Raw genomic sequence first — 115,343 nt, 5'->3', positions numbered from 1 at the left:
GGTGGCGATCTCCTCGTCCGACCGCAGCACGTCGCCCGTCTCCAGCAGGGACTTCGCCTCGCGCAGCGCCGTACGGACCGCCGTGCGGGAGTCCTCGCCGCGCAGCCGGGTCAGGGCGCCTTCGGCCCGCGCCGTACGCCCCCTCGGGCGGGCGTAGAGTTCCGTGCCCCGGCCGCCCGGCGCCCGGTTCATCCGCACCTCCGCGTCCACGCGGGTCAGCGGCTCGGGCAGCCTCTCGCCGGGGGCGACCTCCTCGGGCGGCCGGTTGATCGTGACGCCGAGCCAGCGGCCGGCCGCGAGGGGGTCCCTCGCCGGGACGGGCCTCCGGCCGCGTGCCGCCGCCCATCGCGCCGCTCCGAGGCCCGCGGCCGCGAGTGCCGCGGCGGCGATGAGACGTCTCATGACCTCGCCCCCTCCAGGCCCCCAGGCTCCGCTCCCCGGCCCGGCCGTCCTGTGGGGGTGCTTACCCGGGCCCTGTGGCCCTATCCCGCCCGTGGCGGCACGTGAGGAGGAGTTGGGGAGGTCTTGGATCGGCTCGCGGAGGCTCCGGTGACCCCAGGCCGGTCGCGAGGGCCTGTCGTGGGGGCCTACTGGGCGGCGCGCGGCGGAGCGGCGGCGAGGGCGGCCTCGACGGTGGGGAAGACCGGAACGTGGGACGCCAGGCCAGTGATCCACAGGGCGCGCGCGGCGCCCTTCTCCAGCGCGACGAGAGCCAGCCAGCCCCCTTCGTCGAGTGCGCGCTTCCAGCAGCTCACCAGCAGGCCGGTCGCCCTGGAGTCGAGGAAGTCGAGCCCCAGGAGGTCCATGACCAGGTGCGGCCCGTACTGCGCGAAGGCCTTGTCGAAGAGCCCGGAGGCCGTCTCGTGGGTGATGAAGTCGAGCGTCCCCCGCACCGTCACCACTCCGAGGATGCCGCTGCTCCCACTGTCTCCGGCGTCGGGCGTGATCGGCTCTGTCGAGATATGGAGTTCGGACATCAGGACACTTCCAAAGCGTTCGGCATGATGCGCGCGGCGAGGATGCAGGTGTCGTCACCGGTGTTGCTCGGAGCGAGGACCCCCATGACGGCCGCCACCCTCTCGTCCGGAGGCACCTTCGGCACCACCTCCGCAATGGCCTCGCTGAGGATGTCCAGACCCTCGAACAGGTCCCGGCCCGGTCGTTCGATGAGACCGTCGGTGAACATCAGAAGCAGGTCGTCCGGCTCCAGCCGGATCTGTGCGCACGTGTAGCTCACGCTCTCGAAGACCCCGAGGAGGACTCCGGGATGCAGCAGCCGGTGCACCTTGTCACCCCGCACCAGCAGCATCGGAGGGTGGCCCGCGTGGGTCCACGTGAGCGTGCGGTCCTCGACCCGGTAACGCGCCACCACCGCCGTGGCGAGCACGTCGGGCCGCATCCGCCGCAGCAGCCGGTTCAGCGCGACCAGAATCTGCGCCGGGTCGTGGTCGGCGAAGGCCAGCCCGGTGATCGCGTGCCGCAGCTTCGCCATGGCGGAGGCGGCGGCCAGGCCGTGCCCGGCGACGTCGCCGACGGCCAGCAGCGCCTCCTCGTTGTCGAGGTGGATGGCCTGGTACCAGTCGCCGCCCAGCGGGGCCGTCTCTGCGGGGAAGTAGCGTACGCCGAGCTGCAGCCCGGGCACGGCGTCCTGCACCGGGAGGATGATGCTCTGCAGGCGCGCGGTGAGCTGCGACTCCTCCTCCAGCCGCTGGCTGACCTCGGCCAGCTCGTCGGCGGTCCGGCGCCAGTCGGTGACGTCCTGGAGCACGCCGTGGATCTCGACGGGCCGCCCCGCCGCGTCCCTGGTGACCTCGGCCGTGGCCCTGATGTGCCGGTGCTCCCGGCCGACGCGGATGCGCAGCTCGAACTCGTGCGGCCCGCCGTTCTCGATGAGCGTGGAGAGCGCGTGGTCGACGACGGGCACGTCGTCGGGGTGGGCGATCTCGCGGTAGTACTCCAGGGGGAACGGGCCGTCGGCCGGGTCGCGCCCGTGGATGACGTAGAGCTGGTCGGACCACTCGACCTCGCCCGTCACCAGGCTCCAGTGACCCCAGCCCAGGTGACCGAGGCGCTCGGTGTGCAGCAGCCGGGCGGCCAGCCGCTCCTCCCTGTCGTGACGCACCCAGGACAGGAAGATGCCGCCCTGCAACGGGGCCACGCGGACGCTGTAGGTGGACAGGTAGGGAACGCCGTCGTCGTCCTCCCGGTGGACGTAGGGATCGACGTCCTCGGCCTCCCCGGTCGACACGACCCGCAGGCAGGCCTCCCAGAGCGGGGAGCCGGCGACGCTGGGGTATCCCTGCAGCATGCGCAGGCCGACGAGTTCCTTGCCGACCCGGTCCTTGATGTCGCGGGCCTCCGGGCTCGCCGCGAGCACCTCGAAGTCGACGACGACGCCGGCCGGGTCGCGGATCGGCAGCTGCCAGACGCCCTGGGTCGGCATCGCGTCGAGCGTGGCCTGCACGAGGGCGGTGACGGCTTCCCGCGGGAGTTCGCCGGACCCGTCGGGCGAACTGTTCACAGGGGTCAGCCGCAGAATGCGATCACCTCCACCCATGAACCCGCCGTCCACCTTCCACCAGGGCACAAGAGCGGACTGTCGGAAGGATCCCTCTTGTCTTCCCGCCGAGACTACCCCTCCCCGCCAAGGATAGGTGCTGGGCCCCACTTGGTCTCCCCCCGGAAAGCCCCGACGGATCTACCGAGGTGAGCGGGGCGGGAGTCTCCGGCAGCGGTGAACGCGGCGGTAAATGAGGTGACGGGCGCGTCCGGGAGCGGCACGATGGACTGTCACCTCATCCTGTGCACCCCTCCTCCCCGTGCACCCTTCTCCACCGCCGGCCCGTCTCTCGGAGTTCTCACATGAATGGCGTCCGCCGCGATCTCGGCCTGCTCGGAGATCGGCGGTTCGCCCTGCTGCTGGCGGCCCGCACGATCTCCGTGCTCGGCACCGCCTTCGCGCCGGTGGCCCTCGCCTTCGGCGTGCTCGGCCTCCCCGGCGCGACCGCCACGACGCTGTCGGCCGTGCTCACCGCCGAGGCGCTGCCGATGGTGCTGTTCATCCTCGTCGGCGGCGTGATCGCCGACCGGCTGCCGCGTCACCGGGTCATGATGGTGGGCGAGTCGCTCAACGCGGCGGCGTACTTCTGCCTGGCCGCGATGATGCTCACCGGCTGGACGCCGCTGCCCGCCCTCGTGATCGCGAGCGCGGTGAGCGGCATCGCCGCCGCGGCCCTGTTCCCCGCCCTGACCGGCATCATCCCGGACGTGGTGCCCGCCGACCGGCTGCAGACCGCGAACGCGCTGCTGGGGCTGGGCCAGAACGTCTCCCGCGTGGCCGGCCTGGTGCTGAGCGGCGCCGCCGTGGTCCTGCTGGGGAGCGGCTGGGCGCTGACCGTGAGCGGGGCGATGTTCGCCGTGGCCGCCGTACTGGTCGCGCTGCTGCGGCTCACGCCGGCCGAACGGACGGCGGGCGGCGGGCACTCGGTGCTGGCCGAACTGCGGGACGGCTGGCGCGAGTTCGTCTCCCGCCAGTGGCTGTGGGTGGTCGTCGCCCAGTTCTCGGTCCTGGTCATGGCGCTGCAGGCCGCCCACGGCGTGCTCGGGCCGCTCGTCGCCAAGGAGTCCCTCGGCGGGGCGCCCGCGTGGTCGGCCGTCCTCGCGGGCGAGGCCGTCGGCATGATCGTGGGGGTGGTCGTCACGCTGCGCCTGCGCCCCCGGCGGCCCATCCTGGTCGCCACGCTGCTCACACTGCCCACCGCCGCGCCGTACGTGCTGCTCGGCCTGGACGCGCCGCTGTGGACGGTCGTGGGCGGGGCGTTCGTGATGGGGGTGTGCTTCGACATCTTCGGCGTGCTGTGGCAGACCACGATGCAGCGCGAGATCCCGGCCGAGTCGCTGTCGCGGGTGAGCTCCTACGACGCGCTCGGGTCTCTCATGTTCGGGCCGCTCGGCCTGCTGGTGGCCGGGCCGGTGGCCATCGGGGTGGGGCCGCGGCCGGCGCTGGTCGCCTGCGGCGCGATCATCGTCATGGTCACGCTGGCGGCGCTCCTGGCCCCCGGCGTGCGCGGACTGCGGGTCGCCGAGGAGGAGACCACGCCCGTACCGGCCTCGTCCTGACCGCGCGTGCTCCGGGGCGGGGCGCTCCAGGCCCCGCCCCGGGCCACGCGGCCTACCGGGCCGGTCTGGTCAGCCGGACCTCGACGCTGATGCCCTCCGTACGGATCTCGCAGGTCCCGAACGCGCTCTCGGCGGCGAGGCGGGCGAACAGGTCCCGGGAGTAGGCGCGGCGGCGCAGCGCGAGCAGCGGCACCTTCGTCATGAGGGCGTTCAGCGGCGTGAGCCCCATGCCCCTGATCTCCTCGTCGACGGCGGCCCGGGACGCCTCCCGGCTCATGTCCTGGATCACCGCCCGGCCGCCGGGGCGCAGCACCCGGTGCATCTCGTCGAGGGCGCGCACGGGCCGCCCGAAGTTCTTGAAGGCGGCCTGGCAGACGACCAGGTCGAAGGAGCCGTCGGGGAAGGGGAGGTCGGCGGCGTCGCCCCGCAGCACGTCGACGTGCACCCCCGCCCGGCGGGCGTTGCCGGCCGCGATCTCCACGAACGTGCGGCTGAGGTCGAGCCCGGTCACCGCGAACCCGAGCCGGGCCGTCTCGACGGCCAGGTGACCCGGGCCGGGGGCCACCTCCAGGACGGCCGCCCCCGCGGGCAGCCCCGCCGTGACCTCCGCCGCGAACCGCCGTACGGCGGCCAGCTGGGGTGCGGAGGCGCGCTGGCGGGCGTACCACCGGGCCACCGCGCCCTCCATGCCGGCCGCCTGCTTCTGTGTGATCTTCTCCATGGTCTTCTCCGGTGTCGGTTCGTACGGGTGTCCGAACCGGCCCGTGGAGGGAGCCCGGCTATCCTTGCGGTTGCCAACCTTGCGACCGGATCCGTCCGCGGGTTTCGGTTCGAGGGTCGCGACCCCGGCGAGGTGTTCCCGCACCACGCCGGGGTTCGCTCATGGGGTTCAGTCCGAGGTGAGGCCCCTTTCGGCGAGTTCGGCCATCTCGGGCGGCATCCGCCCCGACTCGTGCCAGGCCCGCCACATGGGCAGGTCGGGGAAGGCCCCACTGGTCAGTTCCTCGACGAAGGACCGGATCCACGCGGCCTCCGCCTCGCGGACGGCCAGGTCGTACTCCGCCTCGACGAGGAACAGCCGCGGCGTCTCCCGGCGCCACTCGGCGAGGGCCTCCCGCTGCGCGGCGACGTCCTCCTCCAGCCGGGCCAGCCGGCGCCGCAGCAGGCCGGTCAGCTCCTCCGGCGGAAGCACTCCGCACACCGAGAGGGCGGCCTCGAACCTCGGCCGCTCGGGCTCGGGGTCCGCGATCAGGTCGCGTACCCAGTCGGCCATCTCGGCCCGCCCGGCGTCGGTGATGCGGTAGATCGTGCGCTCGGGGTGCGCCCCCTCGCGCACGGTTCCCGCCACCTCCAGGAACCCGTGCTTCTCCAGGTTGCGCACCACCGTGTAGAGCGACCCCCACTTGACGCCCATGTCGCGGTCCTTGCCGCGGGCCCGCATCAGGGTGGCCATCTCGTACGGATGCATGGGGCGCTGGACGACCGTCGACAGCACCGCCAGGCCCAGCAGGTTGTTCACCTTCCGTCGCCCGGCCATCGCCCTCACCTCGTCTCTGCTACTCGTGGACGAGTATACGCAGACGAGTATCGCGGACGTCGAGGGTCCATTAGGTTGCATTCCTAACTAGCTCGCATTATCGTCTAGATCGTCACCTGATGTAGAAAGGGCAGCTGGTCATGACCGTTCCGAGCTTCACGGTCCCGAGCCTGTTTCTGGCGGTGCCGCTGACGGCCTATCTGGCCTTCGCCTCCCCCTGGCTCGGCCGGCGCCAGTACGACCGCCTGGCGCGGTGTCGCGCCGACGACCCCCGGGCTCTCGTGCGGGCGTACCGGATCTGGATCGGCGAGGAGTGGGCCTGGATCGCCGTGACGGCGCTGATCCTGGCGCTGTCGCCGGACGCCGGCCTCCGTGACCTGGGCTTCACCCGGCCCGACGACTTCGGGAAGGTCGCGGTGATGACCGCCAGCCTGGGGGGCGCCCTGCTGGCCGGCTCCCTGGCGCTCCGCCACGCGTCCCGGTCCGGCCGTGCCATACCGGGTCAGGAGGCCGTGGCGGCACTGCTGCCGCGCACCCCCGCCGAGCGGTGGCACGCCGTCGCGATGGCGGTCACCGCGGGCGTCTGCGAGGAGGTCGTCTACCGCGGCCTGCTCATCGCGCTCGGCGTCGGGGTCCTGGGCCTGAACCCGAACGTGGCCGCGGTTCTCGCCCTGGCGGTGTTCGTGGCGGGACACCTCTACCAGGGCTGGAGGGGGATGGCCGGAGTGGCCCTCCTCGGTCTCTGGTTCACCGCGATGTACCTGGCCACCGACAGCCTGCTGCTGCCGATCGTGGCGCACGTCCTGATCGACGTCCGGGGCCTGGTGCTCGTGCCCGCGCCCCCACCGGAGAAGGTCGGCCACGCCGCCTAGGTAGCACCGCTACCGTGCGAGGATGAGCTCATGGCGACCGACCGCCGGGCGAGCTGGCTCAAGGGAGTCCTCGATCTGCTGGTGCTGGCCAGCCTGACCGAGGGCGAGAACTACGGCTACGAGATCGCCAAGATGCTCGCCGCCTCGGGACTCGGCCAGATCAGGGGCGGCACGCTGTATCCCGTGCTCAACCGGCTGGAGGAGGCGGGCCTGGTGTCGGCCGAGTTCCGGGTGACCGAGCGCGGCCCCGGGCGGCGCTACTACCGGCTGACGGAGCAGGGCCGCCAGACGCTCGCCGAGCAGGGCCGCCTGTGGCTGGCGTTCGACGAGTCAGTACGCACCATGCTGGCCTCGGGAGGGCTGAAGTGACCGGCTACCTCGACGAACTCACCGCGCTGCTGCGCGCCGGCGGCGTGCCGGGCGAGCAGGCCGAGGCCATGGTCGCCGACCTCACGTCGTACGCCGCCGAGACCGGCGCGGACCCGGAGGAGGAGTTCGGGCCGGTCGGCGGGTTCGCGGAGCAGCTCCTGGCGGCGCGCTCGCCCGAGGCCGACGCGGCGGACGCGACCGAGTGGCGGTGGACCGCCGACGTCTTCGCCGACCGGCAGATGCTGGCCCGGCTCGGCGACCAGGGCTGGGAGGTCGACCGGGTCGACTCCCTCGGCAGGTTCGTCAGCCACCGCGACCCGGAGCGTCCGCAGCGGTGGGAGTACCGCAGGGAACGGGTGACACCAGGAGGCGCTCGGGCGCTCGCCGAGCGGTTGGCGCCCGAGGGCTGGGAGCCCTGCGGCACCTGGGTCTGCTTCGGGTACTTCAAACGGCCCAAGGCCGCCAGCGTGGGACCGGCCGCGCAGATCGACTCCCCGCCCGCGGCCCCGGGGCGGAGCATCTTCTTCAGCCGTCGGTTCTATGCCGTGACGGCCGCGCTCCTGATCGTCCTGGTCGCGCTGTGGGCCCTGTGGGGGCGGTCCGAAGGCGGCGATGGGGCGGGCTTCTTCGCCGGGATGGCCGTCGGAGGCTGCACCGCGATCGCGGTCCTGGCGCTGGTGCTGTGGTGGAACGCGCGCCGCCGCGACTGAGCGGGGGCACTAGCCTGGGGCGCGATGGAGCGCCTGACGACAGCGCGCGGGGACTTCTGCCTCGCCCGCTTCCCCGAGGATCCCCGCGACCCACTGCGCGCGTGGGACGCCGCCGACGAATACCTGCTGCGTCATCTCGACGAGCGCGAGGACGGGCCGGTGGACCTGTCGGGGAACGTGGTCGTGCTGGGCGACCGGTGGGGCGCCCTGGTAACCGCGCTCGCCGGGCACGGCCCGATCCAGATCAGCGACTCCTTCCTCGGCCGCCGGGCGACCGTCGCCAACCTGGAGCGCAACGACCTGCCCGCCGACGCCGTACGGCTGCTCACCACCAGGGAGGCGCCGCCGGAGCGGATCGACGTGCTGCTGGTCCGGGTGCCGAAGAGTCTCGCGCTCCTGGAGGACCAACTGCACCGCCTCGCCCCGGCCGTGCGTCCCGGCACCGTGGTCGTCGGGGCGGGGATGGTCACCGAGATCCACACCTCGACGCTACGGCTGTTCGAACGCATCCTCGGGCCGACCAGGACCTCCCTGGCCGTGAGGAAGGCCCGGCTGATCTTCTGCGCGCCGGAACCCGGGCCGCTCCGGAAGGACGATCCGTGGCCGCGGAGCCTCCGCCTGCCCGCCGACGCCGGGGTGGTCTCCGGCCTGACCGTCGTGAGCCACGCCGGGGTCTTCAGCGCCGACCGCCTCGACGCGGGCACCCGTCTGCTCCTCCGCAACCTGCCCACGCGTACGGGGGCGGAGCACGTCGTCGACCTCGGCTGCGGCAACGGGGTGATCGGGCTCGCCGCGGCGCTGTCCAACCAGGACGCCGAGGTGACGTTCGTCGACGAGTCGTACCAGGCGCTGGCCTCGGCGGAGGCGACGTTCCTGGCGAACACCCCGGCGGGCGCGGTCGCGCGGTTCACGGCGGCCGACGGCATGGCCGGTTTCCCGCCGGGCACGGCGGACCTGGTGCTCAACAACCCGCCGTTCCACAGCCACCGCGGCCGGACCGACGCGACCGCCTGGCGGATGTTCAACGGCGCCCGCGCCGGGCTGCGGCGGGGCGGCGAACTGTGGGTGGTGGGCAACCGCCACCTCGGCTACCACGTCAAGCTGCGCAGGCTCTTCGGCAACTGCGAGGTCGTGGCGAGCGACCCGAGGTTCGTCCTGCTGAGGGCCGTCAAGAAGTGACGCGGGCCGTCGCGGGTGATCAGAACAGGGTGAGCGGCTCGTCCTGGGCTTTCTCGCCGAGTTGCCCGGACAGCGGTTCCGGCAGTGGCTCGACGCCGGGCACCTCGGCCCGTACCGCGTCGTGGAACAGGCGGGCGAGCACCGGCGCGTCGGCGTTGTCGGGAGTGTGCACGAACACCGTCGGGGAGCGGCCCTCGCGCAGCCACCCGGCCACGGTGTCTACCCAGTGGCGCCAGCCCTCGACCGTACGCGCCTGGTCGTCGCGGCCGAGATAGCGGACCACCGGCCGGTCGGTGAGGGCCCTGGTGCGCAGGGGCACGCGCGGCTTCTTCGTCCAGGCGTCGCGCTCGGCGTCGCTGGTCGGCGGGCTCGTGAACAGCACGGTCGTGTCGAACGGGATCCACTCCGCACCGGCCCCCGCCAGGACGGCCTCCAGCAGCCGTACGGCCCGCGGATCGTCGAAGAACGCGCGGTGCCGCACCTCCACGCCGTACCGGTGGGAACGGGGAAGCCGGGCGAGGAAGGTCCCGAGGACCCCGGCGTCGGCGGGCCCGAACGAGCCGGGAAGCTGGATCCACAGCATGTGGGCGCGCGGCCCCAGCGGTTCGATCGCGTCGAAGAACGCGCGCACCTCGTCCTCGGCGCCGGTGAGACGGCGTTCGTGGGTGATCGACTTGGGCAGCTTGACCACGAAGCGGAAGTCCGGGCCGGTCTGCCCGGCCCAGGTCTCCACCGTGGCCCGCGCGGGCGTCGCGTAGAAGGTTGTGTTGCCCTCCACCGCGTTGCACCAGGTCGCGTAGGCCCGCAGGCGCTCCCCGGGCGGGAGCGGATGCGGCAGGAGGCGCCCCTGCCACGGCTTGTGCGTCCACATCGCGCATCCCACATGAAGCCGCATGCCCCGACGCTATCGAAGCGTCACCGGAAATCGTCAGGTGTAGTAGCCCTCGACGGGGACCCGCGCCTCGTCGAACAACGCCGGCCCCTCCTGACGGAAGGACGACGGGCCGGTCGGCGGCTTCAGCGTGCCGAGTTGCTCGGTGGAGAGCGCGAAGACGACACGGCCGAGCCCGGAGCGCTCGATGGCCCCCGCGCACATGCCACACGGCTGGCAGCTCGTGAACATGGTCGTGCCGGCCGCGGTGGCGGGGTCGAGCTCGCGGGCGGCCCAGCGCGCGAGCTTCAACTCCGGATGGGCGGTTATGTCCGAATCCGTGAGCGAGGTGTTGCACTCCTCGGCGAGGACGCCGCCGTCCGGGCCCACGAGCAGCGAGCCGAACGGCGGGTTCCCATCCTCCCGGGCCGCCGTGGCCAACTCGATCGCCCTGCGGAGGAGGTTTTCTTCGTCCGGTGTCACGGGTGCTCCGTTCTCGTACGGGCGGCGGCCACCGTAGCGAGCATGCGCCAGGCCGCCTCCGGATGGTTTGTCTCATCGGGGTCCCCGCCGAAGGGATCGAGCAGGACAGTCTCGGCGCCGAGGAGGCGCAGCCGTTCCAGGTCGTCGAGGACCTGGCCGACGGTGCCCTCGCCGGCCCGGCGTTCCGCGCCCTTCACGGGGGTGTCGGTGAGCCGCAGCAGGATGCGCGGGGCGAACGCGGGGGCGGGACGCCCCAGGCCCGCCGCGATGGCGGCCAGCCGGTCCATCCGCTCGTCCAGCCACGGGAGGGTGAAGCGCAGCGGGTGCCACGCGTCGCCGAGGAGCACCGCCCTGCGGAGGGCGGCGTCGCTGCCGCCGCCGATCCAGATCGGGATGTGCCCGGCCCGGTAGTCCTCCTCGTCCCGCCACGCCCGGCGGATCGCCCGCAGGTGCTCGTCGGTCAGCGCGCCGCGCCGCTCGTACGGCACGCCGAGCGCCTCGAACTCCTGCCGCGCCCAGCCCACGCCCACCCCGAGGGTCAGGCGGCCTCCGCTGAGCTGCTGGAGGTTGGCCGCAATCCGGGCCGTGAGCAGCGGGTGCCGGTAGGGCACGATGAGCACGGTGGTGCCGAGCCCGATCCTCGTGGTGATCCCGGCCAGCCAGGACAGCGTGGTGAACGGCTCGTAGAACGGCGCCGGATACTGCCCGGCGACATCGGGGGTCACGACGACGTGATCGGAGACCATGAGCAGGTCGAACCCGAGATCCTCCGCCGTCTCCGCCCAGCCGCGCAGCACGTCCGGCCGGGTGCCCGGCCCGAAGTTCGGGACGTTGACACCTAGTTTCACCGGTCCAGGCTATTGTGCGGCCACGCCATCGGGAAGGAAGAATTCCCTGCTTGAAGGTCGTTCCGCCGTGGATTCCCCGGTAGATTCGGCGAATGGCCGAGAGTCTTGACGCGACGGACTGGTCCATCCTCGCCGAGCTGCAACGCGACGGCCGCGTACCGCTCACCGAGCTGGCCCGGCGGGTGAGCCTGAGCGCCTCCGCGACGACCGAGCGGGTGCGCCGGCTGGAGGCGGTCGGCGTCATCAGGGGTTACCGCGCCGTCGTCGATCTGGGGCAGGCCGGATACGCCGTGCTCGCCGTGGTGCGGCTCAAGTATCCGGGCAGCAGGCACGAGCCGCTGCACCGGCTGCTGGGCGAGCGCATGGAGATCCTGGAGTGCCTGCGCACCACCGGCGATGACTGCTACACGCTCAAGGTCGCGGCCACCTCCATGGCCCACCTGGAGAAGGTCGTGGACGAGCTGGCGCGGTTCGGCAGCACCACCACCAACATCGTCTACAGCGAGACGCTCCAGTATCGCGGCCCGCACGCCACCTGAAAACGGCACAGCGGCGGGCGAGTCCGGCGCGACGGACACCCCGGGCCGTCTGCGGCGCGCCGCCCTGATCAAAAGATCCGCTCCACGGCGGCGCGTGCGGCGGGCGCCGGTCGGCGGACGGCGGTCAGCCGGCGTCGGGGACGTAGGTCAGGTGCAGCACCCCGGTCTTGAACGTCTCGGAGCCGACCAGCTTCAGCTTGTGCGTCGGGGTGTCCTCGAACAGCCGGTGGCCGCGGCCGACGACGATCGGGTGGACCAGCAGGTGCAGCTCGTCGAGCAGCCCGTTGGCCAGCAGCCATCGCACGGTCGTCGCGCTGCCGGACATCTGGATGTCGCCTTCGGTGGTCTGTTCCTTGAGTTCGCGCAGCCTGCCCGCGACGTCACCGGAGACGAGGGTGGTGTTGGACCAGTCCGCCCTCTCCAGGGTGTTCGACACGACCCACTTGCGGGAGTTGTTGAACGCCGCCGCCACCTCGGGGTCCTGGTCGGTCGTCGTCCAGTAGGCGGACCACTCGTCGTACAGCCTGCGGCCCATCAGGAAGCCCGCGGCGTTCTGCATGCCCGCCTGGACGACGGCGCCCATCTCGTCGCTCCAGTACGGGAAGTGCCACTGGTCCGGCGACTCGACCACGCCGTCCAGCGAGATGAAGAAACTCGAAACGATCTTCGCCATTGCTCTGCTCCCCTTTTCCTCTTCCTCGGCGGCGCCCCGTTCATGCCGGCCGCGAGACCCTTCGCCGTCACGACGGCCGCGAGACCCTTCGCGGCCGTTACGACGGCCGCGAAGGGAAGATTAGGAGAGCGGCGGCAATCAGGTCTTGTACAGAAGCGACAGCGGCTCCACCGGATCGCGCTCGCCCAACCGCGTGGCGGTCTGCCCGACGTAACGGGCCAGTGACCTCGCCAGATGCGGCTGGTCGAAGTAGCCGAGCCGGTGGACCACCTCGGTCGCGGGCACGCCCTCCCGGATCAGCACGGCCGCCCGCCGGGCACGCTCGATCTGCCGGACCGCGCCGCGGGTGAGGCCGGTCGCCGCGAGGAAGCGCCGCTGGAGGGTGCGCTCCGACAGGTCCGGCGACGCGCCGTCGAGCACCGCGGCGACGACCGGGTCACAGGCCAGGACGTCCTCGCGGACCATGCGGCGCACGAACATCTCGGCGTTGTCGTAGTCCGGAAGGCACCAGGCGGACCCCTTGAGGTGGAACGTCCTGCGGGTCGCGTCGGGTATCTCCGCCGAGGCGTCGACGAGGCGGTTCGCCGGAAGATGCGGCATCGAGGTGCCGAGCGCGAAGACGATCCCGAAGAACGTCGCGTCCTCGGGCACGGAGGCCCGTGCCGCCCTCGTCTCCGGGCCCTGCACGGACACGCTGACCTGCCCACGGTGTTCCCAGAAGACCAGGTCCCAGTGCGCCGTCGCCACGGACGTCATCTCGCTGACGTCCTGGCTGGTGCTCCGCCACACCCGCTCGATGTACGGCGAGTCGGACGGCCGGCTCTCGATCTCCAGAGCCATCTCGCCTTCCCCCTTGTCCTGTCACCGACGGCGCCGGGAGCTTACCGCACATGAACGTTTCACCCCCGGCGGGACGGCGGGGACGCCGCAGCAGGGAGCCGGGCGGGACGGGTGACCGGAGACTTGACGGTGCCCGAGATGTCGTATTCGCTCCCTTCGGCACCACCACCACCTGCCTCTCCATCGGGGGAAGGTGCTGGCACAGCAATGTTAACGCTAACACCAGACCGAACTCTGGCTCAGCCGGTCAGCCGCGAAGTGAGTGGAACGCCGCGCTTCCCCACTCGCCGAGCCGCACCGGCACGAGCACCTCAGAGACGAGGAGGCACGATGCGACTACGCGGACCCGTACGGCGACGCCGTTCCGACGACGCCGGGAATGGTCACCCGGCCCCGGCGCCGTTTCTCACCCGGCCCCTGTCGCGGCTGCTCGTCGCCGTACAGGTCGTGGTCCTCGCCCTGGCGTCGGCGGGATGGGCCGTCCCGGACGGCGTGGCGCGAACGGTCGCCATGCCAGCCGCGGCCGTCGCGGCCGTGGCGACGCCTCCCTTGGGCTGGGCCTCCTGGAACACCTTCGCCGCCCAGATCAACTACAACGTGATCAAGGCCCAGGTGGACGCGATGGTGTCCTCGGGGATGAAGGACGCCGGCTACGAATACGTCAACATCGACGAGGGCTGGTGGCAGGGGACGCGGGACTCCTCCGGCAACATCACGGTCGACACCGCCGAGTGGCCCGGCGGGATGAAGGCGATCGCCGACTACATCCATAGCAAGGGCCTCAAGGCGGGCATCTACACCGACGCCGGTCGCAACGGCTGCGGTTACTACTACCCGACCGGCCGCCCGGCCGCCCCGAACAGCGGCAGCGAGGGCCACTACGACCAGGACTTCCTGCAGTTCTCCCGCTGGGGCTTCGACTTCGTGAAGGTCGACTGGTGCGGCGGCCAGGCCGAGGGGCTCAACGCCCGCACCGCCTACCAGGCGATCAGCGCCGCGATCGACCGCGCCACCGCGCAGACCGGACGGCCGATGGTGCTGTCGGTCTGCAACTGGGGCGCCCAGAACCCGTGGGACTGGGCGCCGGCCATCTCCACCATGTGGCGCACCAGCGGGGACATCATCTACTGGGGCGAGAACGCCTCGATGGACCGGATGCTGGCCAACTTCGACTCCGCCCAGCACCCGAACGCGCAGAGCCCCGGCCACTACAACGACCCCGACATGCTCATCGTCGGCATGAACGGCTTCTCCGCCGCGCAGAACCGTACGCACATGGGCCTGTGGGCGATCTCCGGGGCGCCGTTGCTGGCCGGCAACAACCTCGCCACGATGAGCGCGGAGACCCGGGCGATCCTCACCAACCGGGAGGTGCTCGCGGTCGACCAGGACCCGCTCGGACGGCAGGGCGTGAAGGTCGCCGAGGACCAGAGCGGACGCCAGGTCTACAGCAAGGTGCTCTCCGGCACCGGCCGCCGGGCCGTGCTCCTGCTCAACCGGACCACCTCGTCCGCGTCCATGACCGTCCGCTGGTCGGACCTCGGCCTGAGCGGGGCGGCCACCGTACGGAACCTGTGGACGGGGACCGACGCCGGGACCTTCACCAACAGCTACGCCACCACGGTGCCCGCCCGCGAGGCGGTCCTGCTCACCGTCACCGGCACCACCGCCTCACCCACGGCGACTCCTACGGCCACCCCCACATCCACGCCCACCGCCACGCCTCCGGCCACGGGTTCGATCAGGGGTGTGGCGTCGGGCCGCTGCCTGGATGTCAACGGCGCCTCGCAGTCGAACGGCGCCACGGTGCTGATCTGGGACTGCAACGGCCAGAACAACCAGAAGTGGGCGACGACCAGCGCCGGTGAACTGCGCGTCTACGGCAGCAAGTGCCTGGACGTCAACAACGCCGGCACCGCCGACGGCACCGCGGTGATCATCTGGGACTGCAACGGGCAGAACAACCAGAAGTGGCGCCTGAACTCCGACGGCACCATCACCGCCGTCGGCGCGAACAAGTGCCTGGACGTGTCCGGCAGCGGCACCGCCAACGGCACCAAGGTGCAGATCTGGTCGTGCAACGGCCAGAACAACCAGAAGTGGACCCGCGTCTGAACGACGCGGTGACGCGGTGACGCGGTGACGCGGTGACGCGGTGACGCGGTGACGCGGTGACGCGGTGACGCGGTGACGCGGTGACGCGCCGACGCGCCTTCGCCGGAGACGACCCCGTCCCGGCGAAGGCGTACGGCAGGGTGTCCCTTGTGCCGGGCTATCCGGCGGCGCGCAGGCGTACGGGGAGTGCCCTGTGCCCGTTGCTGATGAGGGTGGGCAACGGGCGCAACTCGGCGGCCGGCACCGCGAGTGACATGGCGGGGAAACGCTCGAAAAGCTGACGCAGGGCCTCCACGACCTCCAGCCGGGCCAGGGGCGCGCCGAGGCAGAAGTGCACGCCGTATCCGAATGCCAGGTGGTCCTTGACCCGGCGGGTGACGTCGAAGGCGTCGGCGTCCGGCCCGTGCCACTCCGGGTGCCGGTTGGCGGCCCCGTACGCCGCGAGGATCGGCTCTCCCGCGGAGATGACCTGGCCGTCCGGCAGCCGGAGATCGGTGACGGCGAAGCGCAGCGGGAGGTACTTGACGGCGGGCTCGTGGCGAAGGGTCTCCTCCACCACGTCCTCCCAGGCGGCCTCGCCGGTCCGGACGAGACGGAGCTGTTCCGGTGACGTCAGCATCGCGAAGACGGCCTGGTCGATGACGTTGACGGTCGTCTCGTACCCCGCGTTGATCATCAGGCCCAGCGTGTCGCGCAACTCCTGGTCGGTGAATCCCGAGCCGTCCGACTCCTCGTCACGCGCGGCGATGAGGAAGGAGGTCAGGTCGTCGCCGGGGTCGGCGCGCTTGGTCGCGATCAACTGGTCGATGTGCTCGTAGAGACGCACGGTGTTGGCCTGAGCCTGCTCGGGCGTGAGCGTGCTGTCGAAGACCCGGTCGACGATCTGCCGGAACCCGTCGCGCTGGTCCTCCGGCACGCCCATCAGGTGGCCGATCACCGCGATGGGCAGCGGTAACGCCAGTCGCTCCCGCAGGTCCACCACCTGGCCGGCGGGCAGCGCGGCGAGGCCGTCGACCAGCCCGGTGACGATGGACCGGACGATCGGCTTCAGCTCGGCGATGCGGCGTGCGCTGAAGGCGGGTGAGATCATCCGGCGTAACCTGCGGTGATCCGCGCCGTACGCGGTGAACATGTTCTCCACCAGTATCCACAGGGCGAGCGGCCACGTGCCGGCCGTCTCCTGGAAGGCCGGGTAGTGCGCACGGCCGTCCTTCGAGACGTCGGGGCTGGTGAGAAGGGTACGGAGAACGGCGGGGTCGGTGACCGCCCAGGCGCGCAGGCCGAGGATGTCCACCGGAGTGGCCGGGCCGCGAGCCCGCAGGGCCCGGTACTCGGCGTGCCGGTCGGCGCCGGTGGGATCGATGACGAACGGGAGGAGCTCGGGCATGTGACTTCTCCTTATCGCGCTGTGGATACTCATCATCGACCGGGCGGCCCGGCCATGTGTGACACCTGCGGGAAGCGGTCGCGGTGTCTTCCCGGTGTCTTCTCGGCGCCGGCGGCGCCCCGGAAACTGTCGTAGGGATCGCGTACCGTCCCTGAGAGTCGTCGCCCGGCGGCGGAGCGGACATCGCGGAGGGAGCCGTCAATGCCGGAACTGCGTACGTGGCTCACCGGTCTCGGGCTGGTCGAGTCGCCACGCTGGCACGACGGCCGCCTCTACTTCTCCGACTGGACCGCGCACGAGGTGATCGCGCTCGACCTCGACGGCAAGCACGAAGTGGTGGCCCGGGTGGACTCGCTCCCCCTCTGCATGGAGTGGCGAGCGGACGGGCGGCTGATGATCCTCGACTCCGCGCGAGGGCTGCTGCTGCGACGGGAACCCGACGGCTCCCTGGTGGCCGAGACGGACCTCACCGGTCTCGGGCGCGGCTGGAACGAGATCGTCGTCGACGGCCGCGGCAACACCTACGTCAACCGGATCGGCTTCGACATGGCCGGCGGCGGGGCGTTCGCCCCCGGGTCCGTCGTGCACGTCGGCCCCGGCGGTGCGGCCCGCCAGGTCGCCGGCGACATCGCCTTTCCCAACGGCATGGCCGTGACGCGGGACGGCTCGACGCTGATCGTCGCCGACTCGTACGGCAACCGGCTCACCGCCTTCGACATCGAGGCCGACGGCGGCCTGGCGGGCCGCCGGGTCTGGGCCGATACCGGCGAGGACCACCCCGACGGCATCTGCGTCGACGCCGAGGGCGCCGTCTGGTACGCCGACGTCGGCAACAGGCGCTGCGTCCGGGTCCGGGAGGGCGGAGAGGTCCTGCAGACCGTCGACGTCGACCGGGGATGCTTCGCCTGCGCGCTCGGCGGCGATGACGGGAAGACCCTGTTCATCCTGGCGGCCGAGTGGCGCATGCCCGAGATGGTGCCACCCGGAACCGGCCAGGTGCTCTCGACCCAGGTCGAAGTCCCCGGCGCAGCCTGGCGATAACCGACGAATTCAGCTTGAGTTTCGAGTGGCTCGAAGGTGCAGGCTCGTCCTTGTGAGTGACGGAACGGGGTTCTACACCGTAGGGCAGATCGCTCGGCGTACCGGTCTTTCTGTGCACACCATACGCTTCTGGTCCGACGGCGGCCTGATAGTCCCCACGGGCCGCTCGGCCGGCGGGTACCGCCTCTACGACGCCGCCGCCGTGGCCCGGTTCGACCTGGTCCACGCCCTGCGCGACCTCGGTATCGGGCTGGAGGCCGTCCGAAAGATCCTCGCGCACCAAACCACGGTGGCGGAGGTGGCCGAGGTACACGCCCGAGCGCTGGACGCGGAGATCAGGGCTCTGAAGCTTCGCCGCGCCGTACTCCGCGCGATCGCAGCGCGTGGCGGCACCACCGAGGAGACGATGATGACGCACAGACTCGCCCGTCTGTCCGCCGCGCAGCGGCAGCAGGTCATCGACGAGTTCATCGAGACCACGTTCTCGGATATCCCGCTGGACGACGACGCCAAGGTGATCGCGGATTGGATGCGGGAGCTGCCCGATGGGTTGCCGGACGATCCGGCGCCGAGCCAGGTCGACGCCTGGATCGAGCTGGCCGACCTGGTCGCCGGCGAGGACTTCCGGCAACGGCTCCGGCGGATCGCGCTGGCCGGTGCCTCATCGGTGACGTCTCGCTACGGCTATGAGCTCCGGTCATTGACCCTGGAGCACGCCAACCAGGCGATAGCCGCATCGATCACGCCGGACTCGGTCGAAGGCCGGTCAGTTCTCCATCGCATCATCAAGCCCGACATGCCGGCCGGCGAACGCAGTGAACTGCTTCGGTGGCTTGAGACCGTCGCCGACGCCCGGGTGGAGCGCTATTGGCACCTGATGGCCGTGCTCAACGGACATGAGCCCTCTCCGTCGGCCGTACCCGCCTTCAGCTGGCTCATCGCCGCTCTTCGCGCCCGCGGCTGAGCCGCCCGCCCGCATCGCAGCCCACCGGCGCCGCGTCAGATCGGTGGATCTCGCCTTCCGGCGCCGCCGTCTCCGACCGTCCTGGGTTTCCGCCCCACGACAGGACACGCACGTCAGGTAATTGATCAGTGACGGTGAGTAGTGACATGGTGCTTGCGACTCGATCAACTTCCTCGGGAGGCAAACCATGCTCGCTCGCCGTCTGCTGGCCGTCGCCGTCGTCTCCGCCGCCGTGGGTGCGGTCACCACCCTGCCCGCCTCGGCCTCCGCAGACCCGCACGCCGACCGGACGGCCCTGGTCGGCACCCCGGCGTGCGTCGACCTGAGCAACGGCCGCGGCAACGGTACGCAGATGTATCTGTGGCAGTGCCAGGACAACAACCCCAACCAGAAGTTCGTCTTCCAGGACGGCCTCATCAAGGTCGAGGACACCATCGGCACGGGGCGGGAGATGTGTCTGGACGCCTCCAACAACCGCGCCAACGGCACCCGGGTGTACCAGTGGCAGTGCCTCGGAAACGCCAACCAGCTCTGGGTCGTCCAGAGGGGGCTGATCATCCTCAAGTCCACTCTCAACTCGGGCAACCGCATCTGCCTGGACGTCACCAACAGCCGCGCCAACCTCTCGCCGGTCTACCTGTGGCAGTGCCTGCCCAACAACAACCAGAAGTTCGTCATCGACAACGGTCAGATCGCGGTCAGGGACACCCTCCTCTGAGCGCGAAGTCCCGGACCGTCGATCGGTCCGATCCCGCGTGACCTCCTGCCCGCAGCAGGGCATCAGCAGCACGGCAGCGGTGTGGCGGCGGTGTGGCGCCGCCACACCCTCCGCTCCCGCGCGAACCGCGCTACGAGGATCAGGCCCGGCCTCTGAGCCGGGCGTAGGCCGCGGGAGAAATGCCGACGGCAGCGGTGAAGTCCCGGGTCAGGTGGGCCTGATCGGTGTAGCCGAGCTCGGCGGCCAGCGTGGCGAGGTCGAGGCCCTGGTAGACCCTCTCCGCGGCCTCGTGGAGCCGGAATCGGCGGATCACCCACTTGGGGCCGATGCCGACATAGTCCCGGAACAGCCTCTGCAGCGAGCGCACCGATCGCCCCGATCTGGCGGCCAACTCGTCGACCCTGGTCACGGACACGTCGTTCTCCACCATCGCCGTCAGTGCGGCGACCTCTTCCGACAGCGGATCCTGATCCGGTTCCAGGCTCAGCAGGAACGCCTCGACGAGCGCGATGGCGGCCTGGGCGTCAGGCTCGGCCAGGACCTGCTCGACCAGGGTCGCGCCGGCCGCGCCGTACATCTCGCTGATCTCCACGAACCGGCCGGTCAGCCGGGACACCGGACCACCGAGGAACGGCCGGAAGCCACCCGGGCGGAAGCGCGTGCCGAGCACCCGGCCACTGCCCTGCATCGTGTAGGAGAACCCGCCTCTGATCACCCCCGCGATCCGGCGGAAGTCCCGGGCGATCGTCATGTTCACGGTCGGGTGCGAGACGATGCGCTGCTCGTACGGCTCGGCGAGGCCGGTCCACGTCACGACCCAGAAATGGTCCACGTACGGCGCGATCCCGGGCGATGGCGCCTGCCGGACGAAATCGAAGGCGTCGAGCCCCGCGTACGGATCGACCCAGCCGCGCTGTCGCGTTTCTACAAGCCGCCCTGCGGGCACGCGGGGCAGGGTGGTCGCCATGGAAGACATGATGCCGCTGATGACGCGGGCCACCGAACGGACCGCGGAGTTGGTACGCGCGGTGCGGCAGGAGCAGCTCGGGTTGTCCACGCCATGCTCGAAATTCGACGTCAAGGACCTGATCAGCCACCTCGAGTGGGTGGCGGCGTTGTTCGAGTCGCTGGGTCGCAACGGGCCGCGCGTCGAGCAGGGGCCTTACGCGGGCGACTTCCCCGAGAGAGCGAAGGCCACGCTGGCCGCCTGGTCGCGGCCCGGAGTGTGGGAGGGGACCAGCCCCGCCATGGGCCTGCCGATGACCACGCTGGGCCACATGTACCTCGTCGACATGGTCGTGCACGGCTGGGACCTGGCCAGAGCGACCGATCAGGAGTACGAGCCGGACCCCGAGACCGTCTCGCGGGCGCTGCACTTCACCGACCGGATGGTGGAGATGGGCAGGCAACGCGGCGCCTTCGGGCCGCCGGTGCCCGTGCCGGACGACGCCCCGCCGTTCGACCGCCTGCTCGGCGTCATCGGGCGGGATCCGGCCTGGACAGCGTGAGCCGCCGGAGCCCGGTGACCGGCGGCGGCCTCAGCCCTTGAAGGCGCCGTCCATGATCCCGGCCACCATGCGCCGCCCGACGAAGACGAACAGGACGAGCAGCGGAAGGGTGGCGAGGAAGGAACCGGACATGGCGAGCCCGAGGTCGATGTTGAAGCTGTTCTGTAGCGCCTTGATCGCGATCTGAACGGTGTACATCTCCGGCGACTTCAGCACCACGAACGGCCACAGGAAGTCGTTCCACGCGGTGACGAAGCCCAGCAGGCCGAGCACGAAGGCGGCGGGACGTACCAGCGGGAACGCGACGCGCCAGAAGATCTGCCAGGTCGACGCTCCGTCGATGCGGGCCGCCTGGAGGATCTCGTCACTGATGGCGGACGATATGTGCTGGCGCATCCAGAAGATGCCGAAGGCGTTGGCCAGGCCGGGGACGATCAGCGCCTGGAGCGTGTCCACCCAGCCCAGCCACGAGGTGATCATGTACTGGGGGACGATGGCGAGCTGGGTCGGCACGGTCATCGTCAGGACGACGAGCAGGAACAGCGCGTCGCGGCCACGGAAGCGCAGTTTGGCGAACGCGAAGCCTGCCAGCGCGCACAGCACCGCCTGGCCAACGCCGATCGTCCCGGCCACGACCAGGCTGTTGACGACCGACCGGACGAACGGCACGGTCGAGAACACCAGACCGGCGAGATGGAAGAAGTTGCCGCCCGGCACGATCTCGGGCGGCAGCGTCGTCGCCGTCGCCGTGTCGGTGGTGGCGACGATGAACATCCAGTACAGAGGGAACAGGCAGGCGAAGGCGGCGAGCGCGAGCAGCGCATAGGTCCACCATCGGACACGATCGCCGGAGCGTGGTCTCGTCATGCTCATGATCGCCCCCTCAGCCCTTGACCGGGCGGATCCGGGTGGACAGGAAGTAGTTGAGACCGGCGAGCCCGACGACCATCACGAACAGCGCCACGCCGATCGCCGCGGCGTAACCGAACTTGAACTGGATGAACCCCTGCTCGAACAGGAAGAGAGTGAGCGTCTGGCACTGACGGATCGGCCCGCAGGTGTTGGCCGCGCCGCGGTTCACGAGCAGGGCCTCGGTGAAGATCTGCAGCCCGCCGATCGTCGAGGTCACGATCGTGAACACGATGACCGGCCGCAACGCGGGGAGGGAGATGTGCAGGAACTGCCGCACATCTCCGGCCCCGTCGACGGCGGCCGCCTCATAGATCGCCCGGGGAACGGCCTGCAGGGAAGCCAGGTAGAGGAGCGTCGTGTAGCCGAACCACCGCCAGGTCACCATGACCGCGATCAGCACATGGCTGCCCGTCACCGACTGGGTGAAGTCGATGTGCTCGACGCCCACCAGGCCGAGCAGCCAGTTCAGCAACCCGTAGTCGCGGTCGAACATCTGGACGAACACGATGGCGGTGGCGGCCACCGAGGTGATGTACGGCACGAGCATCGTCATGCGGAAGAACACCGCGAGGCGCAGCCGCGCGTGGTTGAGCAGATGCGCGAGCACCAGCGCGACCAGCAACTGCGGCACGGTGGACAGCAGCCAGATGCTCACGGTGTTGCGGGCCGCGTTCCAGAACCGCACGTCCCCGAGCAGCCGGTCGAAGTTGCCCAGGCCGACGAACACATGCTCGCCGATCGGGTTCCAGTCGAACAGCGCCACGTAGAAGGTGAACAGCAGTGGGATGAGACCGAACACCGCGAAGAGCGCGAAGAACGGGGCGATGTAGGCGTATGGGGCGATGATCTCGGTGAAACCGCGCCGCGCCGCCTCCACCGGCGGGGCGGGGGGCAAGCCCGCCGTGGTGGGGGTGATGCTCGTCGTCACGGTCTGCTCGCTTCCCCGCCGCCGGCGCCGCGCCGTGGGAACGGCCCGGCGCCGGTGGCGCTCGTGAAAAGTCCTAGCCGCCGATCGCGTTCTTGATGTTGGTCACCGCCGCGTCCCACGCCTTCGCGGGATCACCCTTGCCCTGCTCGACGTTGGTGATGGCGTTCGTGAACTCCGTACCGATCGTGGTGCTGTCCGGCCCGATGAGGAACGGCTTCAGGCCGAGCAGGGAGTTGGTGTAGATCGTGCCGATCGGCGCGCCGGTGAAGAACTCGTCCTTCGCCGAGGTGAGCTTCGGGTCCTTGTAGACCGACGGCGTCGCGGGCAGCGACCTGGCCTTCGAGAAGTGGTCGAGCTGGCCCTGCGGCGACTGTGTGGCGGCGATGTAGTCCCAGGCGGCCTTCGGGTTCTTGGCGCCCTTGGGGATGGCGAGGAAGCTGCCGCCCCAGTTGCCCGAGCCGCCGGGGATCGTGGCGATGTCCCACTTGCCCTTGGTGTCGGGGGCGTTGTCGCGGATGGAGCCGAGCATCCAGACCGGTGCGGCGATGACGGCGAAGTCGCCCCTCTTCATCGCGGCGCTCCAGCCCTCGGTGAAGGTGCTCTGCTTGGCGGTGATCCCGGCGGCCACGGCCTTGAGCGCCAGGTCGAAGGCGGCCTTGACCTGGGGGCTCCGTTCGTACACCAGATTGCCCGCGGGGTCGTAGTACTTCTCCTGCCCCTGGTTGACCACCTGCGAGTACACACTCCCGCCGGCGTTGTCGACGAACGCCTTGCCGGTGGCCGCCGTGTACTTCTTGCCGGTCTCGATGAAGGCGTCCCAGGTGGGCCAGAGCTTGCTGACCTCCTCACGGTCCGTCGGCAGCCCGGCCTTCTTGAACAGGTCGGCGCGGTAGGCGATGGCCATGCCGCCGACGTCGGTCGGGATGCCGATGATCGAACCGTCCTTGGCCGTGGGCTGGCTGATCACCCAGTCGAGGTAGTCACCCTTGATCTTGTCTGCGCCCATCGTGCGCAGGTCGACGAAGTTCTGCGGCTGCTGGACGAACTTGGGCAGGTCGTCACCCTGGATCAGCACCAGGTCGGGCACCTTGCCGCCGGCCAGCGCCGTCGTGAGCGCCTGCGCCGTCTCCTGCGCGTTGCCCACCTCGGTCAGCTTGATCTGGATGTCCGGCCTCTTCGCCTTGTACTCGGCGGCGGACCCCTTCGCGTCGATCCCGGTGAACGACCAGAACTCGAACGACGAGGCGTCCGACCCGCCGGAGGAAGTCCCGGACGACGAGCCTGAGCACGCTGCCATGCTGAGGGCCGCGGTAGCGGCGAACACGACCGCTGAGACGTTGCGGAACTTCACGGCGACCTCTTTTCGCTTGCTGTGGTCAGGGATGTGACGTACGGCCTGGTGCGAGAGGATGCGCTGCGCTCGCCGGGCATCTCCTACGTTTCGGTCCCACTGCGTGCCTGAGACGTAGGACGGCGACGATGCCGTGCTACTTCAGGCTCCGGACCGCGGGTGCCGGACAGGTCCAGCACCGCCATGCCGACCTGGTGTCTTACCTGCAGGGCCTTCTGACCTCACTCTTGGCAGCTTGAAAGTTTCGGCGACGTCACGTCGATCGTTTCTCCGGGACAGTAGGCCCCTGCCAACCTGACCGTCAATATTCTGACGGTCATGTGTCTGAAACTATCGGCCTGCCCGTTTTATGTTTCGGGACGCGTCCCGCCACTCACCGAGGGGCTGCCGCTGCCATGGTCTGTCCTCGGGGGAAGTCACGGCCGTGCTGGGCCGGTTCCTCGGCGCGACGGCCGGCCCGCCGGCCTCGATGATCACGACTGGCCGGGACCTCGCCACTCAGCAGTCGTCTCCGCTGCCGGAGCCGACCACGTCTGAGTGGAATGAAAATCTCACCCGTCATGCCGGTATTACGGCTCCGCAGGACCGGTCCCCGACCTGGTGACATGCCCGGCCCACCGTCGGGAGAGCCGCCTTGGAAATAGGTTAACGCCGGGCCGAATCAGTGTTCTCAATTGGCCGCCTGGACGCCTGGAGGCCCCGAGAATAATCTCCTGTGTGCTCCGCCGTCATCATGAAAGAGGTGAGGTTGGAATTGGCACGTTCGAAAGCACGTAGTGCGGTCAGCTCTGTCGCCATGGTCATCGCAACACTCGCGGCGATCCTGATGCCAGTCGCTCCCGCGCACGCCGCCTACGGCCCGGACCAGACCGTCTTCCTTTCGGTCAGCTCGAACTCCGGACCGTCGATCACGCTTGCCCAGCTGACCGGCACGCTGGCCTTCGACGACGGAAACACGAAGTTCAGGTATTCGCTCCGGCTGTGCTGGGGGAGCGGGTCCTACCCCCAGCCGAACTTCTACGTCGCGGTCAACGGCAGCACCTACCTCTATCCGGCCCAGACAGGCACGGCGACCGCTCCCTCCGGGTGCCAGGTGTACCTGTTCCTCTACGACGGTGAATACACCCACTCCACCACCCTCAGGAACGTCACCTTGTACGTGACGGGCGGCTGGTTCTACCCCGGCAACACGTACAACAGCCGCACCAAATCCGTGACCTACGACAACCCCTACAACTGAGCCTCCGGAAAGCCGCGGGCGCACCATCACACTGCGGATCGGCCTCCGCCGAGGGCAGCCGGGCTATCCTGCCCCGGCGGCCCAGGCGGAGGCCGATCCGCTGAAAACTTGATCAGTCCACGCACACCGCGTAGTGGGTGGACCGGAAGACCCATGTGCCGCCACCTGGAGAGGAATAGATCATATACGTGTAATAGGTACCGGGGGTGCAGTCGTGGCCGACCGCGAGGACGGCCTGCCGGGCCCGCTGCTCGGCCGACGCCAACCCGGCCGCGTAGGTGCTGCCCGCCCCATCAGCAGTGGCGCTGCGGGGAGTGTCATAGCCGTCGGCGTGCGCGGCCACGGACGTGGTTGCCAGGCCGGCCGCCACCACCGCTGAGACGAGGCCGAGCCGGCGGAGCCAAGTGACTTTTCGCATGCTTCTCCTTACCAGGGACGGGCATTTGATCGATCAACAGAGATTTAGCGCAGATCGATATAGCGGCGATATTGACCAATTGGTCACAATAATCTGGCGGCCGTTGTCCTCACGGTGGAGCACATAATTGAAGGCACTCCGGGGGGACCATCCACCGAATTGTTTCCAGCCGGGCACAGCCGATCCAGATAAACGGCCTTCAGGCAATCGGGGTTGAACTCGCCGAGACCTCCAGAACCACCGAATATGCGGAACGCAGGTACGAGGGGCCGCGTGCGCAGGCCCGGCGTTCGTTCGGCGAGGGCGTCGTGGTGCGGCTCATCCAGGTGGCGACCCCGTACTGGCCGGACGCCGCGTCCTGGATCACCCACTTCCAGGGGTCGGAGAACGGTGTCTCGGTCCCGGCCACCGGGGACGGCCGCAAGAAACTTTCACCCACCCGGGCGACTGCCCGGCCGCCAAGGGACGCCTCGTAACCGGGCGGTGAGCCGGCTTCCCGCCGGGTCGCCGGGCGCCGCGGATCCCACCCGAGCATTAGGCCGGTCAGGCATCGTGACCTGCACCGCAGCCGCCCCCAGCGGCCCATTCCCTCGGCGGCGGACGGACGCCCGTTCCGAAGGTTCATGTGATCGGGTGGTCGGCGTTCGGCTCCGAGTGCTCAGGGGTGTTCGCCGTCCGCGCGCGCACCGCTAAGCGCACCGTCTGCGATCGATTGACACTTTTCATGACCGCGGTGATAGTAACTGCACATTGCTCTGATCGGCCTGTTCCGCCTGACAGGAGCGCATTGTGCAGCCGACGGCCCGCCCTATCGGTCTGCCGTCGTGACACCTTCGGAGGGCGAAGTGAGAAAACGCTCGATCATCAGCGTGGCACTGGCGGCCGCGGTCGCCCCGCTCTGCGCCGCGACGGTGGCACTCACCACGACACCGGCCGCCGCGGCGGTCGGCGGCTCGGGCCCCTACCCAGCCGACTACGAAACCTCCACCAGCCTGCCCAACCACACCATCTACCGCCCCGGAACCCTCCCGTCGGAGAGGATGCCCATCTTCGTGTGGGGCAACGGCGGCTGCTCGGCCAACGGCCTAGACCAGCTGCCCTTCCTCCGCGAGATCGCCTCCCACGGATTCCTGGTCATCGCCAGCGGCAGCCCCAACGGCTCCGGCTCGACGACCTCCCAGATGCTCACCCAGTCCATCGACTGGGCGGTCGCCGAAAACAGCCGCCAGGGCAGCAAATACAACGGCAAACTCGACACCGCCAAAATCGCGGTAGGAGGCTGGTCCTGCGGAGGCCTGGAAGCCTACGCCGTCTCCAACGACTCCCGTATCACCACGACCACCATCTTCAGCAGCGGCCTGCTCAACGACTCCGACGACTACCAGCTCCGCCGGCTCACCAAGCCCATCGCCTACTTCATCGGCGGGCCCAGCGACATCGCCTACCCCAACGCCATCGACGACTGGGGCAAACTCCCGGCAGGGCTGCCCGCGTTCATGGGCAACCTCAACGTCGGACACGGCGGCACCTACACCCAGACCAACGGCGGCGAATTCGGCCGCGTCGCGGTGCTCTACCTCAAATGGCGGCTGAAGAACGACACCACCGCCGGCACCAACTTCGTCGGCGCCAACTGCGGCCTGTGCAACACCCAATGGCAGGTCCAGCAGAAGAACCTCACCCTCGGCGGCGACCCGTCCCCCTCCCCGTCCCCCTCACCCAGCAACAGCCCGTCCGCCAGCCCGACCGTGACTCCGACCTCCGGTGGCGGTAGCGGGGCGATCAAGGGTGTGGCCTCCGGCCGCTGCGTGGACGTGACCGGCGCCAGCCAGACCGACGGCACCCAGGTGCAGCTGTGGGACTGCAACGGCCAGAACAACCAGACCTGGTCGTCCACCTCGGCCAGTGAGATCCGCGTCTACGGCAACAAGTGCCTCGACGCCGGCGGCACCGGCAACGGCGCCAAGATCCAGATCTACTCCTGCCACGGCGGCACCAACCAGAAGTGGCGCGTCAACTCCGACGGCAGCATCACCGGCGTCCAGTCCGGCCTGTGCATCGACGCCGCCGGAGCCGCCACCGCCAACGGCACCAAGCTCCAGCTCTACAGCTGCCACGGCGGCACCAACCAGAAGTGGACCTGGAACAGCTAGCCCGCACCTGTGGCCTGCGGCGCGGAACACTCGGCCGCACCGCAGGCCACGCCCGGCGGTCCCTCGCCCCGCCTGGGCATCCTGGTGGCGAGGCACGGGTGCGACGCTCTTATCGTCGCAGCCGCTGGTCGGCGTCGCGCTTCGTCGGCTGTGGCGCAGAGTCCTCCACGAAGCGAGGACGGCAAGCGAACCAGCCGGCGATCACCCCTGGGACGGCGGTCGCAGCGAGCACCAGGAGCGGGATCGACCATGATCCGGTCGCCTCGCGCAGAAGGCCCAGACCGATCGGGCCGAAGCAGGCCAGCCCATAGCCGATGCCTTGCACGAAGCCCGACACGGCAGAGGCTGTCTGCGGGCTCTTGGTTCGACGGTTGATGAGGGTCATGCAGAGCGGGAAGGTGCTCACCCCGATTCCCAGCGCGCACATCCACACCAGCGTGCCGCCGAGGGGGGACAGGAGCAGGCCCAGGTATCCCGCCACCAGGAAGATCGCACACCCGACGACCACGATGAACGGGTTCTTCATGCGCGTGGCCAGGTGTGGAACCACCAAGGCCGCGAGCATGCCCCATGCCGAGTAGAGCGCGACCATGGTGCCGCCCAGGACCGCGCTGCCTCCTGCGTCGGTGAGCACTGCCGGGACCCAGGTGATGATCCCGTAGTTGGACAGCGAAATCATCGCGAAGAGGGTTACCAGACCCCAGACGGTTGACGATCGGCTGATCCTCGGTCTCGCATCGGTCGCCGTCACTGCCGCGGGCGCGTGGTGATCGGCGGGCAGCCTGACTGCCAGGACGAGCCAGACCACAGCAGCCACAGCAACTGGTCCCGCCCAGATACCTACCGAGAGCCGCCACGTCCCCGCTTCTGCTACCGGGACCGCGAGGAGCGGGGCGATGAACTGGCCCGCCTGCATGAGGATCAGGTAAAGCGAGGTCCACAGGGCCAGACGATCGGCGGACCAGGCCTTCACCAACGGAACGACCACGACGTTCGCGGCTCCGATTCCGGCCAGTGCCAGCACGGTCGAAAGCACCAGCAGCGAGGGCGTTGGAGAGAAGGCACGCACCAGGAGCGACAGAGCGGTCAGGCCCAGCGCCACAGTGGCCGTGCGCTCGAGTCCGAACTTCCTCGTCACCGCTGGGGCGAGAAAACCGAAGATGCCGAAGGACACCGCCGGCACAGTGCCGAGCAGGCCGGACAACGTCACCCCGAAGCCGAGATCGGATCCGATGATCTCCAGGAGCGGAGTGAACCCGGTCACGGCCGTTCGCAGGTTGAGCGCTGTCAGAGCGATGGCGAGCCCGGCCCACAAGGTTAAACGCCCACGGTGCAACGGAACGAGCGCTGAGAGCGATGTCACGTTATACTCCAGTGTAAGGTCAGCAGATGATGGGATTATGGGATGAGTTCCGAAGAGTCTGGCACGCGACAGCCCATGCGTCGAGTGGGACTCATCGACCAGGCTGCCGAGCGCTTCCGCGAGGAGGTGGTCTCCGGACGCTGGCCGGTCGGTGAGCAGATACCGACCGAGGCCGCACTGGTGTCGGAGTTCGGGGTCGGTCGGAACACGGTGCGCGAGGCGCTGCAGTCGCTGGTGCACGCAGGTCTGCTGCGCCGTGAGCAGGGCCGCGGCACCTTCGTCATCTCCAGCTCCGAGCTGACAGGCACTCTTGAACGTCAGCTCGGCGGTGGCACCCGTCGCCACTACCTGGAACTACGCCTTGCCCTCGACAGCGCTGCAGCGTCACTGGCCGCGATGAACCGCTCAGACGCCGACGTCGAGCTGCTGCGCGAGCTGCGCGACCGTCGAGAAGCGAGCTGGTCGACCGACGATCTCGACCTGCGAGCGAGCGCGGACCTCGCCCTGCACCGCGCGATCGTGGCAGCGACGCACAACCCTCTCTACGTCAAGCTGTACTCCAGCATGCTCGACATCTTCGCTGCCCACATGCGCGACGAGAAGAGCGAGGACGAGGACGCGGCACACCGCCACCACCACGAGCTGGTCGAGGCCATCGCGGACGGGGACGCCGACCGTGCTGCCACGAAGGTGGGTTCCATCTTCAAACCCTTCATGCGCTGAACCGCGAGCGACCGGGAGCACCCCTGTTCGCCGCCCGCAATGGCCGCTAGTGGCCCGACCGCACCGGCTCCTGAACGCTCGTCTCGCCAGTGGGAACCTGCGGTGCTACCTGGTAGCACCAGATGTCACGCTCTCGTTACACTCATACGGTGAGCATCTCTGAGCCTGAACGTTCCCACCAGATCTCGCAGCGTGATCTCCGCAATCGATCTGCGGAGATCATGGATGGGCTGGAACGCGGGGAACGGTACGCCGTCACCCGCAACGGCCATCACATCGGCGACCTCGTGCCTATCCGGCGCCGGCGCCGGGCCGTCTCGCGAGCTGAATTCGCCGCGATGTCCCGGGGCATGCCACGTCTGGATGACCGGAAGTACCGCGAGGACATGGACCGACACGTCAGCGACGATCTCTACGACCCCTACGATCGCGCGTACGGCAGAGGCGAGTTCGACGAGGACGGGCAATGACCCTCACGCAAGGGCTGCTCGACACCAACATCCTCATCCTGCGCGCTGGGATCGACCCGGACGAATTGCCCGACGAGATGACGATCAGCGCTATTACAACGGCAGAGTTGTCAGTCGGCGTACTCGTGGCATCCGGGCCGCAGGAACTCGCTCAGCGGATGAAGATCCTGCAGGCCGCCGAGGCTGAGTTCGACCCGCTTCCCTTCGACGAAACCGCCGCCCGCGAGTACGGCCAACTCTGGACCGCTGTCATCGCCTCAGGCCGCAAACCGCTTCCCCGCACAGCCGATCTAATGATCGCTTGCGTGGCGATCGCAAACCAACTGCCGCTCTACACCTGCAACCCAAAGGACTTCAAAGGCCTGGATCATCTGCTCAACGTGGTTCCAGTCACTCGACCACGGTGAGACGGCACGTGGCCCTATCTACCATAATCTGCTGCTGTTTCCCCTCGCTTCCCGTCCCATCGGGCACGTGACGGGGACGGCGATACTCGTTCGGGTGGTCGTGGGCACTGCACCGCGCCTCCCCATACGCTGGGGCGAGTTGACGCAGCAACTGACGCCCTACGCCTGACGAAACAGTCAGTTGCCACGGATACCGTCACCCACCATGAATACCTCGTACAGATGGTCCGATCTCTTCCCGGAGGAAGAGCCGGTGGCCGAAGGCCCAGACCAGCCGCCGTTACCGCCGGGCCACGGTCTCCACCCCCCGGCCGACGAATCAGAAGTCATTCGGCTCGAAGAGCAGTTGGGCGTGAACCTGCCGCCGAGCTATCGGCAGTTCCTCCTGTACTCCGACGGCTGGGGCGTCGAGGAGTACTCCCTGTGGCCGGCCGCGGAAGTCGGCTGGCTCCGTGACATCGCGCCCACAACCATCGAAGCCTGGTCGGTGCCCACAGACGAAGTGCCCGATGACCTCTACTTCGTCTACGGAAAGGAGCAGAACCACCACGCCATCAGAACGGAATATCTGCCCGACACCCTTCTGGTCGGGCTGTGGGATGGATACCTCCTACTCAACCCCCACGTCATGACGCCTGAGGGCGAGTGGGAGGCATGGTTTCTCGCGGCCTGGATGCCCGGCGCCGTGCGTCACAGGTCCTTCTGGGACCTCATAAGACCTGTGTAACCACGCTGTTCGGTGAGCCAGGGTGAGGCTCACCGATCGCCCCCAAGCGCGTACGGCTGCTGGCCACGCCGTGGCGATCAGGCTGCATCTGTGCAACGGAAGAGCGCGAAGACCGACTAACGATCAAAGCCCAGGCGGGGAAAACGATCCCTGGCCTGGGCTTTTGAGTGCGTGGAGCCTAGGGGATTCGAACCCCTGACTTCCTGCTTGCAAATCGGCCTGATCACCAGGGACAACGGCCCCGACCTGGGCGAGGAGTCACCCGGGAGTGACCGTGAGTGCCCCCCTGCTAACCGCCCTTGATGGCCCGCTAATGGCCCGGCGATCATGCGGCGACCTGCCGGGGGCACAGGCGCCCTCCGATCCACCCCGACCTCTTCATAGCCGCCGACACCCAGGACGCAACCGCCGTTTCGATGGTCGGCTCGCTGTAGACCAGAACCCCCTACCTACAGGGGTTGTGTCCGACATAATATGGGCATGAAGAAGTTGCGCTTCTACCGGTCGGCGAGGAGGCACCGCATCGGACAGGCGCATGCCATGCATGTTGTCCGATCTGGGCCCCCAGTGATCGTGCCGGCTAGAGACCCGACGTTGGAGGATCGATGGGTCTGGATCGGCCCCGACGATCGGAGCATAGAGCTGGAGGTGATCGGCATCCTCACCGACAAAGCTCTAGTGATCATCCACGTGATGCCGACCGCGCTACGAAGAAGGACGCCATGACTGAGCACGAGGCAGCCTGGCCACCCGAAGACATCGAACTGGCCCTGGACCACGACTCCGATATCGACAGCGACTCCGAAGAGATCTACGACGCCAAAGGCAACCTGATCACGGACGAGTATGTACGGGACGCAATCGGCGACGTCCACCGCGCGATCGACGAAGGCCGCGTACCCGTGCCTACCAGTCGCCCCGGACGTCCATCGCTCATAGGCGAGAGCGCACATTCCCCAAGGGTCTCCTTCAGACTCCCCGAGGAGTTGCGTGAACGCGCGAGGGTCCGCGCCGAGCAAGAGGGCAAGAGTGTGTCCGCGCTGGCACGGGAAGCCTTTGAGCAATTTCTCAGAGCGGGATGAGCACCCGCGACGAGCGACGGCACCAGGTGGGGCCAAGGAGCTCGACAGCCTCGCGCGAGCACAACTCAAGGGAGGATCGGGCACGCAACGGGCACGGAAGAGCGCGAAGGCCGCATAACGATCAAAGCCCAGGCGGGAAAACGATCCCTGGCCTGGGCTTTTGAGTGCGTGGAGCCTAGGGGATTCGAACCCCTGACTTCCTGCTTGCAAAGCAGGCGCTCTGCCAGCTGAGCTAAGGCCCCTGGGCGGGCGCGAACTGCGAAGACAGGCAGATCTTCGAGCCCTCCGGTGCGTACACCGTAGCAACAGCCCGTGTGCGAGCGCCACTCGACAGCGCATGGGGCATGGCTGCGGGGGGTCAGGAGGCGGAGGTGACCACCGAGGGGGCGCCGACCTCGTTGCCCAGGACGAGGCCGGGAAACTCGGCGATGGAGTCGAGGATGTGGGTGGCGCCGCCGCCGAGCAGGCGCTCCCTGGTGTGGACCCCGGTGAGCACCCCGGCGACGATGGAGGCGCCCGCGCGCCGGCCGCAGAGCATGTCGCTCTCGGAGTCACCCGCCACGGCCACCTGCCGTACGTCGTCGACGCCGGAGCGCAGGACGGCGGTGAGCACCATGTCCGGGTACGGACGGCCACGTCCGGCGTCCTCCGGGCACAGCGCGAGGTCCAGCATGTCGACCCAGCTGAGGGAGCTCAGCACCCGTCCCAGGGTGGCCCGGCTGAAGCCGGTGATCAGGGCGATCTTCAGGTCGGCCTGACGCAGCTTCTCGATCGCCTCGATGGTGCCGGGGATCGGGACCAGGCCGGCCCGCTCGATGGCTCCCTCGTACGAACGCTCGAAGGTGAGGTTGGCGGCCTGCGCCTGTGCCTCGTTGCCGGGGAAGATGCCGCGGAAGACTTCGATCTTCGGGCATCCCCGGGACCTGTGCACATGCACCATCGCGCGGGCATAGGCGCTGGTCCCGGGGACGATGCCCTGCGTGGCGATCGCCTCGGCGAACGCCCGTTCCACCATGTCGGTGTCACCGATCGTGGTCCCGGCCAGGTCCAGACAGGCCAGCTTCACGGGAGTCATTCCCCGCACCTCTGCCACGATCAAGCACCATCCCTGGTGGTCAGTTCTCGCTGCCGGTCGCCTCGGTCCACAGATCGAGCTCGGCCCGGTCGGCCTGCACCTTGCGCCAGACAAGGAGCCCGCCGACGGCGACCAGAGCGAGAACAAGCAGCTTCTTCACGGTGTGACCCCACTTCTTCGACGGTCTCACCTGCCGGGTGAGACAACGCCCGGTTCTACGGTTCCCTGCAGCCTAGCAAGGCTTCGGCGTCCGGCTCGGCCTGCCGGTAATTTCGGTGAACCTGAATACTGGTTTCGGATTTCCTGCCGAGTCCGTCGTACGACCGCGACGACAGGATGACGAGATCAGAACTGCCCAGCTCCCACCGGCGCTAACCCTGACGGCCGGGGCTACGGGCTGTTGGAGGACACGTGGTTTCGGACAGGCGGGGGGCGCTCCGCTCTCAGCGGAAGCCACTCAAACCACTCAGGGAAGGGTCACGCTGAGGCGGATCGTCGTTCCGTCGGCCCCGGTGCGCACGGCGAGGTCGGCCAGGCGGTTCATCAGCCACAGCCCGCGCCCGCCGAAGTCGAACCTCCTCGCGGGCTCCTCACGCTCCAGGACCTCGGCCGGGATGCCGGGACCCCCGTCCGTGATCTCGCACACGAGGGAGCCTGCCTCGCTCCACATGGCGATGCCGCGCGGCGGTGAGCCGTAACGGACGGCGTTGGCGACGGCCTCGTGCACCGCGAGGACGAAGTCCTCCAGCACGATGCCCTCCAGACCGGCCTCCTGCGCGGACACCATGACCAGATGTCGTACCCGGGTGACCGAACTACGGTCGAACTCCAGGCTGAGCAGGCTGCCCGCCACGGTTCTCCACCACCCTTCTGCTTCCCCCGCGCTCCTACACCACTTACCGCCCATACGGACCTGACACGTATTTTCCGGTACGGCTTGCGCCACCGTTCCAGCGGACCGCGGGCAGCAGAGGTCGCGCACGTGACGCTAGCGCATCGTCACAGCTCCGTCAGGAGCAGGCTCAGCGTCCGCTTGGTGTCGGCAAACGGTCTGGCCTGGATGCACAGGCGTTCCATGACCGCGAGATAGCGGTCGATGTCTTCGCGTTTCTCCAGGTAGATGGCACTGGTCAGTTGCTCGAGATAGACGACGTCGGGCAGGCCGACGCCCGCGAAGCGCAGGATGCTGAACGGCCCGCCCGCGGCCGCGTGCCCTCCGGCGCTGAACGGGATGACCTGGAGCGTCACACGGGGCAGGTTGACCATTTCGAGCAGGTGCTCGATCTGGGCCCGCATCACCTCCGGGCCGCCGACCGGGCGTCGCAGCACGGCCTCGTCGATCACCGCCCACAGGTTCGGGGCGTCCGGCCGGGCCAGCAGTTCCTGGCGGTCCATCCGCAGCCGTACGCGGCGCTCGATCTCCTCCGCCGGAGCGTCCGGATGTCCGAGCCGCACCACCGCCGCAGCGTACTCGGGGGTCTGCAGCAGCCCGGGGACGAACTGCACCTCGTAGCAGCGAATGGTGCTCGCGGCCTGCTCCAGGCCGACGTACGCCTCGAACCAGGAGGGCAGAACGTCGTCGTACTTGTGCCACCAGCCCGGCGCGTTGGCCTGGGCGACGAGGGACAGCAACGCCTCGCGCTCCGCCTCGTCGCTGACGCCGTACAGGGTGAGGAGATCGGCGACGTCGCGGCGGCGGAAACCGACGCGCCCGAGTTCCATCCGGCTGATCTTCGAATGCGAGGCGCGGATGGCGTGCCCGGCCTCCTCCAGCCGGATGTGCTTGCTTTCCCGCAGGCGGCGCAGCTGGGTGCCGAGGAGGAGACGCAGAACGGTGGGACTACGGCGTGACTGTGACGCCAGGTCAGGGAGTTGAGGCACACCCTCCGCAGGGGCCGCAGTCATATGAGGTCCTTTGAGGTGCACCGGTGTTTACGCCCTGTTAACGATACTCTCCCCGTCGTCTCGCGCAAGCGGTGCGATCAGTTCTGCAGCAGATCGTCGAATTCGCCCTCTTTGGCGGAGCGGACGAAAGCGGCGATGTCCTGGACGGGCATGATCAGGGCGGGGCCGGACGGGTGCCGGGAGTTGCGCAGCGCGACCAGACCCTGGGGAAGCGCGGCGATCTCGACGCAGTTGCCGCTCGGATTGCTGTGCCGGCTCTTGCGCCAGCCCACCCGGCCCAGATGAGATGAGGGCATCCCGTTGTAGATCACGGACATGTGGGGCCTCGTTTCGGATTCCCCGCTCATGCAAGGACTTTCAAGCGCTTGCACGTGCATCTGTACTTGCACAGCAGCACCAATGGGAGCAGTATGACTTACTGAGTCATCCCGCCACACGGTCGACATCAACCTCATAAGGCTCTCAATGACTGGTTATCGGACAGACCGCGCTTCACTCGCAGAAGCCGATAGCGGTGCCCGTGATCCCTGGCTGGGTACGCTTGAGCAGGTCTTTCCGGACGGCGTGCGGTGGCCGTGGACCAATGGAACGGAGCCCGACGGCGCACCCCAGGTGGCGGTGCACGAATTCCACCGCGAAAGTCTCGCCGCGCGCACCGCGCGCCACTTCACGACGGGTGTGCTGCGCACCTGGTCGATGGACGACGTCTCCGACGACGCCGCGCTCGCGGTCTGCGAACTGGTCACGAACGCCCTGCGGCATGGTCTGCGCCACCAGGCGATCCACCCCGTCCCGGTACGCCTGCTGATGTTCCGGTCGACCCGGGCGCTGCTGTGCATGGTCACGGACCCCAGCAGCGCCGCCCCGGTGCTGCGTGAGCCCGACTACGTGTCGGAGACGGGACGCGGCCTCCAGGTCGTGGCGGGGGTCAGCCGCATGTGGGGCTGGACGCCCCTGCGTCCCGTGGGCAAGGCGGTCTGGGCCGGCTTCACGGCCGAGCGCTCCGGCTCGCACTGCTGACCCACCGGGCCCTCCCCGCCCCCGTCAGGCACCCACCCGGCCCTTCCCCTCTCTTCAGCCCGATTTTCCTCGGTAGTATCGCCGTCTGGGCTGAACGGAGGATCATGCCGGGTTTCCCCCCGGTCGAGCCAGTGGGTTTCGACCCGTCCATCCCGAACGAGGCCCGGGTCTACGACTACTGGCTCGGCGGGAAGAACAACTTCGCCGCGGACCGCAAAGCCGCGGAGATGGCGCTGCAGATCGCGCCCGAGCTGCCGATAATGTGCCGCGAGGGACGCAAGTTCATGCGCAGGACCGTACGGTTCCTGGCCGAGGCCGGAATACGGCAGTTCGTCGACATCGGGTGCGGCCTGCCGACCCAGGGCAACGTCCACGAGATCGCGCAGCGGTACGCCCCCGACGCCCGGGTGGTGTACGTGGACTACGACCCCGTCGTGGTGAACCACGGGCAGGCGCTGGTCGAGGACGACGAGCGCGTGGTGGTGATCCACGGCGACGTGCGCGACCCCGACGGGCTGTTCGCGCACCCGCGGCTGCGCGGGCTCGTGGATCTCGACGAGCCCGTGGCCGTCCTGCTCGTCGGCCTTCTCTCCACCATCAACGACGACGATCTGACGCTCGCCATCACCCGGCGGTTACGCCAAGTGATCACCCCCGGCAGCTACATCGTCATCAGCCACGCGGTCTCCGACATCCGGCCGGAGGTGACGGACAAGCTGTCCCTCCTGTTCGCCAACGAGTGGGCCGCCAAGGACGACGGCCGCACGCGCCTGCCCACCCGGGCGGAAATTCCTCGGCTGTTCGGAGACCTTGAGCTGGTGGAACCCGGCCTCGTCCTGCTGCCGGACTGGCGCCCTGAGCCGGGCAGGCTGCGGCCGCCGAAGAACACGGTGTGGTCGGTCGGCGGCGTCGGCCGCAAAGCCTGACGCGGCACCCTTGTTAGATCTTCGTTGAATATTAACGTGCCTAAGCATTGACAGAAGTAGCGTCAGACGACGACGCTCAGTGAATACTCCAGCTTCCCTAGGGAGGTGGGACAGCGATGATCATCGCCATGTCCTGCTCCATGACCGCCCGCCCGTGCGCGGCGAGCGGTGGATCGACCACCGGCGTGCTCAGCCGGTGCACTTCGTGACCTCCGCCGCGGATCAGTGCGGAGTTCTCTACACAGACACTTATCTCAGCGTCAGGTGGTCCCCGGCGGACGCGTCGGTGATCATCGATGGCGAGGTCGACGTCTCCAACAGTGAGGCCCTGGCGAGCGCGCTCGCAGTGGCGAGGAAGGCGAGCGCCGAGATCGTCATCGACACGGGCGACCTGCGATTCATCGATCTCGCGGGGCTGCGGGCCCTGCTGGCTCCCGCCTCCTTCGTCGCGCACGACGCCGTACGGCTGCGGAACGTGCCGCCGTACCTGGGCCGTCTGCTGAGGATGCTCGACTACTGACGACCACCAAGGACTACGAAGGACTGCCGAGGAGCTCAGCCGACGAGGTCGCGCGCCAGCGTCTCTATCCGGTCCCGCCACTCCTCCAGCACGGAGGTGTGGCCGGCAGCGCCGGTGTCCGTGACGACCAGCCGCGCGCCGTGTCCGGTGCCCCTGGACAGCTCCCAGCGCACCCGTCGCCCGTCTTCGGCATGGCTGGCCCCGGGCCGCTCCGGCCCCGCCGGTGCGACCGTGAACTCCACGTACGCCGGCGTCTCCGCGCCGGGCCCCGCGCCCAGAGCCTCCGGCGTACGGACGGCCGTGACGGTCCCCTCGCCGAGGCGGTCCGGCACCGGGGCGCCGATCGTCGCCCCGGCGGCCCCCACGGCGTTCCAGACCTCTTCCACCGGCCGGGTGAGCTGCCGTTCGAACCGCACCTGCGGGCCGCCCGGCCCGTCCGCTCGTCCGGCCACCGCCTCGGTGAGCCCGAACGCCTCCACGTACGCCTGATGGAGCTCCGGGAAGTTCCCCTCCGGCCACTCGGGTGACCGTCCGGCGACGACCGCTTCCAACGCGCCGAGACAGACCTGCCACCCGGAGGCGTAGCTCGCCGCGGCCGGGCGGTCGTCGAAGACCTGCGTGAAGACGAGCAGGCAGCCGCCGTCCTCCTCCGGCGACAGCTCGAAGCGCAGCAGGTTGTCGCCCTCGCGGGGCATCTCGGGGGTGGAGCGCTGGACGAAGGCGAACACGCGGGGCGGGTCCAGCTCGGTGATCTCGGCGTCCAGCGTCATGCCGCCACCGAACACGATCTTCCCGCCCACCCGCAGGTCCATCTCGGCGACCGTGAACGGGAACCACCGGCCGAGCCGCTCGGGCTCGGTGATCGCCCGCCAGACCTTCTCCCTCGGGTGGGACAGCCTGCGCTCCATCCGCAGCACCGGCCGTCCGTCGAGCTCGTCGAGCGTCGCCTTCACGTCATCTCCTCCGGGTCGTCGTCGGGCGTCTCGTCCAGATGCCTCTCCAGCGCGTCGAAGCTCGCCGACCACAGCCTCCGGTACGGCGCGAGCCACGCGTCGATCTCGGCGAGCGGCTCGGGGCGGAGCTCGTACCACCGGCGCTGGGCGTCCCTGCGCACGCGGACCAGCCCGGCCTCGCGCAGCACCTTGAGGTGCTTGGAGGTGCCGGGCTGGGTCAGGCCGAGCCGCTCGGTGAGCTCCCCGACGAGGCGGGGGCGTTCGAGCAGCAGGTCGAGGATCCGCCGCCGCACGGGCTCGGCGAGTACGTCGAAGGTCGCTGGCACGACCCCGAACATACCCGCTCGGCTATATTCCCGCAAGGTTATTTAATCAGCTGAGGATCTCGTCGAGCTCCTTCAGGGCCGCGTCGTCCGGCCGCCATCCGGCCGCCGCCGCGTTGGCCGCGACCTGCTCCGGCCGGGTCGCGCCCGCGATCACCGACGACACGGCGGGCCGCGCGAGCAGTCCCCCGATGGCCACGTCCAGCAGGGTCACGCCCTGCCGCTCGGCGAACTCCCGCAGCCTCTCCACCACGTCGAACCGCTCGCCGGTCAGATACTGCGGGCGGCCGGCGAGGCGGCTGCCCTCCGGCGGCTGCTCCCCGCGCCGATACTTGCCGGTCAGCAGGCCGTTGGCGAGCGGGAAGTACGGCAGCAGGCCGATGCCGTGGTGCGTCAGCGCCGGGACGAGCTCCTGCTCCACCCGGCGGTCCAGCAGGCTGTACTCGTTCTGGGCGCCGACGAAGCGCTCCAGACCCCCGGTGCGGGCGATCCAGTCCGCGTCGGTGACCTGCCAGGCGGCGAAGTTGGACGAGCCCAGGTAGCGGACCTTCCCCTCCCGCACCAGGTCCGTCAGGACCGACAGGGTCTCCTCGACCGGTGTGGACGGATCGGGGAAGTGCAGCTGGTAGAGATCGATCCAGTCGGTCCCGAGCCGGCGCAGCGACCGTTCGACCGCCAGGCGGACGTAGCGCCGCGAGGCCCGCGCGCCCCAGTCGGGCCCGTTGGCGCCGTGCACGTCCCCGCCGAACTTGGTCGCGAGGACGACCTGGTCACGCCGCCCCTTCAGCACCTCGCCGAGCAGGGCCTCCGACTCCCCGTAGATGTCCGCGGTGTCGATCAGCGTGACGCCGGCGTCGAGCGCGGCGTCGACCACGGCGCGCGTGGCGTCGAGGTCGATCCTGCGGCCGAAGTTGTTGCCGCCGAGGCCGACGGCCGAGACGACGAGCCCCGAGTCCCCCAGCCGCCGATAGGTCATCTCCGTCATGGTTCCCCTCACAGTCCCCTCACCGTCCGCCTCGCCGGCGGCGGAAGCATCACCTCACCGTATTTCGCGCCATCGGAGAGGCCGTCCGGGGGGCGGACGGCGGACGCCCGCGAGAGGATGCCGGGCATGACCACCGTGCGGCACGCTGTCCGGGCCATCCTGTTCGACGGCGACGACGTCGTCCTGTTCCGCCGGGTACGGCCCGAGCGTGAGCCTTACTGGGTCACGCCGGGCGGCGGGGTGGAGCCGGGCGACGTCTCCCTGGACGCGGCGCTGCGCCGCGAGCTCGACGAGGAGCTGGGCGCCACGGCGGGACCGGCGCTGCACGTGTTCACCCTCGCCGAGCCGGGCCGCCTGAGCACCGTCTTCGCCTGCCGGCTCGTCTCGCTCGACCTGTCGCGCCGCAGCGGCCCGGAGTTCCTCGAACCGGACGTCGGCCTGCACCAGGTCCGGCGGGTCCGCCCCGCGGAGGTGCGCACGCTGAACATGGTGCCGCCGGAGCTGGGGGAGTTCATCTCGGCGAGCGCCGCCACGCTGCCCGCGCTGCTCGACGCCGCGACGTACGCCCCGGGCCGGTACCGGCCGGTCGTGGACGTGCATCTGCTGCTGACGGACGGGGACAGGGTGCTGCTCGGCCGCCGCCACGGCACCGGGTACGCCGACGGGGAGTGGCAGATCATGCCGTCCGGGCACCTGGAGGACGGGGAGACGGCCGTCGACGCCACGGTCCGCGAGGCGCGCGAGGAGCTGGGCATCGAGCCGTACGGCTGCGAGGTGGTCCACGTGATGCACCATCGCAACCCGGGCGGCACGGCCCGCGTCGGGTTGTTCCTCGTGCCCAGGGGATACACCGGCACGCCGGTCAACGCCGAACCGCACAAGTGCGCGGAGCTGGGCTGGTTCCCGATGGACCGGCTGCCCGAGCGGACGGTGCCGTACGCGCGGGCGGGCGTCGAGGCCGTGCGCCGCGTGCTCGCCCACGGCCGGACGGCCGCCGAGTCGAACGGGTCCCGCCCGCCGGTCTTCTCCCTGCACGGGTGGGAGACGCCGGGCGCGGCGGAGGCGGCGGCCGAGGCGGCGCGGTCGGGGTTCGAGGAGGTCACGGTCTGTCTCGTCGGCTGGCTCGACGGCACGCCGCTCGTGCGGTCCGACGAGGAGACCGACCGCCTGCCCTCGACGGTCGTACGGCCGGGGGAGGACGTCGAGGCGGCGCTGGCGCGGATCGCGGCGGCCGGGGCGATCGGGGAGACGTGGTTCGCGGGCGCGGACGACTACGTCTCGCCGGCCGGACGCCCCGGGCGGCGGCTGGCCTTCGCCGCCCGCCTGACCACCCCGCCCGAGGGCGTGGTGCCGCTGCCGGCGGGGTCGCTCGGCCGTCTCCCGTACGCCGAGCGGGCGTTCGTCCGCTCTTCGGGACTTCTGTACGGCGTGTCCGGCCGATAGCCTGATCCGGGGCGTGCCGGGAAGTCTGGTCGGCGAAGGGGTCTCCCATACCCGGGAGGCCGGACCGCCGACCGGAGGGCAGCCGTGAGCACAGCCGTACGTCCTGGGCAGGTGAGATCATGCGTGCCCGGGATCTCCTAGTGCCGTTCCCCACAGTGGGGCTCGACTCCCCCGTGGCCGAGGCCGCGCGTCTCATGGCCGAACGCGAACTGCCGGGGCTGATCGTGCTGGACGAGCACGGCACGCCGGTGTCGATCCTGCCGGGCACGCAGGTGCTGCGCCTGGCCGTGCCCCGCTACTGCCAGGACGATCCGGCGCTGGCCCGGGTGATCGACGAGGCGCACGCCGACGCGTTCGTACGCGCGCTGGGCGGGCGCACGGTCCGGCAGGCGTTGCCGGAGCGTCCGCGCGAGCTGCCGGTCACCGACCCGGACGCCACCCTCCTGGAGATCGGCGCGCTGATGGCGCGCACCCGAAGTCCCCTGGTCGCGGTGCTGGACGGCGGGCGGCTGCTGGGCGCGGTCACGCTCTCCGCGCTGCTCAAGCGGCTCGCATGACGGTGACCGCCTGGGTGGCGGCGATCGTCTTCGCCGCCACGTACGTCCTCATCGCGACCGAGAAGATCCACCGGGTCAAGGCCGCCCTGGGCGGCGCCGCGATCATGCTGCTGGTCCACGCGACGGCGGCCGGCTCCGCGTTCTTCTCGCAGGAGTCCGGCGTGGACTGGAACGTCGTCTTCCTGCTGCTCGGCATGATGGTCATCGTCGGCGTGCTGCGGCAGACCGGCGTGTTCGAATACCTGGCGATCTGGGCCGCCAAACGCGCCAGGGGACGGCCGTTCCGGCTCATGGTGCTGCTCCTGGTGATCACGGCCCTGGCGTCGGCGCTGCTGGACAACGTCACGACCGTGCTCCTGATCGCGCCGGTGACGTTCCTCGTCTGCGAGCGCCTCGCCCTGCCGGTGGCTCCGTTCCTGATCGCCGAGGCGATGGCGTCCAACATCGGCGGCACCGCGACGCTCGTCGGCGACCCGCCCAACATCATCATCGCCTCCCGCGCCGGGCTGACCTTCAACGACTTCCTCGTCCACCTGGCGCCGCTGGTGATCGTGCTGATGGCGGTGTTCATCGGGCTGTGCCGGGTCTTGTTCCGCCGCGCCTTCCGGTACGACCCGGAACGGGCCGCCGAGATCATGCAACTGGACGAGAAGGCGGCCATCGAGGACCGGGTCATGCTCGTGCAGAGCCTGTCCGTGCTCGGGGTGGTCGTCGCCGCGTTCGTGCTGCACCCGGTGCTGCACTACGAACCGTCCGTCGTGGCACTGCTCGGCGCGGGGCTGCTCGTGCTGGTCACCAAGGTCACCACGGACGAGGCCCTGCGCGAGGTGGAGTGGCCGACGCTGGTGTTCTTCGCCGGGCTGTTCGTGATGGTCGGCGCGCTCGTCGAGACCGGCGTGATCGCCCAGGTGTCGCAGGCGGCGGCGGAGGCGACCGCCGGGCGGCCGGGCGTGACGGCCATGGTCCTGCTCTGGGCCTCGGCCGGGCTGTCGGCGATCGTGGACAACATCCCCTACGTCGCCACGATGAGCCCGATCGTGGCCGACCTCGCCCAGCACGTGCCGGGCGACCACGACGTCCTGTGGTGGGCCCTCGCGCTGGGCGCGGACCTCGGCGGGAACGCCACCGCCGTCGGCGCCTCCGCCAACGTCGTCATCCTCGGCATCGCCGAGCGCAACGGCGCGCGCATCAGCTTCTGGGAGTTCACCAAGTACGGCCTGGTCGTCACCGTCGTCACCGTGGCCCTGGCCACGCCGTACCTCTGGCTGCGCTACCTGCTCTGAGCCCGGCTCAGTGGAGCCGAAGTGCCGGCGATCGCCCGACAGCTCCAGCGATTTAGCCCATATGCGCATTTCGGCCTGATTTCGGGAATCCGCGTCCCCGGTCCGCTCATCGGACCGGGGAATTGCGCTCGCGAATATGAGTAGGGGGATACTTACGCGAGCCGACCGCGATTCTTCGTAACGTTTCTTCGAGGAGCCCGTCATTCGGGAAGCCCGCCCCCGTTCCCTTCGGACGACCCGGCCCGTCCCGTCCGGGCGACCCCGACCCGTTCCCCTCGAATCACCCCGACTCGTTCCGGAGACGATCATGCCGGTACGCCTGATCGTGGCCCTCGCCGTGGCCGCCGCCGCGTTCTGGGCCACGCCGGCGCAGGCCACGAGCTGCCCACCCCCGCCCAACGTGATCGGTCAGACGTACGAGCAGGCGTACGCGACGCTCAACGGCCATTTCGGCTATGGGGTCGTGACCGTCCCCGATCCCGTGCCTCCCGGGACGAGTTTCGTGAGCAGCGCGGTGACGTTGTCGTGCATCGAATTCAAAATCACGGGTGTCCGGGTCTACCTGGAAGGGCAGGTGCCCGACCTGACCGGGATGACGCTGACCGCGGCCACCGCCGAAGCGGAGAAGGCCGGGTTCGGCGTGACCACCGGGCAGCCGGAGGCCACCGGCGAGTGGAAGGTCGCCCAGCAGACTCCCGCGCCCGGCGGGCGGCTCGCCTACGGGCAGGCCGTCAGCCTGCTCCTCGACGGCTCGATCGAGGTGCCGTACCTCATCGGCCGTTCGGTCGCGGAGGCGCGGCAGATGACGGCGGACCTGGGGCTGACGCTCGGAGGGGTGGACGACGCGCGCGACGACCAGATCGTCGAGGACCAGAGCCCGCCCGGCGGAGGCGAGCTGACCATCGGCGACGCCGTCTACGTCGTCCTGAGCGAAGTGTCCGCGGTGAGCCCGCCTGTGAGTCCACCGCTGAGCCCACCTGTGAGTCCACCGGCGAGCCCGGACGACAGCCCCGCACCGAGTCCCCCGGAGTCGCCGCAGCCGGAGGAGTCGCCCGAGGCGAGCCCTGAGCCGGTGCCGACGGTCCCGTTCTCCGGCGAGGAGACGGGCTCCGACTTCGGTGTGCAACCGTGGCTCGCCGTCGTCGTGGTCGCCGCCGCGCTCCTCGGCCTCGCCGGATGGAAGGCCCGGGACGGCCGGCGCGCGCCCGACCGGGACCACGACCGCCGCCGGGAGGTACGACTCGTCTCCCACGCCGATCCGTCCCCGAACGTGCGCATCCACGAGAGCCGCGACTCCCGCCCGGCCGTACGCCTCCACGCGGTCGCGGACCCGGGTCGGCAGGAGATCCGGGAAGGCCTGTCATGAACCTGACCATCAACCCGAATCCGGGCACGGCCGCCATCGCGCTCTACGACGGCGCGCGCGGCGCGGTGGCCGCGGCGGTACGCGTCGTCCGCGACCCCCAGGTGATCAACACGATCTGCCGCGACGCCCCGGACCTCGCCGGACAACTCGTCGCTCAGCTGCCCGAGGCCGGCGCCGGCCTGCTCCACGGGATCACTCTCGGGACGGTCCTGGCGGCCGGGTGGCAGAAGTCCGGCGAACTGCGGGCCGCCGCGGTGCGCAGTCACGAGGAGGGCTTCCGTGGGAAGACCAACCAGACCCGTCTGGCCGCGCACTCGATCACCTCCGAGCACCGCCCGTACGTCGAGGTCTACACCGACGAGCGCAAGGTGCTCACGATCACGTTCTCCGTCGATCTGACGTTCACGATCGGGCTGCTGCACGCGGGAATCCGCGACGGGCGGCTGGTGACCCTCCATCCCGGCGGGGACTGCGAGGTCGCCGTGAGCTGGGGGATGGAGGGGTTCAAGATCGGTGAGAAGAAGGTGCCGATCCGCGTCCCAGCCGTCGCCGTTCCCCTCGGCGCCGGAATCCTGCTGGCCCGGCCACCCTTCTGACCGCGTCCCGCGTTCGACTTCCGGACGCGATCGTCAGGCACTGCTCACCCCTGCGTACCGATGACGAAAGGAGATGTTCAGCCTGGCGGAATTTGATCGTATCGCCTGCTGTATGCACGAAAGGTACGTCTGTGAGCTCCTCCCTCTCCCGCCGTGATCTCATGCGCTCGGCCGCCGCCGGCGGCCTCGGCATCGCCGTCGCGGGCAGCATCGAGGCCATCGCCGGTCCCGCGGCCGCCCAGGCCGTCCAGGCCGGGGTCGGCAAGACGACCGGGTACGGGCCCGTCGTCCCCGACCCCGCCGGTCTGCTCGCCCTGCCGAAGGGCTTCTCCTACAAGATCGTCGCTCAGGCCGGGACGACGAAGCTGGAGTCCGGCGAGCCGACCCCGAGCGACGCCGACGGCACCGGGTGCTTCGCCGGCCGCGACGGCTGGGTCCTGGTGAACAACCACGAGATCGGCGGCAGCGAGCCGTACGGCGTGCCCGCCCTGCCCGGCCTGACCTACGACCCCGGAGCCAAGGGCGGCACCACGAACATCGAGGTGGACCGGAACGGCAACCGGGTGCGCGAGTACGTCAGCGTCGCGGGCACGCACAACAACTGCGCGGGCGGCATCACGCCGTGGAACACCTGGCTGACCTGCGAGGAGACCGAGCAGCGGGCCGGGGGCGCGTTCCAGAAGGACCACGGCTACGTCTTCGAGGTGGACCCGTTCGACCGGGCGGCCAACCGCGACCCGGTCCCGCTGAAGTTCCTCGGCCGCTACTCCCACGAGGCCGTCGCCGTGAACCCCCGCAACTCGGAGATCTACCTGACCGAGGACGCGAGCGGTCCGAACGGGCTCTACTTCCGGTGGGTCCCGCCGAAGCACTTCCACGCCCGCAAGGGCGCGCTGCGCGCGCTGGCGCTCGGCCCGGGCGGCGACACCGCCGGGAAGCTGCAGGCCATGCGGTGCCGCAAGGGCGGCAAGCACATCGCCGACCTGTCCGAGGCGACCCAGCCGGGCACCCGCTACAAGGTCGAGTGGGTCGACGTGCCGGACCGGGACGCCAAGACGACCTCGGTGCGCAAGCAGTTCACCGACGACCAGGTCACCCGCAGCCGCAAGCTGGAGGGCGCCTGGTGGGCTGACGGCGGCGCGTACTTCGTCGCCAGCTACGCCCGGCACGACGACGGCAGCAGGAACGAGCACGACGGGCAGGTCTGGTTCTACGACCCCGAGTCGGAGACCGTCACGCTCAAGACGATCTTCGGCGTCAACCCCGACCCGGAGCAGGACACCAACTACGACGGGCCGGACAACATCACCGTCTCGCCGTACGGCGGGGTCATCCTGGCCGAGGACGGCGAGGGCCTGTCGCACCTGGTCGGCGTGACCGACAAGGGCACGCCCTACCCGATGGCCCGCAACGAACTCAACGACAGCGAGTTCACCGGCCCGACGTTCAGCGCGGACGGGCGCATCCTGTTCGCCAACATCCAGACCCCGGGCTACGTCTTCGCGATCACCGGCCCCTGGACCCAGAAGCACGACGGGCACGGGCACGGGCACCACTGACCCGCCTGAGGCGTCCACCCCACCCCCCGGGTGGGGTGGACGTGTTTCCGGGGAGCATTGCGCCGGGTGACCGGCACGGCTCAGGCGAGGAGGTGGGCGAGGCCGAGCCCGGCGGCGGCGGCGAGGACGCCGAGAACCAGGCTGCCGAGCGCGTTGAGCCCGGCCTCCAGGACCGCACCCTCCTCCAGCAGCCGTACGGTCTCGAAACCGAACGTGCTGAACGTCGTGAACGCGCCGCAGAAGCCGGTGCCGAGCAGGGTGACCATCGCGGCGGGCAGCCCGAGATCGTCCCGGGCGCCGAGCAGCAGCCCGAGCACGAGCGACCCGGACACGTTGACCGCCAGCGTGCCCCAGGGGAACACGCTGTCGTGCAGGCGCTGCACCAGGCGGTCGGCCAGATAACGGGCGGGAGCGCCGACGATGCCACCGAGGAAGACGAGCAGCAGGGTCACGGCTCCGCCCGTCCCGGCTCACGCCCCACGTAGCGGTAGACCTCCACGGAATCGACGATCACCAGGCCCTCGGTCACCAGTTCGTCCAGTTCCGCCACGAACGCGCTGATCCTCTCCGGGACGTCCACGATGACGACGGCGATGGGCAGGTCCTCGCTGAGCGACAGCAGGCGGCTGGTGTGGATGCGCGAGGAGGCGCCGAAGCCCTCGATGCCCCGGAACACGCTCGCCCCCGCCAGGCCCATCTCGTGCGCCCGATGGACGATCTCGGTGTACAGCGGCCGGTGCCGGTACCGGTCGCTCTCGCCTATCAGGATCGTCAGCCGCTGCGCGGGGCCGTGCAGTCTCATCCGCCCCTCCTCCCGCGCCGCCGTACGGGGAGGCCCGCCAGGGCGCGGGCGACGACGATGCCGCACCACACCGCGATCAGCCCGGCGACCACGCCGGCAGCGGCGTACGCACCGGCCATCGGCCACGCGCCGTGCGACGACCTGTCCACGATCTCCGTCGTGAAGGTGGAGAACGTCGTGAATCCGCCGAGGACGCCGACCCCGAGGAACGGACGGACATAGCGGCGCGGCGGCCAGACGTCGAGGACGAAGACCATCAGGGCTCCGAGCGCGAAGCAGCCGGTGACGTTCGCGAGGAACGTCCCCCAGGGGAATCCGGTGGGCGGCGCGGGAAAGGCCCGGCCGAGCAGAAACCTGGCCACGGCGCCGGCTCCGCCGCCGAGCGCGATCACCGCGAGGACGTCCCAGCCGCGGCGGCGTGCGGGGGCCGCCGGGCGGAACACGTCCCGCTCGTGCCGGAGGTCCACGTCGGGGTCGATCGGCAGGCCGGCCTCTTCCCGATCGCCGCGTACGCGCCGGCTCACGCCGTCCTCCTCGTCCTGGTCACCCGGCCTTCCGGGTTCGTCGCCCATCCGTGGATCCCGTACGCCGGTCGCGAAGAGGCGCGAAGGGAGCCGGTCCGCACGAGTGGGTCCCAGTCTACGTACCGGCCCGTGGCCGCCACCGGCCGCCGTGGCCGCAGGCGAGCGGCGGATCAGCTGACCCTGTCCCTAATCAGGAATTTTTTCGGACCACAAATATCATGTTACGGAGAGCCGACGAGCGGGACATCCGAAAGCCGCCACTTTCCGGAAGTCAATCCCCTCCGACCTGGCCAAACCTAGAAAACCGACATATGGCAATTACTTAAACAATCGGCCATATATGGTTCTATTGACATTAAACCGCGGTCGCCGTTGACTTGTTAAGTATGGGCGTGATCATGAAGACGAGACCGGCGGGGGTGTCGCCGGGACGATCCGCCGGATCCGGCCCGCGCACGACTACGGTCACGCCTTGCTGAGCGCCGCCGGCGGCTCCGGCGTCTCCGGCACGGCCGGCCCCGGCCGGTCGTACGGCCCTCCCCTCACCGTCGACCTGCGCGGAACACCGGGATCGGTGTCGTGGCGGCCGGTGGACATTCAGCCGGACACCGAGCCGGACGCGGAGGCCCTGCCCTGCGTCGTGCTGGCCGACCGCGCGGGCTGCGCCGAGTTCGCCGTCCTCCAGGACGCCCTGCACCACCTCGGCGTGCCGAGCGTGCGCGTCGACGCCGAGACCATCGCCTCGCTGCGGCTGTCCGCCACGGTCAGCGCCGGCGACGCGAACGGCGACGCGAACGGTGTCGCGGGCGGTGTCGCGGGCGGTGTCGCGGGCGGTGTCGCGGGCGGCACGACCGGCGGCGGGATGTGCGGTGTGCTCGACCTGGACGGCCGCCGCATCGCGCCGACCGTCGTGTGGGCGCGCCACTTCTCGCCCCGGGCCATGCCCGCGACGGCGGACGCCGTGGAGACCCTCCTCCGCGCCGAGTCCTGGCACGCGCTGGTCCGCCAGCTCTGCTCGCTGGCCCCGGCGAGCCTGCCCGGCAACCGGCCTGGCCGGCTGGAACAGCTCGCCGGTGCGGCGAGGGCCGGTGTCCGCGTCCCCCGCACGGTCGTCACCACCAGCCCGGCGGAGGCCGCGGCCGCCATGGACGGGCCCAGGGTCGTCGTCAAGGTCGTCGAGGAGCACTTCGTCGAGACCGAGCCCGGGCTCCTGACCGGGGTCCTCCCCGAGGTCGCGGCCCGCGAGGAGGTGCTGCGCCGGCCCGCCCTCGACTACCCCGTCATCGTGCAGGAGTACGTCGAACACGACGCGGAGCTGCGGGTCTACCACGTCGCCGGCGCCCTGCACGCGTACGCCGTGGGCAAGCGGTCCCCCGACTCGCCGTGGCGCGAGGAGGGCGAGGTGACGGTCACCCCGGTCGCCGTCCCGCCCGCGGCCGCCGACGCCGTACGGCGGCTCGCGGGCCTGTGGGGGATGACGTACGGCGCCTTCGACCTGCTGCTCAGGAAGGACGAGGTGGTGTTCCTGGAAGTGAACGCGGACGGCGACTGGCGCTGGTTCGAGGCGAAGGCCGGGGGACACGCGGTCTCCACGGCGGCCGCGCTCGCGACACGAACGCTCCATCTGGCGGCCCTGGGCAACGCCGTGCCCCCGCCGCCGCTCGACCTCGTCGACTTCCTCCTGCTGGGCGCCAGGACAGCCGGTTCCGTCCGGTGACCGGGGTCGCCGCGGAGACCGGGACCAAGGAACGCACCATGGGTGACGCGATCTCACCGCGACTGCACTGCTCGATTCTCGGTCCGCTGGAGGTCCACGTGGCGGACCACCGCGCGGTCATCGGCGCTCCGAAACAACGACTGCTCCTGGCGATCCTGCTGTGCCACGCGAACGCGGTCATCCCGTCGGAGCAGTTGATCGACTGTCTGTGGGGCGAGACCCCGCCACGCACGGCGCGCAAGAACCTGCAGGTCTACGTGTCCGCGCTGCGCAAGATCGTGGGCGACCGGATCAGCTTCCAGGGGTGGGGCTACCGGATGCGCGCCGACCGCGAGGAACTCGACCTGCTGCGCTTCCTGGAACTGAGCAGGTCGGGCCGCGCCGCCGTCCGGAGCGGAGACCTCCCGTCCGCCGCCACGCTGCTGGGCGACGCCGTCGGCATGTGGCACGAACGGCCGCTGGTCGAGTTCCGCCACGTCCCGCTCGTCGCCGCCGAGGTGGGCCGCTTCACCGAGCTCTTCCTGTCGGTCTACGAGGACTGGGTGGAACTGGAGATCGAGCTCGGCCGCCACGTCGAGGCCCTGGGCTCCCTCGACGTCGTCGCCGCGCGGTTCCCCGCCCGCGAGCGCGTCGCCGCGGCGAGGATGACGGCGCTGTCGCGGTGTGGGCGGGCCGCCGAGGCATTGTCCCATTTCGAGGGCCTGCGGCGGCACCTCGCCGCCGAGATGGGCATCGATCCCAGCCCGCTGATCAGGCAGCTCTACCAGACCATCCTCCGGGGTGACGGGCCTCCGCCCCCGCGGCTTCCCGGCCTGGCCGGCGCCGCCGTCCGCCCCCGGCCCGTACGGGCCCTGGCGAACCGGCTGCCCCGCGACGTCGACGACTTCGTCGGCCGGGAGACTGAGGTGCGGCGCGTCCTCGAGGAGCCCGCCCACGTGACGGTGATCACCGGCGGGCTGGGCGCCGGCAAGACCGCCCTCGCCGTACACGTCGCGCACCTGCTGGCCCTCCGCTATCCGGACGGCGCCGTGGTGATCCCGCTGCGGCGCGACGGCGTCCCCCGGCCGGCCGCCGGCGTCCAGCGGGAGATCCTGGAGAGCGTGGGCCTGGATGTCACCGGCGTGCGCGAGGACGACGCGCTGGCGTCCGTCTGGCGGTCCTGGCTCGCCGACCGGAAGATCCTGCTGGTCCTCGACGACGCGCCGGACGAGGCGAGCGTACGCGTGCTGCTTCCCGGCACCACGTCGAGCAGGGTCCTGGTGACGAGCCGGAGCAGGCTCAGCGGGCTGGAGTCGGTGGCCCGGATCGGTCTCGGAGAACTGTCCGCGAGCGAGGGCGTCGAGTTCCTGAGCCGGGTGATCGGCCGCGACCGGGTGGCCGGGGACCTGCCCGCCGTCCTGCGGATATTCCGGAGGTACGGGCTGTCGCCCCTGGTCCTGCGCCTGCTGGGGGCCCGGCTCGCCGGGCTGTGGCACCTGCCGCTCAGTCTGCTGGCCGAGCGGCTGGACCGGACCGCGAACGTGCTGGACGAGTTCGTCGCCGGGGACGTGTCGCTGCGCCGGCGGTTCGAGGAGTCCTACGCCCACCCGTCGTGGCCGCACCGCACCGCGTTCCTCGCCCTGGGCGCGCTCGGCGGCCCGGTCTTCGGGCACGAGGAACTCGTCGAGGCCCTGGACCGCGCCGGCGAACCGGGCGAGCGGGTCGTCGAGTCCCTCCTGGAGGCCGGCGTCCTGTCGATCTCGCAGACCCCGGCCGACGCCGAGGTGGTCGCCCACTCCCTGGCGTACGCGATGTCACCGCTCGCCCATCGGTTCGCGGCCGAACTGCACGGAAACCGGGAGCGCTGACGAACCGGGATCATCCGGACCGGTACCGGTGGGCACGCCGAGGCCTCTCAGGGCGGGGCCGAGCGAGGCGAACGCGCGGCCAGTATGGCGGCGGCATGGCGTCGCCATACTGGCCCTGAACCCCTCGTCCCTACCGTTGGCGGCGTACCACAGTGGCCGGCAGGCCAGGCACGACCAGGAGGTGGGCCGTTGAACAGCCACGACGTTCAGACCGGGCCGGCGCCGTTCGACCCGCTGACGGCCCTGCGCGAGGCGGGGCATCCGGTGGACCTGCTCAACGAGCGGCAGCGGCAGGTGTTCGCCGAGCTGAGCAGGCCGGAGGTCGAGCTGCTGAACTCGATCAAGACCCGCCTGGACGAGGCCGCGGGCGAGGTCGAGGGCCAGGAACTCAAGCTCGTTTGACATCCTCCCCTCCCTTGAGGAAGGGGATTCCGACCGTCGCCGGTCGGGTTTCCTGCTTCACCGCCGGTTGCCCCGTCCGAGAGGGCTCTCGTTGAGGTCTTACCCCAGCTCCACAGGCGTTTCACCTCTCCGCCAGTCCGGCGGCGAGGATGTTCCTGGCGGCGTTGACGTCCCGGTCATGGGTCGCGCCGCAGGCGCAGTCCCCGACCCGGACGTTCAGCGGCATCGACTTCTGCAGTGCCCCGCAGGCCGAGCACAGCTTGGAGGTGGGAAACCACCGGTCGATCACGACCAGTTCCCGCCCGTACCACCGGGCTTTGTACTCCAGCATCGACCGCAGTTGTCGCCAGCCGGCATCGGAGATGGCGCGGGCCAGCGAGTGGTTCTTGACCATGTGGCGGACGGTGAGGTCCTCGATCACGACCGTTTGGTTCTCGCGGACGAGCCGAGTGCTGAGTTTGTGCAGGAAGTCCCGGCGCCGGTCGGCGATCCGGGCGTGGGCGCGGGCGACCTTGAGCCGGGCCCTGGCCCGGTTCGCGCTGCCCGCCGCTTTACGGGCCAGCGAGCGCTGGGCCTTGGCCAGGCGCCTGCGGCCGGCCCGCTCATGCCGGGGATTGGCGACCTTGCCGTTCTCGTCGGTCAGATCGGGGATCGGGCGGGACAGGGTCACCAGGCTGGTGATCCCCGCGTCCACCCCGACCACGTCCCCTGCCTGCTCGGGAGTCGGATAGAAGCGGTAACGGTAGGCCCGCTTCACCGTCTGCGCCACGCCGCACATCATGCCACCCGGCCAGCCGAGAATCGCATGTTTGTTCGCATGGCACTCCAACCAACAGCGAAACGCCGACCCCTGCCCCGCTCCGCAGGGAGCCCGATCCCTCCCCCGCCCGAAGGCGGGGGTCTCCGCGGAGGATCTTGATGACCGCCGGGGCGGCCCGCCCTGCGCGCCGGAACGTCGTGGTCGTCTTCATCGACCTGGTGGGCTCGACGGAGCTGGCCGAACGGCTCGATCCCGAGCTCCTCCGGGACGTCCTCGACCGCTACTACCAGGCGTGCACCTCCGGGATCAGCGAGCACGGCGGCGTGGTGGAGAAGTACATCGGGGATGCGATCATGGCCGTCTTCGGCATCCCCGCCGGCCGTGAGGACGACGCGCTCCGGGCGGTCCGCGCCGCCCACGCCGCCCTGCAGGGGGTGCGGGAGCTGAGCGACGGCCTCGCTCCCACGCACGGCATCCGGCTCGACGTGCACTGCGGCGTCAGCGCCGGGGAGGCGGTGGTCATCCCCACCCCGGGAGCGGACCTGCGCGTCATCGGCGACACCGTCAACACGGCCGCCCGCCTGCAGTCCGCCGCGGGCGTCGGCGAGATCCTCGTCGGGGACGAGGTCGCGCGCCTGGTCCGCGCCCAGGCGCGGCTGGAGCCCGTGCCGCCGCTCACCCTGAAGGGCAAGAGCAACCCCGTGCGGGCCTGGCGGGTGACCTCGCTGGAGCCGGACGCCGGGGACGACGACGACCAGGTCCCGCTCATCGGCCGCGCCGCGGAGACCGCGCGGCTCCGCACGGCGTACCGGGAGGCGGTGCGGGACCACCGGTGCCGGGTGGTGACCGTGTTCGGCGTGCCGGGCATCGGCAAGTCCCGGCTCGTACGCGACTTCGTCCACGAACTGCCCGCCGAGGTCACCGTGCTCACCGGGAGGTGCCGCTCGTACGGCGCCGGGATCACCTATCGCCCCATCGCGGAGATGATCGAGTCCCTCGGCGACGACTGGCCGGACACGCTGGAGGCGGCGAGCGGCGCCGCCCTTCGCGGCCTGGTGACCGCGCACGCCGCACGCCCGCCGCGTACAGGAGAGGACGCGGGCGTCGAGGAGATCGCCCGGGCGGTGTGCGCGTTGTTCGAGGCGCTGGCCCGGCGCGAGCCGCTGGTGGTGGTCTGGGAGGACCTCCACTGGGCCGAGCCGACCCTCCTCGACCTGATCGACGACCTCACGACGTGGCTGGTCGACGTGCCGGTCCTGGTCGTACGGGTGGCCCGGCCCGAGTTGCTGGAGGCGCGGCCCTCCTGGGGGATCGACGTCGGCCGCGCCGTCGCGTTCGAGCTCGGCGCGCTGGACATGGCGCAGATGGAGCGGCTGGTCGCCGGGCTCGCCGAGCTCCGGTCGCCGGAGGGCGAGGTGGTCGCCCACGCCGTGGCCACCGGCCCGGCCCTGTTCCGGCGGGTCGCGGAGAGCTCCGACGGCAACCCGCTGTTCGCCGAACTGCTGCTGGAGACGCTGGCCGAGGAGGGGGAGGACGCCCCGCTGCCGCGCACCATCCAGGCGCTGCTCGGCGCGCGGCTCGACCTGCTCGACGACGGGGAGCGGGACGTGCTCGAACGTGCCGCGACGATCGGCCACGTCTTCACCCTCGACCAGCTCGGCGTCCTCTGCGCGGCGCAGCCGGAGACCCGGTTCGACGTCGACGAGACGGTCGGGCTCCTGATCCGCAGGCGCCTGGTCCGGCGCGGGGAGGCGGCGGGGTCGTTCCACTTCACCCAGACGCTGACCCGCGACACGGTCTACGCCATGACCCGCAAGGACCTGCGGGCCACGTGGCATCTGGCCCTCGCCGACCGGATCTCCGGGCGCTCGGGGCGGGCTGAGGCCGCCGTCTCGTCCTCGTCCGGGGAGGAGTCGTCGCACGGCGACCTGACTCACCATCTGGAGACCGCCTGCCTGCTCAAGCGCGAGGTGCGGCCGGACGACCCGCTGCTGCCGGCGCTGACCGAGCGGGCCGCCCGCGCCCTCGTCGGCGAGGGCACCCGGGCCCTGCACCGCAAGGACCTGCCCGCGGCCATCGCCCTGCTGGAGCGGGGACGCGACCTGCTGCCGGCCGGGCACCCCGAGCACCGGCCGCTCGCCGTACGCATCTGCGACGCAGGCCTGGCCCGGGGCGAGGCCGACCGGCCGTACGCCGCGCTGGACATGGCCGAGCGGATGCTGCCGGGCGACCCGCGCACCCGGCTCACGTGCGCGGTCCAGCGCGAGACGCTGGCGGTGCGCTTCGGCACCCGGCCCGCCTCGGCCAAGCCGTTCCGGGACCTGCTGGCCGCCGACCCCGGCGACGATCTCGGCTGGTGCCGGTTCCACCACCTGGAGGCGCTGCTGCGCATCGGCGAGGGCCGCTTCGGGGCGGCCGAGGCCGCGCTGCGCGAGGCTCTGGACCGGGCCCGCTCCCTCGGCGACAGGTACGAGGAGAACCGCCTGCTCAGCGGTTTGTGCGAGCTGGCGCAGTGGTCCCCCACCCCGCTGGCGGAGGGGCTCTCCCTGTGCGCCGGTCTGTCGGCCAGGTTCTGCGCCGACCGGGCGATGCTCCTGCCCGTCCTGGTCACCGAGGCGCGCCTGCTCGCGCTGGCCGGTGACGTCGCCGAGGCGTGGGCCGTCCTCCACGCCGCCGACCGGCACGCCCGGGACCTCCACCTCGACCTGGCCGCGGCCGCGGTCCTCCAGGTGCGCGGGCTGGTGGAGTCGCTCGTCGGGCGGCACGCCGAGGCCGAGGCGCTGTTCCGCCGGGCGGCGGCCGACCTCCACCGGGTGGGCCAGTCCGAGCCGGCCAGGACGCTGGAGCTGTACGCGGCGCGCGAGCTGCTGCGGCTGGGCCGTCACGCCGAGGCCGCGGGAGAGCTGGCGCGGCTGCGCTCGACGGGCACGCGGCTGCAGGCCCGCGGTGAGCTGACCCTTCTCGCGCTGAGCGCCTGGGTCGCGTCCCTCGACGGCGACCACAGCGCGGCGGGCGCCCTCGCCGCCCGCGCGGAGGAGCTGCTCGCCCGGACCGACGACCCCTGCCTGCGGGGGGACGTGCTGGCCGACCTGGCGAAGGTCCACCACGCGGCCGGGCGCACCGGCCCGGCGGCCGAGGCCGCGGCCCGCGCGCTGCGGGGGTACGCGGCCAAGGGCGCGGAGCTGCCCGCCCGGCGGGTACGCCGGTGGATCGAGGAGGAGAGGCTACCGTGACACAGCCCCCCTGGCGCCGCGAGCGGCGTGAGCAGTTCCCCGGCGTGCCGGCCTGGAGCCTGGCGACCTCACGGCTGGCGCCGGAGGAGTTCGGCGTGAGCCGCCTGGAGGAGGTCACCAGGGAATGGGCGTGGGGCGACGACGGCACGGGGCCCGCCGACGGGGCGGGGGTGCGCGTCTGCGTGCTCGACACCGGGGTGGACGCCTCCCACCCGCGGGTCGGCCACCTGGACCGTTCGCTGGTGGTCGCCGACGACGGCGGGGACCTCACGGTCGTCGACTGCGACCCGGCCGACCCGGTGGGGCACGGGACCGCGTGCGCCGGCGTGATCCGCTCGATCGCCCCGGCCGTCTCGCTGACCTCGGTGCGGGTGCTGACCGACGGCCGGTCCGGCAGCGGCGCCGCCCTCCTGGCCGGTCTGCGCTGGGCCGTCGAGGAGGGGTTCGACCTCGTCAACCTCAGCCTGTCCACCACCAGGAGCCAGTTCCTGCCCGAGCTGCACGAACTGGCCGACCGCGCGTACTTCCGGCGCTGCCTGCTCGTGGCCGCGGCGCACAACATGCCGGTGGTCAGCTTCCCCTGGACGTTCTCCTCGGTCATCTCCGTGGCCAGCCACGACGAACCCGACCCGATGACCTACTACTACAACCCCGCGCCGCCGGCCGAGTTCTACGCGAGGGGCGTCCGGGTCCGGGTGGCCTGGCGCGGCGGCAGGGAGATCCGCAGCACCGGGAACAGCTTCGCCGCGCCGCACATCACCGGGATGTGCGCGCTCGCCCTGAGCAGGCACCGGTGGATGACCCCCTTCCAGCTCAAGTCCGTGCTCTACCTGGCCGCCAGCAACGTCGTCGTATCCAAGGGAGACGCGCATGTCCGTGCCTGAACGGCGCTCCGACAGCGAAATCACCGAGCGCAGGCTGCTGCAGTCGACCGTCGAGGTCGCCCGGCACGTGTTCGCCTCCGCCGCGGCGTCGGTCTTCCTGGTGGACCAGGAGACCGGCGAGCTGGTCTTCGAGGCCGTGTCGGGTGAGGGGGAGAAGCACCTCATCGGCACGCGTTTCCCGTCCGGCACGGGCATCGCGGGCTGGGTGGCGGCGAGCGGTCAGCCCATGATCGCCGACGAGGTGGCCGCCGTGCCGCAGTTCGCCCACGACGCCGCCGAGTCCACGGGATACGTCCCGCACAGCATCATGGCGGCGCCGGTCATCCGGGAGGAGAGCTGCATCGGCGTTCTGGAGGTGCTCGACAGGTCCTCCGACTGGCGGGGCGAGCTCGCCGACGTGGACCTCCTCGCGATGCTCGCCGCCCAGGCCGCGTACGGCCTGGAGTTGCTGCTGCGGCTGCGGCGGTCGGAGGCGGCGCTCCCGGCCGCGGCCGGCGGGGACGACGTCCACCTCCTGCTGCAGCGGATCTCCGACCGGGTGCCCAGGGGCGCCGGGGCCGCCGACCCCACCGCCCTGAAGCTCCTCGCCGTCGCCGAGGAACTGCTGCACTAGCGTTCAGCAGGGCCGCAGCATGTGCCGGAGAGAGGAACACCGAGATCGGTGCTTCCTCTACCGGCTCTGTTGCAGGAGGAACCGCCGCCTTAGGCTTCCTCGTCGTCCTCGTCTGCTTCCGCTCGAACTGCGAACGTAAGTGACGCCGCTTCCCGCCCCGCTATGTCCAGGATCCACGTATAGGCCTGCCCTGATCGAATCGGTAGACGGCCAATTCCGATGGCAAAACTGGCATGAAACCCCACCATCTCCGTCAACTCGTCGATCGGCTTGTCTTCATCAATAAGATGGACTCGACCGCCGAACTCAAGTGGCCTACGTTCACCGCCATCCGACGCGACGCTCACAGGTCGACGCTGCGCGTCCAGCAGTCGTAGGACGAAGTCGATGGGGTGAACGGCTTCATGGGCGTCTATACGGAGGAACGTCACTACGGACATGGGCGGAACTGATGGCCCCACGATGGACCAACCTCCGCCGAGGATACCGATTTTTCCCGTCCCATCCTCGTTATGTGCCGCATCCGCGAGAACGAGAAATGCCTCCATCAGGTGTCCACCCGGTCGATCCTGGAGCGTGGCACTATGCGCGTCCGGTCCCTCTCCAAGACCGAGAGTTCAGCCCAAATGGACTTTGGACCACTGAATGCGTCGACACGGATCCGGGCCGCCGAGGGCCGCTTGCGCAGTCGGTGGAATCGTTCGTCAACGGGGATCTCCGAGCCGAGCATTTCCTGGAGCATACGGTGAAGCCGCTGCCGGGCAGCGTCACGAAGTCGCTCCCTGAAGTCGATGTCCGGTGTGTCCGGTGAGGTCACGTGCCAGCCAGACCTGGTTTGCCGATAGTCGACGGTCAGAGATCGGGGTCGGGTTTTGCGCTTCTCCCCAGCGTTGAACGCCGCGATGACGTCCTCCAGGGGTTCGTCGTCCTCGTAGAAGTCGTTGGCGTTCATACCGTCATCCCCCGGATCCTGCAGCGCACCAGCACCTTGCGGCGGCCATCTGAAAGGTCTGCCAGACGTAGTCGAGACCGAGCCTGCACTGCACGGCGTCCCTGACTTCGTCCGGGGTGAGGTGGTGACGGTGGACGATCTTCTCTGAAGTCCTTGAGCTGATGTTCAGCCTCGCTACCCACAGATCGTCACTCATAGATCTCCTGCGCCGCCCACGTCAGACGATACAGAGGAAGAGATCGCTGAAGAGGGAGTTCACCGAGGTAGCGCCGGCCATCGAAACTGAACTGCTCGTGCTGTCACGCCGTTCTGGCATGGCTTGGCCGACTCTGGTGGCGTCGGGGAGATTGCCGACCTGGTCAACAGCGGTATGAGCCGGGCGAAAGCCGTGACTGCCAGGGGGGACGCCGCTCATGGAGATGCCCGTTGTCAACCGTTGCGAGGCCACCTCGTGCGTGTACAACCGTGACCGCAGGTGCCACGCGACCGCTATCACGGTCGGCGACCTGTCCCACGCGCACTGTGACACCTTCTTCACCACCGCGGGGCCGGGCGGCGACCAGCAGACCGTGGGCCGCGTGGGCGCGTGCAAGATGTACGACTGCCGGCACAACGTGGCGCTGGAGTGCCAGGCGCCCGGCATCGACATCGGTTACGTGCAGGACGAGGCCGACTGCATGACGTACGCGCCCGCCTGAGCCGGACGGGGCTCAGGCGGGCGGTGCTCAGGCCGCCGCTCAGGCGGGCGGGGCGTACCGGGCAATCGGGTTGACCAGGTCGCCGGCCGTCTGGAGCGCGGCCGACGGGTCGGCGAGGTCCACCATCTGCCGGTTGTCGCGCAGTTGCAGGCGGTTGAGGCACGAGAGCGCGAACGTCTCCGCGAACAGGTCGTGGCGCCGGAACCGCTCGGCGAGGTGCGGCGCCGACCGCCGGTAGTCCGCCGCGCACTCGGCGACCGTGCGCCAGAACGCCTCCTCGCCGAGCACGCCGCCCGTGGCCAGGATCGCGTTGAGGAAGCGCAGGAAGCAGTCGAACACGTCGGTGAAGATCGACAGTAGGCGCATGTCCTCGGGCACCTCGGCGCGGATCCGCCGCACGCCGGGCGGCAGGTCCGTGTCCGGGTCCATCACCACGATCTCCTCGGCGATGTCCTTGAAGATCGCCCGCTCCACCGCGCCGCCGTCGAGCACCAGGATCACGTTCTCGCCGTGCGGCATGAACGCGAGGCCGTACGCGTAGAAGGCGTGCAGCAGAGGGGTGAGATAGGCGTCGAGGTAGCGCCGCAGCCACACCTCGGGCGGCAGGCCCGACTGCTCGATCAGCGCCGCCGCGAACGACCGGCCTTCCTCGTCGACGTGCAGGAGGGAGGCCATGGTGGCCAGGCGCCTGCCCGGCTCCAGGACCGCCACCGGGCTCTCCCGCCACAGCGCCGCGAGCATCTTCCGGTACGGCGAGTGGGGACGGGTGGCCGACTCGTACAGGCGGTCGCGGTAGCCGGCGGCGGCCCGCTCGCGGATGATCGTCAGGCGGGTGGCGCGGAAGACCTCGTCGTCCCGCAGCAGGCCGGCGAGCCAGTCGTTGATCGCCGGGGTGGCCTCCATGTACGCCGCGGACAGGCCGCGCATGAAGCCCATGTTGAGCACCGACAACGCGGTCTTCACGTAGTGCTTCGACGGCGCGCCGGCGTTGAAGAACGTGCGCACCGACTGCTGGGGGAGGTAGTCGTCGTCGCCGGGGCCCAGGCAGACCAGGCGCCGTGTGGCGACCGCCGCGGCGAAGGTGACCGACAGCTTGTTCCACCACTGCCACGGGTGGACCGGAAGGAGCAGGTAGTCGGTCATGTCGAGGCCGAGGCCGGTGAGCGTGCCCGCGAAGCGGGCGAGGGTCTCCTCGCCGAGTTCGCCGCGTGTCAGCCGCTCGTAGTCGATGTCGCCGGAGCAGGAGAACACGCAGTGGTCGCGGTGGGCGGCCAGCCAGATCAGGCGTACGGGGGCGGCGGCCTCGGGGGCGTACCGGTGGTGGTCGTCGATCCCGTAGCCGATCCGGCCGCTGTTGGCCACGAAGCACGGATGGCCCTCGGTCATCGCGGCCTCGATCTCCTGGAAGCCGGCCTTCGCCAGTTCGTCCGCGCCGGCCGTGCGCCTGGTCAGCTTGTACGCGAGGCTCGCCAGCGTGGAGGAGATCTCCTCCAGGTAGACGGGGAGGATCTCGTCGGTCAGCCCGAGGGAGCCGCGCATCTCCACGACGAGGTCCAGTGCGTCGAGAGGCAGGGCCTCGCCCGTCGTGCGCTGCCGGGTGATCTCGCCGATGTGCCAGTGGTCGAGCGACAGCACCGTGGCGGTGAAGCGGTATTCCACGGCTCCGTCGTCGGACCGCACGGCGTACCGGCCGTCGCCGAGCGGGCGCGGGACGAGCAGCCGTTCGTGGGCGAACTCGGCGAGTGCCTTGCGGACCAGCCGCCGGTTGGCCTTCTCCCAGGTCGCCGGGGTGAGGTGGGCGACCGCCGCGACAGGATCGCCGGCAGGATCTCCGGCGAGGCTCCCGGCGAAGTGCTCGGCGGGGTTCTCGGCGGCGTCTCCGGTGGGGGTTCCGGCCGCATCGGCCGGATCGGCGGCGCGGTTTCCGGGGCCGGTCACCGGTGGATCCCCTCCCCCCGCACACCGGCCGCGACGCTCGCGGCGTGGAATCGCTCGCGCGTGCACACGCTCAGCAGGGCCTCCTTCTCGGGTTTGGCGATCACGCCGACGACCTCGAAGCCGACGGCCGCGTTCAGCGCGTGGACGGCGGTGTTGCGCACGTCGGGCTCGACGACCACCCGCCGCACCGCCGGGTCGGCGAACAGCATCTCCAGCACGGTGGTGATCACGGCGCGGGAGAAGCCGTGCACCGGGGTGCCGGTGGGCGCGCAGAGGAAGTGCATGCCCACGTCGCCGTCCCGCGCGTCGTACCGGCCCGCCAGCTCGACCCGGGCGGGGTCGTACCGCTCGGCCAGGAAGGCCGGGCGCCCGTTCACCAGCCCGAGGTAGGCGTCGCGGTGCGGGTGCGCCACGATCCGGCGGTACTCCTCGGCGACCTCGGCGACGTCCGCGTCCCCCATCATCCAGAACACGGCCTTGGGATGGGTCACCCAGGCGTGCACGATCTCCGCGTCGGCGTCGGGGTCGAGCCGGCGCAGGGCCAGTTCGCCGACCCCGTCGTGGACGCCGCGGAAGACGATCCCGCTCACGCGACCACCCCCTCGGGTGCGCCGAACTCCTGGAAGGCGATCGCCTTCTCGATGGGGTAGTGCTCGCGGCCGAGGATCTGGGCGATGATCCACGAGTTGCGGTACGGGCCCATGCCCAGGTCGGGCGAGGTGACGCTGTGCGCGTGGGTCGCGCCGTTCTGCACGAAGATCCCCCGGCCGGTGACGTCGACGCTGTAGTTCCTGGCCACGTCGAACCGGCCGCGCCGGTCCCACCGGATGCGGTCCCGTACGGGATCGAGGAAGGCGGGCGGCTCGTAGCGGTAGCCGGTGGCGAGCACGAGGCCCTGCGTGACGAGCGTGAAGTCGCGCTCCTGCTCCAGGTGGCGCAGGCCGAGCGTGTACTCGCCCCGGGCCGCGTCGTAGCCCGCGTCGCGCAGCTCGGTGCAGGTCAGCAGCCGCGCCGGGACCGGCCCGCCGACGGTCTTGGCGTACAGCAGGTCGTAGATCTCGTTGATCAGCGCCGCGTCGATGCCCTTGTGCAGGCACTTCTGCTCGGCTTCGAGACGGTAGCGGGTGTCCTCGGGCAGCGCGTGGAAGTAGTCCACGTAGTCCGGGGAGGTCATCTCCAGGGTCAGCTTGGTGTACTCCAGCGGGAAGAACCGCGGCGACCTCGTCACCCAGTTCAGCCGGTAGCCGTGGGTGTCGATGCCGGCCAGCAGGTCGCGGTAGATCTCGGCGGCGCTCTGCCCGCTGCCGACGACCGTGATGCTCTCCTTGGCGAGCAGGTCCTCCTTGCGGGCGAGGTATTCGCTGTTGTGGACGACGCCGCCGCCGAGGCCGCGGCAGGGCTCGGGCACGTACGGCGGGGTGCCGGTGCCGAGCACGAGGTGCGGGGCGCGGTGCTCGGTCCGCTCGCCGGTGTCCGTCAGCGCGTGGACGACGTAGCACCCGTCCGCCTCGTCGAACGTCACGGAGGTCACCCGGTGGCCGAAGCGGACGCTCCGCAGCCGCCCGGCGGCCCATCTGCAGTACGCGTCGTACTCGGCGCGGAGCTGGTAGAAGTTCTCCCGGATGTAGAAGGGGTAGAGCCTGCCGGTCTCCTTGAGGTAGTTCAGGAAGGAGTACGGCGAGGTCGGGTCGGCCAGCGTGACGAGGTCGGCGATGAACGGCGTCTGCAGCGTGACCGAGTCGAGCATCATCCCCGGATGCCAGGCGAAGCCGGGCCTCGCCTCCAGGAACAGCCCGTCGAGCCCGGCGACCGGCTCGGCCAGGCAGGCGAGGCCCAGGTTGAACGGCCCCAGCCCGATGGCGACGAAATCATGGGCGGACATGCGTTTCTCCCTGGTGGTCAGCTACTGGACGGGGCGGCGAGCGGCACGAGGTCGTCCACGTGGCGCTGGGCGTGACCGGCGAGGAGATCGAGGACGTACGCGACGTCGTCCCGCGTGGTCTCCGGGTTGAGCAGGGTGAACTTCAGGTAGTGGCGGCCGTCGACCGTCGTCCCCGCGACGACGGCCTCGCCGGAGGCGGCCAGCGCCTCCCGGGCGTACAGGTTGGCGTCGTCGGCCAGTTCGCGGCCCGGGCCCTCCGGCGGCAGGTAGCGGAAGACCAGCGTGCTGAGCGGCGACCGCGTGACGACCTCGAAGCGCGGGTCCGCGGCGACCATGTCGTACGCCTCGCCCGCGAGGTCCACCACCTGGTCGAACAGCTCGCCGACCGCGTCCGCGCCCATCACGCGCAGGGTCAGCCAGAGCTTCAGCGCGTCGAAGCGGCGGGTGGTCTGCAGGCTCTTGTCCACCTGGTTGGGGATCCCCCGCTCGGCCATCCGCAGCGGGTTGAGGTAGTCGGCGTGGTGGGCCGCGTGCCGCAGCACCGCGCCGTCCCGCACCAGCAGCGCGCTCGAGCTGACCGGCTGGAAGAAGGACTTGTGGAAGTCGACCGTGACCGAGTCGGCCCGCTCGATCCCGTCGAGCAGGTGCCGCCGTCTGCGGGAGACCAGCAGCCCGCAGCCGTACGCCGCGTCCACGTGCAGCCACACCCCGGCCGCCGCGCACAGCCGGGAGATCTCCGGCAGCGGGTCGATCGAGCCGAAGTCGGTGGTGCCCGCGGTGGCGGCGACGGCCATGACCGTCAGCCCGGCGCGGCGGCAACGGTCGAGTTCGCGGGCGAGCCCGCCGGGCCGCATGCGCCGCTCCGCGTCGGTCTCCACGGCGACAACCGCCTCCGGCCCGAGGCCCAGCAGGGTCGCCGCCTTGCGCACGCTGAAGTGGCCCGCCTCCGACGTGATCACCCGTAGCCGGGACAGCGGCACCCCGGCGGCGCGGGCCTCCTCGCGGGCGAGGAACAGCGCCTGGAGGTTCGACTGGGTGCCGCCGCTGGTGAAGACGCCGTCGGCGGCGGGGCCGAAGCCGATGCGGCCGGCCGTCCACTCCACCAGGCGGCGCTCGATGAGCGTGCCCCCCGCGCTCTGGTCCCAGGTGTCGAGCGAGGAGTTGACCGCCGAAAGGACCACCTCGCCCAGCAGTGCGGGGAGCACCACCGGGCAGTTGAGGTGGGCGAGATAGCGGGGGTGGTGGAAGTAGACGGCGTCGCGCAGATAGACCCGTTCGAGCTCGTCGAGCGCGGCGGCGTGGTCGTGCAACGGCCGTTCGAGGTCGATCGCGGCGATCTCCGGCGCGAGCCGCGCCGGGGCGACGCCGCTGAACGGCCGTTCGGTCCGGCCGACCTGGCCGGCCACGCGGGTGGTCCCGGCGGCCATCGCGCTCCGGTATCCCTCCACGGTGTGGTCGTTGAGCAGATACGACCGCGCGTCTCCGGCGCGGGGATGGGTCATGGTCATCCTTAGTTAGTTAGGCTAGGCAAACCTAAGTCGGTGGAGCGCGGACGGGGGCCCGGGTGATTTCCGGTGAGATACGGGTCAGCCGAGCTTCTTGGCGTTCCGGATCGCCGTCGCCAGGTTCTCCAGGATCGGCGCGGCGCCCGCGTACGAGAAGCGCGGCACCGGGTCCCAGGCGGCGACCTGGCCGGCCTTGACCGCCGGCAGCTTGGGCCAGGCGGGCTTGGCCTCAAGGTCCTTGGGCTGCAGCGCGGTGGGCCGGTTGTCGAGCAGGATCAGGTCGGCGTCGTACTTGCCGGCGTTCTCCCAGCTGAGGTTCTCGTAGTAGCCGCCGTCGCCGGGCTTCTCGGGCTCGACGACCTCGACCCCCAGCTCCGCGAAGTACATCAGGTCGGTGTTGACCTTCGGATTGGAGACGTACAGCACGTCGGGGCTGCCGGAGGCGGCCAGCACCTTGATCCCGGGGTTCTCGGCGACCGCCTTGCGCACGCTGTCGGCCGCGGCCTCGAACCTCGCCTTGGCCTGGGCGACGCCGGGGGACTTCAGGTCGGCGCCGAGGGTCTCGGCGAGGGCGGCGTAACGCTCGATCGTCTCGGTCATCGGCACCCGGGCGGCGCTGACGGCGACCGTGGGGGCGAGCTTGACGATCTTGTCCTTGCTCTCGTCCGGCACGTACCACAGCGCGCCGGGGTCGTACATGTGGGTGACGAGCAGGTCGGGGCGCAGCGCCGCGTACTTCTCGATGTTGAACTCGCCCCAGACGTTGCCGAGGATCGTCACCTTGTCCACGTCCAGGTCGCCCGCCTGCGGCTCCGGCGAGCCGTCGGCGCGCTTGGTCTCGCCGAACACGCCGACGAGCTTGTCCTGCAACCCGTAGTCGGCGAGGGCCGCCGCCGTGCCGGTGAACGCCACCACCCGCGCCGGGACCCCCGCCGCCGTGGCCGTCTCCTTCCTGTCGTCGGTGAAGGACCACGCCCCGGCGCTCGCACCGGCGGCGGCACCCTGGCTCGCGCCGGCGCTCTGACCTGCGGAGGAGGGGGCGGAACCGCCCGATCCGCAGGCCGCCAGCGCCAGCGTGAGAGCGGTGGCTCCGCCCGCGGCGAAGAGCCCGCGACGGGACATGGTGGTGTTCAGGTTTCGCACGGTTCGTCTTTCTCTCGCACAGTCATCCCCCCTTGGACAGATAGACGGGGGACAGATCGATTGTTAGGTTACCCTTACCTAAGTTCTTGTCCAGAGGGGCGATCGGAATTCGTCCCCCGCCCCGATGGAGCCGGCCGTGGTCGTCACCGAGTCCTCGCAGATCAGCGGGCCCGCGCGGGTGCCGCGAAAACATCAGGCGAGGGCCCGTCCGGTGGCCACGGTGCTCGGCCCGGCGCTCGCGCTGCTCGCCGTCCTCGTGCTGAGCCTCGGGCTCGGCGCCCGGCCGATGTCCCCGGCCGAGGTCTGGCAGGGGCTCGTGGACACCGGATCCGGCGCGTACACGGTGGTGCACGAGATGCGGCTGCCCCGCACCCTGCTCGGGCTGCTCGCGGGCGCGGCGCTGGGCGTGGCGGGCGGGGTCATGCAGGCGCTGACCCGCAACCCGCTCGCCGACCCCGGCCTGCTGGGCATCAACGCGGGGGCCTCCGCGGCGGTGGCGACGGCCGCCGGGCTGCTTGGCGTGGCGACGTTCCAGGGCTACGTCTGGTTCGCGCTGGCCGGCGCGGCGGCCGTGTCCGTGCTCGTGTACGGCGTGGGCGGCGGGCGGGCGGCCACCCCGGCGCGGCTGGCGCTCGCGGGAGCCGCGATCAACGCCGCGCTCTACTCGTACGTGAACGGGACGATGCTGCTCGACGCGGCCTCGCTGGAGACGATGCGCTTCTGGACGGTCGGCTCGCTGGCGGGCGCGCAGAGCGGGACTGTGGCCATGGTCGCGCCGTTCGTCGCGGCGGGGCTGCTGCTGGCCCTGGCCCTGGCCCGGCCGCTCAACGCGCTCGCCCTCGGCGACGACTCCGCCCGGTCGCTCGGCGCGCGTCCCGCCGTGATCCGTACGGCGGCCATCGTGGCCGTGACGCTGCTGTGCGGGGCGGCGACGGCGGCCTGCGGGCCGATCGTCTTCGTCGGGCTCATGGTGCCGCACCTCGTGAAGACGCTGACCGGCCCCGACCTGCGCCGGCTGCTGCCCTGCTGCGCGGTGCTCGCGCCCGTGCTGCTGCTCGGCGCGGACGTGCTCGGGCGCATCGTGGCCCGGCCCGGCGAGTTGCAGGCGGGCATCGTCACGGCGGTGCTCGGCGGCCCGCTGTTCCTGTACTTCGTGCGAAGGAAGGTGCGGGCATGAGGCCGGAATCCGCGTGCGGGCGGGCGGCGTGGGAGAGGTGCGGCCGGTGAGCGTGGTCCGCGCCGCCGCCGGGCGGCCCGTCGTGGCCGGAATCGTCGCCGTACGCCCCCGGGCCGTGGCCGTGGGGATCGGCTGCCTGCTGCTGGCGCTCGCCTTCGGCGTGCTCACGGTCGGCGGCGGCGACTACCCGATGAGCCCGGCGGACGTGCTGCGCACCCTCGCGGGCGGCGGCGGCCCGGCCGAGGACTTCGTCGTACGCGAACTCCGGCTGCCCCGGGTGGTGACCGCGCTGGTCGTGGGCGCGGCCCTCGCGCTGGCCGGCGCGATCTTCCAGGCGCTCGTGCGCAATCCGCTCGGCAGCCCCGACCTGCTCGGCTTCACCCAGGGCGCGGCGACGGGCGCGCTCCTGGTGGTGGTCGCGGGCGGCGGCAGCGCGGCCCTCGCGGGCGGCGCGGTGCTCGGCGGCGTCGTCACCGGAGTGGTGATCTACCTCCTGGCCTGGCGCGGGGGCCTGCACGGGCACCGCCTCGTGCTGGTGGGCATCGGCGCCACCGCGGTCCTCACGGGAGTCAACGGCTATCTGCTGACCCGCGGACGGCTCATGGAGGCGGCCCGCGCCATGCTGTGGCTCACCGGCAGCCTGGACGGCCGCGGCTGGGAGGACGCTCTTCCCCTGCTCGCCGCGACGGCGGTGCTGGTTCCGGTGGTGCTGCTCGGCTGCGCGCGGCCCCTGGCGATCACCGAGATGGGCGACGACCTGGCCCGCGGCCTCGGTGTGCGGGTGCAGGGACTGCGACTCGTCCTGACGGCGGCGGCCGTGCTGCTCGCCTCCCTCGCGGCGGCGGCCGCCGGACCGGTGTCGTTCGTGGCGCTCACCGCGCCGCATCTGGCCCGGCGGATGACCCGGACCCCCGGGCCCAACCTGCTCACCGCGGCCTGCGTGGGCGCCGCGCTGCTGACCGGCGCCGACCTCGCGGCGCAACGACTGTTCGGAGACCACCAGTTGCCGGTGGGAGTGGTGACGGGCGTGCTCGGCGGCGGCTACCTCGTCTGGCTGCTCGCCGCCCAGCGGAAGGCGGGCCGGATTTGACCAGGACGAACGGAAACGGAGTGATGACGTGGTGAGCGGCGCGGTGGAGGCCGTGCGGGGCGACGGGCCCCGGTTGCGCGGCGACGCGCTGACCCTCGCGTACGACGGGCGGGTCGTGGTGGAAGGGCTGGACGTCGCCATCCCGGACCGGTCCTTCACGGTCGTCGTGGGGCCCAACGCCTGCGGCAAGTCCACCCTGCTGCGGGCGCTGGCACGCACGCTCAGGCCGTCCGCCGGGGCGGTGCTGCTCGACGGACGGGACGTCACCTCGCTGCCGGCGAGGAAGGTCGCGCGCACCCTCGGCCTGCTGCCGCAGACGTCGGTCGCGCCGGACGGGATCACGGTCGCCGAGCTGGTCGGCCGCGGCCGGTATCCCCACCAGCGGCTGCTGCGCCAGTGGTCGGCGGACGACGAACGGGTCGTGGGGGAGTCGATGGCCGCCACCGGGGTCGCCGACCTCGCCGGACGCCTGGTCGACGAGTTGTCCGGCGGCCAGCGGCAACGGGTGTGGATCGCGATGGCGCTGGCGCAGGAGACGCCGCTGCTGCTGCTGGACGAGCCGACGACCTACCTCGACATCGCCCACCAGATCGAGATCCTCGACCTGTGCGCCCGGCTGCACGAGGAGCGGGGGCGCACGCTCGTGGCCGTGCTCCACGACCTCAACCACGCCGCGCGCTACGCCACCCATCTGATCGCGATGCGCGGCGGGCGCGTCGTGGCCTCCGGCGCTCCCGCCGAGGTGATGACCGCCGGCCTGGTGGAGGAGGTCTTCGGCCTCCCCTGCCGGGTGATCGACGATCCGGAGACCGGCACTCCGCTGGTCGTCCCAGCCGCCCGCCGCCGTACGGGGGAGAAGGAGTCGTGAGCGTGCGGATCTACCGCGATCGGTGGGGCATCCCCCACCTGCGCGCGGGCGACGCCCGCGAACTGGCCTACGCCCAGGGGTTCGTCACCGCGGTGGACCGGGCCTGGCAGCTCGAGGTCGAGCGGCTCCGCGGGGCCGGCACGTCGGCGGCCGTCCTCGGCGCGGACGCCGTCCCGTGGGACCGGTTCGTACGGCAGGTCCGGCTGGACGACACCGCCCGGCGCTGCCTCCGGGCGCTCGACGCGGACACCGCGGCATGGGTGGGCGCGTACGTGGACGGCGTCAACGCGGGCCTGCCCGAGGGAGCCCGCCGCGCCCCGGAGTTCCGGGCGGCAGGGCAGGCGGGGAACGCGGCCGGTCACGAGGAGACAGAGCCCGGCCCCGCCGGGGACGACGGCGCGGCAGGAGACGGCGCGGCCGCGCTCGTGCCGGGCCGGTGGGAGCCGTGGACGCCGCTGGCGGTCTGGCTGTCGCACCACGTCCTGTTCGCGCACGTCCCGGCGAAACTGTGGCGTGAGGCCGTCACCGCCCGGCTCGGCGCGGAGGCCGTGGCGCTGTTCGCCACCGACGGGCCGGGCACCTCCGGAAGCAACGGCTGGCTGGTCCCCGGCGACCGCACCCGCACGGGGGCGCCGATCATCGCCGGAGACCCGCACCGGATCATCGAGGACCCCGGCTTCTATCAGCAGATTCGCCTGGCCTGCCCGGAGTTCGACGTGGCCGGGCTGGCCGTGCCGGGAGTTCCGGGCATCGCCCACTTCGGGCACGCGGGGACGGTCGCCTGGGCGATCACCAACGCCATGGCCGACTACCAGGACCTCTTCCGCGAACGCCTCCGGCGCCGGGACGGCCGCGTCGAGGCGCTCGGCCCGGCCGGCTGGCGGCCCGCCACCGCCCACACCGAGGTCGTCGAGGTCGCCGGAGGCGAGCCCGTCGAGGTGGAGGTGATCGAGACCGAACGCGGCCCGGTCGTCATGGGCGAGCCACCCCGGCCGTACGGGCCCGCGCGGCAGGAGACGAAGGGACGCGCTCCTCGCGACCGGGACGCCGGGCGGGAAGACGGGTCGCCTACCGGCCACGCGGGCGAGTGGGAGGACCGCCCGGACAGCGGGCAGGACGCCGCGCAGGATCCCGGGCGCGAGGACGAACCGGATGCCGGGCGCGAGGACGAACCGGATGCCGGGCGCGAGGACGAGCGCGCGGGCGAGTGGGAGGGAGTGAGCCTGCGGTACCCGCCGCGGGTGTTCCACGACCTGGGATTCGCGACGCTTCCCGCCCTGCTGCGGGCCAGGACCGTGGCCGACGTCGACCAGGCGTTCGACCGGTGGGTGGAGCCCGTCAACGTCGTGCTCGCCGCGGACACCGGCGGCGGCCTGCTGCACCGCGTCGCCGGTCTGGTGCCCGTCCGCCACCCCGGCAACTCGCAGCGGGTCGTGCCCGCCTGGGAGCCCGGCCACGAGTGGCGCGGCAGGCACGCGCCGATGCCCCGCCGGGAGGTCACCGGGATCACGGTGATGGCCAACGAACGAGGAATCTCGGCTCCCTTCGGCGTCGAGTTCGCCCCGCCGTACCGGGCCGACCGGATCAGGGCCCTCCTGGAGGCCGCCCCCGTCTGGTCCGCCGGGGACATGGCGGCGATCCACACCGACACGCTCCTGCCAGGCGCGCGGCCGCTGCTGGGGCTGCTGGCCGGGCTGACCGGGCTCGGTCCCGGCGCCGTACGCCTCCGGGACCGGCTCACCGGCTGGGACCGGCGGATGGACGCGGACAGCGTCGCCGCCGCGGCGTACGCGGATGTGCGTGCCGAGGTGGTGCGGCGCCTGGCGGCCCATCCCGCGCTCGCGCCGCTGGCCGACCTGTCGCACCCGCTCCAGCCCGAACAGGCGCACAGCCCGGATACGAGCACTCCCGTGGAGGCTCGTCCCGCACAGGCCGGCGCCGCGAAGGCCCGTCCCATGCCCGCCGCTCGTCCCACGCAGGCCGGCGGCGGGCCGCCCGTCGACGGTGATCGGGAGGCGCCGGGTGAAGGTGTCGCCTGTCCGGAGGTGTTCCGGCCGTGGCTGGTGGCGGCTCCCCGGATCGCGCACGCCCTGGAGACCCTGCTGACGACCGACCGGCTCCCCGGGCTCGGCCCTGACGATCTGGCCGAGATCGCGCGGGCCGCGCTGGAGGACGTGGCGGCTCGCGGCGAGACCGGCGTCCGGTGGGGTGACCTGCACCGGCTCGTCCCCTGGCGGGCGCTGCCCGCCCCGGCGGCCACTCCGTCGGACCCCTCCGGCGCCGCGCAGGCGGAGCCGGGGGTCTCGGGTGACCACGGTTGTGTGCTGTGCACGTCCAGCGTGCCGGGTGTCACCCATCACTGCGCCCGCGGCCCGGCCGCCCGCTACGTCTGGGACCTCGCACGGCGCGACGCGAGTCTCTGGGTCGTCCCGTTCGGCGCGAGCGGCGTGCCGGGCGACCCCCACCACCGTGACCAGCAGCCGCTGTGGGTGCGCGGCGAACTCGTGCCCCTGGTCACCGACTGGACCCTGCTGACGGAGGAACGACATGATCTCTGAGGCTTCCGCCCGGGCCGTGTACGAGCAGGTGGTGGCCGGGTTTGGCACCGTCCGCATCGTCCCGGTGGACCCGGCGGCCGACGCCGTTCTGATCCACTCGTGGGTCACCCAGGAGCGGGCGAGGTTCTGGGGCATGCTCGACGCGAGCCCCGAGCGGGTCCTGGAGATCTACGACTACCTGGACGGGCTGACCACCCACCACGCCTACCTCGTCCACCGGGACGACCGGCCGGTGGCGCTCCTCCAGACCTACGAGCCGGAGGCGGACCCCGTCGGCGAGTGCTACGACGTCCGGCCGGGCGACTTCGGTGTCCACCTGCTGGTCGGCCCGGCCGCCGGGGAGGGCGAGCGGGGCTTCACCGGCGCGCTGCTGTCCGCGCTCCTGGCGTACGCGTTCTCCGATCCTGCCCACACCCGGATCGTCGCCGAGCCGGACGCCCGCAACGAGAAGGTGATCGGCCGCATGCTGCGGACCGGTTTCACGCTCGGGCCCGAGATCGACCTGCCGGACAAGCGCGCCCGGCTGCTCTTCCTGACCCGAGACGACCGCTGAGAACCAAGGAGTACGCAGTGCTGCTCGACGCCCTTTCCCGGCACCTGGAAGGCCTCGCGGCCGAGCGCGGCGGCGTGCTGGGGGTGCTGCCCGGGCTGGTCGCCGACGACTCCCCCGGCTGGATCCCCGCGGCCGACCTCGTGCGGGAGCCGTACGAGGTCCTGCTCGCGTTCGTGGACGAGACCGCGGCACGCTGGAACGCGCCGCGTCACGTGGCGGCGGCGCTGCTGTGGAAGACCTACGGCTACTGGCACACGATGCCGATGGTCCTCGGCTGGGCCCTCCACCGGCGGGTGCCCGTGATGCGGCTGGAGGACACGCTGGTCAGGCCGTCGGCGGCGGGGATCACGGTGGCGGCGTCCCGGCTCACCGTGGCCGTGCTCCCCGACGACCCCGCGGCCGGAACCGTCACCGGAATCCCCACCGGAACCACGGCCTCGGCCACCGCCACGGCCGTCGGCGCAACCACCGCCGGAACCATGGCCGCGACCCTGGCGGCACCGGTCTCGGGGCCGTCCGGCACGGTCGTCGTCGAGGACCTGGCAGCGGTCATCAGGGCGGCGATCCTCGACGGCCAGCGTCCGTTCGTGCAGGCGCTGAGCGCGGTGGCGCGGGTGGGTGAGCGCACCCTGTGGGGCTCGACCGCGGAGGCGGTCGCCCACCCGCTGCTCGCGCTCGGGCCGTACGCCGAGGCGGCCCGGCTGCTGGAGGAGATCGGACCGCCGGTCGCCGGGCTGCTCGCGCCCGACGGCGACGGGTACCGCCGCCGCACCTGCTGCCTGTGGATCACACTGCCGGACGCAGACCCCTGCTCCACCTGCTGCGTGCGCTGACCCGGCGCCGGGCCCGCGCCCCGGCCGTGGCCGTCCGGCGCGTGCTCGAACCGCGAGCCGGACCGGGAGCTACTGCGACAGGGACGCGGCGGCCGCGTCCCGGCGGCGTCCGGCGGCGGCCCGGGCGGCGAGGAGCACGGACAGGGCCTCGCAGTCGTCCGGGGTGAGCGGCGCGTAGGGGAGCAGGTAGAGCCTGCCCCCGGGCCCGTCGACGAGCTCGACCGGCAGGGGACGGGTGAGCACCTCGGCCGGTGCGGTGATGGCGGTCATGATGAAGCGATTCTTCCGCACGCCACCGACATTTCCCGCGTGCCACAGGCTCGGCCGACCGCTGCGCCGGGGGCCTCGACCGGTCTCACGCCCGCCGCGGGCCTTTCTCACCTCTGCCGGCGGCGGGCTGGTGCTCCTCGCCGACCAGGACCGCGGCCGCTGGGACCGTACGATGATCGAGGAAGGGCTGGCCCTGGTGCCCATGGCGCTGACCGGCGGCCCGGTGGGGCCGTACGGCGTGCAGGCCGCGATCGCCGCCCTGCACGACGAGGCGGCCGACGTCACCACGACCGACTGGCCGCAGATCGTAGCTCTGTACGACGTCCTGTTCGCGCTTACTCCGTCGCCGATCGTGGCGCTGAACCGCGCGGTCGCGGTCGCCATGCGCGACGGGCCGCAGGCCGGGCTGGCGCTCCTGGAGCAGCTCGCGGAAGAGCCCCTGCTGCGGGATCATCACCCCTATCACGTGGCATGCGCCGACCTGCTGTCCCGGCTGGGCCGGAAGGGTGAGGCCGCCGTAGCGTACCGGCGGGCCCTCGACCTCGCCGGCACCGAACCCGAACGCGCTCACCTGCGCCGGAAGCTGGCCCCGGAATGAACCCGAGCCCTGATCAGCCGCGGCTGGGTGTGGGGGTGGGGTTGTAGGTCGGTGTGCTGGTGGGTGTGGGGGTCGGGTTTCTGCTGGGTGTGGGGCTCGGGTTGTACGTCGGGGTACTGCTGGGTGTGGGGGTCGGGTTGCCGCTGGGTGTGGGGCTCGGGTTGTACGTCGGGGTACTGCTGGGTGTGGGGGTCGGGTTTCTGCTGGGTGTGGGGGTGGGGTTGTAGGTCGGTGTGCTGGTGGGTGTGGGGGTCGGGTTTCTGCTGGGCGTGGGGCTCGGGTTGTACGTCGGGGTGCTGCTGGGTGTGGGGGTCGGATTGCCGCTGGGTGTGGGGCTCGGGTTGTACGTCGGGGTGCTGCTGGGTGTGGGGGTCGGATTGCCGCTGGGTGTGGGGCTCGGGTTGTAGGTCGGGGTGCTGGAAGGTGTGGGGGTGGGGTTCCTGCTGGGTGTGGGGCTCGGGTTGTACGTCGGGGTACTGCTGGGTGTGGGGGTCGGGTTCCTGCTGGGTGTGGGGCTCGGGTTGTACGTCGGGGTACTGGAAGCTGTGGGGCTCGGGTCGTCGATGGGGCTCAAGGTGGGGAGCGGCTCCGGCCGGGGATTGATGGTGAGGACGGGGCTTGGGCTGGGACTTGCCGGTATGGCGTGGGCGGCGTCCGCATTCACCAGGTCGCCGGCGAAGACGGCGAGAAGCGCGGTCAGGGAGAGCAGAAGCCCGGACCGTGTGATCGTTGTGTAGTGCATGGGCGCAGGCTGGCTCCCCGCACTTGGAAGTCACTTGTGAGCAGCCGCATGCGCTGGTCGCAGCCGTGGGCGCGCGTTCGCGCGGCGCCACACGCACGTTCCATCCGCTGTTCCCCCGGGCGGGCGGGTTAGGACCGCGTGCCGTCGTCCAGGGTGATGACGACCTTGACGTCCTCGGGTTCCGCGGTGAACGCGTCGGCGAACGACTCCAGCGGCACCCGGCGGGTGATCAGCCGGTTCAGCCAGGCGTGGTCGGCCTGCGCGAGGGCGTCGGCCGCGGCGGCGTAGTGCCGGAGATTGGCGTTCACCGACCCGATGAGGACGTCGTTCTCCAGCACGATGTCGCGGTTGAGGCTCCCGGCGTCGATCGTTAGCCGGCGCCCGGCGGAGGAGACCCCGGTGAGGCAGACGATGCCGTACGGCGCGGTGTTGAAGGCCACCCCGAAGATCACCGGTCCGGCGCCGGTGGCCTCGATGACGACGTCGGGCCGGATCTTCGCGGAGACCTCGCCCGCGTCGCCCGTGTGGTAGTCGGCGCCGAGGTCGCGCACGAGTTCCGGTTTGGGGCCGTCGGTGACCCGGTCGAGGACGTGCACCTCCAGGCCGCGCCGCACGCCGAGCAGCGCGGCCAGCAGGCCGATCGGCCCGGCGCCGGTGACCAGCGCCGTCTTCGGGTGGAACCAGGCCCGGGCGCCGACCTTCTCGACCTCGTCCCAGGCCTTGGCGACGACGCTGGTGGGTTCGAGCAGCACCCCGACGTCCGCCAGCGCGGGATCCAGCTTCACCGCGTAGCCGGGCTCGACCACCCAGGCCCGGCTCGCGTACCCGTCGAGGTCCTTGATGCCGCGCTCGGTGTATCGGCCGTTGCGGCACATGTCGAACTGCCCGTGCGCGCACGCGCCGCACGGCACCGGGTCGGGCCGCCGGACCACTCCGACCACCAGGTCGCCCGGGGCGAAGCCGCTGCCCTCGGGCGCCCGTCGCACCCTGCCCAGCGACTCGTGGCCGATGACCAGCCGCTCGCGGCCGGGCGGGGCCGAGCCGTAGTCGCCCGCGGCGATCTCCTTGTCCGTGCCGCACACTCCGACGGCGAGGCCGTCGACGAGCAGGTCGCCGTCTCCCGGCTCCGGGTCGGGGACGTCGACGACCGCGAGGGAGTCCTTTCTCAGCGGGACGACGGTGAGAGCGCGCATCAACGCCCACCTCCAAGGTGCTCGGCCGGGTCCGCTCCGGACAGGTGACGGGCCGCGTTGACCAGTCCGACGTGGCTGAACGCCTGCGGCGTGTTGCCGAGCTGCCGCCGGGCGACGGGGTCGTACTCCTCGCTGAGCAGCCCGAGGTCGTTGCGCAGATCCAGCAGCCGTTCGAAGAGCTCGTACGCCTCGCGGTGCCGTCCGATGCCGTACAGGGCGTCGGCGAGCCAGAACGTGCAGGTGACGAACGCGCCCTCCGCGCCGGGCAGGCCGTCGACGTCGCCGTCGGCGCCGGGCCGGTAACGCAGCAGGAAGCCGTCGGAGCACAGCTCACGCCGAACCGCCTCCACGGTACCCCGCACGCGCGGGTCGTCCCAGGGCAGGAACCCCGCCCGGGGGATCAGCAGCAGGGCGGCGTCGAGGCCCTGGGACCCGTAGAACTGGGTGAACGTGTTCCGCCCCGGGTCGTAGCCGCGGTCGCACACCTCGGCGTGGATCTTGTCCCGGGTGGCCCGCCACCGGTCCACCGGCCCCTCCAGGCCGAACCGTTCGACGGCCCGCACGGCCCGGTCCATGCCCGCCCAGGCCATGACCTTGGAGTGCACGAAGTGGCGGCGGTCCCCGCGCACCTCCCACAGCCCGTTGTCCGGGTCGTCCCAGTGGCCCTCCAGGAAGTCCAGCAGCGCGCGTTGCAGGTCCCAGGCCTGTTCCTCGGACTCGATGCCCGCCATGCGGGTCAGGTGCAGCCCGTCGAGGACCTCGCCCCACACGTCGAGCTGGAACTGGCCCGACGCCGCGTTGCCCACCCGCACCGGAGCCGACCCCTCGTAGCCGGCCAGCCAGTCGATCGTGTATTCGGGCAGCCGGCGGGTGCCGTCGATGCCGTACATGATCTGCAGGTCGGCCGGATCGCCGGCCGCGGCCCGCAGCAGCCACTCCCGCCACGCCTTGGCCTCCGCGACGAAACCGGTGCCGAGCAGCGCCTGCAGCGTGAACGTCGCGTCGCGCAGCCAGCAGAACCGGTAGTCCCAGTTGCGCGGGCCGCCGAGCTGTTCCGGCAGCGAGGTGGTGACCGCGGCGACGATGCCGCCGGTCGGCTTGTAGGTCAGCGCCTTGAGGACGACCAGCGAGCGGCGCACCGCGTCCTCCCACCGGCCCTTGTAGCGGAAGCCGCGCAGCCACGACGTCCAGAACGCCTCGGTGTCGGCGATGGCCCGCTCGGCGTCCACCGGCTTCGGCGTGCGTTCGTGCGAGCGCCGGTAGGTCAGCACGAACGGCACCCGCTGCCCGGCGGCGACGGTGAAGTCGGCGTAGGTGGTCATGTCCTCGCCGCGCAGCGGCACCGGGGTGCTCAGCCAGGCGGCGTCCGGCCCGGCGACCGCGACCAGTTCGCCGTCCCGGCTCCGCACCCAGGGCACGATGTGGCCGTAGTCGAACCGCAGCCGGAGCGTCATCCGCATCGGCACCCGTCCGCTCAGGCCCTCGACCACGCGTACGACGTCGGCCGCCTCGCCGCGCGGCGGCATCGCGTCGATCACCCGTACGGAGCCCTCGGGGGTGTCCCACTCCGTTTCGAGCACGAGGGAGTCGCCCCGGTAGCGGCGGCGCGTGCACAGCCCGCCCGCGGCGGGGGCCACCCGCCAGAAGCCGGCCCGTTCGTCGCCGAGCAGGGCGGCGAAGCACGCCGGGGCGTCGAACCGGGGCAGGCACAGCCAGTCGACCGACCCGTCCCGGCCGACCAGCGCTGCCGTCTGCAGATCACCGAGCAGTCCGTAGTCCTCGATCCGCAACGCCACCGCGCGCCCCCACAGCCGTCCGCCACTCCTGAACCGGCGCGCTACCCCGGCAAAGGGAACGTATGTACTGTGCAACGAAACTGTGCTGAGGAAGGGCGGGGCGGAGGCGGTGCCGGACGGGCAGGAGCTCCCGGAACGCGCTCCTGCCCGTCCTGCCCGATGGCCCGCCGAGCCGTCAGCCGCGCCTGGGCTCCAGGCGCACGGCGGTGACTCCGCAGTCGAACGGCGTCACGGAGACCACGTGGAAGCGCTTCTTGTCGCCGCCGCCGGGGAACACCGGCAGGCCCGCCCCGATCGCGGTCGGGTTGACGAACAGGTTGAGCTCGTCGATCAGGTCGGCGGCGATCAGGCTCGTCACCAGCGTGCTGCCGCCGTACGTGATCAGGTCGCCGCCCGGCTGGGCCTTGAGCTTGCCGATGGTCTCCGCGAGGTCGCCGCCGGCCACGACGGCGTTGTCCCAGGGCGACTCCGCGAGGTCGTTGGAGATGACGGTCTTGGGCGTGTTGTTCATGAAGTCGATGGCCTCCTGGGTCTCCCCCTCGGGACCGGACGCCCAGGCCGGGATGAACCCCTCGGCGAGCCGGCGGCCGAGGACGATGTGGTCGACGTTCTCCATGAGCCCGGTGATGTAGGCGCCGAGGTCGTCGGTCCACGGGAAGGTCATCCAGTCCATCTCGCCGTGCGGACCGCCCATGTAGCCGTCGATGGTGGTCTGGACCTGAAGCTTGAGCTTGCGCATGATTTGTTCCTTCTTCTTCGCTGAGTGAGAGGTCAGGCGACGTACGGAGTCCTGGCGCGGGCCTCGCTGAGCGCGGCGGCCCACCAGGCGAGCTGGTCGAGCATCGTCGTGACGCTGGTGTTGCAGGCGGCGCCGTCCTTGGGCCAGCTTCCGTCCGCGGCGAACAGGTCCCAGTAGCACGGAAGGCTGATGGTGCCCTGGAGCGTCACCGCGTGCAGTTCGGCGAAGATCTGCCGCAACTGCGCGACGGCGTGCAGGCCGCCGGACTCCCGGCCGTAGGAGATGAAGGCGACCGGCTTGGCGTGCCACTCCTCGTAGTACCAGTCGATCGCGGTCTTGAGCGACGCGGGGAAGCTCTGGTTGTACTCCGGGGTGACGACGGCGAAGGCGTCGGCGGCGGCCAGGCGTGCGCCCAGCTCCGCCACCTGCGGCGGGACGAGGTCGTCGTGGTCGCCGAGGGTCGCCGGGACGCGGGTCTCCGCGAGGTCGATCAGGTCGATCTCGAAGTCGCCGCGCCGGCGCGCCCGGGTGGTGAACCACTGCGCCACCGTCGGGCCGAACCTGCCGCTGCGGGTGCTGCCGATGATGACCGCCAGCACTGGTCTCGTGGTGTCCGGCATCCTCGGCCTCCCTTTTCCCGCTTCGCCGTCCGGCTGATGTCCCCGACTCTCGCAGGGGGCGTTTACGGTTCGTTTACGGTGTCCTCTCGCCCCCGGCGTTAGGGTGCGCAGCATGCGTTTCGGAGTCCTGGGTCCGCTCGCGGTGTGGACGGCGGGGGGCGAGCCGGTGGCGGTGCCCGGCGCGAAGGTGCGCGCCCTGCTCGCCGTGCTGCTGCTCAACGACGGGCGGCCGGTCTCCGCCGACCGGCTGATCGACGACCTGTGGGGGGACGACCCGCCGCGGCGCAATCCCCTCGGCGCGCTGTCGGCCAAGGTCTCCCAGCTCCGCAGGGCGCTGGAGGACGCGCAACCCGGGGCGCGTGAGCTCGTCGTCTCCCGCCCGCCGGCCTACCGGCTGCTCCTGGACGACGAGGCGGTGGACGTCCGGCGGTTCCACGCGCTCACCACGCGGGCCCGGCAGGCCGGCGACCCGAGGGCCGGGGCGGCCCTGTTCGCCGAGGCGCTGGCCCTGTGGCGCGGCCCGGCGTTCGCCGACTTCACCGACGAGCCGTTCGCCCAGGCCGTGATCGCGAGACTGGCCGAGCAGCGGCTGACCACGCTGGAGGACGCGGCCGAGGCCCGGCTGGCGCTCGGCGAGCACGCGGTGCTCGCCGCCGAGCTCGGCGACCTGGTCGCCGCCCATCCCCTGCGCGAACGGCTGCGGGCCGCGTACATGCGGGCCCTGTACGGCGCCGGACGCCAGAGCGAGGCGCTGGAGAGCTACGAGGAACTGCGCCGCCTGCTCGGCGACGAGCTGGGGCTGGACCCCGGCCCCGAGCTCGCCGCGCTGCAGCGGGCGATCCTCACCCAGGACCTGCAGGCGCCGCCCGCACCGGACCGGCGGCCCCGCTCGAACCTGCCCGCCCCGCACACCGAGCTGGTCGGGCGGGAGAGCGCGGTCGCCGAGATCGGCGCGCTGCTGCGGGACGAGCGGCTGGTGACGCTGACCGGCCCGGGCGGCGTGGGGAAGACCCGGCTCGCGACCGAGGTCGCCGACGGCCGGCGGGACCTGCCCGACGGGGTGTGGCTCGTCGAGCTGGCCGGGGTGAGAAACGGGGTGCGGAACGGGGTGCGGAACGGCCTGCGGGCCGGTGCGGTGGCCGACGCGGTGACCGCGGCTCTCGACATCAGGGAGGGCGACCACGCCGACCTGTCCGCGGCGCTGCGGTCCAGAGACCTCCTGCTCGTCCTGGACAACTGCGAACACGTGATCGACGAGGTGGCGGCTTTGGCGGAGCGCCTGCTGCGGACCTCCCCCGGCCTGCGGATCCTCGCCACCAGCCGGGAACCGCTCGCCCTGGCGGGGGAGGTCGTGTGGGACGTGCCGCCGCTCGACGTCCCGGGCCGCGACGCCGGACCGGGCGCGCTGGCGGAGTCCAGCGCCGTGCGGCTGTTCGTCGCGCGCACGGCCGCCGCCGTGCGGGGCTTCACGCTCGACGACGGCAACGCCGCGGCCGTCGCGCTGCTGTGCCGCCGCCTGGACGGCATCCCGCTCGCCCTGGAACTGGCCGCGACACGGGTCCGCGCGCTGGGCGTGCAGGGGGTGGTGGACCGGCTGGACGACCGGTTCCGCCTGCTGGCCACCGGCCACCGCGGCGCCCCGCCCCGGCAGCGGACGCTCATGGCGATGATCGACTGGAGCTGGGAGCTGCTGAGCGTCCCCGAGCGGACGGTGCTGCGCAGGCTGGCCGTACACGCCGACGGATGCACGGTGGAGGCCGCCGAGTCCGTGTGCGGCGGTGACGACCTCGACGTGCTCACCCTGCTCGTACGGCTGGTCGACCGCTCGCTGGTCGTGATGCTGCCGACTCCGGAGGGACCGCGTTACCGGTTGCTGGAGTCGGTGGCCGCCTACTGCGCGGACCGCCTGGCGGAGGCCGGGGAACGGGAGCGGATCCGGCGGCGGCACCGGGACCACTACCTCGCCCTCGCGGAGCGGGCGGCACCCCTGCTCCGCGGCCCCGAGCAGCGCCGGACGCTGCGGCTCCTCGACGCCGAGGCCGCCAACCTGCGCGCCGCGCTGGACCACTGCCTGGCGGACCGGGACGCCGCCGCCGCGCTGCGGCTGACCGGCGCCCTCGCCTGGCACTGGTTCCTGCGCGGGCGGCTGACCGAGGCCCGGCGCTCCCTCCAGGCCGCTCTGTCGCTCGCCGAAGACGGCACGGCGGTCAGCGCGGGGCACGTCGGGGAGGACGGCGGGGAGGACCTCGCGCGTCTCGCCGACGAGGTCCGGATATGGCTGGCCGGTTTCGCGGCCCTGCAGGGCGACGCCGCCGGCGGCGCAGCGGTCGCCGACCGGCTGGACGCCGGCCGGAGCAGGGCCGTGTGGTTCCTCGCCCACGCCTCGCTCGGCTACCTGGACCTCGCCGACAGCGAGAAGCTGCTGGCCCGCGCCCTCGACGCGGCCGCAGCCGAGGGCGACCGGTGGGCGGAGGCCGCCGCCCTCATGACCCGTGCCCAGCTCGCCCACGTACGCGGCGACCTGGCGGCCCTGGAACGCGACGCGGCGCGGAGCGCCCGGATGTTCGCCGAGATCGGCGACCGCTTCGGCCGGATGGGCGCCACGGGCTGGCTGGCCGCCCTGGCCGAGGCCACCGGCGACCACGCGCACGCCACCCGCCTGCACCGGGAGGCCCTCGGCATGGCCGAAGAGCTCGGGCTGTGGCCGGAGGTCGCGAACAGACTGTGCTGGCTCGGCTGGATCCACACCCAGCAGGGCGACCACGCGGCGGCCCTCGACGACGGAGCGAGGGCGCTGCGCCTGGCCGGTGAGCAGGGATACCGGCCCGGCGAGGTCTTCGCCGGGACCGTGCTCGCCTACGCCTCCCGGCGCGGCGGCGACCTCGACACGGCCGAGACACACCTGCGGCGGCTGCTGGAGACCGCGCCGTATCCCCCGGCGCACGAGGACGACCCGCCGTCCGTACACGTCCCGATGCTCCTGGTGGAGCTGGGTTTCGCCGCGGAACTGCGCGGCGACGCCGACGCCGCGCTGCGCCTGCACGTGGAGGCGTTCGACCTCGCGGCGCGGCTGGACGCGCCGCGCGACCAGGTGGGCGCGCTGGAGGGACTGGCCGGGGCGCTCGCCCTGACAGGCGACCACGCCGGGGCGGCCGAGGTGCTCGGCGCCGCCGAAGCGGCCCGCGACGCGAACCGGCTGCCCCCCGCTCCGGCCGAACGGGCCGACCTCGACCGCGTCACCGCCGCCTGCCGCGACGCCCTCGGCGAGGAGTCGTTCACCGCCGCCCGCGCCCGCGGCTCCCTCCTCGGCCCCGAGGCGGCGCGCGCCCGGCACGGCCGGGAGCACCCGGATCGCGCGATACAGCGATCTTCGTAGTGGCGACGTCAATAATCCCGCCATAGGCGTATATAAAGCGTCAACGGGCGCAGAACCCCGCATTTTTCGTGATTCGCTGACTGGGAATCGCCCGTCCGAGGGCGGCATGATGCGAATCGAGGAGTGAGGATGACCGACGTCGTCTTCGCCGCCCTGACGATCGCGAGTTTCGTGATCCTGGGCCTGGTCGTGAGCGCGGTGGAGCGGTTGTGAACGCCGTCAACGCCGCCGGTCTGGCCGTGGTCGCCATTCTGCTGGTCTTCATGGTCGTGGCCCTGCTGTTCCCGGAACGGTTCTGATGACCTTTCCGACGAACCCCGCCGTCAGCGCCGTCCTGGTCGCCGGGACCGTCCTCGTCGCCCTGGCGCTCTGCTACCGGCCACTCGGCGACCACATGTTCCGGGTCTACACCGGCACCCGGCACTGGCGGGTCGAGCGGATGGTCTACCGCCTGATCGGCGTGGACGCCGACGCCGAGCAGGGATGGCCGGCGTACGCCCGCGCCCTGCTCGCGTTCTCGGTCGTCTCCGTGCTCGCCCTCTACGCCCTGCAACGGCTGCAGGACCACCTGTTCCTCAGCCTCGGGATGCCCGCCGTACCGCCGGACCTGGCGTGGAACACCGCGGTCGCGTTCGTCACCAACACGGACTGGCAGGCATACTCGGGCGAGTCGGCCATGGGCCACGTCGTGCAGACCGCGGGCCTGGCCGTGCAGAACTTCGTGTCCGCGGCGGCCGGCCTCGCCGTGGCGGTCGCGCTGCTGCGCGGGTTCGCCCGCGCGAGGAGCGACACCCTGGGCAACTTCTGGGTCGACCTGGTGCGCGGCACGATCCGGATCCTGCTGCCGATCGCGTTCGCCGCCGCGATCCTGCTGGTGGCCGGGGGAGCGCTGCAGAGCTTCGGCGGCCACCACGGCTGGACCACCCTCGCGGGCGGCGGGCAGACCCTCACCCCGGCCGGCGCGGCCGGCCAGGAGGCGATCAAGGACCTGGGCACCAACGGCGGCGGCGTCTTCAACGCCAACTCCGCCCATCCCTGGGAGAACCCCACCGCCTGGACGAACCTGCTGGAGATCTTCCTGCTCCTGGTGATCGCGACGTCACTGCCCCGGACCTTCGGGCGGATGGTCGGCGACAACCGGCAGGGCTACGTCATCGTCTCGGTGATGGCCGTGCTCGCGCTGGTCAGTATCGGCGTGACCCAGACGGCCGAACTACAGGCGGCAGGGACCGTGCCGCAGGTGACGGCGGGTACGGCGCCGCAGTGGGCCGGTCAGGCGGCGGAGGGCCGCGAGGCCCGCTTCGGCGTGCCGGACTCCGCGCTGTTCGCCAGTGCGGCGACCCTGACCTCCACCGGCTCGGTCGACTCCGCCCACGACTCCTACACCGCGTTCGGCGGCGGCATGCTGATCGTCAACATGCTGCTCGGAGAGGTCGCGCCCGGCGGCGCCGGCTCCGGGCTGTACGGCATCCTCGTCCTCGCGGTGATCACCGTCTTCGTCGCGGGCCTGATGGTGGGCCGCACCCCCGAGTACCTCGGCAAGAAGATCGGCTCCCGGGAGATCAAGCTGGCCTCGCTGTACTTCCTGGCGACCCCGGTCGTGGTGCTGCTGGGCACGGCGGTCGCGATGGGCACGGGAGCGGGCCGCGCGGGCATCGGGAACGGAGGCGCCCACGGCCTGTCGGAGGTCCTCTACGCCTTCGCCTCCACGGGCAACAACAACGGCTCGGCCTTCGCCGGGCTGTCGGCGAACACGCCCTTCTACAACACGGCGCTCGGTCTGTGCATGCTGCTCGGCCGGTTCCTGCCGATGGTGCTGGTCCTGGCGCTGGCGGGGTCCCTGGCCCGGCAGGCGCCGGTCCCCGTCTCGGCGGGCACGCTGCCGACCCACCGCCCGCAGTTCGCCGGCCTGCTCGCCGGGGTGACGGTCGTCCTCGTCGCCCTCACCTTCCTCCCCGCGCTCGCGCTCGGGCCGCTCGCGGAAGGCCTGTCCCGATGAGCCCCCGGACGAGCCTCCGGACGACACGCGGCGGCTCCCCGGGGCACGCCGGCGGGGGCATGACCGGCCTCCGGCAGGCGGCCCGCGCGCTGCCCGGGGCGGTGCGGAAGCTGAACCCCGCCACCATGTGGCGCAACCCGGTCATGTTCATCGTCGAGATCGGCGCGCTCTTCACGACCGTCCTCGCGGCCACGACCCCGTCCTTCTTCGCCTGGGCGATCACCGGATGGCTGTGGCTCACCGTGCTGTTCGCCAACCTGGCCGAGGCGGTGGCGGAGGGCCGGGGCAGGGCGCAGGCGGCGGCGCTGCGCGCCGCGAGACGCGACACGGTCGCCCGCCGCCTCGTCGACCCGGCCGACCTCGCCAAGTGGGAGGAGGTCGGCGCGCCGGACCTGCGCCAGGGCGACCACGTGATCGTGGAGGCGGGCGAGACCATCCCCGGCGACGGCGACGTGGTCGACGGCATCGCCTCGGTGGACGAGTCGGCCATCACGGGGGAGTCGGCGCCGGTCATCCGCGAGTCCGGCGGCGACCGCTCCGCCGTCACCGGCGGCACGCGGGTCCTGTCGGACCGGATCGTCGTACGAGTCACCCAGCGGCCGGGCGAGAGCTTTCTCGACCGGATGATCTCCCTGGTCGAGGGGGCCGACCGCAGGAAGACGCCCAACGAGATCGCCCTCAACATCCTGCTGGCCGCTCTGACGATCATCTTCCTGGTCGCCACCGCGACCATGCAGCCGCTGGCCGTCTTCTCCCGATCGGTCAACCCCGGCGTGGCCGACTCGATCGCCCTCACCTCCGACGGGGTCACCGGCGTCGTGCTGGCGGCGCTGGTCGTCTGCCTCATCCCCACCACGATCGGCGCGCTGCTGTCGGCCATCGGCATCGCCGGGATGGACCGCCTGGTCCAGCGCAACGTGCTGGCCATGTCGGGCCGGGCGGTCGAGGCCGCGGGCGACGTGTCCACGCTCCTGCTCGACAAGACCGGCACGATCACCCTGGGCAACCGGCAGGCGGCGGCGTTCCTGCCCGTGCCGGGTGTGCCCGCGCTCGAACTTGCCAGGGCGGCGCAGCTGTCGAGTCTCACCGACGCCACCCCCGAGGGCCGTTCCATCGTGGTCTACGCGAAGAACGCGTACGGGCTGCGCGAACGGGAGCCGGGCGAGCTCGCCCACGCCGGGTGGGTCCCCTTCACGGCCCAGACCCGCATGTCCGGCGTGGACATGGACGGCCGGCGGATCCGCAAGGGCGCCGCCACCGCGGTCATGAAGTGGGTGCGCGACAACGGCGGCCATCCGACCGCCGACGCGGGTCACCTGGTCGACGGCATCTCCGCCTCCGGCGGCACCCCGCTGGTGGTGGGCGAGGTGAGCGGCGGCGCGGCCCGGGTGCTCGGGGTCATCCACCTCAAGGACGTGGTCAAGGAGGGGATGCGCGAGCGGTTCGACGCGATGCGCCGGATGGGCATCAGGACCGTGATGATCACCGGGGACAACGCGCTGACCGCCAGGGCCATCGCGGAGGAGGCCGGGGTCGACGACTTCCTCGCCGAGGCCACCCCCGAGGACAAGCTGGCCCTGATCAGGCGGGAGCAGGAGGGCGGCCGGCTGGTCGCGATGACCGGGGACGGCACCAACGACGCGCCCGCGCTGGCCCAGTCGGACGTCGGCGTCGCCATGAACACCGGCACCAGCGCCGCCAAGGAGGCCGGCAACATGGTCGACCTCGACTCCAACCCGACCAAGCTCATCGAGATCGTCGAGATCGGCAAGCAGCTGCTCATCACCCGCGGCGCGCTGACCACGTTCTCGATCGCCAACGACGTCGCGAAGTACTTCGCGATCATCCCGGCCATGTTCGCGGCCGTCTACCCGGGCCTGGGCGCGCTCAACGTCATGCGCCTGGCCAGCCCGCAGTCGGCGATCCTGTCGGCCGTCGTCTTCAACGCGCTGGTGATCGTCGCGCTGATCCCGCTGGCCCTCAAAGGCGTCCGCTACCGGCCGAGCAGCGCCTCCACCCTGCTGCGGCGCAACCTGTGCGTGTACGGCCTGGGCGGGATCGTGGTCCCCTTCGCCGGCATCAAGCTGATCGACCTCGTCGTCCGCCTCCTTCCGGGGATGTCCTGAATGAAACACCTGCCCAGTCCGATCCGCCGGCACCTGGCCGCCGTCCGCGCGGTGCTGGTGCTCACCGTGGTGACGGGGATCGTCTATCCACTGGCCGTCACCGGGGTGGCCCAGGTCCTGTTCCGGCACCAGGCGAACGGCAGCCTGATCGAGCGGAACGGCCGGATCGTCGGCAGCTCGCTCATCGGCCAGTCGTTCACCGACGCCGCCGGCGCTCCGATCCCCCGCTACTTCCAGAGCCGGCCGGCCGCGCCGGGTCACGTCTACGACACCACCTCCAGCGGTGCGGGAAACCTCGGGCCGGAGGACGTCGTCGACACCCTCCCCGCTCCGGGCCGGAACGGCCGGACCTCCCTGCTCACCCAGGTCTGCGCGCGCTCCCTGGCGGTGGGCCGGCTGGAGGGCGTCAGCGGCGCCCGCCCGTTCTGCACCCCCGGCGGGGTCGGCGCCGTGCTCAAGGTCTTCCCCGCGACCGGCGCCGCGACCAGGGTCGTCTCGGTCAACCAGGCCTGTCCGGCCACCCCGTTCGTCCCCCGCTACCAGGGCGTACGGGTCGAGTGCGCCCGGCCGGGCGAGGACTACTCCGCGGGCCGCACCGTGCCCGTCCGGGGCGCCGTCGCCCGGGTCGCCGTTCCCCCCGACGCGGTCACCGCCGGGGCGTCGGGCCTCGACCCGCACATCTCCGTGGCGTACGCCGTGCTGCAGGCGCCGCGCGTGGCGAGGGCCCGGGGCCGCACAGTGGAGAGGGTGATGGATCTCGTCCGGCGGCACACCGTGGGCCCGTGGCTCGGCTACGTCGGCCGCCCGGTCGTGAACGTGCTCGAACTCAACCTCGCCCTGGACGAGGAGTAGGAGGCCGCGGTGGCACGCGGACGGCTGCGAATCTACCTGGGCGCGGCGCCGGGCGTCGGCAAGACGTACGCCATGCTCGACGAGGGCCGCCGGGGCCTGGAACGCGGCCGGGACGTCGTCGTCGGGCTCGTCGAGACGCACGACCGCCCCCGGACCGCCGCGCTGCTCGCCGGCATGGAGGTGATCCCCCGCAGGCAGGTGGTCTACCGGGGGGCCGTCTTCGGCGAGCTGGACGTCGAGGCCGTCGTCGCCCGCCATCCGAAGATCGCGCTGATCGACGAGCTGGCGCACACCAACACCCCCGGCTCCGGGCACGCCAAGCGGTGGCAGGACATCGAGGAGATCCTCGACGCCGGCATCGACGTGATCTCCACGGTGAACATCCAGCATCTGGAGTCGGTCAACGACGTCGTCTTCCAGATCACCGGCATCCCGCAGCGCGAGACCGTGCCGGACGAGGTGGTGCGGCGGGCCGACCAGGTCGAGCTGGTCGACATGTCGCCCGAGGCGCTGCGCCGCCGCATGGCGCACGGGAACGTCTACCGGCCGGAGAAGATCGACGCCGCCCTCTCCAACTACTTCCGGGTGGGCAACCTCACCGCTCTGCGGGAGCTGGCGCTGCTGTGGGTCGCCGACAAGGTCGACGAACAGCTCGACCGTTACCGCGCCGAGCACGGCATCGCGGGCACCTGGGAGGCGCGCGAGCGGGTGGTGGTGGCCCTCAGCGGCGGACCGGAGGGAGACACCCTGCTCAGGCGGGCGGCCCGCATCGCCGACCGGACCAAGGGCGCCGACCTGCTGGCCGTACACGTGACCACCGGCGAAGGGCTCACCGGCGCGCACCCGGCGCACCTGGCACGTCAGCGGGCGCTGGTGGAGAGCATGGGCGGCACCTACCACCAGGTCGCCGGCGCCGACATCGCGCACGCGCTGCTCGACTTCGCCCGCGGGGTCAACGCCACCCAGCTGGTGCTCGGCGCGTCCCGGCGGGGCCGGACGGCCCGGCTGTTCTCCCCCGGTGTCTCGGTGATCGCCACCGCCGACTCCGGCTCGATCGACGTGCACATGGTCACGCACGAGGAGATGAGCAGGGGACGGCGCCGGGCGCCGCGCCGGGAGGCCGCCCTCACGCCCATCCGGCGGCTGGCCGGCTGGGCGCTCGCCGTCCTGGGGATGGGCGCGCTGACCGCCGTGCTGCTCCCGTTCCGCGACGGGCTGCGGCTGCCCAGCGAGATGCTGCTGTACCTACTCGTGATCATCGCGGTCGCCCTGGCCGGGGGCCTGCGGCCGGCCCTCACCGCCGCCGTCGGCGGGTTCCTGCTGCTCAACTGGTTCTTCACCGCGCCCGTGCACACCTGGACGATCTCCGACCCGGAGAAGGTCTTCTCGCTGGTCGTCTTCGTGCTCGTCGCCGCCACGGTCAGCGCCGTGGTGGATCTGGCGGCCCGCCGCACCCGTGAGGCCGCGCGGGCGGGGGCGGACGCCGCGCTGCTGTCCACTCTGGCCGGGCACGTGCTCCGGGGCGACGCCGCGCTGCCGTCCCTGCTCGCCCGGCTGCGGGAGACCTTCGGCCTCACCTCGGTCACGTTGCTCGAACGCGTCGGCACACCGGTCCCGGACGACCGCGGCGACCCGCGGGCGTGGCGGATCGCGGCCACCGCGGGCGGCACGCCCTGCACCAGCCCGGCCGCGGCCGACACCGACGTCGTCGTGGACGAGGAACTGACGCTCGCGGTGCGCGGACGCCTGCTGGACGCCGCCGACCGCCGGGTGCTGGAGGCGTTCGCCGCGGAGGCCGCCGTCGCGCTGCGCCAGCGGCGGCTGCGGGAGGAGGCCGACCAGGCCAGGCCGCTGGCCGAGGCCGACCGGATGCGCACGGCGCTGCTCGCCGCCGTCGGCCATGACCTGCGCACGCCGCTGGCGTCGGCCAGGGCCGCGGTCGAGAGCCTGCGCACCACCGGCGTCGACTGGTCACCGCAGGACCGGGAGGAGCTTCTCGCGACCGCCGACGAATCGCTGATCAAGCTGAACCGGCTGGTGGACAACCTGCTCGACATGAGCCGCCTGCAGGCCGGCGTGCTGGGGCTGGCGCGTCAGCCGGTCGCCCTGGAGGAGGTGGTGCCCCGGGCTATCGACGACCTCGGGCCGCCCGGCGTCCGCGTCGACGCGGACGTCTCCGTCGAGCTCCCCGAGGTCGTCGCCGACGCCGCCCTGCTCGAACGGGTCCTGGTCAACCTGCTGTCCAACGCGGTCCGGCACAGCCCGCCCGAGGAGCGCATCCTCGTCACCGCCAGCGCGTACGGCGACCACGTGGAGGTCCGGGTCGTCGACCGCGGTCCCGGCATCCCCCGTGAGGCCCACGACCGGGTCTTCCTGCCGTTCCAGCGGCTCGGCGACCGGGACAGCCACACCGGCGTCGGGCTGGGCCTGGCCCTGTCGCGCGGGCTCGCCGAGGCCATGGGTGGCACGCTGGTCCCGGAGGAGACACCCGGGGGAGGTCTCACCATGATCCTCACCCTGCCCGTCTCCGCGCCGGCGCCGGCCGCACGTCCCGAGGAGCTCGCTTGACCCGCGTCCTGGTCGTCGACGACGAGCCGCAGATCCTCCGGGCGCTGCGGATCAACCTGGTCGCCCGCCACTACGAGGTGGCGACGGCCGCCGACGGCGGCACCGCCCTGCGCCAGGCCGCCGAGTTCAATCCCGATCTGGTGCTGCTCGATCTCGGCCTGCCCGACCTCGACGGCGTGGAGGTCATCCACGGCCTGCGCGGCTGGAGTGCCGTGCCGATCGTGGTGCTGTCCGGCCGGGCCGGAAACCAGGACAAGGTCGACGCGCTGGACGCCGGCGCCGACGACTACGTCACCAAGCCCTTCCACATCGAGGAACTGCTGGCCCGCATCCGCGCCGTCACCCGCCGGACCTCCGTACCCGAGGCCGAGACGGCGCGGGTCAGCGTCGGCGACCACGTCGTCGACCTGGCGGCCAAGACGGTCTCGGGAGACGTGCGCCTCACCCCGACGGAGTGGCGCATCCTGCAGATCATGCTGCGCAACCCCGGAAAGCTGATCAGCCAGCGCCAGCTGCTGACCGAGGTGTGGGGGAGCACCCACGTCAGGGAGACCCACTATCTGCGGCAGTACCTGGCGCAGTTGCGCAAGAAGCTCGAACGCGACCCCGCCCGCCCGGTCCACCTCATCACCGAGCCCGGCATGGGCTACCGCTTCACCCCCTGAACCGCCGAGCGACCCGGCGGCGATCAGCGCCGGGCGAGAGCGACCGCCGCCGTGTAGCCGTCGGGGACCTCCACGTCGTCGATGCGCCACCCGGGCGGCTCTCGCCGGGGATGCACTCCGGCCCCGACGTAGTCGGCGGACAGGTCCCTGGCGAGGCCTGTGCCGAGTCCTTTGAGGTAGGCCTCCTTGCGGGTCCAGAGACGGCCGAACGCGGCGCGCCGCTCACCGGGCGGAAGGACCGAGAGCTCGGCGGCCTCGGCGGGGTGCAGCCTGGGCACGATCCCGTCGGCCACGCGGAGCTCGGGGAGCCGCTCGACGTCCACGCCGACCGGCACCCCGGCGACGGCGAGCAGCACCAGCCCGTCGCTGTGGGAGAGGGAGAAGTGGAGCGCCGCGTCCGCCACGACGGGCCGGCCGTGCGGGCCGCCGCACAACGGGCAGGGCGCCCGCGTCAGTTCGATCTCCCCCGGGGGCCTGCCGAGACAGGCGCCGAGGAGGCGGCGCAGCGCCACGTGCGCGACGACGTAGCACTCGCGGTTCCCTTCGTGGCGGAACTCGGCCGTCCGCCTCCGCTCCTCCGCGTCCAGCACGAGGGGAGCCGCGTCCAGGGCCGCGCGACGATGCGCGGCGGCGCGCACGAGCCAGAGACGGGGCTCGTCGTCCGGCGCGGGAAGCGGCCCGGGCCCCTCGGGAGCGAGCTCACGCGGCACCAGGCTGTGGGACACCGTGCTGTATGACATCGTGCTGTGGGACACCTGGGTCATCGGCCGGCCCCGGCGGGCACGGACGCCCGCGTCGGGAGATCGGCGGACATCGACGTCTCGAAGGGCTTGAAGAGCACGGACTTCGGGGCGAACCGCATGAAGGCGTCGCGGATGAGGCGTGGCACGGGCCGCTCCTCCTGCTCGATCGCGCTCATCGCGTACGACCTCTCGACCAGCCACCTGATGTGGGCGCGGCGCCGGTCCTCGTAGGCGCGCAGGGCCCGGACCGGGTCGCCGGAGCCGGCACACGCCTGGGCGAGGACCACCGCGTCCTCCACGGCGGAGCTCCCGCCCTGCACCAGGCTGGTCATCATCGGGTGCGCCGCGTCGCCGAGCAGGGTGACCGGGCCCTCGCCCCAGCGCTCCAGGAACGGGCGGTCCTGGGCGGGGACGGGGATGACGGCCTCGGGCTCGGTGGCCTCGATGGCCGCCGTGACCTCCTCCGCCCACCCCTGGTAGGCCCGCAGGATGTCGGCCTTGGTGCCGTTCCACTCCCGGGCCGCCTCGGGCGTCATGTTCCGGGTGCCCCACCAGTAGGCGTTGCCGTGGCCGATGTCGTGGAGGCCGAAGCGCTGGCCTTTGCCCCAGTAGTGCCCGTTGAATCCCCTGGTCAGCCGTGGATGGGCGAACCGGGTGACGGCCAGCCAGCAGACGTAACCGGCCTCCCGGACCGGTTCCGGGCCCGTCAGCTGCCGCCTGATCGCCGAGTGGATCCCGTCGGCCCCGATCAGCAGGTCTCCGTGCGCCTCACGGCCGTCCGCGAAGCGGACGCGTACGCCGTCCGGGCCCGCGCTGAAGCCGGTCGCGACGGCGCCGAGGCTGATGGGACAGTCCCCGGCCGCTTCGAGCAGCGCCGCCTGCAACTCGCTCCGGGAGATGCAGACACTGGGCGCTCCCAGCTTCGCGCAGTTCTCCTTGTACGGCAGGACCCGGAGGGTGCGCCCGGCCGTGGTCATCATCTCGACGTGCTCGATCACCTGGCCGCGTTCCTCCAGGCCGAGGTCGATGCCGAGCGTGCCCAGGGCCCTGATCGCGTTGGACATGATGGAGAGCGCCGACCCGGCGGCGCGCAGCTCGCCCGCGCGTTCGTAGACCTCGACCTCCATCCCGATCCTGCGCAACGTGACGGCGGCGGCCAGACCACCGATTCCCGCCCCGACGACGACGGCCTTCGGCCGCGGAGAACCACCCATGATCATCGCTCCTGGTCAGGTCGGGTCAGCGCCGCGAGCGCGGCCGCGACGTGCTTGACGTACGGTTCCTCGACCACCTGGAGGTGATCACCGGGGACGGCGACCACCTCGACCCGTCCCGTGGTCAGCGCGCGCCACCCGTTCGTCGGGTCGTCGTACATGCTGTCGACGGCCGCGTGCAGCGGCTTGAGCACGTCGGGCAGGGGTTCGGCGGCGTGGAGCAGGGTCAGGTCCACGTCCAGGAGTCCCGGGCGATAGTCGAGCATCGCCTGGTAGTTCGCCTGGAAGACCTGGTAGAGGCGGCGGACGGCGGCCGCGGAGCTCCCGGGCGGCAGGATGCCGTTGCGCTCGGCGAGTTCCCCGACGCGCGCGAAGATCTCCTCCTGCGTGCCGCACCGCTCCGCGATGGCCTCGACCGGGGTGTCGCTTCCGCTGTCGAGCCAGAGCAGCTCCCAGAAGAAGAACGTCAGCAGGGTGCCGTCGCCGACGTCGCGGGGAGCGTCGGGACGCAGCGCGATCGTGTCGAGGAGCACCAGACGCTCGACGCGCTCGCCCGCCGCGCGCAGCTGCCTGGCCATCTCCACGGCGACGAACCCGCCGAACGACCAGCCGCCGATGACGTACGGCCCGCGGGGCTGCCGCCGCCTGATCGCCTCGACGTAGGTGCGGGCCAGGTCGGGGATCGTGGTCAGGGGCTCGGTGCCGGGCGTGCTTCCCGGCGCCTGCAGGGCGTGGAAGGGCTGGTCGTCCGGCAGATGCCCGGCGAGCGGCCGGTAACAGAGGACGTTGCCGCCGATGGGGTGCACGAAGTAGATCGGCGGGCGGCGCCCACCGGTGCGGAGCGGCACCAGCGGATCGAAGCCGCCGCGCTCCCCGGCGCGCAGCCGTTCGGCGAGCCCGGCGACCGTGGGGGCCGCGATGAGATCGGACATCGGCACGGCCGTGCCGTACCGCTGCTCGATGAGCACCATCAGCCGCATCGCGGTGAGCGACGTGGCCCCCGCGTCGAAGATGTCGTCGTGGACGCCCAGGTCCGGCGTGGCCAGCGTCTCGGCGACCAGGCCGGCGAGATCGCGTTCCAGGGCGTCGCGCGGCGGCGTGGCGGTGTCCGCGGGCGCGGGGCCGTCGAGCGGCATCCGGCGCAGCGCCGCGTCGTCCCGCTTGCCGCTGGCGGTCAGCGGCAGCGCGTCCAGCCAGGTGACGTGCGTGGGCACCATGTAGCCGGGCAGCACCGCGCGCAGCCGTCGCCTGACCTCACGGGGATCGCTCCGCTCGCCGTCGCCCACCAGGAAGGCGGCGAGGAAGGCGTCGGCGTCCCTCCTCCTGGCGACGACCGCCACCTCGCGCACGCCCGGCAGCGCCAGCCCGGCGAGGGCGTGCTCGACCTCGGCGGGTTCGACCCGGAAGCCCCGCACCTTCACCTGGTCGTCGGCGCGGCCCGTGCCGGCGATGTCGCCGGACGGGAGGAGGTGGCCGAGGTCGCCGGTCCGGTACAGGCGGGTGCCCGAAGCGTCCCGGACGAACCTTTCCGCGGTGAGCTCGGGGGAGCCGATGTAGCCGTCCGCGAGGACCACCCCGCCGAGGTAGATCTCCCCCTTCACGCCCACCGGGACGGGGCGCAGCCGGGCGTCGAGGACCCGCGCCGTCGCCCCGTCGATCGCGGTGCCGATCGGGGGCAGCGTGGGGAAGGACTCCGGGTCGCCCGACATGGTGAAGCTGGTGACGACGTGCGACTCGGTCGGCCCGTACTGGTTCTCCAGGACGACGCCGGGCAGCCGCGCGCAGAACCGGCGGATCTCCGGCGTGACCCGCAGCTGCTCGCCGGAGGAGACCACGACCTTCAGGGACCTCGGGACGAGCCCCAGGGCGTCGGAGGCGTGGGCCAGCTGCTGCAGGGCGACGTACGGCATGAAGATCCGTTCGATGCCCTCCCGGTCGAGCAGCCGGAGCAGGCCGGGCATGTCGTGGCGCCGGGCCTCCGAGACGAGGTGGAGGGTGCCGCCCGAGCAGAGCGTGGAGAAGATCTCCTGGAAGGAGACGTCGAAGCTCGTCGGCGCGTACTGCAACGTCCTGCCCCCGCAGGCGCCGCTGGCCCGGCGGTTCTGCCAGTCCACCAGGTTGTCCAGGGCGCGGTGGGGCATGGCGACGCCCTTGGGCCGGCCGGTGGAGCCGGAGGTGAACAGGACGTAGGCGGTGTCCGCGGGGCCGACGGCAGGCGGGACGCCGCGGCCGCCGTCGTCCGTGAGAAGGTCGTCCACGGTGATCACCCGTGTGCCGTCGGGCACCAGGTGCGCGTGGGCCTCGTGGGCGACGACCAGGAAGGGACTCGCCTGCCGCACCATCGCGGCCAGCCGCTCCGCCGGGTAGCCCGGGTCGAGCGGAACGCACGCGGCGCCCGACCGGGTGATCCCGAGGATCACCGCGATCATCTCCGCGGACCTGTCCATCGCGATGCCGATACGGGCGCCCGGCGGGAGCCCCAGGCTCAGCAGCCGCCGGGCCGCGACGTCCGCCGTCCGGTCGAGGTCCCGGTAGGACCAGCACCGCTCGCCGTCCCCCCGATCGCTGTGGACCACGGCCGGGGCGTCGGGGGTCCGGGCGGCCTGCGCGGCGAAGCGCGCCACCACCGTGGAACCCTCCTCGCGGCCCGCCGTACGGACGGGAGGGCACGGCGGGGCGAGGAAGGCGAGGTCCGCCTCCTCGCCGGGGTGGTCGAGGATGCGCCCGAGGATGCCGGCGTAGGCCCGGCCGAAGATCGGGGCCCATTCGGGGCCCACGCTCTCGCCGGCGCAGTCCAGCCGGAGCCACACGCGCCCGTCCAGGGGCTCCGTCACCGCGTTGACGAGGAGTTTGAAGTTGGTCTCCTCCCAGGTCCGCACCGCGAGCAGGTCGACGGCGGGATGCCCGAGCACCGGCGCCAGGACGTGGAAGTGGATGTAGTTGAAGGCGGTCTCCACGACGGCTCCGCCGCCGTTGTCCTCCTGGATCGCGCTGAGGGGATAGTGGCGGTGCCGATGGCCGTCCCGCTCCGCCCGGAACGCCTCGCGGACCGTGTCGAGCCAGGTGCGCGGGCCACAGCCGGAGTCGGAACCGGACTCGGGGCCGGACTCCGGGCCGGACTCGAGGCCGCAGTCGACGCGGAGGGGCAGCGTGTTGACGAAGAGGCCCGCCGTGCGGTCCCCGCCCGGCAACTCCGGGCGTCCGTTCGCGATCAGGCCGGTGGTGACGTCGCCGGCGCCGGAGAACAGCCGCAGCGTCAGGCAGTGCGCGGCGAACAGGACGGACTTCACCGGCACGGCATGCGCCCCGGCGAAGTCCGCGAGCCGCCGCCCGATGTCGTCCGGCAGGTCCACGCGGTGGACGAAGTGCTCCGCCGGGCCGCGGCCGCGGAGCGTGTCCAGGTCGACGGGCTCCGCGCCGTCCAGCGTCCGCCGCCAGTACGCCCGGTCCTCGGCCGAGGCGAGCGCGCGCAGCTCGTCGCGGACGTGGGTCGCGGGCGAGGGAAGGGGGCCGTCGGCCACCGGCCCCCAGCCGACGCCCCGCGCGTCGAGATAGTCCTGGAGGAGCTCGCCGAGCAGCCCCGCCATGCTGCCGCCGTCCAGGAGGGCGTGGTGGAAGCTGAGAACCAGCTCGACGGTGGTCTCGCGGACGTGGACCCGGAAGAGGTACAGCGGCGCCCGGGTGAGGTCGTACGGGTGGTAGCGCCGTTCCTCGACGTGCGCGCTCACCTCGGCCTCGGCGGCCTCGTCCGGGAGCCCCCGCAGGTCGGCGATCTCCAGGCCCCCGGTGACGACGGGGTGCACGATCTGGAGGGGCCGGTCACCACCCGCCAGGTCGAACGCCGAGCGGAGCACCGGGTGGCGGGCGACGAGCCGGTCGAACGCCCGCCGGAACGCGGCCTCGTCCCAGTCCAGACGGAAGGTGTAGCGGAACACGTCGTGGTAGACGGCCGAGCGCTCCTCGGTGGTGCTGTGGTAGATCAGGCCGAGCTGCAACCGGGTGAGGGGATAGGCGTCGACGACGTCGCCCCTCCGGTACGGCTCCCCGAGGAGGGCGAACGGCTCCGGCTCGGGGTCGGCGGGCTCGCTCGTGGTCGTGAGGGCGGCGAGCGCGGCGACGGTCGGGTTCCTGAGCAGGTCCGTGACCGAGAAACGGATGCCGAGTCGTTCGGCCGCGGCGCGGATCCGCAGGCTGATCAGGGAGTCGCCGCCCAGCGCGAAGTAGTCGTCGTCCACCCCCACGTCGTCCACGCCGAGGAACCGCGCCCAGATCGAGGCGAGGGCGGCCTCGACCGGGGTGCGCGGGGCGGTGCGCGCCGCCTGTCCGGGAGAGGGCGGAGCGGGCAGGGCGCGGCGGTCCGTCTTCCCGTTGGGCGTGAGCGGCACGCGGTCGATGCGGACCAGGTGGGCGGGGATCATGTAGTCCGGCAGAGCCCGCGCCAGATGGTCGCGAAGCACGGTGTGATCGATCTCGGCGTCGGCGGCGTAGTAGCCGACGAGGAACGTCCCGCGCGCCTCCGAGGTGTGGTCGACGACGACCGCGTCGCGGACCCCCGGCGCCGTCGACAGCCGGTCGCGCACCTCGCCCAGCTCCACGCGGTTCCCACGGATCTTCACCTGGTCGTCGATCCGGCCGAGGTATTCGAGCGACCCGTCGGCGAGCCTGCGCGCGAGGTCGCCGGTGCGGTACATCCGTCCCGGTCCGAAGGGGTCGTCGGCGAACCTCTCCGCGGTCAGCTCCGGGCGGTCGAGGTAGCCGCGCGCCACGCCCACCCCGCCGACGCACAGCTCGCCCGCCACCCCGTCCGGCTGCGGCTCGTCCCGCTCCCCCAGGACGTACAGCCGGGTGTTGTCGATCGGACGGCCGATGGGGACCCGGTCCACGGGTCGTCCCGGGTCCGCCGGGCAGTCGTGGAAGGAGACGTCGACGGTGGCCTCGGTGGGCCCGTAGAGGTTGACGAGCCTGGGCGCCCCGCCGGGCCGTACGGCGAAGACCCGGTTGAACTGCGTCACCCGCGAGGGCGGCAGGGCCTCGCCGCTGCAGAAGACGTACCGCAGCGACGCGGTCTCCTCCACGGCCCCCGGCGACTCCAGGAGATCGAGGAAGGGCCCGAGCATCGAGGGGACGAAGTGCAGCACCGTGACCTTCTGCCGCGCGATGGCGTGCAGGATGGCCCGCGGGTCCTTCTCGCCGCCCGGCGGGAGCAGCGCCACCGTCGCGCCCTCGATCGCCCACCAGAACAGCTCCCACACCGACACGTCGAACGAGATCGGCGTCTTCTGCAGGATGACGTCGCCCGCGCCGATGGGGTAGGCGCGCTGCATCCAGGCGAGCCGGTTCACCACCGAGTGATGCTCGACCATGACCCCCTTGGGCCTGCCGGTGGACCCCGAGGTGTAGATGACGTACGCGAGGTCGTGCCCGGCGACCGGCGGACCGGCAGGATCCTCCAGCACGTCCTCCGGCGCGTCCTCCGCGTCGTCCACGTGCAGCACGGGGGCGGGCAGGCCGGTCGTCCCGGGCGCGGCCAGGACGACGACGGCGCCGCAGTCGGCCAGCAGGAACTCGATGCGCTCGCGCGGATGGCCGGGATCGACGGGAACGTAGGCGCCGCCCGCCTTGAGCACGCCGAGGCTCGCCACGAGCATCGCCGGGCCGCGTTCGAGCAGGACGGCCACCCGGTCGCCGGGGCCCACCCCGGCGGCGCGCAGGCGCCGGGCCACCCGGCCGGCCCGGTCGTCCAGGTCGCGGTAGGTCAGCGGGGGCCCGCCCTCGGCGGTGAGGACGGCGATCCGGTCCGGAGTGCGGGCGACCCGCTCCTCGACGAGCGCGTGCAGCGGTCGATCACTCGCGTAGGGGACGTCGGGGCCGCTCGCCGCCAGCAGCCAGGAGTCCCGCTCGCCGGGTCCGAGCAGGGACAGCTCCGCCAGTGGGTCGTCGGGCCGGTCGGCCGCCTGGCGCAGCAACGCCTGAAGGTGGGCCGCCACCGCCGTGATCGGCAGGTCCTCGTCGAACACGTCCGTGGCGTGGTCGAGGGCGACCTGGACGTCGTCGGAGCCCCGGAAGTGGACGACGCTGACGGCGAGCGCGTCCTCGTCGTGTACGGGTACGAGACCTGTGGTCTCCCGGGACAGCCCGGCGACGCTCGTCCGCCTCGGCAGCGTCAGATAGGACAGGGTGACGTCGAAGAGCCGCCGGTGCTCCTGGCCGGTCTTCCGCAGGTCGCGCAGCACGTCGCCGAGCGCCGCCCGCTCGTGCCGCTGCAGGTCCCGGGCGGCGGCCTGGACGTCGGCGCAGAGTGCGCGCATCGTCTGCCCGGCGTGGACCGGCACGCGCAGCGGCAGAGTGTTGGCGAACTGTCCGACGGTCCGCATCTCGTCGCCGGTACGGCGGTTGAGCAGCGGAACACCCAGAACGACCTCGCCGGCGCGGTGAACCCGGCCGAGGTAGGCGGCGAAGACGCCCGCCAGGAACGGGAACATGGGCTGCCCGCGCCGCCGGAGCCGCTCGACGACGTCCTTTTCCACGGCGAAAACGAAACGCGCCCTGCCGCCGGTCGATTTCCTGGTGAAAAGCGCGGGAGAAACGTCCCGAAGGGCCTGGCGGAAGAATTCGAGGTCGTTCCGGTGCTCCGCCGAACCGGTATATCCGGCCGCCGTGCCGGCGAAATCGAGATAGGAGGGCGCGCTTATTCCGGCGGAGGCGCCGGTGGCGTAGTCGTCGAGGGCGCCGGTGACGAAGAGGTTCAGCCCGAAGCCGTCGGCGACGATGTGATGCGCCTTGACCACGACGTGCACCGCGTCGGCGGCCTCCCTGAGCACGGTGATCTCGGCGAGGGGTCCGCCGGTCAACGGGAGGGCCACGCCGAGCGAGCGCTCCGCCCAGTCGTCGCAGGCGGCGCGGGGGTCCGGCTCGGCGGAGAGGTCGACCACGCCGATCGGGGGGATGCCCTCCTCGGTCCACTGGTGGGCCGTTCCGTCCCGCTCGCCGACCCGAAGCCGGAAAGCCGCGTGGGCGGCCACGGCGCGCGCCAGGCAGGACCTCAGGAGCGCGAGGTCGACCGGGCCGGTCAGTCGTTCCTGGACGAGGCAGTTGAACTGCGGAGAGTCCGCGGCGGCCGCGGCGGCCGCCCAGACGTCCCGCTGATATGGCGTCAGAGGTAATCGCGCGGAGGGGATCACAGCACCTCCAGAAACGGTGTGGCGGTGTTGACCGTTACTCCCGTAAACGGAGCCTAGGAACGGCCCGGCGCGACGGACAACCCCCTTAGGGGCCGGGTAGGGGGTGGGCCCGAATTCAACAAGGGTTGTGACGCCCGAATTCACGATCCTAGGCTGCGGAAGAACCGCCGCGAGCAGGCGCCACCGAAACAGCTTCGGCCCGGAAAGGTCAGCGGAAGCTTCGGAACAGAAAAGGCAGCGCATGGACGCCGACACGGTCCACGACCTCACCTGCCCGATCGCCATCGTGGGAATGGCCGGCCGCTTCCCGGGTGCCCCCGACGCCGAGAGCCTGTGGCGGCTGCTGATGAACGGGGACAGCGCGATCGGACCCGTCCCCGCCGACCGCTGGGACGCCTCGCAGCCGCTCGATCCCGACAGGCGGATCCAGGCGGTGGGCGGCTTCATCGACGGGGTGGACCGCTTCGACGCGGCGTTCTTCGGCGTGTCGCCGCGCGAGGCCGCCGACATCGATCCCCAGCAGCGGCTCCTGCTGGAGACGGGCTGGCGGACCCTGGAGGACGCGGGCGTCCGCGCGAGCGACCTCGCGGGCAGCAGGACCGGGGTCTACGTCGGAGCCTCCTGGCACGACTACGAACTCCTCCGCGGCCGGCGGGGCGCCCATGCGACCCCGCACAGCCTGGTGGGCAACGCCCTGGACGTCATCGCCGCGCGCCTGTCGTACTTCCTCAGGCTCCGCGGCCCCAGCATGACCGTGGAGACCGGGTGTTCCTCCTCGCTGGTGGCGCTCCACCTCGCCGCGCAGGCCCTGCGTCAGGGCGAGATCGACGCCGCGATCGTCGGCGGGGTGAACCTCATGCTCGACCCGCATGTCACCGTCGGGCTCACCCATTTCGGCGCGCTCTCCCCACAGGGGCGCTGCGCGGCCTTCGCGGCCGGCGCGGACGGCTTCGTCCGCGGGGAGGGCGTCGCCGCGCTCTACGTGAAGACGCTCGACCGGGCGCTGGCGGACGGCGACCGCGTCCACGGCGTGGTCGTCCGCACCGTGGTCAACAACGACGGTGGCGGCGACAGCCTGGTCACCCCCAGTCCCGAAGGGCAGGAGGACCTGCTGCGGCAGGCCTACCGGCAGGGCGTCGTCCCCGCCTACATCGAGGCGCACGGCACCGGGACCGGGCGCGGCGACCCGATCGAGGCGACCGCCATCGGGCGGGTCCTCGGCGCCGGCCGCACCGGCGACCCGGTCCACATCGGCTCGGTGAAGACCAACATCGGCCACCTTGAGGCGTGCGCGGGCCTGGCGGGCCTGTTCAAGCTGCTGCTCGCGCTGCGGCACCGGGTCGTCCCGCCGAGCCTGCACGCCGGGACGCTCAACCCCGGCATCGACTTCGAGGGGCTGGGGGTGCGCGTCGCGCGTGAGCCGCTCGCACTCGCGCCGGACGGCCCGGTCCACCTGGGGGTCAGCTCGTTCGGCTGGGGCGGTACGAACGCCCATGTCGTCGTGTCCTCCCCGCCTCCCACGGGCACGCACCCCGAAGCCACCCCCGCGGGCGCGGTTCCGACCGGTCTGCCCGCCGTCGTCCCCCTCTCCGCCAAGGACAGCGGGTCCCTCGCCGAACTGGCCGGCCGGATGACGTCCTTCGTCCCCGAGGGGGTCACCGGGATCGAAGAGGTCACCGGGATCGCCGAACTCGCCGGCCGGCTCGCCCATCGCCGCGACCACTTCCCGGTCCGCGCCGCGTGCGTCGCCCCCGACGCCGGACGGCTCCGCGCCGCCCTGGAGACGCTCGCCGCCGACCCGGAGAGCGGGGTGACGGGAAGGGCCGTCGAAAGGGGCCGCGTCGCCTTCGTCTTCCCGGGACAGGGCTCGCAGTGGAGCGGCATGGGGCGGTCGCTGTACCGCGAGAGCCCGCTGTTCGCCGCAGTCGTCGACCGGTGCGCCGAGGCCCTCCGTCCCCACGTGTCCTGGGACCCGCGCGGCGTCTTCTCCGGCTCCGGCGGCGAGGAGTGGACGACCCGCATCGACATGCTGCAGCCCACGCTGTGGGCCATGTCGCTGGGGCTGGCCGAACTCTGGCGTGCCTGCGGGGTCGAACCCGACGTCGTCCTCGGTCACAGCCAGGGCGAGATCACCGCGGCGACCGTCGCGGGCATCCTCTCCTACGAGGACGCCGCCCTGGTCATGGCGCGGCGCAGCGCCATCGCCCGCCGGGCCTCGGGCCGGGGCCGGATGCTCGCCGTCGACCTGTCCCGGGAGGAGGCGGTGGAGGCGCTCGCGGGCTTCGAGGACAGCGTCTCCCTGGCCGTCCACAACGGGCCGCGCTCCTGTGTGCTCTCCGGCGAGCAGGAGGCCGTGCTCACGCTGAAGGAGATCCTGGAGGCCGAGGGCACGTACTGCAGGCTGGTCAACGTCGACTACGCCTCACACAGCCCCCAGATGGACCCCCTGCGGGAGGACCTGCTCACCGCGCTCGCCCCGGTGAGGCCGCGCGAGGGCCGCGTCGCGATGCTGTCGACGGTCCGGGGCCGGCGGGTCGAGGGCGCCGAACTGGACGCCGCCTACTGGACGGACAACCTGCGCGACCCGGTCCTGTTCGCCGACGCGATGAACGCGCTCCTGGAGGACGGCGTCACCCACGTCGTCGAGATCAGCCCGCACCCCGTGCTCGCCCCCGTGATCAACCCCGTGATCGTCCCCGAGACCGCCACCGGGACCGGGACCGGAGCAGGCGACCGGCCGATCGCCGTCCTGACCACGCTGCGCCGGGACGCGGGCGGCACCGAGGACTTCGCGGCAGCCCTGGCCAGGGCGTACGTGGCGGGGCTCGAACCATTCGCCGAGCTGCCGAGGAACGGCTTCCGCCCGCTGCCCGGCCACCCCCTGCGCGCGGACCGCCACTGGGTCGCGGGCGGGGCCGCGTCCGGGCCGGCCGCCCGCGGCCTCGACGTCCGCCTCGGCCCCGCCCCCGGTGAGCGCGGCGCCTGGCACGGCGCCCTGGAACTGTCGGCGCGGGCCGTCCCCTGGCTGGGCGATCACAAGGTGTACGGCACGGCCGTGCTGCCGGGGGCCGCGATTCTCGGCGCCGCCGTCGCCACCGCGCGGGCCCGCGCCGGCCGTCCGCCGCTGGCCGCCCGGAGCGCGCTGGCCCCCGAGAGCTCCCTGACCTTGGAGAACGTCGTCTTCCACAAGGAGGTGGCCCTCGACGACGAACGGCCCTCGCGCCTGACCGCCGAGTGGCGAGACCACCCGAGGGGCGGCGCCTTCCGTCTGCTGTCGCTGCCCGAGGGGGCGGACGAGTGGACCGTCAACGCCGTCGCCGAGGTCTCCGCTGACCCGGAGCCGCTCCCCGTGCCCGGGTTTCCCGAGTGGCACACGGGTGTGGAGCCCACCGACGTGAGCTCCTTCTACCAGGAGTGCGGGGACCGGGGTCTCGACTACGGCCCGGCCTTCCAGGGGGTGCGGACGCTGTACCTGGACCCGGCGGGCGGGCGCGCCCTCGGGCGGGTGGTCCTCGCCGAGCGCCTGAGCGGGAGCAGCCGCGCCGGTTCCCCCCTGCACCCCGCCCTCTGGGACGGCTGCCTGCAGATCGCCCTCACCCTGTACGGCGGAGCCGACGCGCTGGTGCCCACCGCGGTCCGGCGGGTCCGGGTCCTGGCCGATCCGGACCAGCCCGTCGCCGCCTGCTGGTCGCACGCCGTACGCGACGGCGACGGCCGGGTGGACGTGTTCGTGTTCGGCGAGCGGCACGAGCCGCTGCTGACCGTGGAGGGCCTCGAAATGCGGCCGCTGCCGGGCGCCGCGGCCGTGACCGCCGACACGGCCCGGCTGCACCACGTCGGCTGGACCGAGGTGCCTCCCCCCGCCGGGACGCCCGCCGAGCCGGGCCGCTGGGCCGTGTACGGCGGCGCGACGCCGGCCGACCGGCTCGTCTCAGCCCTCTCTGCAGCCCTCACGGCGGCCGGCGCGCGGGTGACGGACGAGGCGGCCGCGGCCGACGCCGTGCTGTTCGTCGCACCGGGGGCGGACGCCGGGCACGAGGCGCAGATCGAGGGCCTGAACCGGCTCACCGGCATCGTGAGGGAGTGCGTCACGGCGGGCGCGTCGCCGCGCCTGACCGTCGTCACCACCCTGGCCCAGGGCACCGGCACCACCGCACCCCCCGACCCCGGGGCCGCGCTCTACTGGGGCTACACCAGGGTGCTGCGGCGCGAACATCCGGAGCTCGAACCACGGTTGGTGGACGTCGACCCCGCCGACATCGACGCGGCCGGCATCGACCCCGCCGACGTCGACCCGGCCGACTTCGCAGGCTCCGACTGGACCGGCTCCGGCTGGGCCGCCCGGTGCGCGGCCGAACTGCTCGGCCCGGACGCCGAGGACCAGATCGTGCTGCGCGGCTCCACCCGGCTGGCGGCCAGGATCACCCGAGGCGAACCCGAGCCGGACCTCACACTTCCCGCCCCTCGCACCGGACCGCAGCCCTTCCGGGCCGAGGGGCGGGACCACGTCCCCCTGGAGCGACGTCCGCCGGAGGACGGCGAGATCGAGATCGAGGTCACCGCGGCGCCGTCCACCGGGAACGCCGTCGCGGGCAGGGTCGTCGCGACCGGGCCGGCCCGAGAGGCCCGGATGGACGGAGAGGACCGGGTGAACCGGAGGGCCCCGGTGAACCGGGGGGACCGGGTGGTGGCCCTCGCCGCCGGTCCCCCGGCCAGCCATGTCGTCGTCCGAGCGGAGCGCGCCCGGACGATCCCGGACACGCTCACCGACGCCGAGGCGGCCGGGATCGCGCTCCCGGCGGCCGTCGCCTGGCACGCCCTCACCGAGATCGGCCGCGTCCAGCCGGGCCAGACCGTGCTGGTCCTGTCCGGGGACGGTGCTCTCGGACAGGCTGCCGTACGGCTGGCACGGCGCCTGGGCGCGCGGGTCGTCACCGCGGCGCCCGGCCCGGCACCGCACGAGCATGACCGGATCGACCCGCATCCAACCGACTCGCATCCGGCCGACGCACCTCGGATCGACCCGCTCCCGACCGGCCCACAGCGGATCGACCTGCAGCGGATCGACCTGCGCGACCCGTCCTGGCCCGACGCGGTACGGCGGGTCACCGGCGGCAGGGGAGCCGACGTCGTCGTCGACTGTCTCGGCGGATCGACGCTGCCCGCCGGCCTCGGCGCGCTCGCCCGGGGCGGCCGGTTCATCGACGTCAGAGGCCCCGGGGGCGGGCCGTACCAGCGGGTGGACCTGGGCCTGTTCCGCGAGGGCGTGATCTACGCCGTCGTCGACCCCGCCGAGCTCGCCGGGCGCGCGCCGGAGACGCTCGCCCGGGTCTGGGACCTGGTCACGGCGGACGAACTCGGCCCCCTGCCGATCGGCACCCGCCCCTTCGCCCATCCGCCGGAGGACGGCGACGAGGCTGTGCTCACCGCCCCGGAGACGGTCGGCCGGGTGGCCTGTGTGCCGCTGCCCGGCGGGCGTTTCCGCGCGGACGGCACCTACCTCGTCACCGGCGGCATGGGGGCGCTCGGCCTCTCGCTCGCGGAGTTCCTCGCCGAGAACGGCGCAGGCTGCCTGGTCCTGCTGGGGCGCTCGGAGCCCGGCCCCGGCCCGGCCCGGCGCGTCGCCGCGCTCCGGGACGGCGGGACGCGGGTGCGCACGGTCGTGTGCGACGTCGCGGACCAGGCGGGGCTGTGCGCGGCGCTGGACGACGTACGGCGGGACCTGCCGCCGCTGCGCGGGGTGTTCCACGCGGCCGGAGTGCTCGCCGACACCACGGTCACCCGCATGACGCCCCGGCACCTCGCCGACACGACGCGCCCCAAGGTGGACGGCGCCCGCAACCTCGACGCGGCCACCACGGACGACCCGCTGGACCTCTTCGTCCTCTTCTCGTCCGCGGCGGCGCTCGTCGGCACCGCGGGACAGGCGGCCTACGCGGCGGCGAACTCCTTCCTGGACGCGCTCGCCGAGTCCCGGAGGCGGCGCGGCCTGCCGGGGCTCAGCGTGCAGTGGGGTCCCTTCACCGAGGTGGGCCTGGCCGCCGGGGACGCCAGGCGCGGCGCCAGGCTCGCCGACCTGGGCATGGGAGGCTTCCCGACGTCCGAGGCCTGGCCGGCGCTGGTCCGCATGCTGGACACCGGCGTGGCCGTGCAGGGCTACGTGGAGCTCGAACCACGCCGGTGGTTCGACGCGTACCCGGCGACGGCGGCGCTGGGAAGCTGGCGCCACCTGCGGGAGGCGGCCCGGGACCCGGGCGCCGGGCAGGGCGGCGAGTTCCGCGCCCGCCTCTCGGAGCTGCCCGAGCAGGCCCGGCTGGCCCTGGTGGAGACCAAGATCCGGGAGCTCGCCGGGCGCGTCCTGCGCCTGGCGCCCGAGCACATCGAGAGCGAGGTCCCCTTCAAGGGGCTCGGGCTCGACTCGCTGATGAGCCTGGAGCTGCGCAACCGCCTGGAATCGGCGTTCGGTCTCAGGCTCTCGCCCACGCTGCTGTGGGCGCACACCAATTCCAAGGCGCTGTCGCGGGCCCTCTGCCACCAGCTGTCCCCGGCCGCGAACAGCGCCTGACCCGTCCACCCACCCCGAGGGATCCGCCATGGAAGAGGCCACCAAGCCGACCCCGCTCACCCGTGCCCTCGCCACCATCCGCACGTTGCGGCGGCAGCTCGACGAGCAGCGGGGGAACCAGCCGATCGCGATCGTGGGCGCCGGGCTCAGGCTGCCCGGAGGCATCACCGACCTCGACGGCTACTGGGCGGCCCTCACCGCGGGCCGCGACCTGGTGCGCCCGATGCCGCGCGAGCGCAGGGGCCCCTTCGGCGACGCGTGGGAAGGCCTGCCCCAGCGCGGCGGGTTCCTCGACGACGTGCTCGGTTTCGACGCGGAGTTCTTCGGCATCAGCCCCCGCGAGGCCCGTCATCTCGACCCCCAGCACCGGCTGCTGCTGGAGGTGGTGTGGGAGGCGATGGAGAACGCGGGCCTGCCGGCGGAGCGGGTCGCGGGCACCCGCGCCGGCTTCTACCTCGGCGTCATGTGGCAGGACTACCGCGACTGGCTGCGGGACGAGCCCGACGCCTACGCCACCACCGGCAACGGCCACAACTTCGCCGCGGGCCGCGTCGCGTACGCGCTGGGGCTGACCGGGCCCACGCTCGCGGTCGACACCGCCTGTTCCTCCTCGCTCGTCGGCGTGCACCTGGCCGTGCAGGCCCTGCGCCGCGGAGAGTGCGAGATCGCCTTCGCCGCCGGCACGAACCTCATCCTGTCGCCCACCTCGGCGCGGCTGGTGCGGGAGACCCGATCCCTGTCGCCGGACGGCCTGTGCCGGCCGTTCGACGCCAGGGCGAACGGCTTCTCCCGGGGAGAGGGGTGCGGGGCGGTCGTCCTCAAGCGGCTCGACCACGCGCTGCGCGACGGCGACCGGGTCCACGGGGTGATCCGGGGCACGGCCGTCAACCAGGACGGCCGGTCCGGCGGCTTCACCGCGCCCAATCCGCTCTCCCAGATCTCCCTCCTGCGGGCGGCCCTGGAGGACGCCGGCCTCCGGCCCTCCGACATCGGGCACGTCGAGGCGCACGGCACGGGCACCGCCCTCGGCGACCCGATCGAGATGGAGGCCCTGGCGGCGGTCATCGGCCGGGACAACGGCGGCCTGCCGCTGCACGTCGGGTCCGTCAAGAGCAACTTCGGGCACCTGGAGGCCGCCGCGGGCATCGCGGGGCTGATCAAGGCCCTCCTGTGCGTACGGCACCGCCAGGTGCCCCCGGTGGTCCACTTCCGGACGCTCAACCCCAGGATCGACCTGTCCGGCACCGGCATCGTCGTGCCGGAGACGCTCACCGGCTGGGCCGAGGGCTGCGGGCCGTACGCCGGGGTGAGCTCGTTCGGGATGAGCGGCACGAACGCCCACGTGATCGTGGGCCCGCCCGACCCCGTGACGCCTCCCGCGGAGGGCGTCCCCGTCAGGGGCTTCACCGTGTCGGCCAGGACGCCCCGGGCGCTGCGGGCCCTCGCCGCCCGCTACGCGGAACGTGTCGTCGCGCTGGGTCCCGAGCGCTACGCGGCCTTCGCCTACACGGCCACGCACGGGACGACCCGGCACGCCGTCCAGGCCTGGATCGACGCCGCCGATCCGGAGGCGGCGGCCGCGGCCCTGCGCCGCCTGGCCGACGAGGGCCCGGCGACCGACTCGCCCGGGGAGGTGGCCGAACCGGCCCGGAACGCCGCCGGCCTGCCGCGGCAGGTGACCGACCTGCCGGCCTACCCCTGGCAGCGGCAGCGGTACGCCCCCGGCCGCCCCTCCACGTACGAGATCGGCTGGGCCGTCCGGGAGGTCGCGGCGTCGGTCGACACCGCCGCCGTGACGCTGACGGGAGACGACCGCGAACTCCTCGGCCTGATCGAGTCGGCGTGTCCCGACGCCGTCCGCGCCGACGCCGGCGGACCCGTGCTCCTGGCGATGCGGGCGTCGCCGATGCCGGCGGGGGCCGATCTCTGCGCCGCGGTCACCGCCGAGGTGCGCGAGCTGGCGGCGCGACGGCCGGGCCGCCGGGTGTACGTGGTGACCCGCGCCGCCCTGCGCACGAGCGAGCGCGACCACGTCCCGGCCACGGACCACGGTCTCCTGCACGGCCTGGCGCCCGTGCTGGGGCTGGAGTTCGGCGACGCCTGGGGCGGCGTCGTGGACCTGCCCGGCGAGCCCACCCCCGAGGACGCGCGGGCCCTGGTCGAGTTCGTCGCCGCCGGCGGCGACGAGGACCTCGCGGCCGTCCGCGACGGACGCGTCCTGGTGGCCCGGCTGCGGCCGGCGGACCGGCAGCCGTCGCACCTGACCGTCCGGGACGACGCCACCTACGTCGTCACCGGCGGGCTCGGCGCCGTGGGCCGGGAACTGGTCGGCGACCTCGTCCGGCGCGGCGCCCGGCATCTCCTCGTCGTCGGCCGCCGCGCGCCCGGCGAGCTGACCGGGGAGGGCTCGGCCCTGCTGGCCCGGCTGCGGCGCGACGGGGTGCGCGTCGTCTACCGGGGCGGAGGCTGCGACACCCCCGAGGCCCTGGCCGCGGCCTGCGCGCCGCTGGGCGACATGCCCGCCGTGCGGGGAGTGGTCCACGCGGCAGGCACGCTCGGCCGCGCCCCGGCGGCCGACCTGCGGGCCGCGGACTTCGAGGCGGCGCTGCGGCACAAGTACGGCGGAGCCTGGTGGCTGCACCAGGCCGCCCGCGTCTGGCCGCTGGACTTCTTCGTCCTGGTCTCGTCGGTCTCCGCCGTGTGGGGCACCAAGGGCTGCGCCGCGTACGCCGCCGCCAACGGCGGCCTGGACGCCCTCGCCGCCCACCGGCTGTCCATCGGGCTGCCCGCCGTGAGCATCGCGTACGGCCCGTGGGCCCTTGACGGCGCCGGACTGGCGGACGACGTCACGCGTGAGCGCTCGGCCCGGGTGGGAGTCGGCGAGCTGGACCCGGGGGCGGGCTGCGCGGCGCTGACCGACCGGGTCTCCGGGCCGGCCGGGCACCTGGTGGCCTGCCCGCTCGACGTGGACCGCTTCGGGCGCACCATGTCGGGCCTGCGCCCGCGCGGCCTGTTCGCGGAGCTGGCCGGAGGCGCCGCCCGGCGGGAGCCGGCCTCCGGACCGGCGCCGGAGCCTTCGGAGGCACCCGAGACAGCGGAGACGGAGGAGGCGCGGAGGGCGGGGGGCCTGCCGGACCTGCGCGGCCTGCCGGAGCGTGAACGGGAGAGCGTGGTCCGGGCCCACGTCGCGCGGCTGCTCGCCGTGCAGCTCGGGCACGACGACCCCGCGGCGCTCCGGAACGACGCCGGGTTCCTCTCCCTCGGGCTCGACTCGATCATGGCGGCCGACCTGGCCGTCACGCTGTCGCGGGTGTTCGGGACGCCGGTGCGCCCGGCGGACCTGTTCGACCACCCCACCATCGCCGAACTGTCCGGCTTCATCCTCGGCGACGGTGACGGCGACGGCCGGTCCGCCGCGGACCCGGCGCCGGCACCCCGGGACGTACGGCCGCACCCCGTCATCCATCCCGCCGCCGTCTCCACCGAGCCGGATCCGGTCACCGAGCCCATCGCCATCGTCGGCATGGCGGGACGCTTCCCCCAGGCCGACTCGGTGGACGAGCTGTGGGAGCTGCTGCGCGAGGGGCGCGACGGCGTCACCACCGCACCCGAGGACCGCTGGGACGCCGCCGCGCGCGGCCGGATGACCACCGACCAGGGCGGCTTCCTGCGTGACATCACCCGCTTCGACGCGGCGTTCTTCGGCATCCCGGCCCGGGAGGCCGACAACCTGGACCCCCAGCAACGGCTGCTGCTCGAGTCGGCCTGGCATGCCCTGGAAGACGGCGGCATCGACCCGCGGACCCTGCGGAACACCCGCACCGGCGTGTTCGTCGGCATCAGCTACGGCGACTACGCGCGCGTCCTGGCGGCGGGCGGCGCCGAGGCGGTGGACGCCTACTACGGCACCGGCACCGCGCTGAACGCCGCGGCCGGGCGCGTCGCCTACACGCTGGGGCTGACCGGGCCCGCCCTCGCCGTCGACACGGCGTGTTCCTCGTCCCTGGTGGCCGTGCACCTCGCGGTCAGGTCCCTGCGCTCCGGAGAGTCCGACACGGCCCTCGCGGGCGGCGTCAACGTGCTGCTCGATCCCATGTCCTCGGTCGCGGTGAGCCAGGCCCACATGCTCGCGCCGGACGGCCGCTGCCGGTCGTTCTCCGCCGACGGGAAGGGGTTCGTCCGGGCCGAGGGATGCGGCGTCCTCGTCCTCAAACGGCTGAGCGACGCGCGGCGCGACGGCGACCCGGTGTACGCCGTGATCCGGGGCACGGCGGTGAACCAGGACGGAGCGTCGTCCGGGCTGACCGCGCCGAACGGAACGGCGCAGGAGGCGCTGCTGACCGCGGCCCTCGCCGACGCCGGAACCGACGGCGCCGACGTGTCCTATCTGGAGGCGCACGGCACCGGGACGCCGCTGGGCGACCCGATCGAGCTGGGCGCGGCCTGGCGGGTCCTCGGGCGGCGGCGGTCCGGTCCGCTCCACGTGGGCTCGGTGAAGAGCAACATCGGCCACAGCGAGTCGGCCGCCGGTGTGATCGCCGTCATCAAGACCGTCCTCGCCCTGCGGCACGGCACCATCCCCGCGAACCTGCACTTCAGCGCGCCCAACCCGCAGATCGCCTGGTCGGAGACGGACCTGCGGGTCGTCGCGGCCCCGACCCCGTGGCCCCGCGGAGAGCGCCCGAGGGTGGCGGGGATCTCGGGGTTCGGCTTCACCGGGACCAACGCGCACGTGATCGTCTCCGACGCCCCGCCGGACGGCGAGCCCGTCCCGCTCCCGTCGTCCGGCCCTCATCTGATCCCGCTGTCCGCGCCGGACGCGGCAGGCCTCGCGAGGCTGTCGTCGCTGTGGGAGCGCCGCCTGTCGGCCGCGGCCGACGGGGAACTGCCCGCGCTCGCCGCGGCGGCGGGCGCCGGGCGCGCCCACTTCCCCCACCGCCGCGTCCTGCTGGGCGGCGGCCGGGAGGAGCTCCTCGCGGCGCTCCGGGAGGACCCGCCCGCCGCGCCGGCCACCCGGCCGCCCCGCGTCGCGTTCCTCTTCTCGGGGCAGGGCAGCCAGTACTTCGGCATGGGCCGCGACCTCTACGAGACCGAGCCGGTCTTCCGGCGCGTCTTCGACTCCTGCGACCGCACCCTGCGGCCGGTCCTCGGCGTCTCCCTCGCCGAGGCGATGTTCCACGGTGACGACCGGCGGCTGCTCGACGAGACCAGGATCACCCAGCCCGCCCTCGTCACCCTGGAACTCGCCCTCGCGGCCCTGTGGGAGTCCTTCGGCGTCACCCCCGCCGTGGTCATGGGACACAGCGTCGGGGAGATCGCGGCCGCCGTCCACGCGGGCGTGCTGGAGCGCTCGGCGGGCCTGCTGCTCGTCGCCGACCGCGCCCGGCTGATGCAGGCGACCCCGCGTGGCGCGATGCTGTCCGTCGAGGCCCCCGCCGACCGGGCCGCCGCCTGGGCCGACGACTTCGGTCTCGACCTCGCCGCCCGCAACGGCCCGCGGGCGAGCGTGCTGTCCGGCGCTCCGGAGGGCGTGGACGCGCTCGAAGCCGCCCTGCGCGCCGAGGGCGTACGCCATCGCCGGCTGAACGTCTCGCACGCGTTCCACTCCCGCCTGCTCGACCCCGCCGTCGAGGAGTTCGCCGGGCTGCTCGCCGGGGTGGAGTTCCACGACCCCGAGGTGCCGATCATCTCGAACCTCACCGGGTCGCCCGCCGGTCCCGGGACGTACGACGCGGAGTACTGGTGCCGGCACGCCCGTGAGCCCGTCCGGTTCCACGACGGCCTGCGGTGGCTGACCGCGCTCGACGTCGACGTCTGCCTGGAGGTCGGCCCCGACCGGACCCTGGTGAACCTGGTCCGTGCCGGGGGATTCGCCCCGGGCGCGGTCTCCTCCCTGCGCAGGGGAGCGCGCGACCACGCCTCCCTGCGCGCCGCCCTCGCCTCGCTCTACCTGCTGGGCCAGGACGTCCGCTGGCGGGCGGCCCGGGGACCGGGCGGCGTCCCCCGCTCCGGCGCGCCGCTCTATCCGTTCGCGCCCACCCGGCACTGGGCGCGGGCCAGGACGGCGGCGCCTCCCTGGGGCACTCCGCTGCGCTCACCCGCCTTCCGCGGCCGGGTCTTCCGCACCGAGCGCACCACGGACTACCCGCCGCACCTCGACGACCACCGCCTCTACGGCACGGTCTCGGTGCCGGGCGCCTCCCAGATCGCGACGGCCCTGTCGGCGCTGGCGCCCCAAGGAGCCCCCGTCTCCCTGGAGGACCTGCACTTCCCCCGGGCGCTGGTGATCCGCGAGGGCGAACGCTACGAACTGCAGACCGTCGAGACCGAGGCCGGCGACGGCAGGCGGACCGTCAGCGTGCAGAGCCTGGTGGAGGCCGACCGCTGGCAGGAGCACCTAACGGCCAGGCTCGTCCCCGGCGCCCCCGCTCCCGCGCGCGGCGCGCCCGACCCGGACGCGTTCATGGCCGGGGCCGCGACACACCTCACCGGCGAGGACTTCTACCGCCACCTGCGCGGGCTCGGCTACCACCTCGGCCCGTCCTTCCGGTGGATCGACCAGGTGTGGATCCGCGGCGCCGAGGCGCTCATCCGCTTCACCCGGCCGCCCGCGATGAGCGAGGACCCCGGGGACTACGAGATCCACCCCGGGCTGCTCGACTCGTGCCTGCAGTCCGCCGTCGTCTTCGCGGTCGCCGGCGCCCGCGGGGACACGGCGACCGAGAGGCAGGACCTCGCGATCCCGTTCGCGGCCGCCGCCCTGTCCTTCCCCGGCCGTCCCGCGCCGGGCGGGGACCTGTGGGGACACGTCAGGGCCACCATCGACGGCGAGGCCGGCCCGGACGGCGACTTCCGGCGGATCGCCTCCGCCGACCTCCACATGTTCGACGCGCACGGCGCGACCATCCTCACCGTGGACGGCTTCCGCTTCCGCATGGCGCCGCGCGCGCTGCTGCGCCGGTCGCTGCGGGCCGGCGCGGCCAACGCCTACGAGCTGACCTGGACCGGCTGGGCGGCGACGGCCGCCCCCGGCGGCCGGGTCCGTCACATCGCCGTCCTGGGCGCCGGCGGCGGGATCGGCGAGGCGTGCGAGCGGCTCGGGCACCGGACGCGGGCGCTCGGCCGCGACGCCGCGCTTCCCGATCTGCCCCCCGATCTGCCACCCGGCCTGGCGACCGATCTGATCCTGGAAGCCCGGTTCCTCACCCCGCCCCCGGAGCCCGCCACGTCGGACGACGCGCTGACCGCCGTCCAAGCCCTCGCGGACTCCCTCAAGGCCGCCCCGCCCCACGTTCCCTACGTGGTCGTGGCGGCGGCGGACCACCGCGTGGCACCGGTCCGCGAGGCGCTGTGGGGCATGCTCTCGTCCCTGGAGACCGAGCAGCGGGAACGGCGGCTGATCAGGGTGACGCTCGACGCCGGCTGGGAGCCCGCCCACGTCGCCGCCGCCCTCACGCGACTGCTGGACGAGGGCGTCCCGGAGACGAGGCTCGCCGTCGGGCCGGCGGGCGTCCGGGCGGCGCGGCTGACGCCCCGGCGGCGCGAGCGGACGGACTCCCCGCCGGCCGGCGTCGCGGCCCTGATCACCGGAGGACTCGGCGCGCTGGGCCTGAGCGCCGCCGCGATCCTGGCCCGCCACGGCGTCCCCGCCGTCACGCTCATGGCACGCTCGGCCCCCGGCGCCGCCGCCCGCGCGGTCATCGCCCGCCTGACCGCCGAAGGCGTCCGGGTCCGCGTCGTCCAGGGCGACGTCACCGATCCCGCGGCCTGCCGCCGGGCCGTCACCGAGGCGGGACGGGACGCCCCGCTGGGGATCGTGCTCCACCTCGCGGGCACGACGGACGACCGGGCCTTCGACCGGATGACCGGCTCCTCCTTCCGCGAGGTCTTCGCGGCCAAGGCCCGGGGCGCCGACACCCTGGCGGCGGTCCTGGACCCGCGTACCCTCAGGTCCTTCGTGCTGTTCTCCTCCGCCTCGGCCGTGCTCGGCTCCGCCGGTCAGGCCAACTACGCGGCGGCCAACGGTTACCTCGACGGCCTCGCCGAGTCGCTGCGCGCCCGCGGCGTCCCCGCCACGAGCATCGGCTGGGGGCCCTGGATCCCGGAGGACGCCGGTGGGCTCGCCGCCTCGGCGGCGACGGAGCGGGCCTCCGCGAGAAGCGGGGTGAGCCCGCTCAGCGACCGGGAGGCTGAGGACCTGCTCCTGGAGGCCCTGGCCGACCGTCCCGCCCGGCTGGTCGCCGTACGCCTGGACGAGGAGCGCCACGCCTCCCACCTGGACGGGCATCCGGCCGCGGCGCTCCGCCCCGGCGTGTCGCCTCGTCCCGTCCCCCCGCCCGCCGGTCCGGTGGTCTCCCGGCGCCGTCCGCGTGGCTGGCTCCGGGACGAACTGGCCACGCTCGACCCCGCGTCGCGGGACGGGCTGCTCAGGGGGACCGTCCGCGCCGCGGCCGCCGGCGTGCTCGGCGAAGGCGCGGAGATCGACGACGAGCTCGAGTTCGCCGTCATGGGACTCGACTCGATCATGGTCATCGACCTGCGCACCGTGCTCTCCGAGGCGCTGGGCGCCGACCTCCCCTCCACCGTCGCCCTGGACCACCCCTCGGTGGCGCTGCTGTCCGCCCACCTCTCCGGCCTCTTCGCCCTCGAAGGAGTCCCCTCATGACCACGGCAGCGGACCGCACCGCCATCGCCCCGGTCCTCGACGGCCCGCGCGGGCTGCCGCTCCTCGGCAGCCTCCCGGAGTTCGCCAGGGACCCCCTCGCGTTCCTGAGCCGCCTGGCCTCCTACCCCGCCGACCAGGTGCGGTGGCGGCTGGGCCCGACCCCCGTCGTCTTCCTGAACAACCCCGAGATGATCCACGAGGTGCTCGCCGGCCGCGAGTTCACCTTCCGCAAGCCCGACCTCGGCTACGCCTTCAGGCACCTGCTGGGCGACGGGTTCATCACGTCCCGTGGCCCCGAATGGCGGCGCAAGCGCGGCATGGTTCAGCCCGCCGTACGTCCCCGGCAGGTCCGCGCGTACGCGGAGATCATGAGCGCGGCGGCGCAGGAGCTCGC

General features: G+C 72.1%; 97 protein-coding genes, 1 tRNA gene and 1 pseudogene (2 of these 99 cut by a window edge). 54 read left to right on the top strand and 45 right to left on the bottom strand.

Annotated elements, in window-relative coordinates; all coding sequences use genetic code 11:
* The 3 genes from HHX37_RS02005 to HHX37_RS01995 form a co-directional block, all read right to left on the bottom strand.
* On the bottom strand, positions 1-402 hold the 5' portion of the coding sequence (locus HHX37_RS02005) for a hypothetical protein (RefSeq protein ID WP_182884318.1). It extends 72 nt beyond the left edge of the window; 402 of the gene's 474 nt are visible here — the first part of the coding sequence; the start codon lies at positions 400-402; its stop codon lies off the left edge, out of view.
* A 185-nt stretch (positions 403-587) separates the two neighbouring features.
* Positions 588-977, bottom strand: a complete 390-nt coding sequence (locus HHX37_RS02000) for an STAS domain-containing protein (RefSeq protein ID WP_111697504.1) — start codon at positions 975-977, stop codon at positions 588-590.
* Positions 977-2,557: a PP2C family protein-serine/threonine phosphatase gene (locus HHX37_RS01995; protein WP_182884317.1), complete on the bottom strand. Its 1,581-nt coding sequence runs from the start codon at positions 2,555-2,557 to the stop codon at positions 977-979. The genes HHX37_RS02000 and HHX37_RS01995 overlap by 1 nt, the downstream gene beginning before the upstream one ends.
* Before the next feature lie 305 nt (positions 2,558-2,862).
* Here HHX37_RS01995 and HHX37_RS01990 point away from each other — a divergent pair, with 305 nt between their 5' ends.
* Positions 2,863-4,119 carry an MFS transporter gene (locus HHX37_RS01990; protein WP_182884316.1) on the top strand — a complete coding sequence of 419 codons (1,257 nt, stop codon included), beginning with the start codon at positions 2,863-2,865 and terminating at the stop codon, positions 4,117-4,119.
* A 52-nt stretch (positions 4,120-4,171) separates the two neighbouring features.
* Here HHX37_RS01990 and HHX37_RS01985 read toward each other — a convergent pair whose 3' ends face one another.
* Together HHX37_RS01985 and HHX37_RS01980 are read right to left on the bottom strand one after the other, a co-directional pair.
* Positions 4,172-4,840, bottom strand: coding sequence for a class I SAM-dependent methyltransferase (locus HHX37_RS01985; RefSeq protein ID WP_182881867.1), 669 nt, complete (start codon positions 4,838-4,840; stop codon positions 4,172-4,174).
* A gap of 168 nt (positions 4,841-5,008) precedes the next feature.
* Complete coding sequence (locus HHX37_RS01980; RefSeq protein ID WP_182873107.1) at positions 5,009-5,656, bottom strand: PadR family transcriptional regulator; 648 nt, start codon at positions 5,654-5,656, stop codon at positions 5,009-5,011.
* Between the two features lie 140 nt (positions 5,657-5,796).
* On the opposite strand from HHX37_RS01980, the gene HHX37_RS01975 reads away from it, so the two are divergent.
* The 4 genes from HHX37_RS01975 to HHX37_RS01960 are packed head-to-tail and all read left to right on the top strand — an operon-like array spanning position 5,797 to position 8,786.
* Positions 5,797-6,528 (top strand): CPBP family intramembrane glutamic endopeptidase, encoded by a 732-nt coding sequence (locus HHX37_RS01975; protein WP_182884315.1) that lies wholly within the window; start codon positions 5,797-5,799, stop codon positions 6,526-6,528.
* A gap of 30 nt (positions 6,529-6,558) precedes the next feature.
* On the top strand, positions 6,559-6,897 hold the full coding sequence (locus tag HHX37_RS01970; RefSeq protein WP_138459671.1) for a PadR family transcriptional regulator: 339 nt from the start codon (positions 6,559-6,561) through the stop codon (positions 6,895-6,897).
* On the top strand, positions 6,894-7,607 hold the full coding sequence (locus HHX37_RS01965) for a hypothetical protein (RefSeq protein WP_220502535.1): 714 nt from the start codon (positions 6,894-6,896) through the stop codon (positions 7,605-7,607). Before HHX37_RS01970 ends, HHX37_RS01965 begins: the two co-directional genes overlap by 4 nt.
* Before the next feature lie 24 nt (positions 7,608-7,631).
* Entirely contained in the window at positions 7,632-8,786 is a 1,155-nt protein-coding gene (locus HHX37_RS01960) for a methyltransferase (RefSeq protein ID WP_182884314.1), read from the top strand.
* Positions 8,787-8,805: 19 nt separating this feature from the next.
* On the opposite strand, the gene HHX37_RS01955 is transcribed toward HHX37_RS01960, so the two are convergent.
* From HHX37_RS01955 to HHX37_RS01945, 3 genes are read right to left on the bottom strand one after another with little or no spacing between them, the layout of a single operon-like run.
* Positions 8,806-9,681, bottom strand: coding sequence for a DUF72 domain-containing protein (locus tag HHX37_RS01955; protein ID WP_182884313.1), 876 nt, complete (start codon positions 9,679-9,681; stop codon positions 8,806-8,808).
* 33 nt (positions 9,682-9,714) lie between these two features.
* Positions 9,715-10,140, bottom strand: coding sequence for a nucleoside deaminase (locus tag HHX37_RS01950; RefSeq protein WP_182884312.1), 426 nt, complete (start codon positions 10,138-10,140; stop codon positions 9,715-9,717).
* A complete protein-coding gene (locus HHX37_RS01945; protein ID WP_182884311.1) occupies positions 10,137-10,988 on the bottom strand; it encodes an LLM class flavin-dependent oxidoreductase in 852 nt (283 codons plus the stop codon). The genes HHX37_RS01950 and HHX37_RS01945 overlap by 4 nt, the downstream gene beginning before the upstream one ends.
* 92 nt (positions 10,989-11,080) lie before the next feature.
* Between HHX37_RS01945 and HHX37_RS01940 the strand changes: the two genes are divergently transcribed.
* Positions 11,081-11,527: an Lrp/AsnC family transcriptional regulator gene (locus HHX37_RS01940; protein ID WP_111697492.1), complete on the top strand. Its 447-nt coding sequence runs from the start codon at positions 11,081-11,083 to the stop codon at positions 11,525-11,527.
* 124 nt (positions 11,528-11,651) lie between these two features.
* Here the strand turns inward: HHX37_RS01940 and HHX37_RS01935 are convergent, their stop codons facing one another.
* Complete coding sequence (locus tag HHX37_RS01935) at positions 11,652-12,200, bottom strand: dihydrofolate reductase family protein (RefSeq protein ID WP_182884310.1); 549 nt, start codon at positions 12,198-12,200, stop codon at positions 11,652-11,654.
* Positions 12,201-12,338: 138 nt separating this feature from the next.
* Positions 12,339-13,040 (bottom strand): helix-turn-helix domain-containing protein, encoded by a 702-nt coding sequence (locus tag HHX37_RS01930; RefSeq protein WP_138459675.1) that lies wholly within the window; start codon positions 13,038-13,040, stop codon positions 12,339-12,341.
* A 330-nt stretch (positions 13,041-13,370) separates the two neighbouring features.
* On the opposite strand from HHX37_RS01930, the gene HHX37_RS01925 reads away from it, so the two are divergent.
* A complete protein-coding gene (locus tag HHX37_RS01925; RefSeq protein WP_182884309.1) occupies positions 13,371-15,155 on the top strand; it encodes a glycoside hydrolase family 27 protein in 1,785 nt (594 codons plus the stop codon).
* A gap of 157 nt (positions 15,156-15,312) precedes the next feature.
* Here HHX37_RS01925 and HHX37_RS01920 read toward each other — a convergent pair whose 3' ends face one another.
* Positions 15,313-16,542 carry a cytochrome P450 family protein gene (locus HHX37_RS01920; protein WP_182884308.1) on the bottom strand — a complete coding sequence of 410 codons (1,230 nt, stop codon included), beginning with the start codon at positions 16,540-16,542 and terminating at the stop codon, positions 15,313-15,315.
* 201 nt (positions 16,543-16,743) lie between these two features.
* Between HHX37_RS01920 and HHX37_RS01915 the strand changes: the two genes are divergently transcribed.
* From HHX37_RS01915 to HHX37_RS01905, 3 genes are all read left to right on the top strand, one after another.
* Positions 16,744-17,583: an SMP-30/gluconolactonase/LRE family protein gene (locus tag HHX37_RS01915; protein ID WP_182884307.1), complete on the top strand. Its 840-nt coding sequence runs from the start codon at positions 16,744-16,746 to the stop codon at positions 17,581-17,583.
* A 25-nt stretch (positions 17,584-17,608) separates the two neighbouring features.
* On the top strand, positions 17,609-18,547 hold the full coding sequence (locus tag HHX37_RS01910; protein WP_310740234.1) for a MerR family transcriptional regulator: 939 nt from the start codon (positions 17,609-17,611) through the stop codon (positions 18,545-18,547).
* A gap of 187 nt (positions 18,548-18,734) precedes the next feature.
* Positions 18,735-19,265, top strand: coding sequence for an RICIN domain-containing protein (locus tag HHX37_RS01905; protein ID WP_182881857.1), 531 nt, complete (start codon positions 18,735-18,737; stop codon positions 19,263-19,265).
* A gap of 139 nt (positions 19,266-19,404) precedes the next feature.
* Here the strand turns inward: HHX37_RS01905 and HHX37_RS01900 are convergent, their stop codons facing one another.
* Positions 19,405-20,232 carry a helix-turn-helix domain-containing protein gene (locus HHX37_RS01900; protein ID WP_182884305.1) on the bottom strand — a complete coding sequence of 276 codons (828 nt, stop codon included), beginning with the start codon at positions 20,230-20,232 and terminating at the stop codon, positions 19,405-19,407.
* On the opposite strand from HHX37_RS01900, the gene HHX37_RS01895 reads away from it, so the two are divergent.
* Positions 20,231-20,773, top strand: a complete 543-nt coding sequence (locus HHX37_RS01895; protein WP_182884304.1) for a TIGR03086 family metal-binding protein — start codon at positions 20,231-20,233, stop codon at positions 20,771-20,773. The two genes, HHX37_RS01900 and HHX37_RS01895, sit on opposite strands and share 2 nt — an antisense overlap.
* Positions 20,774-20,803: 30 nt before the next feature.
* Here HHX37_RS01895 and HHX37_RS01890 read toward each other — a convergent pair whose 3' ends face one another.
* The 3 genes from HHX37_RS01890 to HHX37_RS01880 form a co-directional block, all read right to left on the bottom strand.
* Complete coding sequence (locus tag HHX37_RS01890; protein ID WP_182881854.1) at positions 20,804-21,646, bottom strand: carbohydrate ABC transporter permease; 843 nt, start codon at positions 21,644-21,646, stop codon at positions 20,804-20,806.
* A 10-nt stretch (positions 21,647-21,656) separates the two neighbouring features.
* On the bottom strand, positions 21,657-22,613 hold the full coding sequence (locus HHX37_RS01885) for a carbohydrate ABC transporter permease (RefSeq protein WP_182881853.1): 957 nt from the start codon (positions 22,611-22,613) through the stop codon (positions 21,657-21,659).
* A 73-nt stretch (positions 22,614-22,686) separates the two neighbouring features.
* Positions 22,687-23,964 (bottom strand): ABC transporter substrate-binding protein, encoded by a 1,278-nt coding sequence (locus HHX37_RS01880; RefSeq protein ID WP_182873123.1) that lies wholly within the window; start codon positions 23,962-23,964, stop codon positions 22,687-22,689.
* 796 nt (positions 23,965-24,760) lie between these two features.
* Here HHX37_RS01880 and HHX37_RS01875 point away from each other — a divergent pair.
* Positions 24,761-25,204 (top strand): hypothetical protein, encoded by a 444-nt coding sequence (locus HHX37_RS01875; protein ID WP_182873124.1) that lies wholly within the window; start codon positions 24,761-24,763, stop codon positions 25,202-25,204.
* 112 nt (positions 25,205-25,316) lie between these two features.
* On the opposite strand, the gene HHX37_RS01870 is transcribed toward HHX37_RS01875, so the two are convergent.
* Complete coding sequence (locus tag HHX37_RS01870; RefSeq protein WP_111697479.1) at positions 25,317-25,622, bottom strand: hypothetical protein; 306 nt, start codon at positions 25,620-25,622, stop codon at positions 25,317-25,319.
* Between the two features lie 845 nt (positions 25,623-26,467).
* Here HHX37_RS01870 and HHX37_RS36090 point away from each other — a divergent pair.
* Positions 26,468-27,775, top strand: coding sequence for an RICIN domain-containing protein (locus HHX37_RS36090; protein WP_310740233.1), 1,308 nt, complete (start codon positions 26,468-26,470; stop codon positions 27,773-27,775).
* Between the two features lie 109 nt (positions 27,776-27,884).
* Here HHX37_RS36090 and HHX37_RS01860 read toward each other — a convergent pair whose 3' ends face one another.
* On the bottom strand, positions 27,885-29,138 hold the full coding sequence (locus HHX37_RS01860) for a CynX/NimT family MFS transporter (protein ID WP_182884303.1): 1,254 nt from the start codon (positions 29,136-29,138) through the stop codon (positions 27,885-27,887).
* Positions 29,139-29,222: 84 nt separating this feature from the next.
* On the opposite strand from HHX37_RS01860, the gene HHX37_RS01855 reads away from it, so the two are divergent.
* The 6 genes from HHX37_RS01855 to HHX37_RS01830 all read left to right on the top strand — a co-directional run bounded on the left by HHX37_RS01855 (position 29,223) and on the right by HHX37_RS01830 (position 32,547).
* Positions 29,223-29,861, top strand: coding sequence for a FadR/GntR family transcriptional regulator (locus tag HHX37_RS01855; protein ID WP_279633844.1), 639 nt, complete (start codon positions 29,223-29,225; stop codon positions 29,859-29,861).
* Positions 29,862-30,010: 149 nt separating this feature from the next.
* Positions 30,011-30,331 (top strand): type II toxin-antitoxin system Phd/YefM family antitoxin, encoded by a 321-nt coding sequence (locus HHX37_RS01850; RefSeq protein ID WP_259403159.1) that lies wholly within the window; start codon positions 30,011-30,013, stop codon positions 30,329-30,331.
* A complete protein-coding gene (locus HHX37_RS01845; protein ID WP_182884302.1) occupies positions 30,328-30,738 on the top strand; it encodes a type II toxin-antitoxin system VapC family toxin in 411 nt (136 codons plus the stop codon). Before HHX37_RS01850 ends, HHX37_RS01845 begins: the two co-directional genes overlap by 4 nt.
* A 205-nt stretch (positions 30,739-30,943) precedes the next feature.
* On the top strand, positions 30,944-31,465 hold the full coding sequence (locus tag HHX37_RS01840) for an SMI1/KNR4 family protein (RefSeq protein WP_182884301.1): 522 nt from the start codon (positions 30,944-30,946) through the stop codon (positions 31,463-31,465).
* A gap of 480 nt (positions 31,466-31,945) precedes the next feature.
* On the top strand, positions 31,946-32,191 hold the full coding sequence (locus HHX37_RS01835) for a hypothetical protein (protein ID WP_182881848.1): 246 nt from the start codon (positions 31,946-31,948) through the stop codon (positions 32,189-32,191).
* Positions 32,188-32,547 carry a ribbon-helix-helix domain-containing protein gene (locus tag HHX37_RS01830; protein WP_182884300.1) on the top strand — a complete coding sequence of 120 codons (360 nt, stop codon included), beginning with the start codon at positions 32,188-32,190 and terminating at the stop codon, positions 32,545-32,547. Before HHX37_RS01835 ends, HHX37_RS01830 begins: the two co-directional genes overlap by 4 nt.
* 169 nt (positions 32,548-32,716) lie before the next feature.
* On the opposite strand, the gene HHX37_RS01825 is transcribed toward HHX37_RS01830, so the two are convergent.
* The 6 genes from HHX37_RS01825 to HHX37_RS01805 all read right to left on the bottom strand — a co-directional run bounded on the left by HHX37_RS01825 (position 32,717) and on the right by HHX37_RS01805 (position 35,844).
* Positions 32,717-32,789 (bottom strand) — tRNA-Ala (locus HHX37_RS01825).
* Between the two features lie 116 nt (positions 32,790-32,905).
* Positions 32,906-33,622, bottom strand: coding sequence for an HAD hydrolase-like protein (locus tag HHX37_RS01820; RefSeq protein ID WP_182884299.1), 717 nt, complete (start codon positions 33,620-33,622; stop codon positions 32,906-32,908).
* Positions 33,623-33,662: 40 nt separating this feature from the next.
* Entirely contained in the window at positions 33,663-33,782 is a 120-nt protein-coding gene (locus HHX37_RS35440) for a DLW-39 family protein (protein ID WP_208802288.1), read from the bottom strand.
* A gap of 306 nt (positions 33,783-34,088) precedes the next feature.
* Entirely contained in the window at positions 34,089-34,475 is a 387-nt protein-coding gene (locus tag HHX37_RS01815; RefSeq protein WP_182884298.1) for an ATP-binding protein, read from the bottom strand.
* A gap of 146 nt (positions 34,476-34,621) precedes the next feature.
* Positions 34,622-35,527, bottom strand: a complete 906-nt coding sequence (locus tag HHX37_RS01810) for a helix-turn-helix domain-containing protein (RefSeq protein ID WP_182881843.1) — start codon at positions 35,525-35,527, stop codon at positions 34,622-34,624.
* A gap of 77 nt (positions 35,528-35,604) precedes the next feature.
* Positions 35,605-35,844 carry a DUF397 domain-containing protein gene (locus tag HHX37_RS01805; protein WP_111697472.1) on the bottom strand — a complete coding sequence of 80 codons (240 nt, stop codon included), beginning with the start codon at positions 35,842-35,844 and terminating at the stop codon, positions 35,605-35,607.
* 295 nt (positions 35,845-36,139) lie between these two features.
* On the opposite strand from HHX37_RS01805, the gene HHX37_RS01800 reads away from it, so the two are divergent.
* From HHX37_RS01800 to HHX37_RS37480, 3 genes are all read left to right on the top strand, one after another.
* Positions 36,140-36,547: an ATP-binding protein gene (locus HHX37_RS01800; protein WP_182881841.1), complete on the top strand. Its 408-nt coding sequence runs from the start codon at positions 36,140-36,142 to the stop codon at positions 36,545-36,547.
* Positions 36,548-36,651: 104 nt separating this feature from the next.
* Entirely contained in the window at positions 36,652-37,473 is an 822-nt protein-coding gene (locus HHX37_RS01795; RefSeq protein WP_182884297.1) for an SAM-dependent methyltransferase, read from the top strand.
* A 286-nt stretch (positions 37,474-37,759) separates the two neighbouring features.
* Positions 37,760-37,993 (top strand): STAS domain-containing protein, encoded by a 234-nt coding sequence (locus tag HHX37_RS37480; protein ID WP_182884296.1) that lies wholly within the window; start codon positions 37,760-37,762, stop codon positions 37,991-37,993.
* A gap of 35 nt (positions 37,994-38,028) precedes the next feature.
* On the opposite strand, the gene HHX37_RS01785 is transcribed toward HHX37_RS37480, so the two are convergent.
* Genes HHX37_RS01785 through HHX37_RS01775 form a run of 3 tightly spaced genes read right to left on the bottom strand, consistent with a single transcriptional unit; the run spans position 38,029 to position 40,254 of the window.
* Positions 38,029-38,946, bottom strand: coding sequence for an SRPBCC family protein (locus HHX37_RS01785; protein ID WP_310740232.1), 918 nt, complete (start codon positions 38,944-38,946; stop codon positions 38,029-38,031).
* Positions 38,943-39,272, bottom strand: a complete 330-nt coding sequence (locus HHX37_RS01780) for an ArsR/SmtB family transcription factor (RefSeq protein ID WP_111697521.1) — start codon at positions 39,270-39,272, stop codon at positions 38,943-38,945. The genes HHX37_RS01785 and HHX37_RS01780 overlap by 4 nt, the downstream gene beginning before the upstream one ends.
* Before the next feature lie 46 nt (positions 39,273-39,318).
* Positions 39,319-40,254 carry an aldo/keto reductase gene (locus tag HHX37_RS01775; protein WP_220502534.1) on the bottom strand — a complete coding sequence of 312 codons (936 nt, stop codon included), beginning with the start codon at positions 40,252-40,254 and terminating at the stop codon, positions 39,319-39,321.
* Between the two features lie 126 nt (positions 40,255-40,380).
* Between HHX37_RS01775 and HHX37_RS01770 the strand changes: the two genes are divergently transcribed.
* The 6 genes from HHX37_RS01770 (at position 40,381) to HHX37_RS01745 (ending at position 47,058) form a co-directional block, all read left to right on the top strand.
* Positions 40,381-41,697, top strand: a complete 1,317-nt coding sequence (locus HHX37_RS01770) for an NUDIX domain-containing protein (protein ID WP_220502533.1) — start codon at positions 40,381-40,383, stop codon at positions 41,695-41,697.
* Positions 41,698-41,816: 119 nt separating this feature from the next.
* Positions 41,817-42,254: a CBS domain-containing protein gene (locus HHX37_RS01765; protein WP_111697468.1), complete on the top strand. Its 438-nt coding sequence runs from the start codon at positions 41,817-41,819 to the stop codon at positions 42,252-42,254.
* A complete protein-coding gene (locus tag HHX37_RS01760; protein WP_182884295.1) occupies positions 42,251-43,537 on the top strand; it encodes an ArsB/NhaD family transporter in 1,287 nt (428 codons plus the stop codon). Before HHX37_RS01765 ends, HHX37_RS01760 begins: the two co-directional genes overlap by 4 nt.
* A gap of 307 nt (positions 43,538-43,844) precedes the next feature.
* Positions 43,845-44,903, top strand: a complete 1,059-nt coding sequence (locus HHX37_RS01755) for a PASTA domain-containing protein (RefSeq protein WP_182884294.1) — start codon at positions 43,845-43,847, stop codon at positions 44,901-44,903.
* Complete coding sequence (locus HHX37_RS01750; RefSeq protein WP_182884293.1) at positions 44,900-45,499, top strand: hypothetical protein; 600 nt, start codon at positions 44,900-44,902, stop codon at positions 45,497-45,499. The genes HHX37_RS01755 and HHX37_RS01750 overlap by 4 nt, the downstream gene beginning before the upstream one ends.
* 131 nt (positions 45,500-45,630) lie before the next feature.
* Positions 45,631-47,058 carry an alkaline phosphatase PhoX gene (locus HHX37_RS01745; protein WP_310740231.1) on the top strand — a complete coding sequence of 476 codons (1,428 nt, stop codon included), beginning with the start codon at positions 45,631-45,633 and terminating at the stop codon, positions 47,056-47,058.
* An 80-nt stretch (positions 47,059-47,138) separates the two neighbouring features.
* Here the strand turns inward: HHX37_RS01745 and crcB are convergent, their stop codons facing one another.
* From crcB to HHX37_RS01730, 3 genes are read right to left on the bottom strand one after another with little or no spacing between them, the layout of a single operon-like run.
* Entirely contained in the window at positions 47,139-47,510 is a 372-nt protein-coding gene (crcB, locus tag HHX37_RS01740; RefSeq protein WP_138459737.1) for a fluoride efflux transporter CrcB, read from the bottom strand.
* The gene (locus HHX37_RS01735) at positions 47,507-47,860 is read right to left on the bottom strand and encodes a DUF190 domain-containing protein (RefSeq protein WP_111697463.1); all 354 of its coding nucleotides are present in this window, start codon (positions 47,858-47,860) and stop codon (positions 47,507-47,509) included. The genes crcB and HHX37_RS01735 overlap by 4 nt, the downstream gene beginning before the upstream one ends.
* Complete coding sequence (locus tag HHX37_RS01730) at positions 47,857-48,432, bottom strand: CrcB family protein (RefSeq protein ID WP_182884292.1); 576 nt, start codon at positions 48,430-48,432, stop codon at positions 47,857-47,859. Before HHX37_RS01730 ends, HHX37_RS01735 begins: the two co-directional genes overlap by 4 nt.
* Before the next feature lie 424 nt (positions 48,433-48,856).
* Here HHX37_RS01730 and HHX37_RS01725 point away from each other — a divergent pair, with 424 nt between their 5' ends.
* The 3 genes from HHX37_RS01725 to HHX37_RS01715 all read left to right on the top strand — a co-directional run bounded on the left by HHX37_RS01725 (position 48,857) and on the right by HHX37_RS01715 (position 52,350).
* A complete protein-coding gene (locus HHX37_RS01725; RefSeq protein ID WP_182884291.1) occupies positions 48,857-50,101 on the top strand; it encodes an ATP-grasp domain-containing protein in 1,245 nt (414 codons plus the stop codon).
* Positions 50,102-50,139: 38 nt separating this feature from the next.
* On the top strand, positions 50,140-51,948 hold the full coding sequence (locus HHX37_RS01720; RefSeq protein ID WP_182884290.1) for an AfsR/SARP family transcriptional regulator: 1,809 nt from the start codon (positions 50,140-50,142) through the stop codon (positions 51,946-51,948).
* Between the two features lie 189 nt (positions 51,949-52,137).
* A complete protein-coding gene (locus HHX37_RS01715; protein WP_111697459.1) occupies positions 52,138-52,350 on the top strand; it encodes an aroma-sacti cluster domain-containing protein in 213 nt (70 codons plus the stop codon).
* On the opposite strand, the pseudogene HHX37_RS01710 reads toward HHX37_RS01715, so the two are convergent.
* Positions 52,337-53,131: pseudogene (locus HHX37_RS01710) on the bottom strand (RNA-guided endonuclease TnpB family protein). The gene HHX37_RS01715 and the pseudogene HHX37_RS01710 sit on opposite strands and share 14 nt — an antisense overlap.
* Before the next feature lie 137 nt (positions 53,132-53,268).
* On the opposite strand from HHX37_RS01710, the gene HHX37_RS01705 reads away from it, so the two are divergent.
* The 3 genes from HHX37_RS01705 to HHX37_RS01695 are packed head-to-tail and all read left to right on the top strand — an operon-like array spanning position 53,269 to position 57,840.
* Complete coding sequence (locus HHX37_RS01705) at positions 53,269-56,343, top strand: AAA family ATPase (RefSeq protein ID WP_182884288.1); 3,075 nt, start codon at positions 53,269-53,271, stop codon at positions 56,341-56,343.
* A complete protein-coding gene (locus HHX37_RS01700; RefSeq protein ID WP_111697457.1) occupies positions 56,340-57,227 on the top strand; it encodes a S8 family peptidase in 888 nt (295 codons plus the stop codon). Before HHX37_RS01705 ends, HHX37_RS01700 begins: the two co-directional genes overlap by 4 nt.
* Complete coding sequence (locus HHX37_RS01695; RefSeq protein WP_182881827.1) at positions 57,214-57,840, top strand: GAF domain-containing protein; 627 nt, start codon at positions 57,214-57,216, stop codon at positions 57,838-57,840. The genes HHX37_RS01700 and HHX37_RS01695 overlap by 14 nt, the downstream gene beginning before the upstream one ends.
* Before the next feature lie 89 nt (positions 57,841-57,929).
* On the opposite strand, the gene HHX37_RS01690 is transcribed toward HHX37_RS01695, so the two are convergent.
* Both HHX37_RS01690 and HHX37_RS01685 read right to left on the bottom strand, forming a co-directional pair.
* A complete protein-coding gene (locus HHX37_RS01690) occupies positions 57,930-58,388 on the bottom strand; it encodes a DUF6941 family protein (protein WP_182884287.1) in 459 nt (152 codons plus the stop codon).
* Entirely contained in the window at positions 58,388-58,792 is a 405-nt protein-coding gene (locus HHX37_RS01685; RefSeq protein WP_182884286.1) for a hypothetical protein, read from the bottom strand. Before HHX37_RS01685 ends, HHX37_RS01690 begins: the two co-directional genes overlap by 1 nt.
* Positions 58,793-59,205: 413 nt before the next feature.
* On the opposite strand from HHX37_RS01685, the gene HHX37_RS01680 reads away from it, so the two are divergent.
* On the top strand, positions 59,206-59,490 hold the full coding sequence (locus HHX37_RS01680; protein WP_182875976.1) for a DUF1540 domain-containing protein: 285 nt from the start codon (positions 59,206-59,208) through the stop codon (positions 59,488-59,490).
* 39 nt (positions 59,491-59,529) lie between these two features.
* On the opposite strand, the gene HHX37_RS01675 is transcribed toward HHX37_RS01680, so the two are convergent.
* The 5 genes from HHX37_RS01675 to HHX37_RS01660 all read right to left on the bottom strand — a co-directional run bounded on the left by HHX37_RS01675 (position 59,530) and on the right by HHX37_RS01660 (position 65,958).
* Positions 59,530-61,428 (bottom strand): IucA/IucC family protein, encoded by a 1,899-nt coding sequence (locus HHX37_RS01675; RefSeq protein ID WP_182884285.1) that lies wholly within the window; start codon positions 61,426-61,428, stop codon positions 59,530-59,532.
* Positions 61,425-62,018, bottom strand: a complete 594-nt coding sequence (locus tag HHX37_RS35435; RefSeq protein WP_182881825.1) for a GNAT family N-acetyltransferase — start codon at positions 62,016-62,018, stop codon at positions 61,425-61,427. Before HHX37_RS35435 ends, HHX37_RS01675 begins: the two co-directional genes overlap by 4 nt.
* Entirely contained in the window at positions 62,015-63,310 is a 1,296-nt protein-coding gene (locus HHX37_RS35430; protein ID WP_220502532.1) for a lysine N(6)-hydroxylase/L-ornithine N(5)-oxygenase family protein, read from the bottom strand. Before HHX37_RS35430 ends, HHX37_RS35435 begins: the two co-directional genes overlap by 4 nt.
* A 17-nt stretch (positions 63,311-63,327) precedes the next feature.
* Complete coding sequence (locus tag HHX37_RS01665; RefSeq protein WP_220502531.1) at positions 63,328-64,812, bottom strand: pyridoxal phosphate-dependent decarboxylase family protein; 1,485 nt, start codon at positions 64,810-64,812, stop codon at positions 63,328-63,330.
* Between the two features lie 84 nt (positions 64,813-64,896).
* Positions 64,897-65,958: an ABC transporter substrate-binding protein gene (locus HHX37_RS01660; protein ID WP_310740230.1), complete on the bottom strand. Its 1,062-nt coding sequence runs from the start codon at positions 65,956-65,958 to the stop codon at positions 64,897-64,899.
* A 136-nt stretch (positions 65,959-66,094) separates the two neighbouring features.
* Between HHX37_RS01660 and HHX37_RS01655 the strand changes: the two genes are divergently transcribed.
* From HHX37_RS01655 to HHX37_RS01630, 6 genes are read left to right on the top strand one after another with little or no spacing between them, the layout of a single operon-like run.
* The gene (locus HHX37_RS01655) at positions 66,095-67,135 is read left to right on the top strand and encodes a FecCD family ABC transporter permease (RefSeq protein ID WP_310740229.1); all 1,041 of its coding nucleotides are present in this window, start codon (positions 66,095-66,097) and stop codon (positions 67,133-67,135) included.
* Positions 67,136-67,181: 46 nt separating this feature from the next.
* On the top strand, positions 67,182-68,225 hold the full coding sequence (locus tag HHX37_RS01650) for a FecCD family ABC transporter permease (RefSeq protein WP_310738196.1): 1,044 nt from the start codon (positions 67,182-67,184) through the stop codon (positions 68,223-68,225).
* A 28-nt stretch (positions 68,226-68,253) separates the two neighbouring features.
* Positions 68,254-69,093 carry an ABC transporter ATP-binding protein gene (locus HHX37_RS01645; RefSeq protein ID WP_310738195.1) on the top strand — a complete coding sequence of 280 codons (840 nt, stop codon included), beginning with the start codon at positions 68,254-68,256 and terminating at the stop codon, positions 69,091-69,093.
* Positions 69,090-71,651 carry a penicillin acylase family protein gene (locus tag HHX37_RS01640; RefSeq protein ID WP_182884282.1) on the top strand — a complete coding sequence of 854 codons (2,562 nt, stop codon included), beginning with the start codon at positions 69,090-69,092 and terminating at the stop codon, positions 71,649-71,651. Before HHX37_RS01645 ends, HHX37_RS01640 begins: the two co-directional genes overlap by 4 nt.
* Positions 71,641-72,204, top strand: coding sequence for a GNAT family N-acetyltransferase (locus tag HHX37_RS01635; protein ID WP_182884281.1), 564 nt, complete (start codon positions 71,641-71,643; stop codon positions 72,202-72,204). Before HHX37_RS01640 ends, HHX37_RS01635 begins: the two co-directional genes overlap by 11 nt.
* Positions 72,205-72,221: 17 nt before the next feature.
* Positions 72,222-73,037: a (2Fe-2S)-binding protein gene (locus HHX37_RS01630; RefSeq protein ID WP_182884280.1), complete on the top strand. Its 816-nt coding sequence runs from the start codon at positions 72,222-72,224 to the stop codon at positions 73,035-73,037.
* Between the two features lie 69 nt (positions 73,038-73,106).
* Here the strand turns inward: HHX37_RS01630 and HHX37_RS01625 are convergent, their stop codons facing one another.
* On the bottom strand, positions 73,107-73,307 hold the full coding sequence (locus tag HHX37_RS01625) for a hypothetical protein (protein ID WP_182881820.1): 201 nt from the start codon (positions 73,305-73,307) through the stop codon (positions 73,107-73,109).
* A gap of 130 nt (positions 73,308-73,437) precedes the next feature.
* On the opposite strand from HHX37_RS01625, the gene HHX37_RS01620 reads away from it, so the two are divergent.
* From HHX37_RS01620 to HHX37_RS01610, 3 genes are all read left to right on the top strand, one after another.
* Entirely contained in the window at positions 73,438-73,905 is a 468-nt protein-coding gene (locus HHX37_RS01620; RefSeq protein WP_259406132.1) for a hypothetical protein, read from the top strand.
* 245 nt (positions 73,906-74,150) lie between these two features.
* Entirely contained in the window at positions 74,151-74,312 is a 162-nt protein-coding gene (locus tag HHX37_RS01615) for a hypothetical protein (RefSeq protein WP_182884279.1), read from the top strand.
* Positions 74,313-74,336: 24 nt separating this feature from the next.
* Positions 74,337-74,642 (top strand): hypothetical protein, encoded by a 306-nt coding sequence (locus HHX37_RS01610; protein ID WP_182884278.1) that lies wholly within the window; start codon positions 74,337-74,339, stop codon positions 74,640-74,642.
* Between the two features lie 133 nt (positions 74,643-74,775).
* Here the strand turns inward: HHX37_RS01610 and HHX37_RS01605 are convergent, their stop codons facing one another.
* The 4 genes from HHX37_RS01605 to HHX37_RS01590 all read right to left on the bottom strand — a co-directional run bounded on the left by HHX37_RS01605 (position 74,776) and on the right by HHX37_RS01590 (position 78,995).
* Positions 74,776-75,840 carry a glucose 1-dehydrogenase gene (locus HHX37_RS01605; RefSeq protein WP_182884277.1) on the bottom strand — a complete coding sequence of 355 codons (1,065 nt, stop codon included), beginning with the start codon at positions 75,838-75,840 and terminating at the stop codon, positions 74,776-74,778.
* Entirely contained in the window at positions 75,840-77,636 is a 1,797-nt protein-coding gene (locus HHX37_RS01600; protein ID WP_182884276.1) for a glycoside hydrolase family 15 protein, read from the bottom strand. Before HHX37_RS01600 ends, HHX37_RS01605 begins: the two co-directional genes overlap by 1 nt.
* Positions 77,637-77,811: 175 nt before the next feature.
* The gene (locus HHX37_RS01595; protein ID WP_182881816.1) at positions 77,812-78,375 is read right to left on the bottom strand and encodes a dihydrofolate reductase family protein; all 564 of its coding nucleotides are present in this window, start codon (positions 78,373-78,375) and stop codon (positions 77,812-77,814) included.
* Positions 78,376-78,407: 32 nt separating this feature from the next.
* Positions 78,408-78,995 (bottom strand): NADPH-dependent FMN reductase, encoded by a 588-nt coding sequence (locus tag HHX37_RS01590; protein WP_182884275.1) that lies wholly within the window; start codon positions 78,993-78,995, stop codon positions 78,408-78,410.
* 112 nt (positions 78,996-79,107) lie between these two features.
* On the opposite strand from HHX37_RS01590, the gene HHX37_RS01585 reads away from it, so the two are divergent.
* The 7 genes from HHX37_RS01585 to HHX37_RS01555 all read left to right on the top strand — a co-directional run bounded on the left by HHX37_RS01585 (position 79,108) and on the right by HHX37_RS01555 (position 90,581).
* Positions 79,108-82,371, top strand: a complete 3,264-nt coding sequence (locus HHX37_RS01585) for a BTAD domain-containing putative transcriptional regulator (RefSeq protein ID WP_182884274.1) — start codon at positions 79,108-79,110, stop codon at positions 82,369-82,371.
* A 209-nt stretch (positions 82,372-82,580) separates the two neighbouring features.
* Positions 82,581-82,670: a potassium-transporting ATPase subunit F gene (locus tag HHX37_RS01580; protein ID WP_182884273.1), complete on the top strand. Its 90-nt coding sequence runs from the start codon at positions 82,581-82,583 to the stop codon at positions 82,668-82,670.
* Complete coding sequence (gene kdpA, locus HHX37_RS01575; RefSeq protein ID WP_182884272.1) at positions 82,670-84,370, top strand: potassium-transporting ATPase subunit KdpA; 1,701 nt, start codon at positions 82,670-82,672, stop codon at positions 84,368-84,370. Before HHX37_RS01580 ends, kdpA begins: the two co-directional genes overlap by 1 nt.
* Positions 84,371-84,429: 59 nt before the next feature.
* Positions 84,430-86,496, top strand: a complete 2,067-nt coding sequence (gene kdpB, locus HHX37_RS01570; protein WP_259406131.1) for a potassium-transporting ATPase subunit KdpB — start codon at positions 84,430-84,432, stop codon at positions 86,494-86,496.
* Positions 86,497-87,348 carry a potassium-transporting ATPase subunit C gene (locus HHX37_RS01565; protein ID WP_182881811.1) on the top strand — a complete coding sequence of 284 codons (852 nt, stop codon included), beginning with the start codon at positions 86,497-86,499 and terminating at the stop codon, positions 87,346-87,348.
* 9 nt (positions 87,349-87,357) lie between these two features.
* Positions 87,358-89,916 (top strand): sensor histidine kinase, encoded by a 2,559-nt coding sequence (locus HHX37_RS01560; protein WP_182884270.1) that lies wholly within the window; start codon positions 87,358-87,360, stop codon positions 89,914-89,916.
* On the top strand, positions 89,913-90,581 hold the full coding sequence (locus HHX37_RS01555) for a response regulator (RefSeq protein WP_111697433.1): 669 nt from the start codon (positions 89,913-89,915) through the stop codon (positions 90,579-90,581). The genes HHX37_RS01560 and HHX37_RS01555 overlap by 4 nt, the downstream gene beginning before the upstream one ends.
* A 23-nt stretch (positions 90,582-90,604) precedes the next feature.
* Here the strand turns inward: HHX37_RS01555 and HHX37_RS01550 are convergent, their stop codons facing one another.
* The 3 genes from HHX37_RS01550 to HHX37_RS01540 are packed head-to-tail and all read right to left on the bottom strand — an operon-like array spanning position 90,605 to position 99,719.
* Positions 90,605-91,321 carry a 4'-phosphopantetheinyl transferase family protein gene (locus tag HHX37_RS01550; RefSeq protein WP_182884269.1) on the bottom strand — a complete coding sequence of 239 codons (717 nt, stop codon included), beginning with the start codon at positions 91,319-91,321 and terminating at the stop codon, positions 90,605-90,607.
* 20 nt (positions 91,322-91,341) lie between these two features.
* On the bottom strand, positions 91,342-92,538 hold the full coding sequence (locus tag HHX37_RS01545; protein WP_182884268.1) for an FAD-dependent monooxygenase: 1,197 nt from the start codon (positions 92,536-92,538) through the stop codon (positions 91,342-91,344).
* Between the two features lie 2 nt (positions 92,539-92,540).
* Positions 92,541-99,719: an amino acid adenylation domain-containing protein gene (locus tag HHX37_RS01540; RefSeq protein ID WP_220502530.1), complete on the bottom strand. Its 7,179-nt coding sequence runs from the start codon at positions 99,717-99,719 to the stop codon at positions 92,541-92,543.
* 241 nt (positions 99,720-99,960) lie between these two features.
* Between HHX37_RS01540 and HHX37_RS01535 the strand changes: the two genes are divergently transcribed.
* The 3 genes in view from HHX37_RS01535 to HHX37_RS01525 are tightly spaced (at most 28 nt apart) and all read left to right on the top strand, a layout consistent with a single transcriptional unit that may run on beyond the window.
* Entirely contained in the window at positions 99,961-106,284 is a 6,324-nt protein-coding gene (locus HHX37_RS01535; RefSeq protein WP_182884267.1) for a type I polyketide synthase, read from the top strand.
* Between the two features lie 28 nt (positions 106,285-106,312).
* A complete protein-coding gene (locus tag HHX37_RS01530; RefSeq protein ID WP_182884266.1) occupies positions 106,313-114,949 on the top strand; it encodes a type I polyketide synthase in 8,637 nt (2,878 codons plus the stop codon).
* Positions 114,946-115,343, top strand: the 5' end (the start) of a protein-coding gene (locus HHX37_RS01525) for a cytochrome P450 (protein WP_182884265.1). It continues 973 nt past the right edge of the window; only the first 398 of its 1,371 coding nucleotides appear in the window; the start codon lies at positions 114,946-114,948; its stop codon lies beyond the right edge, outside the window. The genes HHX37_RS01530 and HHX37_RS01525 overlap by 4 nt, the downstream gene beginning before the upstream one ends.

It is taken from the genome of Microbispora sp. H10885, assembly GCF_014161415.1.
Taxonomy (GTDB): domain Bacteria; phylum Actinomycetota; class Actinomycetes; order Streptosporangiales; family Streptosporangiaceae; genus Microbispora; species Microbispora triticiradicis.
The sequence above is the reverse complement of the archived record's forward strand: the minus strand, read 5'-3'. Positions and strand labels throughout refer to the sequence as shown.

What these genes read in the sequence shown, in the direction of transcription:
- HHX37_RS01875 (WP_182873124.1), top strand. Translation starts at nt 24,761, where the DNA reads ATGGTCATCGCAACACTCGCGGCGATCCTGATGCCAGTCGCTCCCGCG.
- HHX37_RS01820 (WP_182884299.1), bottom strand. Translation starts at nt 33,622, where the DNA reads ATGACTCCCGTGAAGCTGGCCTGTCTGGACCTGGCCGGGACCACGATC.
- HHX37_RS01930 (WP_138459675.1), bottom strand. Translation starts at nt 13,040, where the DNA reads ATGGCTCTGGAGATCGAGAGCCGGCCGTCCGACTCGCCGTACATCGAG.
- HHX37_RS01895 (WP_182884304.1), top strand. Translation starts at nt 20,231, where the DNA reads ATGGAAGACATGATGCCGCTGATGACGCGGGCCACCGAACGGACCGCG.
- HHX37_RS01625 (WP_182881820.1), bottom strand. Translation starts at nt 73,307, where the DNA reads ATGACCGCCATCACCGCACCGGCCGAGGTGCTCACCCGTCCCCTGCCG.
- HHX37_RS01995 (WP_182884317.1), bottom strand. Translation starts at nt 2,557, where the DNA reads ATGGGTGGAGGTGATCGCATTCTGCGGCTGACCCCTGTGAACAGTTCG.
- HHX37_RS01835 (WP_182881848.1), top strand. Translation starts at nt 31,946, where the DNA reads ATGAAGAAGTTGCGCTTCTACCGGTCGGCGAGGAGGCACCGCATCGGA.
- HHX37_RS01985 (WP_182881867.1), bottom strand. Translation starts at nt 4,840, where the DNA reads ATGGAGAAGATCACACAGAAGCAGGCGGCCGGCATGGAGGGCGCGGTG.
- HHX37_RS01550 (WP_182884269.1), bottom strand. Translation starts at nt 91,321, where the DNA reads ATGTCATACAGCACGGTGTCCCACAGCCTGGTGCCGCGTGAGCTCGCT.
- HHX37_RS01975 (WP_182884315.1), top strand. Translation starts at nt 5,797, where the DNA reads ATGACCGTTCCGAGCTTCACGGTCCCGAGCCTGTTTCTGGCGGTGCCG.
- HHX37_RS01585 (WP_182884274.1), top strand. Translation starts at nt 79,108, where the DNA reads ATGCGTTTCGGAGTCCTGGGTCCGCTCGCGGTGTGGACGGCGGGGGGC.
- HHX37_RS01605 (WP_182884277.1), bottom strand. Translation starts at nt 75,840, where the DNA reads ATGCGCGCTCTCACCGTCGTCCCGCTGAGAAAGGACTCCCTCGCGGTC.
- HHX37_RS01830 (WP_182884300.1), top strand. Translation starts at nt 32,188, where the DNA reads ATGACTGAGCACGAGGCAGCCTGGCCACCCGAAGACATCGAACTGGCC.
- HHX37_RS35430 (WP_220502532.1), bottom strand. Translation starts at nt 63,310, where the DNA reads ATGTCCGCCCATGATTTCGTCGCCATCGGGCTGGGGCCGTTCAACCTG.
- HHX37_RS01890 (WP_182881854.1), bottom strand. Translation starts at nt 21,646, where the DNA reads ATGAGCATGACGAGACCACGCTCCGGCGATCGTGTCCGATGGTGGACC.
- kdpA (WP_182884272.1), top strand. Translation starts at nt 82,670, where the DNA reads ATGACCTTTCCGACGAACCCCGCCGTCAGCGCCGTCCTGGTCGCCGGG.
- HHX37_RS01685 (WP_182884286.1), bottom strand. Translation starts at nt 58,792, where the DNA reads ATGAACGCCAACGACTTCTACGAGGACGACGAACCCCTGGAGGACGTC.
- HHX37_RS01760 (WP_182884295.1), top strand. Translation starts at nt 42,251, where the DNA reads ATGACGGTGACCGCCTGGGTGGCGGCGATCGTCTTCGCCGCCACGTAC.
- HHX37_RS01665 (WP_220502531.1), bottom strand. Translation starts at nt 64,812, where the DNA reads ATGACCCATCCCCGCGCCGGAGACGCGCGGTCGTATCTGCTCAACGAC.
- HHX37_RS01695 (WP_182881827.1), top strand. Translation starts at nt 57,214, where the DNA reads ATGTCCGTGCCTGAACGGCGCTCCGACAGCGAAATCACCGAGCGCAGG.
- HHX37_RS01730 (WP_182884292.1), bottom strand. Translation starts at nt 48,432, where the DNA reads ATGGGCGACGAACCCGGAAGGCCGGGTGACCAGGACGAGGAGGACGGC.
- HHX37_RS01530 (WP_182884266.1), top strand. Translation starts at nt 106,313, where the DNA reads ATGGAAGAGGCCACCAAGCCGACCCCGCTCACCCGTGCCCTCGCCACC.
- HHX37_RS01970 (WP_138459671.1), top strand. Translation starts at nt 6,559, where the DNA reads ATGGCGACCGACCGCCGGGCGAGCTGGCTCAAGGGAGTCCTCGATCTG.
- HHX37_RS01960 (WP_182884314.1), top strand. Translation starts at nt 7,632, where the DNA reads ATGGAGCGCCTGACGACAGCGCGCGGGGACTTCTGCCTCGCCCGCTTC.
- HHX37_RS01805 (WP_111697472.1), bottom strand. Translation starts at nt 35,844, where the DNA reads ATGTCCGTGATCTACAACGGGATGCCCTCATCTCATCTGGGCCGGGTG.
- HHX37_RS01900 (WP_182884305.1), bottom strand. Translation starts at nt 20,232, where the DNA reads ATGGCGACCACCCTGCCCCGCGTGCCCGCAGGGCGGCTTGTAGAAACG.
- HHX37_RS01735 (WP_111697463.1), bottom strand. Translation starts at nt 47,860, where the DNA reads ATGAGACTGCACGGCCCCGCGCAGCGGCTGACGATCCTGATAGGCGAG.
- HHX37_RS01595 (WP_182881816.1), bottom strand. Translation starts at nt 78,375, where the DNA reads ATGCGCAAGCTCAAGCTTCAGGTCCAGACCACCATCGACGGCTACATG.
- HHX37_RS01955 (WP_182884313.1), bottom strand. Translation starts at nt 9,681, where the DNA reads ATGCGGCTTCATGTGGGATGCGCGATGTGGACGCACAAGCCGTGGCAG.
- HHX37_RS01870 (WP_111697479.1), bottom strand. Translation starts at nt 25,622, where the DNA reads ATGCGAAAAGTCACTTGGCTCCGCCGGCTCGGCCTCGTCTCAGCGGTG.
- HHX37_RS01755 (WP_182884294.1), top strand. Translation starts at nt 43,845, where the DNA reads ATGCCGGTACGCCTGATCGTGGCCCTCGCCGTGGCCGCCGCCGCGTTC.
- HHX37_RS01680 (WP_182875976.1), top strand. Translation starts at nt 59,206, where the DNA reads ATGGAGATGCCCGTTGTCAACCGTTGCGAGGCCACCTCGTGCGTGTAC.
- HHX37_RS01915 (WP_182884307.1), top strand. Translation starts at nt 16,744, where the DNA reads ATGCCGGAACTGCGTACGTGGCTCACCGGTCTCGGGCTGGTCGAGTCG.
- HHX37_RS01925 (WP_182884309.1), top strand. Translation starts at nt 13,371, where the DNA reads ATGCGACTACGCGGACCCGTACGGCGACGCCGTTCCGACGACGCCGGG.
- HHX37_RS01565 (WP_182881811.1), top strand. Translation starts at nt 86,497, where the DNA reads ATGAAACACCTGCCCAGTCCGATCCGCCGGCACCTGGCCGCCGTCCGC.
- HHX37_RS01765 (WP_111697468.1), top strand. Translation starts at nt 41,817, where the DNA reads ATGCGTGCCCGGGATCTCCTAGTGCCGTTCCCCACAGTGGGGCTCGAC.
- HHX37_RS01905 (WP_182881857.1), top strand. Translation starts at nt 18,735, where the DNA reads ATGCTCGCTCGCCGTCTGCTGGCCGTCGCCGTCGTCTCCGCCGCCGTG.
- HHX37_RS01705 (WP_182884288.1), top strand. Translation starts at nt 53,269, where the DNA reads ATGACCGCCGGGGCGGCCCGCCCTGCGCGCCGGAACGTCGTGGTCGTC.
- HHX37_RS01980 (WP_182873107.1), bottom strand. Translation starts at nt 5,656, where the DNA reads ATGGCCGGGCGACGGAAGGTGAACAACCTGCTGGGCCTGGCGGTGCTG.
- HHX37_RS01795 (WP_182884297.1), top strand. Translation starts at nt 36,652, where the DNA reads ATGCCGGGTTTCCCCCCGGTCGAGCCAGTGGGTTTCGACCCGTCCATC.
- HHX37_RS01545 (WP_182884268.1), bottom strand. Translation starts at nt 92,538, where the DNA reads ATGGGTGGTTCTCCGCGGCCGAAGGCCGTCGTCGTCGGGGCGGGAATC.
- HHX37_RS01810 (WP_182881843.1), bottom strand. Translation starts at nt 35,527, where the DNA reads ATGACTGCGGCCCCTGCGGAGGGTGTGCCTCAACTCCCTGACCTGGCG.
- HHX37_RS01635 (WP_182884281.1), top strand. Translation starts at nt 71,641, where the DNA reads ATGATCTCTGAGGCTTCCGCCCGGGCCGTGTACGAGCAGGTGGTGGCC.
- HHX37_RS01845 (WP_182884302.1), top strand. Translation starts at nt 30,328, where the DNA reads ATGACCCTCACGCAAGGGCTGCTCGACACCAACATCCTCATCCTGCGC.
- HHX37_RS01940 (WP_111697492.1), top strand. Translation starts at nt 11,081, where the DNA reads ATGGCCGAGAGTCTTGACGCGACGGACTGGTCCATCCTCGCCGAGCTG.
- HHX37_RS01990 (WP_182884316.1), top strand. Translation starts at nt 2,863, where the DNA reads ATGAATGGCGTCCGCCGCGATCTCGGCCTGCTCGGAGATCGGCGGTTC.
- HHX37_RS01690 (WP_182884287.1), bottom strand. Translation starts at nt 58,388, where the DNA reads ATGGAGGCATTTCTCGTTCTCGCGGATGCGGCACATAACGAGGATGGG.
- HHX37_RS01935 (WP_182884310.1), bottom strand. Translation starts at nt 12,200, where the DNA reads ATGGCGAAGATCGTTTCGAGTTTCTTCATCTCGCTGGACGGCGTGGTC.
- HHX37_RS01775 (WP_220502534.1), bottom strand. Translation starts at nt 40,254, where the DNA reads ATGACGGAGATGACCTATCGGCGGCTGGGGGACTCGGGGCTCGTCGTC.
- HHX37_RS01720 (WP_182884290.1), top strand. Translation starts at nt 50,140, where the DNA reads ATGGGTGACGCGATCTCACCGCGACTGCACTGCTCGATTCTCGGTCCG.
- HHX37_RS01840 (WP_182884301.1), top strand. Translation starts at nt 30,944, where the DNA reads ATGAATACCTCGTACAGATGGTCCGATCTCTTCCCGGAGGAAGAGCCG.
- kdpB (WP_259406131.1), top strand. Translation starts at nt 84,430, where the DNA reads ATGACCGGCCTCCGGCAGGCGGCCCGCGCGCTGCCCGGGGCGGTGCGG.
- HHX37_RS01535 (WP_182884267.1), top strand. Translation starts at nt 99,961, where the DNA reads ATGGACGCCGACACGGTCCACGACCTCACCTGCCCGATCGCCATCGTG.
- HHX37_RS01750 (WP_182884293.1), top strand. Translation starts at nt 44,900, where the DNA reads ATGAACCTGACCATCAACCCGAATCCGGGCACGGCCGCCATCGCGCTC.
- HHX37_RS02000 (WP_111697504.1), bottom strand. Translation starts at nt 977, where the DNA reads ATGTCCGAACTCCATATCTCGACAGAGCCGATCACGCCCGACGCCGGA.
- HHX37_RS01590 (WP_182884275.1), bottom strand. Translation starts at nt 78,995, where the DNA reads ATGCCGGACACCACGAGACCAGTGCTGGCGGTCATCATCGGCAGCACC.
- HHX37_RS01770 (WP_220502533.1), top strand. Translation starts at nt 40,381, where the DNA reads ATGACCACCGTGCGGCACGCTGTCCGGGCCATCCTGTTCGACGGCGAC.
- HHX37_RS01920 (WP_182884308.1), bottom strand. Translation starts at nt 16,542, where the DNA reads ATGCCCGAGCTCCTCCCGTTCGTCATCGATCCCACCGGCGCCGACCGG.